Origin of the sequence: Rahnella perminowiae, assembly GCF_019049695.1 — a bacterium.
Taxonomy (GTDB): Bacteria; Pseudomonadota; Gammaproteobacteria; order Enterobacterales; family Enterobacteriaceae; genus Rahnella; species Rahnella perminowiae.
Genome location: NZ_JAFMOT010000186.1, coordinates 1 through 115,343, shown reverse-complemented (window position 1 = coordinate 115,343; position 115,343 = coordinate 1). Strand labels below are relative to the sequence as shown.

Below are 115,343 nucleotides of genomic sequence, written 5' to 3'. Positions count from 1 at the left end.
ATTTCCGACGGATCAGGAAGGTTGTTAAAAAGAACATCAGGAACACGGCAATTTCTCATTGAAAAGCGCGAGGAAATAACACAGTCTGCGACCTGCCCACGCCCATCCGGCATGTCTCTTTCTCTGTCACAAGGTCACCTGATGTTTATGCATAATTGCCACCGTGCTATTTATCTTTATAAATCAATAAAATGAAAAGAATCACGGGACGATTTTCGGGCTTAAGTATCATGCTTCCACTGCTTCTGACAGCGTGCGGCACACTTTCCGATATGCAGGTTGATGAAAATCCGCATGAAGTGAAGCAGCTGGCCTGTAGCCAAAATCTTGACGATATGGTGGATACCGTAGCCCGGCGGTACCTGCACAAAGAAAAATCCAGCGGCATGGCGATCGGGATCATCAGAAATAACGGCGCGGCCAGAACCTGGGGCTATGGTTATACCAACGCGGTGAACGGTTACAGGATTGATGGCGAAACCCTGTTTGCACTCGGTTCGGTCAGTAAAGGTGTGACGGGAGAAGTGGTGGCGGGGCTGGTCGATAAAGGACAGCTTAAGTGGGATGACAAACTGGTGGATCTCCTGCCAAAAAATACCCCGCTGAGCGAGGACGCCAAAAAAATCACCCTGCTGCAACTGGCGACGCACACTTCGGGTTTGCCCCGTCAGAACATGACCAAAGATATGCTGGAAAGTTTCCTTAAGTATTTATATACCGGCGACAATTTCTATCATGAGCTGGACAGCGATGCCGTGGTCGATGACCTGTCGTCTTTTAAAAGGCCGTTATTACGTCAGCCACAATATTCTAATTTAGGCTATGCACTGCTCGGTTATATTTTGAAATTAAAAACCGGTGAAGATATTCAGCAATTATCTTATACCTTTATTTTTGATTCCTTAAAAATGGGTAACACCAGTTTTTATGCCAGCCAGTTAAAAACCTATCCGTACCGCGCGATTGGTCATGCAGGGGATCAGCCTAAACTTATCCGCCGTGGCGACGTGGTGCCTGACTGGCATTTCTCGAACAATATGGTGGCGGCGGCCAGCCTTTACAGTAATGCTGATGATTTGCTGAAATATTTGCGGGCGCATATTGATGATTCACAATCTGCGGCTCTCAGTGCCGCTATTCAGACCACGGAAAAGATTTATTTCCAGAGAGAAATGGAAGCCGCTAACATCGCCTGGGTCACAGATTATAAAGATGGACAGATTATTACTTATCAGGTCGGCTATATCGGTGGGTATTCCAGTTATATTGGCTTCGATAAAAAGCATAAAAATGCGGTAGTGGTTCTACAAAATTCCTTCAACTGGAGCAATTATGTCGGCCATGATTTGTTACTGAAAATGGCAATGGCGGACGATTTCAAAGGCCGTTGCCGGTGACGGAAGAGGCGGTGAAATAACAAAGAATCCCTTCCGTTTTTGCGCGCAAGGGTGAGTTTTCTCACTTCTACATTTTCAGTAAATCAATTATATGCAGCAGTCGTTCGTCATTTTTTGCCTTGCTATGAATATAGGCATAAACATCCAGCGTATCTTTTTCCATCCAGGGTATAGCAACCGTTTGCAAATTAAAATAGTGCGGAATATGTTTCAGCAGGAACTCCGGGAAGAACATAACAAAGTCGCTTTTCTCTATGCAATGCAGCATATTAAGCAATGAGTTTGAGCGGTAACGGATATTTCGCCGATGGAAATTTGCATATAATTTCTCCGGCAGATAGGCGTGTGTTTCAGCAGAACTGAGTACGGCATGCTCTTCTTTCATCCACTGTTCCAGGCTTAAATTTTCTTTAATCCGCGGATGTCCCTGACGGCATAAGCCAATAATTTTTGATTGTGCGATACGGGTAGAAATAAACGAGTGGTTATGCTTTATGGCCGAGCCAATATCAATATCCACCTCCCGTGAGACCAGTGCGGTGAGTCGTTGTTCTTCAAGCATGATCCGGTTATTAAACGTGAAATTAATACCTTCCCGCAATTTATTATTTTTTAGCAGTTTATCCATCAGGAAATATTCAACCATAGTATTAGTTCTGATGATAACATCAGCAACCTCAGGATGATTTTTGCCGCTTATCATCACGGAGCTCGCAATGTCTTCGTCAATTTTCTTGAAATTCGGATATAGCTGATTGGCAACGGGCGTCGCTTTAAGCCCTCTGGAGGATTTGATGAATAACGGATCGTTATAGTAATCACGCAATTTGTTTAATGCATAGGTCAGCGTTGGGGAAGAAAGCCCCAGTGCTTTCGCCGATTTACTCATGCTTTTGGTTTCATAAACCAGGACCAGAGTTTTGATCAAATTATAGTCAAATTTATTGCTCACAAGAGTATTATTATCCTTTTAATCAAATACATGATGTAGGTCACAAAATATTTCAAATCACGATTTTTAAAAATTTCTATTGTGTATGAACTCACAGGGCGGCCTAATAATGGCATTCACTGAACAGAGCAGAAAAGGTTTTATGAAAGTCCTTACTGATAACGCCTCATTTGAAAAATGGTTTATAAAAGATTATTTAAATATTAATAACGATCCCCTGAATTCCTCTATCTTTACTGATGAGGAATTGGCGTGTGTTCTTTCTGAAGCCGCGCCCAGATCATTTCCATGCCTGGTATTGGTTGACTCCCACAACGTTATTGGTGGTGCTGACCCGCTACGTTATATTTATAAACAAGAATTAAGGCTAATGCAAAAATTGCTCGAGGGGAATGGAGTTTCCTGCTAGAAAAACGTCTGCGTCATTGTAAAAAATAATTAAATATCCCCTGTGAATAAAAATTAATTATTTATTGATTCGATGGATGTATTAAACGGCAGGGGGTGTTGCACAAAAATGCCTCCCCGGTGCCGGGGAGGCATACGATACTGGCGGTTTTAAGCCGGCTTCCGAAAGGGGAATTACGCTTTCTGCATCTCCTGATGCACCGCAATATAACGCTCAAACTTCGCCGGTTTCGCAAAGCTCGGAGTCTTGTTTATACAGCGCCGGAATGCCGCCCCCGACTATTTAATGACTTCATTTTTTATTTTCTGAGCACTTTCCTGATCTCTGCGCCTCTGTGATCATAATATCGGCTCGGCCAGATTTGCGCAGGCACCAGGCCAAGTGCTTCTGCAATCAATAATTCGCCTTTCGGCCATGGGCGGGAAAGTGCGTTGGACAGTGTAGAGGAAGATAAACCTGCGGCGCGTGAAACGGCGGCAAGTGTGGTGCCTTTTTTACGTAGTCCGGCGATGATATCGGCGGAATGCCAATCTTCATATTGGTAGGTTTTCATTGCACACCTCCCCAAATGTGCGGGCTCGTTGAGCAATCGGGGAACGGTAGAAAGGTAGGATTATGAGAAACATGTTTCATGTTGCTTGTCCAAGTTAAGCAGTGATTACTACCCCTAAGAAGAGCTGCAATACTCTTTTGGGTGGTAGCCCAGACGGAGATTGCAGTACCGGCTTGGACCCCGGTCTGACCGAAGTCAGCCCCGCCTGAGCCACCATAGAACATCAGATAATTTCCGACGGATGTGACAAGGCTGCAACAGAGGATAGCTATATATTATCGCACTGTTGTTTTCCAAGCCGGGCTGCAATTCCCGGACTGCGGATGTGCCGCAGCCCGGGAATAATACAGTAACGACTGATCGCCTGCCAAACATCAAATCAAGAAGTTGCGTGATGCCTTCCTATAAATTTTCATGCATTGCATGCGTTTCATTTATCTGATGCACCGCAATATAACGCTCAAACTTCGCCGGTTTTAGCTGGCTGAGATCCACCAGCACTAACCCGTCGATACAGTTATTGAATTCAGGATCGCTGCCGAAATCAATGAACTGCACGCCGCCGGTTTCGCAAAGTTCGGAATATTGTTTATACAACGCCGGAATGCTGCAGCCGAGATTTGCCAGCAGGCGTTTCAGGCGTTGCAAATCTTCCTGATAATCATCGCCGCAAAACTGGGCTAACACGTCGGGCAACGACGCCGGATAGGGGCGCCGGGATGTCGCCAGCGGTAAGGCCGGAGAGAAATACAGGCGGTAAAACGCGACCAGTAAATCACGGGCGGGCAGCGGCATCCCGCCGGAAATCGATACCGGTCCGAACAGGTAGCGTGTCTGCGGATATTTCGCCAGATACGCCCCGATACCGAGCCACAGATAATCCAGCCCGCGTTTACCCCAGTAGGCGGGCTGAATAAAGCTGCGCCCGAGTTCGATACCCTGCGCCAGAATCGGGTCCATCTGATGGCCGTACTGAAACAGGCTCTGGCTGTAGATCCCGTTCAGTCCTTTGCTGGCGACTTGTTCTGCGGTCGGGATAAACCGGTATGCGCCGACAATTTCCAGCGCCTGCGGATCCCATAAAACCAGATGATAGTAATCGTCATCGTAGCCGTCGAGATCACGACGGCGTCCGCTGCCTTCGCCAACGGCGCGGAACGCAATTTCGCGTAGGCGCCCCAGCTCGCGCAAAATCGGCACAGTGTCTTCACCGTGGCGGCGATACAGGTAAATCATTTTGCCATCCGGCGTTTTGCCCAGCACTTCGCTGGCTTCCAGGGCGTGTTTCAAGACTGCACGGTCTTCCGCGCGGGCAATCGACGTCTCGGTATGGAACAAACCCGGTTTGCCGGCGCCGAGGCGGTAAAGATGTTTACGAAAACGCGCCGCCAGATCGCCCGCCTGCATTTGTCCGTCGTGCCAGCTGGTATAAGGAATGCGCGCCCCGATTTTAAGCGTCAGGCTATTGCCACGCTGACCAAACATTTCATGCACCAGTAAAAGCGTACTGAACGGGCGGTAAATCATGGAGCTGATATAAAACAACATGCTGTTACTGCCGCTGATATGCACCGGTACGACCGGCGCACGGGCTTTGGCGGCGAGGCGGATAAAACCGGTGTGCCATTTTCCGTCGCGCACACCTTTCGAACTCATGCGCGAGACTTCGCCCGCCGGGAAGACAATCAGCACGCCCTGATTTTCCAGATGTTCCTGCATCTGAGTGACCTGATTGCGTCGTGTGCGATTGCCCATATTATCCACCGGGATCATCAGGCTGCCGAGTGAGGACACCAGTGACAGCAACTGATTTGCCACCACTTTGACATCCGGACGCACCGACGCCACCGCATGCAATATCGCCAGTCCATCCAGCGTGCCAATCGGATGATTCGCCACGATAACCACCGGGCCGTAGCTCGGGATCTGCTCCCGGTCGCGCTCTGTCAGTTCACAGCGGATATTAAAATGCTCAAGCACCTGCTCGGCCATATCAATGCCTTTCAGGTGCGGATACTGATCGGCAAAACGGTGGAATTCTTTTTCGCGGAACAGGATTTTTAACAGACGGCGTTGCCAGGAAGGGGTTTTATGCTGCGGGTCGAGATCCTGAAACAGGGTATCCATGCTGAACATAGGATGTCCTCCGGTTGAAGTCTACCGACCATAATCAGCGCGCATGACAGTGATGTGTCACTTTGATGGCAGTACCGGGAAGCCTGAGTAAAACAGCGGTTCAATTTGTTGCGAAAGGACGCTATTACTAATAAAGTCAAATATTCCTTTACGGCTTCGTAACATGCCTGAACCCTCTTTTCGTGAGATGCAAATTTCCATGCCTGACGCTGCTTCGCCTGATTTAACGGTCACCCATCCGGCAAAGACCACGCTGCGAATTCTCTCCATTCTGGTATTTAATTTTGCCAATTATCTGACCATCGGCCTGCCGCTGGCGATCCTGCCGGGTTATGTGCACGAGCATCTCGGTTACAGCGCCTTCTGGGCGGGACTGGTGATCAGCCTGCAATATTTCGCGACGTTGCTGAGCCGTCCGTATGCCGGGCGTTATGCGGATAAAGTCGGGCCAAAAAGGGTGGTGATGTTCGGGCTGAGCGGCTGTCTGCTCAGCGGCGTGTGCTATCTGCTGGCGCTGGGATTTGACGCCGCGCCGGCGGTCAGTCTGGCGTTATTATGTCTCGGCCGCGTGATGTTGGGTGTCGGACAAAGTTTTGCCGGAACCGGTTCAACACTGTGGGGGATCAGCGTGGTCGGCTCCCTGCATATCGGCAAAGTGATTTCATGGAGCGGAGTGGTGACGTACGGCGCGATGGCGATTGGCGCCCCGCTTGGCGTACTGATTTTCAGTTTCGGCGGCCTGACACTGTTGTCGGTGTGCATCATGCTGGTGGCGCTGACGGCACTGGTCACCGCGTGGCGCAAGCCGCCGGTGGTCGCGAAAGCCTCAACGCAAATCCCGTTCCGGCAGGTGCTGGGGAAAATATTGCCTTATGGCATGATGCTGGCGCTGGCCTCGACCGGGTTTGGCGTGATTGCCACCTTTATCACCCTGTTTTACGCCGCGAAAGGTTGGCCGGGCGCAGCGTTTTCCCTGACATTTTTCAGTGTGGCGTTTGTCGGTATGCGGCTGTTATTACCCAACAGTATCAACCGTTTTGGCGGATTACGCGTAGCGCTGGTGTGTTTTGTGGTGGAAATTATCGGGCTGATGATGGTGTTTCTCGCCCCGACCGCGTGGGCAGCGATGGCCGGTGCTTTCATTACCGGCGTAGGCTTTTCGCTGGTGTATCCGGCGCTGGGCGTGGTGGCAGTCAAAAAGTTGCCGCCGGAAAATCAGGGCAGCGCACTGGCGACTTATTCGGCATTTCTTGATTTATCACTGGGGATTACCGGCCCGCTGGCCGGAATGCTGATGGCACAGGCCGGGATTGATGCGATTTATCCTGGCTCGGCGTTACTGGTGCTGATGGCAATGGCGCTGGTAGTGCGGTTGCTGTTACGTCAGCCCGCACATGAAACCAGCGCCTCTGCCGGTTAAGCCGGCTGCGGGATGCGGCGGATGCGGCCCATGTGCAGCGTATCCACCAGCTCGCCGTCGCGCATTGCGTAGCTCGGGCTAAGGCCTTCAACGCTGAAACCGAACTTTTTATACAGCCCGATTGCGGCATCATTATCGGCATAAACCGTCAGCTCGACGCGGATCACGTGCAACCATTTGTCACACAACTCAAGGGCGGCGGCAATCAGCTTGCTGCCGACGCCTCTTCCCTGAAATTGTGTATCCACACCAATGCCGAAAGTTGCCACATGGCGGCGTCGCCAGGGCTGCTCGACCATCAGGGTGAGGTTGCCCACCAGTTTGCCGTCGATGCACGCCACCAGCGCAAACCGACCCGGTGTGGCATTAGCAAGCCTGTCTGCCCATAGCGTGGCAGATGGATAAGGGAGTTGTAGCGTGTCGCTGTAAACAGGAACCTGAGCGTATAGGTGATGAAGCGCCTCTGCATCTGCGGCTTCAGCGTGACGAATGACTATTTCGCTCATGGCGACACTCCTCTTATGGTGGTTACCGTTTGAATATCCACCAGATTTATCAGGATTAGGAAAAGTGTCAATCGAATGTTGGATAAAAATAAAGCTTTACAAGTGCGAATGATAATGATTATTATTGCCATGCGTTCCGGGGATGGCCTCACACCAAGGTCAAACGGGTCCCCATGAATGCACGACATTGCTCACATTGCTTCCAGTATTACTTAGCCAGCCGGGTGCTGGCTTTTTTTTCTTCATATTTTGAGCTGTGGATGCGTTGGCTGCGTTCGCTCACCCCGGTCACATACTTGTGTATGCTCCCGGGGATTCGCTCGCTGGTCGCCTTTCCACAACTCAAACTATTTCGAAAAACCTTTCATATTTCTGGCGAGCCTGTTTCAGGCAAAAATCATATTCTGCTGCCATATTACCCGTTCTCCGGCGGGAGGCTGTGCAATGACAGCGCTGCCGGACAGGCGGTTGTTAAGAAACATCAATGAACCGGCGGGCTGTGAGGTGAAAGCAGTGAAATCCAATGTAGCCTGCACCATCGTCGAGGAAAGAATATCAATTTGCTTCGCCTCAGTGCCGGAAAGGACGAAACCGGCCTGATTAAACTGTGATGCCTGAACCGACAGCGTGGAGGATTTCAGGGTGAGCGGTGCAAATTCTGTGGTGGCATTAAACGTACAGCGGACAAAATTCAGCGGCGCGGTGCTGTCAAAAGCCTGCCCGTTGATGTCGTTAAATACCGTATCGGTAAAGGTGAGGGCGGTGGTGACGTTGCTTTGTACTACCGGTGCGCCGTCCTCCGGCAGGGAAAACTGGCACTGACGGATGACATTCGGGCGCGCAGCGCGTTGCGATGCCTGACTGATAATCAGCGTGCGGTCAGCGGTACAGCCGGTCATCTGCAAACCGTCGGCATTCACCCACAACATCCCGGACTGCGGGATAGTGTCGTTAGCCATCACCACAACATCTTCCAGCGTGAGTTCACTCACGCCGGTGCGTGCGACAAACCACGGGCAGACGTGTTTACGTACATTGATACGTTTGGCGCTGCCTCCCCAGGTCGCACCGGAATTGGCAAAAGTCATCAGGCCTGAGTTGCCGGTATAGGTGAGATCATGTTCGTACTGACCGTGGGTCACAAACGGCCCTTTTTCCGCGCTTTGTCCGCTTGCATGACAATTTTCGACCAGACAATACGCCGACGCCGTGAAATCATTTAAATGCCGCGCGTTGGCGACGCTGCAATCACTGACCTGGCCGTAAAGACAATAGATTTGCTGGGTCAGGTATCCGGCACCGCCAAAAGCTGTGTTCGGCGGATTGATGAGAGAACATTGCTTCGTAAGATAATGGGTATTCCAGCGGCGCATTACCACCGGCCAGAAGGAGCCCGTCGAATGGATACCTTCGACGTTGGCATACACCGCGTATTCAAACGCCACCGGATGGCTACCGGTGATCTGATCAGCACCCGCCCCAAAGAACTGTATATTTTTGACGGTGACGAATTTGACCGGTTCGACTTTCTGCCAGCTGATTATCCTGCCGGCCAGCAATTCCCAGCCGTTGTAATAATCAATCTGAATATGTGTGCTGTCAGGAATGGCGATAATTTCCACCAGCTTTTGCAGTTCCCGTTCTGCCGCGCCTTTCACCGCCGTCACCTGAACCGCATACCAGTCGCCCACCTGAAAAACTGACGAATCCGCTACCGGGAAAATATCTGTTTGCTCCTGTAACGTTTCCGTCTGCGTGAAGGTGACAGGCATGCCGGTCACCGTGCCCTGGAAAAACAGCACAGCAGCAAAGGGGTCATTGGCCGGTGCGCTGGCAATGCCTGTGGTGAAAATTCGGTTGTTCTGGAAATCCAGAACGAGGTCTGAACGTGAGAAGCGATGACGGCGCTGAAAGAGCAAATCTGAAAAAGCGAAGATCTGGCTGATGGCCGGGTCATTGACTAATGCATCCAGCGCATCGTCGGCGGGTTGATCAGCATTGAGAATACCGAAAGTGCGGAAATCGCCCACGCCCTGATGGATAAGCAGCCAGCGTCCAGTGTCCGAGTGGTCAGAACGGATGACGGTGCCGTTATTGGCGGGCAGAACGCAGTTTTTGTCCCAGTAATAATGGCCGCCACCGCCGTCACCGGCCTGAAAATAACCATTAACGAAGACATTATCATCTTGCCGTAATTTATAATCCTTCAGTGCCGATATACGATTTAACGTTTTCATGGGCGGATCCTTTTAAGGCTCAGGGTGAGCTTTTTACTTTGTTATATCTCCGTATTTTCAACCACAATATGTGGCCCTGTACGGCCTGGCACAACGGATGTGGTATTTATCATGATATTGTTCTGTTCAATAAAATAAGACGGACGGGAAAATGCCTTATCTGTGAATAACCGCTTACCGTGCGTGAATATCACGTGATGCGCCTGATAATGATTAATACCGCCGGTGATCCCTTCGATTAACTTGCAGCGCTTAATCATGATAATTTCCGGGAACAGAAGTCACATTAATTTACCTTAAGGAATTTATTCTTTGAGTATTGTACGGATAGGCAATTAAGCAACCGGCATAAGAACATTTGCCTCATCTCCCACAAATCCTTTGGATTGAACCGCCTGCATTTGTTCATATTTTTTGAACAGAGGAGTGAAGTTTTTACGCTTTCTTATTCTCAGCCGTTGACTAGACTAAAGAAAACATTGAGGAGAGTTGAACATGATCTACTTACGACAGGCACAAGAACGCGGTCACGCCAGTCACGGCTGGCTCGAAAGCTGGCACACTTTCTCTTTCGCCGATTATTACGATGCGCAATTCATGGGGTTCTCCGCATTGCGGGTGATTAATGAAGACTTCATCGATGAAGGGCAGGGATTTGGTAAGCATCCGCATAAAGACATGGAAATTCTGACCTATGTGCTGGAAGGCACCGTGGAACATCAAGACAGCATGGGCAATAAAGAACAAATCCAGGCCGGTGAGTTCCAGATTATGAGCGCCGGTACCGGGGTGACGCACTCTGAGTACAACGGTAACAGCGACCGTAAGCTGCACCTGTATCAGATCTGGATTATTCCAAATCAGAAAGGGCTGGAACCGCGTTACGAACAGCGCATGTTCGATGCGCCGCAGGGCCGCCAGTTAGTGCTTTCACCGGATGCCCGCGAGGGTTCGCTGAAGGTGTTCCAGGATATGGAGTTGTCCCGCTGGGCACTGAAAAAAGATGAGCAGTCGGTTTACCAGATACAAGCTGATCGCCGCGTGTGGATCCAGGTGGTAAAAGGCACCGTTTCCATCAACGGTAAGAAAGCCGGGCAGAGTGATGCGCTGGCTGTCTGGGATGAAACGGCATTGTCCGTTCATGCAGATGAAGACAGCGAAATCTTGCTGTTCGATCTGCCGCCAGTCTGAGGATTCATGGTTATTAAGGCGACTCCGGTCGCCTTTTTCTTTTGTATCAATGCCGCTCTCTCCCTTAGCCTCTTTCCCCGCTTTTGCATTGTTTAATTTTGCGCTTCGTGACGCCATTCACACCTGCAACAAATCCCCCGTCAAAATTTTGAGCCTGTTCGCACATCGAGGGTATAGCGATGGAAACCGGTTTCCATAACACCTCAAATACCCTCAGCAGGTTAAAACGGGCAGAACATAAATCATCGTGGAGTGAAGCAAAATGAAAAGAATCATGCTTTGTTGTTCAGCGGGGATGTCGACCAGTTTGTTAGTGCGGAAGATGAAAGAAGTGGCGGCGGAACGCGGAGAAGAGGTGCAGATTGACGCATTCGGTGCCAGCGAGTTTGATGAAAAATTCCGTGATTATCAGGTGGTGCTGCTCGGTCCGCAGGTGCGTTACATGCAGGCTGATTTATCTGCCAGAGCGGCAGAATTCAACATTCCGGTCGAGACCATCAACATGATGGATTATGGCATGCAGCGCGGTGATAACGTGCTCGACTTTGCCTTTGGTCTGATCGCACAGGAAGGAAGCCGCGTATGAGTGGCCTCTATCAGGCGATGGTTAACGTCATCGAAAAACATATCACGCCACTGGCCGGCAGTGTCGGTCAGCAGCGGCATGTGATTGCCATCCGCGATGGCTTTATCGCAGCACTGCCATTTATGATTATTGGCTCGTTCATGCTGGTCTTTATCTTCCCGCCTTTCTCGCCGGACACGACCATGAGCTTCGCGCGCGGCTGGCTGGACTTGTCGCTGAAATACCGTGAACAACTGATGTTGCCGTGGTATCTGAGCATGGGCGTCATGACGTTTTTCATTTCGGTAGGTATCGGTGCAAGCCTCGGTAAGCACTATAAGCTTGACCCGATCATGACCGGTTTACTGGCATTTATGGCGTTTCTGCTGGTGGCCGCGCCGTATCATGACAAACAAATCTCCACGCAATATTTTTCCGGCGAAGGTATCTTCACCGCCATTCTGACAGCGATTTATGCCGCTGAAGTGTATGCGTTGCTCAAACGCCGCAACATCACCATCCGCCTGCCGAAAGAAGTGCCGACCGGTGTGGCACGTTCATTTGAAATTCTGATCCCGGTGGTGGTGATTGTCGCCACGCTGCATCCGCTGAATCTCTTTATTCAGTCCACCACCGGCATGATTATTCCTGAAGCCATCATGCATTTGCTGGCACCGTTGGTCTCTGCATCGGATTCGCTGCCGGCGATTTTAATTTCAGTATTTATTTGCCAGGTGCTGTGGTTTGCAGGGATTCATGGCGCACTGATTGTCACTGGCATCATGAACCCGTTCTGGATGACCAATCTGGCGCTTAACCAGACGGCGTTACAGGCCGGTGCGCCATTGCCACATATTTACCTGCAAGGATTTTGGGATCACTATCTGTTGATTGGTGGCGTAGGGTCGACCTTACCGCTGGCGATTCTCTTGCTGTGCAGCAAGGCCGTGCATCTGCGTACTATTGGCCGGATGGGGGTGGTACCGAGCTTCTTCAACATTAACGAACCTATCCTGTTCGGCACGCCGATTATCATGAATCCGGTATTCTTCCTGCCGTTTACGCTGGTGCCGATGCTGAATGCTATTTTTGCTTACACCGCCACAAAACTCGGCTGGGTCGCGCAAGTGGTCTCGCTCACACCCTGGACAACACCTGCACCGATTGGTGCGTCATGGGCCGCAAACTGGGCATTCAGTCCGGTAATTATGTGCCTGTTCTGTATGGTGTTATCAGCCGTTATGTACTACCCGTTCCTGAAAGCCTATGAACGTACGTTGCTGAAACAGGAAGCGGAAAAAGCCACGGCACAAACGGCGGGCAATGCCGTGCCGGCAAACAGTTAAATATCAGTTAAAACGTACAGCTAACGGACAGCGAGGATAACGATGAAATACGCATTTCCAAAAGAATTCTGGTGGGGCAGTGCCAGTTCGGCGCCACAAACCGAAGGTGAATCCCTGAGCCACGGGAAAAGTGCCACGGTGTGGGATCACTGGTATTCACAGCAGCCAACACGCTTTCACAATGACGTCGGCCCGCAGGATACTTCAAAGTTTTATAAAAACTGGCGCGAGGATATCGCGCTGCTGAAACAGCTGAATCACAACACCTTCCGCACGTCGATTTCCTGGGCACGTTTAATTCCCAACGGACGTGGCGACGTGAATCAGGAAGCGGTCACGTTTTATAATCAGGTGATCGACGAAATGCTGGCGCAGGGTGTGCAGCCGTTTATCAATCTGTTCCACTTCGATATGCCGATGGCGATGCAGGAAATCGGCGGCTGGGAAAACCGCGACGTGGTGCAGGCGTATGCAAAATACGCCGATACCTGTTTTGAACTGTTTGGTGACCGGGTCAAGCATTGGTTTACGTTCAACGAACCGGTGGTGCCGGTGGAAGGGGGGTATCTGTATGATTTCCATTATCCGAATGTGGTGGATTTCAAACGTGCCGCCACCGTGGCGTATCACACCATGCTGGCGCATTCCCTGGCGGTAAAAGCTTATCGCGCCCGTGATCCCGGTGGCGAAATCGGTATCATTCTTAACCTCACGCCGTCTTATCCACGTTCGCAGAATCCGGCTGATCTGAAAGCCGCGAATATTGCTGATCTGATGTTTAACCGCAGTTTCCTTGATCCGGCGCTGCGAGGTGAATATCCGCAGGAACTGGTGGAATTGCTGAAAAAACACGGTCAGCTTCCGGCCTGTCAGCAGGGCGATAAAGAACTGCTGAAACAGGGCGTGGTAGATTTGCTCGGCATTAACTATTACCAGCCGCGCCGCATTCAGTGCCGCGACAGTATGGTTAATCCTGAAAGTCCGTTTATGCCGGAATGGTTCTTTGATAACTACGTCATGCCGGGGCGTAAAATGAACCCGCATCGTGGCTGGGAAATCTATGAGCAGGGCATTTACGATATTCTGACTAATCTGCGGGAAAACTACGGTAATCCGCGCTGTTTCATTTCCGAAAACGGCATGGGTGTGGAAAATGAACTGCGCTTTGAACAGGCAGGGCGGATTGATGATGATTACCGCATCGAATTTGTCAGCGGGCACCTGAAATGGTTGCACCGTGCCTTACAGGAAGGCAGCGGTTGTCTCGGCTATCACATGTGGACATTTATTGACTGCTGGTCATGGATGAATGCCTATAAAAACCGGTATGGTTTCATCCAGCTTGATCTGGAAACGCAGAAACGTACGGTGAAGAAAAGCGGCGAATGGTTTGCAGCAGTTTCTAAAAATAACGGTTTCGACTAACACAAGGAAAGACATGGCAAACATTAACGACGTTTCGCGGCTGGCGAAGGTGTCGAAAGCGACGGTGTCCCGTGTCCTCAGTGGCAGCCGCGGTGTCAAAGAAGAAAGCCGCCTGGCTGTGATGCAGGCGGTTGAAACACTGCAATACAAACCGAGTGTGATCGCGCAGTCACTGTCTACACAATCCACCGGTTGTATCGGGGTCATTTGCGCGACTGAAAACATCAATCAGTCGACCGGTTACCTCCACGCGCTGGAAAAAGAGTTGCGGCTGAATCAGAAATATTTGCTGCTGCGTTTTGCCACCGACGCGGCAAGTCTCAGGCATTCTGTGGACGAGATTGGGCGCGGCCTGTGCGATGCGATGATTGTGATCGGCGCACGCTTTCCTTTGCCAGCGCTGCCCGACAACGTCATTACCATTGATTGTCTGGATGCGGATTCTGCACGCAGTATTCATTTTGACCGCAGCTTTGCGGCCGAAACCGCCTGTCAGTATGTGCTGAAACAAGGGCGCAGACAGATTGCCCTGATTAACCCGGAAAATGATGATACGGCAGGTCAAATCCTGCAGGGATATCATCTGGCGCTGGAGAAATTCCTGCTGCCTTACGACCGCCGGCTGGTTCACAGCGGCTCACACGCACTGACGCAACTGCTGGCACAGAATGTGCCGTTCAATGCCCTGCTGGTGCCGGATGACTCGTCGGCACAGGACGCACTTCGTCAGCTGATGCATCACGGGCGCACTGTGCCGGGAAACGTGATGGTGTTTAGCCTCGACAGTACGTTGCCGCCGGGTGTTTCTGCCGTTCCGGCCATTGCCTATCCGCTGGAAACGCTGGCACAACGGGCGATGGCGCTGCTGACCGGCCAGTTTTCCGCCAACATCAGCGCGCCGGTTCGCGGCCAGCTCTCTTTACCTTCCTGACAAACCTCTCATGTCGCGCAGCAACGGATATCCGCCTGCGCGAATGTTTGCTAACATCACTCTCTGATCCTTTAACCTTTTCAGCGGCACCATCTCATTGATGAATATGAAGAAAAAAAGACCCGTACTCCAGGATGTTGCCGACAAAGTGGGCGTCACAAAAATGACGGTCAGCCGCTATTTGCGTAATCCTGAACAGGTTTCCGGCGCGTTGCAGGAAAAAATTTCAGCAGCACTCGATGAGCTGGGTTACATCCCCAACCGCGCCCCTGACATTCTTTCTAACGCTAAAAGTCGCGCTATCGGCGTGCTGCTGCCGTCACTGACCAATCAGGTGTTTGCGGAAGTGCTGCGCGGCATTGAAAGCGTGACCGATATTCATGGCTATCAGACCATGCTGGCGCACTACGGATACAGCCAGGAACGTGAAGAACAGCGTCTGACCTCGTTACTCTCCTACAATATCGACGGACTGATTTTGTCCGAGCGGCATCACACCGCGCGTACGCTGAAGATGATCGAAGTAGCCGGTATTCCGGTGGTAGAGATGATGGATTGCGTATCGCCTTGCGTGGATCTGGCGGTCGGTTTCAACAACTTTGAAGCCGCACGGCAGATGACCCAGCAAATTATCGCGCGCGGGCATCGTCATGTGGTGTATTTCGGCGCACGTCAGGACGAACGTACCCTTATTAAACAGCAGGGTTACGAGCAGGCGATGCGTGAATCCGGTCTGGAGCCTTACAGTGTGATGACCAGCCGCTCTTCCAGTTACAGTGGTGGTGCTGAGTTATTGCGACAGGCGCAAAAAGACTGGCCACAAATCGACAGTATTTTCTGTACCAACGATGACCTTGCGGCAGGTGCATTCTTTGAATGTCAGCGTCAGGGACTGAAAATTCCTTCACAAATGGCGATTGCCGGTTTTCATGGACACAACATGGGACAAACGATGGAGCCACCGCTCGCCAGCGTCCTGACGCCGCGTGAAAAAATGGGGCAAATCTCCGCCGAACGCCTGCTGGCGAGACTTCGCGGCGAAGAAGTGGTGCCGAGAATGGTGGATGTAGGGTTTACGATTTCTGCGGGCGGAAGTATCTGATTTCTTTGCGCCTTCCCCTCTCTCGAGGGGATGGCTGGGATGGGGTGTTGGTTTTGCGGATGACAGCGCTGCCATTAAGCCCCCCTCCCGACTTCCCCGGTCTAAACATCCCCCTTCGCAGGGGAAAGTCTTACTTCTGTACCGTCTTCAAAGCCGCAATACAGCGATCCACCACACCTTCAAACTTGTGATCGATATTTACGCGCAACACGTCCGGCTCGTCTTCGCCGGGTTCTTCGAGTGCTTCAAACTGGCTGCGCAGCAAATCGGTCGGCATGAAGTGTCCGGCGCGTGCTTTCAGACGTTCGGCAATCACCTCAAAACTGCCTTTCATGTAAATAAATACCATGCCTTCGTTGTCTTTACGCAGGGCGTCGCGGTAACGGCGCTTCAGTGCGGAACAGACAATGATGCCGGTTTCATTTTTATGGCGCAGGCTGTAAGCCGCGTCGTTGAGGCGTAATAGCCACGGTGCACGATCATCGTCGTTCAGTGGCGTGCCGCTGGCCATCTTTTCAATATTGGCGCGGGGATGAAGATCATCGCCGTCGATAAATTTCGCGTTAATTTCACGGGCCAGTGCCGCGCCGACGGTGGATTTACCGCTGCCTGACACGCCCATCAGAATGATGCTTTGTCCTGCCATAAGTATGATCTCTATCCCAAAATGAACATTTTGACTGCGTAGTGAGTCCTAATATTAGCATGTTACCGGTATCATGATACCGGTAACAAATGGAGATGTGACTAATATCACAAAGGAATGCACTGCTGTTTTAGCGGTCGCGGTCTGTACCCGTTGCACTGTTAATTCCTACAACATCTTGAAAACTAAAAATAATGCGTCACCCGGTTTTTAGCCATACCTGAGTGACAGCATAAGGGGAAGAATATGCCATTAGTTATTGTAGCGGTGGGTGTCGCACTGCTGTTGTTACTTATGATCCGATTTAAGCTTAATGGCTTCATTGCACTGATTCTTGTCGCGCTGGCGGTGGGGATTATGCAGGGAATGCCGGTCGATAAAGTTATCACCTCAATCAAAAACGGGGTGGGTGGCACGCTTGGCAGTCTTGCGCTGATCATGGGCTTCGGTGCCATGCTCGGTAAAATGCTGGCGGATTGCGGTGGTGCACAACGTATCGCGACCACCCTTATAGAAAAGTTTGGCCGTGAGCACATTCAGTGGGCGATTGTGCTGACAGGTTTCATCGTCGGGTTTGCCCTGTTCTATGAGGTTGGCTTCGTGCTGATGTTGCCACTGGTCTTCACTGTGGCGGCGGCAGCGCGTCTGCCTTTGCTGTATGTCGGCGTTCCGATGGCGGCCGCGTTATCCGTCACACACGGATTCCTGCCTCCGCACCCTGGCCCGACGGCAATTGCGACGATTTTCCATGCGGATATGGGCAAAACGCTGTTGTTTGGCTCACTGCTGGCGGTGCCGACCGTTATTCTGGCCGGTCCTGTGTATGCGCGTTTCCTGAAAGGTATCGACAAACCGGTGCCGGAAGGTCTGTTTAACCCGAAAACCTTCACGGAAGAAGAGATGCCGGGCTTTGGCGTCAGTGTCGCCACCTCCCTGGTGCCGGTCATTCTGATGGCGTTTCGCGCGCTCTGCGAAATGATCCTGCCGAAAGGCCATCCGGTGCTGGCGTATGCTGAATTCTTCGGCGACCCGGTGATGGCAACGCTGATTGCGGTGCTGATCGCTATCTTCACCTTTGGTCTGAACCGTGGCCGCAAGATGGAAGATGTGATGGCGACTGTGACCGACTCCATCAAAATCATCGCGATGATGTTGTTAATTATCGGCGGTGGCGGGGCGTTCAAACAGGTGCTGGTGGACAGCGGTATTGAAAAATACATCGCGGCTCTGATGCACGGCAGCAACCTGTCGCCAATCCTGCTGGCCTGGTCTATCGCAGCGGTTCTGCGTATCGCGTTGGGTTCTGCCACCGTGGCCGCGATTACGGCGGGCGGTATTGCCGCACCACTGATCGCCACGACCGGCGTCAGTCCTGAACTGATGGTGATCGCCGTCGGGTCCGGCAGCGTGATTTTCTCGCACGTCAACGATCCGGGCTTCTGGCTGTTCAAGGAGTATTTCAACCTGAGCATTGTCGAAACCTTCAAATCCTGGTCGGTGCTGGAAACCATCATTTCCCTGTGCGGTCTGGCGGGATGCCTGCTGCTGTCGATGGTCGTCTGACGGCAAACGGATAGCGTAAAAAAGGCGAGCCAGATGGCTCGCCTTTTTCATTTCTTCTGTCGCTAAATCTTCAGATACGCCCTGATCCCATCGAGGAACATCTGCGTCGAGAGCATGACCAGAATCAGGCCCATCAGGCGTTCGAGGGCGCTGACGCCTTTATCACCCAGCAGGCGCAGGAACAGGTTTGAGAGCAACAGGATTGCCATCGACATGCCCCACGCGATAAACAGCGCCAGCGTTAAGTGACTCATCTGGTTTGGATACTGGTGCGAAAGCAGCATCAGCGTGGCGAGAATCGACGGACCGGCGACCAGCGGGATCGCCATCGGGACGAGGAAGGGTTCTTCACCGGCAGGCAGTCCGCTGCTGCTTTTCTCTTCCGACGGGAAAATCATTTTGATGGCGATCAGGAACAGGATAATACCGCCGGAAATCGACACAGTTTCAGTGCGCAGATTCAGAAACGACAGGATTTTTTCACCGGCGAACAGGAAGATCAGCATCAGGATGAGTGCGATCAGCATTTCGCGGATCAACACCACACGGCGACGTTTCGGGTCGAGATGTTTTAATACCGACATAAAAATCGGTAAATTACCCAGCGGATCCATAATTAAAAACAGCAAAATAGTTGCTGAAATCATTTCGGTCATAACTACCTCAGAAAAAATGCCAGTTATATACCCGTCATACTTCAAGTCGCAGATGCGTTAACTGCGCTCACTCACGCCGGTCACTTAGTTGTCTAAGCTCCCCAGGCTTCCTGAGCTTGTCGCGTTACTCGCAGGGCCAGCGCAAGCGCTGTTCAAAAGCGGAAACTTTTGTCCTGCAACTCGAATTATTGAGGGTATAAGTTGCGCTGCTATTAAAAGCCGCACTATTGATTAAATTCACTTGCCACTTCTACTACATTTTGTAAGGTGGTAGACCCGCGCGTTAATGGGGCGCAGTGCATCAAAACAGGCACTCACTGAGTGCAAACGCGCGTTCAAGCCGTTTTAAGCAGTTATCACCCTCAGGGCAGGACAGATATTATGAAAAATGTAGGTTTCGTTGGCTGGCGTGGAATGGTCGGTTCTGTACTCATGCAACGCATGATTGAAGAACGCGATTTCGACGCTATCCGTCCGGTATTCTTCTCCACTTCTCAGCACGGTCAGGCCGCGCCTTCTTTCACGGGTCAGTCCGGAACCTTGCAGGATGCTTATGATCTGGACGCCCTGAGCGCACTGGACATTATAATCACCTGTCAGGGCGGCGATTATACCAATGAAATCTATCCGAAGCTGCGTGAAATCGGTTGGTCTGGCTACTGGATTGACGCAGCATCCTCTCTGAGAATGGAAGATGACGCGATAATCATCCTCGACCCGGTCAACAACGCCGTGATCCGTCAGGGCATTGATAAAGGCATCAAAACCTTTGTGGGCGGTAACTGTACCGTCAGTCTGATGCTGATGTCGCTCGGCGGCCTGTTCGCTCATGATCTCATCGAATGGGCGTCTGTCGCCACCTATCAGGCGGCCTCCGGCGGCGGTGCGCGGCACATGCGCGAACTGCTGACCCAGATGGGAATGCTGCATAACAGCGTGGCGAAAGAGCTGGAAAACCCGGCTTCCGCCATTCTGGATATCGAACGTAACGTAACGGCGCTGACCCGCAGCGGCACGTTGCCAACCGATAACTTTGGTGTTCCGCTGGCGGGTGGTCTGATCCCGTGGATCGATAAACAGCTCGACAATGGCCAGACCAAAGAAGAGTGGAAAGGTCAGGCGGAAACCAACAAAATCCTCGGTACTTCCAGCATTATTCCGGTAGATGGGCTGTGTGTCCGTATCGGCGCGCTGCGCTGCCACAGCCAGGCGTTTACGCTGAAACTGAAAAAAGACGTGTCGGTGCCGGAAATCGAACAGATACTGGCTTCGCATAACGACTGGGTTCGTGTGATCCCGAATGACCGCGAATTATCGATGCGTGAACTGACGCCAGCGGCAGTCACCGGCACCATGAACACGCCGGTCGGCCGTCTGCGTAAACTGAACATGGGCCCGCAATATCTTTCAGCGTTCACCGTCGGTGACCAGCTGCTATGGGGCGCGGCAGAACCTTTACGACGTATGTTGCGAATTCTTCTGTAATCCGCCGCCAGGTTGAAAACTGCCCTGTTTTCTTCACGATGACTTCTCACGGGACACCAGCACGGTGTCCCGTTTTTAATTCTGCCATCATTCTCTTCCCCCTTTATCCGCCTTTTTCCAGCGCAACTCTCTGAATTTCATTTTGTGAAAAATTCATTGGTTTCTTCACGCTGATTTTTCGAACCTTTGTCTATGCTTAGTAGAAGAGCTCTGCCTCTTTGAGAAGCTGAAATAAGCACTTATTTGGAAATTGTGACCGTAAGCGTGATCACGCACCTTTTGGCAAAACTGAAACATAGCCGGATCACAAAGCGGCGATAAAAAGGGGAGCACACTAGGATCACGTTTCGCATTGAATACTTGACTGATTTTATTGGATTTATTGATTTAATTAATCATAGGACGTAATACATGTCTGTACTTCCCGATCAGCACGTCATTAATCAAATCATATCTGGCCACTACGCTGATCCTTTTTCTCTGTTGGGAATGCACTCTGTGGCTGCCGGGCTGGAAGTACGTGCCCTGTTGCCGGATGCGGATCAGGTCTGGGTCATTGATGTAGAAAAAGGTAAACAGGTGGCAGAACTGCGTCGCTACGACGACCGCGGTTTCTTTGTCGGCCTGATCCCGCGCCGTAAAAATGCGTTTCGTTACCAGCTGAAGGTCCGCTGGGGCGAGAATCTCCAGGTGATTGATGACCCGTACCGTTTCGGCACGCTGTTGCAGGAACTGGATATCTGGCTGCTGGCAGAAGGCACACACCTGCGGCCTTACGAAAAACTCGGCGCGCATCTGCAAACGCTGGACGGCGTCGAGGGGGTGAGTTTTGCCGTCTGGGCACCGAACGCCATGCGGGTTTCCGTGGTCGGTGAATTCAACTTCTGGGACGGCCGCCGGCACCCGATGCGTCAGCGCCGCGAAAACGGTATCTGGGAACTCTTTATTCCCGCTGTCCGCGAAGGTCAGCTGTATAAATTCGAAATTATCGACTGCCGCGGGCAGGTCAGCTTGCGCGCCGACCCTTATGCTTTCGAGGCGCAGATGCGTCCGGACACCGCTTCGTGCGTACGGAAATTACCCGACGTCGTGCCGCATTCAGAAAGCAGAAAGAAAGCCAATGCGCTGAATCAGCCGGTTTCGGTATATGAAGTGCACCTGGGTTCATGGCGTCGTCATGCTGATGATAATTTCTGGCTGAGCTATGGCGAACTGGCCGAGCAACTGGTTTCTTATGCTAAATGGATGGGCTTTACGCACATTGAACTGATGCCGGTCAATGAACATCCGTTCGACGGAAGCTGGGGTTATCAGCCGCTTGGTATGTACGCGCCGACCCGTCGTTTCGGTACGCCCATGGAATTTAAAGCCTTTGTCGATGCGGCGCATAACGCCGGGCTGAACGTGATTCTTGACTGGGTGCCGGGACATTTCCCAAGCGATGCCTACGGTCTGGCACAGTTTGACGGCACCGCGCTGTACGAATATGCCGATCCGCGTGAAGGCTATCATCAGGACTGGAATACGCTGATTTATAACTACGGTCGCCATGAAGTGCGTAACTACCTGGCAGGCAATGGTTTTTACTGGATTGAGCGGTTTGGTATCGACGGCCTGCGTGTCGATGCAGTGGCTTCCATGATTTACCGCGATTACAGCCGTAAACCCGGAGAGTGGATCCCGAATTATTACGGCGGACGCGAAAACCTGGAAGCCATTTCTTTCCTCAAATACACCAACCAGACCATCGGACGCGAACTCGGTGGTGCGGTGACGCTGGCAGAAGAATCGACCGATTATCCTGGCGTCACCATGCCACCGGATGCCAACGGGCTGGGTTTTCATTACAAGTGGAATATGGGCTGGATGCACGATTCCCTGACCTATATGCAGCTTGATCCTGTTCACCGCAAATATCATCACAATCTCATGACATTCGGCGTCCTTTACGCCTACAGCGAGAACTTTATCTTGCCGCTGTCGCACGACGAAGTGGTGCACGGTAAGAAATCCTTGCTGGATAAAATGCCCGGCGACGTCTGGCAGAAATTCGCTAATCTGCGTGCCTACTACGGTTTTATGTGGGCGCACCCGGGCAAGAAACTGCTGTTTATGGGCAATGAATTTGCACAAGGGCGTGAGTGGAATTTCGACGCCAGCCTCGACTGGCACCTGCTCGACGATCCGACCAGCTGGCACAGCGGCGTACAGCATCTGGTACGCGACCTGAACCTGGTCTATCAGGCTAACGCGCCGTTATATGAGCTGGATTACAATCCCCGTGGCTTCGAATGGCTGGTGGTCGACGATCATGAAAACTCGATTTTCGCCTTTGCCCGCCGTGACGAACAGGGCGGTGAAGTGATCGTCATCAGTAACTTTACGCCGGTCCCGCGCGAGCATTATCGCATCGGTATCAGCCGTCCGGGTCGCTATCACGAAATCCTCAATACAGATTCGCATTACTACCGTGGCAGCAATGTCGGCAACGGCGGCGATATTTACAGTGAGAATATCAGCCATCATCAGCGTGACCATTCGATCAGCGTGACCATTCCACCGCTGGCGACGGTTTATTTGCGAAGGGAGGCGTAATGAAACAGCCCGGTCCCGGTCTGCCCGCGCCTTTTGGTGCGCATCTCAGAGATAACGGCGTCAATTTTTGCCTGTACTCCGCCCATGCGGAAAAAGTGGAGTTATGTCTTTTTGATGAGACCGGCAGTGAGCAGCATCTGCCCCTGACCGGGCGAACCGGCAACCTCTGGCATGGATTTGTGCCAGATCTCAAAGCCGGGCAGCGCTACGGTTACCGCGTTTACGGTCCATTCGATCCCCTAAAGGGCCACCGGTTTAACCCGAAAAAAGTGCTGATTGACCCGAGCGCCCGCGCGATTGACGGCGTACTGCTCGACAACGCACGGTTCACCGGCGGCACCAGTGCTCCGGACGAGAAAGACAGCGCCGTGGTTGCGCCTAAGTCGGTGGTGGTCGCCGGAAATTTCGACTGGGGTGATGATAAACCCCCGGCGAAACCCTGGGGCGAAACGGTGATTTACGAGGCACATGTCCGCGGCCTGACGCGCCAGCATCCGCATATTCCGGCCGCCATACGCGGCACCTATGCCGGGCTGGCACATCCGGTGATGCTTGAATACTTGCAGCATCTGGGCATTACCGCAATAGAACTGTTGCCGGTGCAGCATCATGCCGACGAACCGCGCCTGCAACGCCTCGGACTGAGCAATTACTGGGGCTACAACGTGTTGGCGCCTTGCGCTGTGGATCCGCGTTATGCCAGCGGACTGGGCGGTGTATCGGCGCTGAATGAATTTAAATCGGCAGTCAAAGCGCTGCACCAGGCGGGTATCGAGGTGATCCTGGACGTGGTGTTTAATCACAGCGCCGAGCTGGATATCGACGGTCCGTTTATTTCTTTTCGCGGCATCGACAACGCCAGCCTGTACTGGCTCAACGACGACGGCTCTGACAACAACATGACCGGTTGCGGTAACACAATGCGGCTGGTGGATGAGGAGATGATCGCCTGGACAATCGACAGCCTGCATTATTGGGTACGCGAATGTCACGTTGATGGGTTCCGCTTTGATTTAGCGACAGTTCTCGGCAGAACGCCGGAGTTTTCCGCTCAGTCACCGCTGTTCATGGCCATTAAGCAGGATGATGTTCTCTCAAAAATCAAACTGATTGCTGAGCCGTGGGATATCGGTACCGGCGGTTACCAGCTGGGGAATTTCCCGGCACCGTTTGCCGAATGGAGTGATGTATGGCGCGACAATATGCGTCAGTTCTGGCTGCATGGCGATCTTGCCCTCGGTCGGTTTGCCGGGCGTTTTGCAGGCTCTGCCGACACGTTCATCCCGGCACAGCGTGAACCTTACGCCAGCATCAACATGCTGACGGCACATGACGGCTTCACGTTGCGCGATCTTGTCAGTTTTAACCACAAACATAACCAGGCTAACGGTGAAGAAAACCGCGACGGCCATAACGAAAATTTCAGCCAAAACCACGGTCAGGAGGGGCTGGAGGCGCCTGATGACATATTACAGCAGCGCCGTCTCAGCCAGCGGGCCTTGCTGGCGACGCTGTTTTTATCACAGGGTACACCGATGTTGCTGGCCGGTGATGAACTCGGTAATAGCCAGTCGGGTAATAACAATGCTTATTGCCAGGACAATCCGATGACCTGGCTCGACTGGGAAAGCGCAGATGAAAGCCTGATGGCCTATGCCAGCGCACTGATTGCGCTGCGCCGGAAAATTCCGGCACTGACGCAAAACCGCTGGTGGCAGGAGGGCAGCGGGGAGGTGCAATGGCTGAATCAACAAGGGCAACCAATGAGTCCCGGTGACTGGGAGCAGGGTCCGCAGCAGTGGCTGCAAATCTGCCTGTCACAGCGCTGGTTGGTTATCGTTAATGCCTCACTGCACGAGGTGGATTTGCACCTGCCGTCGGGAAACTGGCAGCCGGTGGCACCGTTCAACAGCGTGCTTTTTGATGAGGAACCCCGGCGTGTCATGGAAGGCTCGCAATGGCGGGCGGCAGCAAAAACCCTCTGTGTCCTACAAGATTTCACTCCACAGAGCCGGTCATTATAAAAATGAAGGAGTCAGATATGGCGACATTAGATAACCGGGACCCGGTCATGCTGGCAAGACAGTTGCCGCTGAAATCCGTGGCATTAATCCTTGCCGGGGGACGGGGTTCAAGGTTGAAAGATTTGACCGCAACCCGGGCAAAACCCGCCGTTCATTTTGGCGGGAAATTCCGCATCATTGATTTTGCCCTGTCAAATTGCCTGAACTCTGGCATCCGCCGCATCGGCGTAATCACACAATATCAGTCACACACGCTGGTTCAGCATATCCAGCGTGGCTGGTCTTTCCTCAATGAAGAAATGAACGAATTTGTGGATTTACTCCCGGCGCAGCAACGCCACAGTACCGAGCACTGGTACAAAGGGACCGCCGATGCGGTTTATCAGAATCTGGATATTATCCGTCGTTACAAGGCCGAATTTGTGGTGATCCTGGCGGGCGATCATATCTACAAAATGGATTACTCACGGATGCTGATCGACCATGTGCAGAAAGGCGGTGAATGTACCGTCGCCTGCCTGGAAGTACCGCGCGCCGAAGCCAGTGAATTCGGTGTTATCGGCGTCACTGAGGATTATCACATCACCAGTTTCGTTGAAAAACCCAAAGACCCGCCGCCGATGCCCGGCAATCCCGATATGGCGCTGGCGAGCATGGGCATCTACATTTTTAATGCAGATTATCTGTTTCGCATGCTTGAAGAAGACATGGCGAGTGAAGAGTCGAGCCATGATTTCGGCAAAGACCTGATCCCCAAACTGACCCGTCAGGGCGTTGCCCGTGCGCATCCGTTTGGTCTTTCCTGTGTCACGCAAAACGATGAGGCGCCGCCGTACTGGCGTGATGTCGGTACGCTGGAAGCTTACTGGCGCGCCAATCTGGATCTGGCTTCCGTCACGCCGGAGCTGGATATGTATGACCGCGACTGGCCGATCCGGACTCATATGGAGCCGCTGCCGCCCGCCAAATTTGTACAGGATCGCTCCGGCAGTCACGGCATGACCATGAATTCACTGGTAGCCGGTGGTGTGATTGTTTCCGGTTCGGTGGTGGTGCATTCCGTACTGTTCCCGCGGGTACGGGTCAATTCTTTCTGCAATATCGATTCGGCCATCATCCTGCCGGATGTGAATGTCGGTCGTTCATGCCGTTTACGCAAATGCGTCATTGACCGCGCTTGTCAGATCCCTGAAGGCATGGTGATTGGTGAGAATGCCGAGGAAGACAGCCGGCGTTTCTACCGTTCGGAAGGTGGCGTAGTGCTGGTGACCCGCGCAATGCTGGCGAAGCTTTAAACAGACGATATTAATACGAATTTTCGTCATCCTGGTGAGCGCCGGGATGACCGGGATAATCAGGAGCGCGAATGCAGGTTTTACATGTTTGTTCTGAGCTGTTTCCGCTATTAAAAACAGGCGGCCTTGCGGATGTCGCCGGTGCATTACCCGCCGCTCAGATTGCGGAGGGCGCGGATGTCCGCGTACTCATTCCGGCTTTCCCTGACGTCAAAAAAGGGCTGGGGGAAACGCAGGTGATTGGTACGCTGGCCACCTTTGCCGGGGATGTCACCCTTTCACTGGGTTATTTTGATGGCGTGGGTATTTATATTATTGATGTACCGGGATTGTATGACCGTCCCGGTAGCCCGTATCACGATCAATCGTCGTTCGCCTATCCGGATAATCATTTGCGCTTTGCGCTGCTGGGCTGGATGGCCTGTGAACTGGCCCTGAATTTCGATCCGCAGTGGCGGCCTGACATTGTCCATTCTCATGACTGGCACGCCGGGCTGTGTTCCGCCTATATCCGCGCCCGCAATGCGCCCGTTCGGACGATTTTCACCGTACATAATCTGGCGTTTCAGGGATTGTTTGGTGCACATCATCTCGATGAGCTGTATATCCCGCGCGAGTTCTTTCAGATGCACGGGCTGGAATTCTATGGCCAGATATCTTTTCTGAAAGCCGGTCTGTTCTATTCTGATCACGTGACGACCGTCAGCCCGACGTATGCAAAAGAAATCACCCGTCCCGAATTTGGTTACGGCATGGAATCTTTGCTGCTGGAACGTGAAATGCAGGGGCGACTGACGGGGATCCTTAACGGGGTCGATGAAGCCATCTGGCAGCCACGTGATGACGTGTTGCTGTCGGCACGCTACGATGCGGAGGATTTACGCGCCAAAGCGGTCAATAAAGCCTATCTGCAAAGGGCGATGGGACTGGATGTTGATGATTCGCGTCTGGTGTTTGCGGTTGTGAGTCGTCTGACCAGCCAGAAAGGGCTGGATCTGGTGCTTGAAGCCTTACCGGACTTGCTCGAACGCGGGGGCCAGTTAGCGCTTTTGGGCGCGGGTGATGCGGTGCTGCAACAGGCATTTCTGGCGGCAGCGGCAGATAATCCGGGGCAGGTTGGCGTGCAACTTGGCTATCACGAAGCGTTTTCCCACCGTATTATCGGTGGGGCGGACGTCATTATGGTGCCAAGCCGATTTGAACCTTGCGGTTTAACCCAGTTGTATGGCCTTAAATACGGCACATTACCGCTGGTGCGCCGCACCGGTGGGCTGGCTGATACGGTGGTCGATTGTGCGCTGGAAAATCTGGCCGACGGAACAGCCAGTGGTTTTGTCTTTGAAGAAGCAACGGGGAAATCGCTGGGAAATGCGATCCGCCGGGCATTTGTTTTGTGGAGCCGACCGAAACACTGGCGACACGTCCAGCAACACGCCATGGGTATTGATTTCGGCTGGAAGGTGGCTGCACAGGAATATATTGCCCTGTACAACCGCCTGCTGTCCTGACCCTGAACGCAGCTAACTTGATCGGGAATGTAACGTTATGACTTCACCGTTTAATTACAACTCACCGACAGTCAGTGTCGAAGCGCTTAAGCATTCTATTGCCTATAAACTGATGTTTATCATCGGCAAAGATCCGTCTATTGCGACACAACACGACTGGCTGAACGCCACATTGTTTGCGGTGCGCGACCGTATGGTGGAACGCTGGTTGCGTTCTAACCGGGCGCAAACCTCACAGGACGTACGACAGGTTTATTACCTGTCGATGGAGTTTCTGATTGGACGGACGCTTTCCAATGCGCTGCTGGCGATGGGCATTTACGATGACCTGAAAAACGCGCTTGATGAAATGGGCTTTGATCTGGAAGAACTGATCGGGGAAGAAAATGATCCCGGTTTAGGTAACGGCGGCCTCGGGCGGCTGGCGGCCTGTTTCCTTGATTCACTGGCAACGCTGGCGCTGCCGGGGCGTGGTTACGGCATCCGTTATGAATATGGTATGTTCGCGCAAAGCATCATCAACGGTGAGCAAAAAGAAGCGCCGGATTACTGGCTGGAATACGGTAATCCGTGGGAGTTCCAGCGTTATAACACCCGTTATAAAGTGCGTTTCGGCGGACGTGTGCAACATGAAGGCATCAAAACCCGCTGGCTGGAAACGGAAGAAGTCATTGCCTGCGCCTATGACCAGGTCATTCCCGGCTACGATACCGACGCCACCAACACGCTGCGCTTGTGGGGCGCGCAGGCCAGTAATGAAATCAATCTGGGTAAATTCAATCAGGGTGATTATTTCGCGGCGGTGGAAGACAAAAACCACTCTGAGAACGTATCCCGCGTGTTGTATCCCGATGACTCGACCTACTCCGGTCGCGAGTTGCGCTTGCGGCAGGAGTATTTCCTGGTGTCGGCAACCGTGCAGGATATCCTCAACCGGCATTACACCACGCACCATACTTACGACAATCTGGCCGATAAAATCGCCATTCACCTCAATGACACGCATCCGGTGCTGTCGATCCCTGAGCTGATGCGTCTGCTCATCGATGAGCATAAATTCGAGTGGAAAGCCGCGTGGGAAACTGTGTGTCACGTTTTCTCTTACACCAATCACACGCTGATGAGTGAAGCTCTGGAAACCTGGCCGGTAGACATGATCGGTAAGATCCTGCCACGTCATCTGGAGATTATTTTCCAGATTAACGATCACTTCCTGAAAGAAGTGGCGGAAAAGATCCCCAATGATAATGGCCTGCTCTCACGGGTCTCGATTATCGATGAAGGCAACGGTCGTAAAGTGCGGATGGCGTGGCTTGCTGTGATCGCCAGTCATAAAGTTAACGGTGTTTCCGAACTGCATTCCGAGCTGATGGTGCAATCGCTGTTCGCCGATTTCGCCCGTGTTTATCCTGACCGTTTTTGTAATAAAACCAATGGTGTCACGCCGCGCCGCTGGCTGGCGCTGGCCAATAAACCGCTGTCAGCGGTGATTGATGATGCTATCGGTAAGACCTGGCGTTCTGATCTGAGCCAGTTGGCGGAACTGGAGCAGAATCTGGATTATCCGAGCTTCCTGCAGGCAATCCGTAAGGCCAAGCTGGACAACAAAAAACGGCTGGCGCTGTATATAGCCCAGAAGCTGAACATCGTGGTTGATCCGAAAAGTCTTTTTGATGTGCAGATTAAGCGCATCCATGAATATAAACGTCAGCTGATGAACGTGTTGCATGTCATCACCCGCTATAACCGTATCCTCGAAGAACCGGACGCCGAATGGGTGCCACGCACGGTGATTTTTGCCGGTAAAGCGGCCTCGGCGTATTACGCAGCGAAGCAGATCATCCGGCTGATCAATGACGTGGCGGCGGTGATCAACAACGATCCGCGTGTGGCTAACAAACTCAAGATCGTTTTCATTCCGAACTACAGTGTCAGTCTGGCCCAGCTGATTATCCCGGCAGCCGATCTTTCCGAGCAAATCTCGCTGGCGGGCACTGAAGCATCCGGCACCAGTAACATGAAGTTTGCCCTTAACGGCGCACTGACGATAGGCACGCTGGACGGTGCCAATGTCGAAATGCTCGAACATGTGGGTGAGGAGAATATCTTTATCTTTGGCAACACCACGCCACAGGTCGAGGAATTACGCCGCAAGGGCTACAACCCGCATACCTATTTCGAGCAGGATGCCGAACTGCATCAGGTGCTGACGCAAATCGCCACTGGCGTCTTTAGTCCGGCCGAGCCGAAGCGTTACACCAATTTGTTCGATACGCTGGTCAACCTCGGTGATCACTATCAGGTACTGGCGGATTATCGCAGTTATGTCGATACGCAGGATAAAGTCGATGAGCTGTATAAACTGCCGGAGGAGTGGACGCGACGCACGTTACATAACATCGCCAATATGGGCTATTTCTCCTCGGACCGTACCATTCAGGAATACGCCGATGAGATCTGGAACATTAAGCCGGTGAAGTTGTAGAACGGGAATAAAGATGGGACTTTCAGCTCCTCCCCCTGCGAAGGGGGGGAGCTGATTAAATCAAGACGCCAGCGACAAATGTTTCTTCTGCTGTTTGTGTGTTTCCAGCCATTCAGCAACGCGTTGTTGCTGGGTTTTATCCAGCCACATGCCAAGTTTGGTGCGACGCCAGATGGCATCATCAAGCTGTGAAACCCACTCTTTTTCCACCAGATAACGCAGTTCCGCTTCGTAGAATCCGTGACCGAAATCTTCGCCCAGCGACGCCAGACTGGTTGCACCATTCAGCAGCAACTCTGTCTGACTGCCATAGGTGCGCGCATAACGGCGAGCCAGAGGTTCCGGTAACCATTTGAAACGGTTACGTAAATTAGCACTGTAAGTATCACGGTCACCATTGAGTTTCCCGCCAGGCAGTATTGCCGTTTTGGTCCACGCCGGGCCGGCTTTCGGATAGTACTTCACCAGTTTTTCCAGTGCGTGTTCCGCCAGTTTACGGTAGGTGGTCAGCTTGCCGCCAAATACAGAAAGCAGCGGCGCTTTGCCATCCTGATCGTGAACGTCGAGGGTATAATCACGGGTGACAGCCTGCGGTGAATCTGATTCGTCATCGCACAGCGGACGCACGCCGGAGTAGGTCCAGACAATGTCTTCTGTGGTCAGCTGTTTCTTAAAGTGATCGTTGTAAACTTTCAGCAGATAACCGATCTCTTTATCATCAATTTTTACTTCTTTCGGATCGCCGTGATATTCCACGTCGGTTGTCCCGATGATCGAGAATTCATCCATCCACGGGATCACAAACACAATGCGGTGATCTTCGTTTTGCAGAATGTAAGCCTGAGGCTGATTGTGCGCGCGCGGCACCACAATATGGCTACCTTTGATCAGACGGATGCCATAGGGTGATTTCAACTTCAGGCCGTCGTCGAAGAAATGTTTTACCCATGGACCGGTGGCGTTCACCAGACCTTTGGCGCGCCAGGTAAAGGTTTTGCCGGTATCGATCTCTTCGGCTTCCACCATCCACAGTCCGTCTTCACGCCAAGCACGGGTCACGCGGGTACGTGTGCGGACTTCGCCGCCACGCGCTTCCACTTCCTGGGCGTTGACGACCACTAAACGCGCGTCGTCAACCCAGCAGTCCGAGTATTCAAAACCTTTGGTCAGTTCTGGCTTCAGCACAGAATCACTGCCGAATTTCAGGCTTTTACTGGCCGGCAGGCTGGTACGTTTGCCCAGATGGTCGTACAGGAACAAACCGGCGCGGATCATCCAGGCCGGGCGCAGATGCGGCTGATGTGGCAAACGGAAACGCATCGGGAAAGCAATATGCGGTGCCATTTTCAACAACACTTCACGTTCGGCCAGCGCTTCGCTGACCAGACGGAATTCGTAATGTTCCAGATAGCGCAGGCCACCGTGGATCAGTTTAGAACTGGCCGAAGAGGTCGCGCAGGCCAAGTCTTGCGCTTCAAGCAGCAGAACAGACAGCCCGCGGCCAGCTGCATCTACTGCGATGCCGGTACCATTAATACCGCCACCAATTACGATCAAGTCTTTGGTTTCCACGTCATCTTCCTCCAGATGTTCGCAATAGCTCTTTTATGTTCGTTTTCGCTCATGATTGTAATCGAGAATCGACATACAAGCCAAGCGTTAACCAAATAAAAACAATTATGCGTGATGGAGGTAACATTTTTGTGGCGGTTTCGAGCAAAATGGTAAAGGGAGGACGAAACCGAACGCTGCTACGCGTGGAATTTTTCGAAATTGTTCGTTTTGGTCTGGCGGATGGGGGGGAAGAAAAGCAGGAGCGCCAGAGCGACGCTCCCTAAATCCAGGAAAATCAGCAGAGTTCGAGATGTACGTCGTACTTATCGATGATTTGCTTCACGCTGTCCGGCGGCTGTTTGTCGGTGAACAGATAATGGATCAGATCCATTTTGCCGAGGTTAACCATCGCATTGCGACCAAATTTGGAATGGTCGGTTACCAACATAACGCAGCGGGAGTTTTCGATAATGGCACGTTTGGTACGGGCTTCGTGATAGTCGAATTCGAGCAGTGAACCGTCCATATCAATGCCGCTGATGCCGAGAATGCCGTAATCAAGGCGGAACTGTGAGATGAAATCCAGCGTTGCTTCGCCCATGATACCGCCATCGCGGGCACGTACTTCGCCGCCTGCGAGGAATAAACGAAAATCCTCCTTGGCCGTCAGCAGTGTCGCAACGTTCAGATTATTGGTCACGATGCGCAGATTTTTATGGTTAAGCAGTGCATGTGCCACGGCTTCCGGCGTGGTACCGATATCAATAAACAGCGTTGAGCCATCAGGGATCTGGCTGGCGACGCGTTCGGCGATACGTGCTTTCGCTTCCGACCACATCACTTTACGGTCGTTGTATGCCGCATTCACTGAGCTGGACGGCAAGGCCGCGCCGCCATGGTGACGGTGAATTTTATTCTGTTCAGCCAAATCATTGAGATCACGGCGGATAGTCTGCGGGCTGACTGCAAAATGTTCCACCAGTTCTTCGGTACTGACATAGCCTTGCTGGCGAACTAAATCGATAATGGCATCATGGCGTTGTGTTTGTTTCACCCGAATCCCCTACTTACTTTTTTTGTTGCGCGGAGTGCGCGTATCAACAAATGCCATGACCAGGCCGAGACCCAGACCAAACGCATGGGCGGCATTCGACACGGCCGCGCCGCCGGTTGCATAACCAATGAACATGAAAATCAACGAAATGACCAGTAATCCGCCGGGGACGTACAGACGACTTTCCGGTTTCAGCTGGCCGGTCAGCCAGGCGTAACCCATCAGCGCGTAAACCACACCGGACAAACCACCGAACCACGAACCATTGACCATTGACTGGCCCCAGCCGCTGATCAGGGCTGAAATGAGAGTCACGGTAAACAGTTTGCCGCTGCCCAGATGCATCTCAATCTGGCTGGCGAGATACCACCACCAGGCCAGATTAATCAGCAGGGCAATAAAGGAGAAGTTCATCAGAGCCGGAGTGAACCAGCGCCATAACTGGAAAACGCGTGAACTGTCCGGCCAGGCCAGCCAGTTCATCACCAGTTCGTCGCCGACCATCTGTTGCAGGATAAACACTGCAAGACTCAGCACAATCATGCCAATCGTCAGGGGGCCGGCGCGGCTGCGCAGGGTTTTCAGAAAAGGTGTATGTGACATCCGCAAATTGGGCTGCGCCTTGCCGGTTTTCCAGCTGGCTTCCTGATAGCGCGGATGCAGTGGATCGCGCACAAACAGCGCCACCTGCTTTTCGGCTTCTTCCAGGCGGGATTCATCTTCCAGCCAGAGCTGCACTTCCTGACTTTCATGTTTCATCGTCAGCGTAAAACCCTGCGTTGCCATGTAATCGACAAAAGCCTGAGCGAGGCGGGGGTTGTTCAGATTAAGAATGCGCACCATAGCGTTAAGCGGTTTCCCTAATTGTTTGATTTGTTGCCGTCATTTTAGGGCAATACCTTATCTGCCAGCGTGGGGGATGTCGATTATAACGTCAGAAGGATAAAGGAGGGGAATTTAGGCATGCTGTGCGGTTATCTGCGAATAGAAAATTATAGTGATGTGATGAGGATCGAAGTCTTTTGCAACACCGCCGGATGACGGTGTTGCAAAATCAAGCCCTTAAAGCCCTTCAAGCGCCTGTTGCAGATCAGCAATCAGGTCTTCGGTGTCTTCGATACCGATGCTGATGCGCACCAGCCCGTCGGTGATACCGCTCTGACGGCGGACTTCCGGCGCGACGGCGCTGTGCGTGGTGGATGCCGGATGGCAGGCCAGCGAATCGGTGTCGCCGAGCGAGACCGCCTGCGTGATAATGCTCAGCTTATCAAGGAAAGTCCGTGCGGCGTTCAGCCCGCCTTTCAGCTCAATCGCCATGATGCCGCCAAACAGTTTCATCTGGCGTGAGGCGGTGGCGTGTCCCGGATGCTGTTTCAGCCCCGGATAGAACACGGTGTCTACCGCGCTGTGGCTGTCGAGGAATTCCGCCACCGCCTGTGCGCTCAGCGAACTGGCTTCGACGCGCAGCGGCAGTGTTTTCAGGCCGCGGATCAGCAAACTGGCTTCGAACGGGCTCAGGTTACCGCCAAATTGTTTCAGACTCAGGGTACGGATGGGCGTGATCAACGCCGCCGAACCGGCCACCACACCGCCGGTCGCATCGCCATGACCGCTGATGTATTTGGTCGCGGAATGCAGAACGATATCAATACCCAGCGCCAGCGGACGTGTCAGGTACGGCGTGGCGAAAGTGTTATCCGCCACACTGACCGCACCGGCCGCTTTGGAAAGACGCGCGATTTCTGCCAGATCGGCGATATCCAGCCCCGGATTAGCGGGAGTTTCCACCAGTACCACTTTGGTATTTTTGGTGAATGCGGCTTCCAGTTCATTCACATTCGCAACGTGAACCGGTTTGATACCATATCGCGGCAGCAAATTACGCACTACGCCTTCGGTACCGCCGTACAGCGTGCCGATATGAATGATTTCATCGCCGGGAACCAGCAGGGCAAACAGCGTGGCGCTGATCGCCGCCATGCCACTGGCACAGGCGACGGCGGTTTCTGCGCCTTCGAGCGCTGCCAGTTTTTGTTCGAAAACGGCCACGGTCGGATTGGCGAAACGGCTGTAAATATAGCCCGGTTCTTCACCGCTGAAACGGCGTGCGCCGCTGTCGAAATCCGGGTATGAAAATGCCGATGCGGCGGTGATTGGCGTGGCAATGGCGCCGGTCAGAGCATCGGGCTGCTGTCCACCATGAACGGCGAGCGTACGCAACCCTAAAGAACGTGAAGTGTTCAGATTTTTCATCTTGAAATCCTGTCGATAGTAGGCGGAAATTATATCAACACTGGAGAAATGTAGCTTTTTCGGCTTAAGAATATTTTCGGCGCAAACCCGATAGCCTGGTTATAAAGACTATAGCTTGCGCCAGGGACAAATAAAGAGAGGATCAGACTTCAATATCTTGCGGGAAAGTTTTTGACCAGGCTTCGAAACCGCCGTCAACGCTGTAGACCGATTCGAAACCCTGAGAGATCAGAAACTGTGCGGCACCGCGGCTGCTGATACCGTGATAGCACATCACCAGCACCGGTGTTTTGGCATCGGTCTGCTGAATAAATTCAGGCAGGCTGTCGTTACTCAGATGCCAGGCACCCGGTGCATGTGCTGCGCCGAAGCTTTGCGGGTCGCGGATATCGACCATCACCGCTTCGCCAGCTGTCAGGCGGTTACGGGCTTGTTCTACGCTGATTGCTTCAAATTGTTCCATTCTGGTCGTGCCTCATAAAAGGTGATGCCCACATTCTACCCAATAATGGCACAACTAAGACCAGACAAAGAGAAGGGATAAAGTTAAACCAGGATCACTTTCACGCCTTTTTGGCGTAACTGTCCGATGATTTCATCATTCGCTTCTTTGCCGGTGATCAGCACATCAATTTGTTCGGTGCGGCTGAACAACATGCCTGCACGTTGACCGATTTTGCTGCTGTCGACCAGCACCGCCAGATTTCCCACATAATTGAGCATCTTCTGTTCGGCCATTGCGGTAAGCATATCAGTTTTGTACAGGCCGTCGGGGGTCAGCCCGGCACCGCTGGTAAACATCCAGTGCCCCGCATACAGACTGGCGTCGCCGTCCTGAGGTGCCAGCGTAATGGACTGACTTTTATTGTACTGCCCCCCCATGATCACCACGCTGTCGTGCTCCTGCTCAATCAGGTAATTAGCCAGCGGCAGATAATTAGTGATGACCTGAATGTCTTTTCCGCACATTTCACGGCCCAGCAGAAATGCCGTCGAACCGCAGTTAATCACCACGCTTTCACCCGGCAGGCACAGTTCGGCTGCTGCTTTAGCGATACGCATTTTCTCGTTGAGATTGTGCGTCTGGTGAATATTCAGCGGTGTCCAGTTCTGACGTGGCTGATTAACGGCTTCCGCGCCGTTGCGCACTTTACGCAACTTCCCCAGTTCATTGAGCTTGGTAATGTCACGACGCGCCGTGGCCGGTGAAATATCAAATTGATCAATCACATCGGCAACGGAAATCTGCCCCTGGCGTTGTAGCAGATCGAGAATGGCATTGTGGCGTTGTGGCTCAGTCATGGTGGCTCCGCAGGTAAATAGGTGATTACCGCGTGATTATAAACGAGCAGTAATGGCAATTACATTGTTAATAAAAAGGCGGAGTCTGTTGCCTCCGCCTTTTAGAAAGATGTCTTACAGGAAGGATTTGAACGGTAAATCCGTGTCTGTGCTAAAGCAGTCGTCAAAACCACGCGGGTAATGATATTCGAAATTATCTTTATCATCCGGATAGGTGAATTTGCCGCCTACCTGCCAGATAAAGGGCTTGAAGCCGTATTTCAGACGGTCTTTTTTCATCTCCCACAGCACACGTATTTCCTGGGGATCGGCCTGGAAATTAGACCAGATATCATGATGGAACGGGATCACCACTTTGGTTCTCAGTGATTCCGCCATACGCAGCATATCGACGCTGGTCATTTTGTCGGTCACGCCGCGCGGGTTCTCGCCGTACGAGCCGAGTGCCACGTCAATCTGGTACTCATTGCCGTGTTTGGCATAGTAGTTGGAATAGTGCGAGTCGCCGCTGTGATACAGGTTTCCGCCCGGCGTTTTGAACAGATAATTCACTGCACGCTGATCCATCATATCGGGTAATACGCCCGCAGCTTTCTGGCCGGCGGGCAGGGTGATCAGCACCGTGCGGTCAAAAGAATCCAGCGCGTGGATTTCCACATCTTTGATTCTCACCACTTTGCCCGGCGTCATCACGATGCACCGGTTTGCCGGTACACCCCAGCTCATCCACAAGTCCACGCAGGTTTGCGGGCCGATAAAGGGCACGTCGGCAGAACAATTTTGCATGACGGCAGCGGCGACGTTCACATCAATATGATCATTGTGATCGTGAGTGGATAACACTGCGTCGATCTCCCTGATCGCAAAGGGATCGAGCACAAACGGCGTGGTGCGCAGATTCGGCTGTAGCTTCTTCACACCGGCCATGCGCTGCATCTGGTGGCCGGTTTTCATCAGCGGGCTGCTGTGATTTTGCTTGCCGACGCCGCACCAGAAATCGACACAAATATTCGCACCGCCCTCTGATTTCAGCCAGACCCCCGTGCAGCCCAGCCACCACATGGCAAACGTGCCCGGCGCGACCTTTTCCTGCTCGATTTCTTCGTTTAACCAGGTGCCCCATTCCGGAAAGGTACTGAGGATCCAGGACTCGCGGCTGATCGTTTCTACTTTGCTCATAATATTTCCTCATTTGAATTTGCTTTGAAAATAGAATCACAATAAATCATTTAATGATTAAATGTGATTTATTTGTGCGGAAGTTATCATTGAAAATTCATTGTGACAATGATTTTAAAGCGGGTTTTTCCACGGCAAGAAATGCCTGCCAGCAGGGGGAGTGACCGGATCTAGGGTATGATGAGATGTTTTTTATAGAGTTATATAACTGAAATATCGAATAAATATAAAGTTTAGGATGCAGAAATAAATTCGTGCTCATGAGGATATCTTGCGAGACTGCTCACAAATAATCATTATGAATCTTTATCTGATTCGATGTGAGCATTAAAGTGCGTCTGTCCCTCACTTTTTAGCGCGAAGTTTGATGTGTGAGCGCGTTGAAGAGATCAAACAAGGTCAGACGGAGAGTCTTATGGAATTCCTCTACACCATCTTCACCGTATTTTTTAATCAGGTAATGACCAACGCGCCGCTGCTGTTGGGTATTGTGACCATGCTCGGTTACATCCTGCTCAGAAAGAGCGCCACGGTGATCATCAAGGGCACGATCAAGACCATCATCGGCTTCATGTTGCTACAGGCAGGTTCCGGCATTCTCACGGGGACGTTCAAACCGGTGGTGGCGAAACTTTCAGAAGTGTATGGCATTAATGGTGCCATTTCAGACACCTACGCTTCAATGATGGCAACAGTCGAACGCATGGGTGAGGCTTACAGCTGGGTCGGATATGCGGTGCTGATCGCCCTTGCACTGAATATCCTGATGGTGATATTCCGCCGTATCACCGGCATCCGCACCATCATGCTCACCGGGCACATCATGTTCCAGCAGGCGGGGCTGATTGCGGTGTTCTTCTTCATCATGGGCTATCCGATGTGGACGACCATCTGGTCAACGGCCGTTCTGGTGTCGCTCTACTGGGGCATCACCTCAAACATGATGTACAAACCGACGCAGGCGGTGACTGAAAACAGCGGTTTCTCGATAGGTCATCAGCAGCAATTTGCGTCGTGGATAGCCTATAAAATCGCGCCATATCTCGGTAAAAAAGAAGACAGCGTGGAAGACCTCAAATTGCCCGGCTGGCTGAATATCTTCCATGACAATATCGTCTCCACCGCCATCGTGATGACGGTGTTCTTTGGCATCATCCTGTGTTCCTTCGGCCTCGACACCCTGCAGCAAATGGCCGGAAAAACTCACTGGACCATCTACATTCTGCAAACCGGTCTGATGTTTGCGGTGGCGATTTTCATCATCATTCAGGGCGTGCGGATGTTCGTCGCTGAACTGACCGAAGCCTTTAACGGCATCTCTCAACGCTTAATTCCCGGTGCCGTTCTGGCCATCGACTGTGCGGCCATCTACAGCTTTGCACCGAACGCCGTGGTCTGGGGCTTTATGTGGGGCACTATCGGCCAGCTGATTGCCGTCGGCATTCTGTTCGGCATGGGCTCTTCGATCATGATTATTCCCGGCTTTATCCCGATGTTCTTCTCCAACGCCACTATCGGCGTATTTGCCAACCACTTCGGCGGCTGGCGCGCAGCGCTGAAAATCTGTCTGGTGATGGGAATGATCGAAATTTTCGGCTGTGTATGGGCCATTAAACTCACCGGCCTGAGTGCCTGGATGGGCATGGCCGACTGGTCGATTCTGGCACCGCCAATGATGCAGGGCTTTTTCAGTATCGGCATTGCTTTTATGGGCATTATCGCGGTGATCGCACTGCTGTATATGTTTTTTGCCGGTCGCGCACTGCGCGCTGAAGAAGACGCGGAAAAACAAACCCTTAATCAATCCACTTCTCACTAATGACTTCTCACAAACCAATGAGGTTCCCATGACAGTACGAATTCTGGCGGTATGCGGTTGCGGGCAAGGCAGTTCGATGATCATGAAGATGAAAATCGGTCAGTTCCTGACACAGGAGGGTGTGGACCACACCATGAACAGTTGCGCAGTGGGTGAATACAAATCAGAGCTGGGCAGTGCGGACATTATCGTCGCGTCTACCCACGTGGCGGATGAAATTACTGTCAGCGGCAATAAATATGTGGTCGGTGTCCGCAATATGCTGTCGGCGGCGGACTTCGGCCCGAAAGTGATGGCCGTCATCAACGCTCATTTTTCTGCTGATCTGAGAAAATAAGGAACATGCCATGAAACTGAGAGATTCACTGGCTGAAAATAACTCGATTTGCCTGAATGCTGAGGCAGAAACCTGGCAGGACGCGGTGAAAATTGGCGTCGATATGCTGGTCGTCGCGGGTGTGGTTGAGCCGCGTTATTACCAGGCGATTCTGGATGGTGTCGGACGTTTCGGACCGTATTTCGTGATCGCGCCCGGGCTTGCCATGCCACATGGTCGCCCGGAAGAAGGTGTGATTAAAACTGGCTTTGCGCTGGTGACACTGAAAAAACCGCTGGTGTTCAACCACGAAGATAACGATCCGGTGGATATTCTTATCACTCTGGCCGCAGTGGATGCCAACGCACATCAGGAGATTGGCATCATGCAGGTGGTAAACCTTTTTGATGATGAAGCCAATTTTGACCGCCTGCGCGCCTGTACCACCGCGCAACAGGTACTGGATTTGATCGACCTGACCTCCGCCACGGCGGTTCACTAATTCATTAGCAGAGAAGGAATTCATTATGTCTCATTCATTACCTATGTTGCAGGTGGCGCTGGATAACCAGTCAATGGACGACGCTTACAAGACCACGCGTCTGATCGCCGGTGAAGTCGACATCATCGAAGTCGGTACTATTTTGTGCGTCGCCGAAGGTGTGCGTGCGGTACGCGACCTTAAGGCTTTGTATCCGGAAAAAATTGTGCTGGCCGATGCCAAAATCGCGGATGCAGGAAAAATTCTCTCGCGGATGTGCTTCGAAGCTAATGCTGACTGGGTGACGGTCATTTGTTGTGCTGACATCAACACCACCAAAGGTGCGCTGGAAGTGGCGAAAGAATTCAACGGCGACGTGCAGATTGAACTGACCGGTTACTGGACGTGGGAGCAGGCGCAGGAATGGCGTGACGCAGGCATTCAGCAGGTGGTTTATCACCGCAGCCGCGACGCGCAGGCCGCCGGTGTGGCCTGGAGCGATGCTGATATCACGGCGATTAAACATCTTTCTGCCATGGGTTTCAAAGTGACCATTACCGGAGGACTGGCACTGGAAGATTTGCCGCTGTTTAAAGACATTCCTGTGCACGTCTTTATCGCCGGTCGCAGCATCCGCGACGCCAAAGATCCGGTTGATGCAGCACGTCAGTTTAAAAAATCCATTCGCCAGCTCTGGGGCTAAGGAACACCGCATGATGCATAAAGCCGTTCCGCTCGGTATCTATGAAAAAGCCTTGCCTGCGGGCGAAGACTGGCTGATGCGCCTGACACTGGCGAAAGAACTGGGCTTCGATTTCGTTGAAATGTCGGTGGATGAAACCGACAACCGGCTGGCACGGCTTGACTGGTCACGCGGGCAACGTTTGCGGGTGGTGGAGGCAATATCGCATACCGGCATCCGCATTCCGTCGATGTGCCTGAGCGCACACCGACGCTTTCCGCTTGGTGCCGAAGACGATGAAACCCGCAATCAGGGCCTGGAAATCATGCGCAAGGCTATCGTGCTGGCGCAGGATTTAGGCATCCGCGTGATCCAGCTTGCCGGTTATGACGTGTATTACCAGCAGGCTAATGAAAATACCCGTGAACGTTTTCGCGATGGCTTACAGACATCGGTTGAAATGGCCAGCCGTGCGCAGGTCACGCTGGCGATGGAAATCATGGATTATCCGCTGATGAATTCGATCAGCAAAGCGCTCGGCTACACACATTATCTGAACAATCCGTGGTTTCAGCTTTACCCTGATATCGGCAACTTGTCGGCATGGGATAACGACGTGCAGATGGAACTGGCAAGTGGCGCGGGGCATATCGTTGCCGTGCATATTAAAGACACGCAGCCCGGCATATTTAAAAACGTACCCTTCGGCAGCGGTGTGGTGGAGTTCGAACGCTGCTTTGCGACGTTGAAAAAAAGCGGTTATCGCGGGCCGTATCTTATCGAAATGTGGAGTGAAACCGCTGCCGATCCGATACAGGAAGTGCGCAACGCCCGCGCCTGGGTGATCGATAAAATGCAAAAAGCCGGGCTGAACATGGAGGACACCTTATGACGGATGCCCTGAAACAACGCGTGTTTGAAGCCAATATGGCGCTACCGGCTTTTGGCCTCGTAACATTTACCTGGGGCAACGTCAGCGGTATCGACCGCGAACGCGGCCTGGTTGCCATTAAACCGAGCGGTGTGGAATATGAGAAAATGCAGGCCCGTGACATGGTGGTGCTGAACCTGCAAGGTGGCATCGTGGAAGGGCATTACAAACCGTCTTCAGATACCGCAACGCATCTTGAGCTGTACGCCCGTTTTCCGCAGCTGGGCGGTATTGTGCATACTCATTCGACCTATGCGACGTCATGGGCGCAGGCCGGGATCGCCATCCCGCCGCTCGGCACCACGCACGCGGATTATTTTGCCGGTGCCGTTCCGTGCACACGACCATTGTCGCGTCAGGAGGTCGGCGGAGAGTATGAACTGGAAACCGGTAAGGTGATCGCCGCGTCGCTGACCGGCACCGATCCGCTGCATATGCCGGGCATCCTGGTTGCCCAGCATGGTCCGTTCTGCTGGGGCACTACGCCGGAGCAGGCGGTACATAACGCTGTGGTGCTGGAAGAAGTGGCTAAAATGGCGTGGATCACCGGTACAATCCGGCGCGACCTATTGCCGATGGATGATTATTTATTGCACAAGCACTTCAGCCGTAAACACGGGCCGGATGCGTATTACGGGCAGAAATAATAGCTATTGAGAGGCCATTAAAACTCCACTTCAACTCCCTCTTCGCAGGGGAGGCAGGGATGGGGTATTAATGGTATCTCCGTCACCCCTTCGACATGATTTCATGCATTTTTTCCCTCTCCCGCAGTGAGCATTTTTCCAGCATAGGGTTTATACATAGATATTGGGATCACGCTTTTTACTGCAATCAGGCTTTTTCTCACGGAAGTATTCCGTCCCCTCAGACAGAAAAGAGACTGCCCTATGTCGAAGATCACGTTCAAGCAAGATGTTTTTTTGTCAGCACTCACCCGCCAGTGGCAAGCGTTCGGACTTACTTCAGCTTCTGATATGACCCGTCACCAGTGGTGGCATGCCGTCAGTGCCGCCGTTGCTGAGCAACTTCCCCCGCAAAGCGAGCCGGTCAGCAGTAAGAATAAAAAAATCACCCGCCACGTTAACTATATTTCGATGGAATTTCTGGTCGGCCGTCTGACCGGCAATAACCTGATTAATCTCGGCTGGTATGAAAAAATTGCCACTGTGCTGGAATCTTTTGATATCAACCTGACCGATCTGCTGGAAGAAGAAATCGACCCGGCACTGGGAAATGGCGGGCTGGGGCGGCTGGCGGCCTGTTATCTCGATGCAATGGCATCGGTCGGGCAACCTGGTATCGGTTACGGCCTGAATTATCAGTACGGTTTATTCCGCCAGCGTTTTGTCGATGGTAAACAGAAAGAATCACCGGACGACTGGCATCGCAGCGAATATCCGTGGTTCCGCCATAATAGCTCGCTGGCGGTAAATGTCGGTATTGGCGGTAAAATTGTAAAGAATGAGCAGGGCGTTTCACGCTGGGAACCGGAATTTACCCTGCGCGGTGAAGCCTGGGATTTGCCGGTAATGGGTTATCGCAACGGCATCACGCAACCGTTGCGCTTGTGGGAAGCCACGCATCCTCATCCGTTTGATCTCGAAAAGTTTAATGACGGCGAGTTTCTGAAAGCCGAACAACAGGGTATCGATGCCGCCAAACTCACCAAAGTCCTGTATCCGAACGACAACCATCAGGCCGGTAAACGTCTGCGACTGATGCAGCAGTATTTCCAGTGTGCCTGCTCGGTGGCCGATATCCTGCGGCGTCACCATTTCCTGGGTCGTAAAATCAGCGAGTTGCCAGATTATGAAGTTATCCAGCTCAACGATACACATCCGACTATCGCCATTCCTGAAATGCTGCGCGTACTGATCGATGAACATCAGCTGAGCTGGAATGACGCGTGGCGTATCACCAGCCGTACCTTCGCATATACCAACCATACGCTGATGCCGGAAGCGCTGGAAACCTGGGACGAGCGTCTGGTGCGCGGTCTGCTGCCGCGTCATTTTCAGATTATCAAACAGATTAATGCTGACTTTAAGAAACGGGTCAGCAAACAATGGCCCGGCGACGAGGCGGTCTGGGCGAAGCTTGCTGTCCATCATGACAAACAGGTGCGTATGGCGAATCTGTGCGTGGTTGCCGGATTTGCCGTAAACGGTGTTGCGGCGCTGCATTCAGATCTGGTGGTTAAAGATCTGTTCCCGGAATATTACCAGTTGTGGCCGGAAAAGTTCCATAACGTGACCAACGGCATCACGCCACGCCGCTGGCTGAAACAGTGTAATCCGGCGCTGTCGGCGCTGATTGATGAACGGCTGAAAACCGACAGTTGGGTCAACAATCTTGACCTGCTGAAAGGTCTGGAAGACGGCGTCAAAGACAAAAAATTCTGCAAACAGTACCGCAAAATTAAGCACGATAACAAAGTGCGGCTGGCGGAATATGTCTGGCAGCGCATGGGCATCAGGCTTAATCCCGAGGCGATTTTCGATGTGCAGATTAAACGTCTGCACGAATACAAACGTCAGCATCTCAATCTGTTGCACATTCTTTCGCTGTATCGCCAGTTACGCGATAACCCTAAGCTGGATATCGTGCCGCGCGTTTTTCTGTTTGGTGCGAAGGCTGCGCCCGGATATTACCTCGCAAAAAACATTATCTATGCGATCAATCAGGTGGCGGAGAAGATCAACAATGATCCGATCGTCGCCGATCGTCTTAAAGTGGTGTTCATTCCCGATTATTGTGTCTCAGTGGCAGAACTGATGATCCCGGCGGCGGATGTGTCGGAACAGATTTCAACTGCCGGTAAGGAAGCCTCCGGCACCGGCAACATGAAACTGGCGCTGAATGGTGCGCTGACTATCGGTACGCTCGACGGCGCAAACGTCGAGATTGCCGAACAGGTCGGTGAGGATAATATTTTTATCTTTGGTCTGACGGTCGATGAAGTGAAAGCGCAGCTGAAAAAAGGCTATAAGCCGAAAGCGTGGGTCAAAAAGGACAAACATCTCAAATCGATTCTCGATGAGCTTGCCAGCGGCTTTTATGCCAATGGTGACAAAAAAGCCTTCGATCTGATGCTGAACAGTCTGCTCGATGGCGGTGATCCGTATCTGGTGCTGGCGGATTTTGCCGCGTATTGCGAGGCACAAAAAGAAGTGGATACGCTTTACCGTAATGCCGATGAATGGACACGCCGTACGTTGCTCAACACGGCCCGCGTAGGTATGTTCAGCGCCGACCGCTCCGTCCGCGATTACCAGCAACGCATCTGGCAGGCTAAAAGATAGGAGCCGATATGGAGAATAAGCAACTTGCTGAGGCCGCGCGCCGGGCAGGCATTGTAGACAGTTTCATTAATATGACGGATGACGTGGAAATAGTGTCCGATGACACGCGTGTCGCCTTGCTGGCCGCTATGGGGCGTGATCCGGCTTATGTGCCGGAGGTTACACCTGTGCCGCCCGTTAAAGTATTTACGCAAGGCAAAAAAGTGCTGGTGACACCGGCAGTCAGTGGTGTATTTAGCTGGCAACTGACGCAGGAAAATGACAGCCAGACACAGGGTGAGATCGCCGCAGGCAAGGCGCTGGATCTCGGTGTGTTGCTGCCTGCCGGCTATCACCTGCTGACGTTATCGCAAAACGGCAACGTCTGGCCCTGCCGGATAATCGTTGTGCCGCCGCGCTGTTATGAGCCTGAAGCATTGCTGGCAGGAAAAAAACTGTGGGGCGCGACCGTTCAGCTTTACACGTTGCGCTCGGAGAATAACTGGGGCGTCGGCGATTTTGGTGACCTGAAAAAAATGGTCGAAGAAGTCGGCCAGCGCGGCGGGGCATTCGTCGGACTGAATCCGATACACGCGCTCTACCCGGCGAATCCACAAAGTGCCAGCCCGTACAGTCCCTCGTCCCGCCGCTGGCTGAATCTGACCTATATCGATGTCAGTGCCGTGGAGGAATTTACCAGCAGCAGCGAGGCACAAACCTGGTGGCATTCTATTGAGACGCGTGATGCGTTATTGCAGGTGCGCAGCGCCGGGTTTGTTGATTATCCGCGGGTGATGGAACTGAAACTGGCGGCGCTGAAACTGGCATGGCGGCTGTTTTGCGGGCTGCCGGAAAACAGTACGCGTAAGCAGGATTTCCGTCAGTTCGTGGCGCAAGGCGGTGACAGTCTGCGGCAACAAGCACTGTTCGATGCATTGCATGTGCATCTGCGCGATCAGGGGCTGGGCGAGTGGGGATGGCCGGTGTGGCCGGATGCCTATCGCGATGCGAAAAGTGCAGACGTACATGAATTCAGTGAGCGTTACGCCGGTGAAATTGCGTTTTATCAGTGGCAGCAATGGCTGGCGCATACGCAGCTGTCTGAATGTTATCAGCGCAGCGTGGAGCTGGGGATGCCCGTTGGTTTATACCGCGATCTGGCGGTGGGCGTGGCGCAAGGCGGTGCGGAAACCTGGTCCGATCCGGCGCTGTATTGTCTGAATGCCACAGTCGGCGCGCCGCCCGATATTCTCGGACCTCAGGGGCAAAACTGGGGGCTTCCACCCATTGATCCACACGAAATGAAAGCCCGTGCCTATCAGCCGTTTATTGATTTGCTACGGGCAAATATGGCGGAATGCGGCGCATTGCGTATCGATCATGTCATGGGGTTGCTGCGTTTGTGGTGGATACCTGCTGACCAGGACGCGGGCAGCGGTGCCTATGTCCGTTACCCGCTGGAGGATTTACTCGGCGTACTGGCTTTGGAAAGCCAGCGGCATCGGTGCATGGTGATTGGTGAAGATCTGGGCACCGTGCCGAAAGAAATCCTCGCCAGTCTGCGTGACAGCGGCGTGTATTCCTACAAAGTGTTGTATTTCGAACACGATAAAAACTTCCGGTACCACCCGCCGGAAGACTATGTTTCGCAAGCGATGGCGACCGTGACCACGCATGACTTACCCACGTTGCGGGGCTACTGGGAAGGCGGTGATTTAACACTGGGCGCATCTCTGGGGATATACCCGGATCCGCACGTGCTGGAAAAACTGCGCGGGGAGCGCGAACGTAGCAAGCAGGGGCTTCTTAATGCGCTGCATCTGAAACAATGTGTACCGAAATCGACCAGCCGCAGTGCTGAAAATATGCCAATGACACCGCTGCTCAACCGGGGTTTACAACGTTATCTGGCGGGCAGTGCCAGCGCATTACTGGGCCTGCAACCGGAAGACTGGCTGGACATGTCCACACCAGTGAACGTGCCGGGCACCAATACCGAATACCCCAACTGGCGGCGCAAGTTGTCGCGGACGCTGGAGGAAATGTTTGGCGATGAGCATATTGATGCGCTGCTGAGTGATTTGAACCAGCGAAGAAAAGTATAAGCCCTGTTTCTGGCACAAAAAGGGTCTGGATTTCCTCAGGCCCGATGTGATTAATTTTATGTTGTCGCTTTGCGGGATTAGGTATAACAAATATCAGAATGGCATCGTCACCAAGTGTGAAGTGTAAATTAAGCAATTATTAACAATAAAACCCCAAAAATAAATAAATAAGGGAATAGAATTATCTCACCTAAATTGGAGCGTAAGGGCTTGGGATGGCACTAAATGGAAAGTTTGTAATAAACAATGCTGATTATTCGCCGTTGAGTTTTCCTGGGTTGGGGACGTTTCTCGCGTTTTCTGGTAATGGTGCCTATCGCAACCGTGGCGGGTGCGGAGCAATTATAAATAATGGGCCATTACCAGCGGGCAAATATTACGTTGTCGATAGGCCAAGAGGCAGTAAAGCCAACCAGCTCAGGGCATGGGGCATAGATAAGTATAAGAGCACGTTTTACTACCACGTTGATCATACTGAATGGTTTGCTTTGTACCGTTCGGATGAAGTGATTGATGATCAAACTTTTTTCAATAAAGTTGCCCGGGGAGGATTTCGACTCCATCCCGGCACCATCTCCGATGGCTGTATCACGCTTGCTCACCAGTCTGACTACGCAATGATAAAAAACGCATTACTTAGAGAAAAAACTTTTAAGGTGAAAGGGACAAATTTATCAGCATATGGCGTTATTGAGGTGATCACCAATGGCACTGCTTGCCCGTAATATTAACCCACTGATTATAAAATTATTTAAGCTGTTTTTTTTCATTTTAATTTCCGCTGTTGTGGGTCGGGCATTAGGCGACCCCTATTGTTGGCTGAGCTATGAATTTGTTCTGGAAATAGGCTGTTTAATTCATGGTGCTGGTGAATTAGGCGCAGAGAATATTGATGACACATATTTTTATATAGATTTGGTAATTGTAATGGGAATTACAGCAATAATTTATTTATTAACCATGAAGTTCATAAGAAAAATAAGGAGAGAATAAAATGCCGATCCCCCGTATCTATGGCTTAAAGATGATGGTGGTGCAGACATCAAAGGATCCGTTGACGTCAACGGCCGTGAGGGCAGTATAGAGGTTATTGGAATGAGCCACGGGCTTAATCTGCCTGTTGATCCAGCTTCTGGCAAAATCACTGGCCCGCGTTCTCATTCTGCTTTCATGTTTGAGAAAGAGACCGACAGTTCAAGTCCGTATCTGTACAAAGCTGTGGCGACTGGGCAGACGCTTAAAAGTGCAGAGGTTCGTTTCTATTCCATCAATGATGCCGGTCAGGAGGTGTGTTACTTCATTGTTCTTATGGAGGGCGTGAAGATAACCGGCGTAAATCCGGGCGTGCCAAATATTCGCATGGCTGGTAACTCGCGGATGAACCACATGGAGTCAGTCTCCATGATGTACGAAAAAATCACCTGGAAGTTTGTAGATGGCAACATTCAATACAGCGATGCGTGGACGGAAAGAGTGACAGCGTGATGACCCCTTGCAGCCACGGCGCAGAATATGAAGAAGAAAAGAATAACCCCACCTGAAAAGTGGGGCAGCAATCTTAAGGGCTCAGCAGTGCTGAACCCTTGATGATGGAGACTGAAATGTGCTCAGGCGATCAGTAGAACGAGTGTTCGCCGCGCTGGTGTTCGGTCAGGTCGCGAACGCCTTTCAGCTCAGGGAAGTTTTGCAGCAGTTCTTTCTCGATGCCGTCTTTCAGTGTGACATCAATCATTGAACAACCATTGCAGCCACCGCCGAATTGCAAAATGGCAATCCCGTCATCGGTGATTTCCATCAGGGAAACACGACCACCATGGCTGGCGAGCTGCGGGTTAATCTGCGATTGCAGCTGATATTCAACACGTTCCATCAGCGGTGCATCATCAGAAACCTTACGCATTTTGGCATTCGGTGCCTTCAGCGTGAGCTGGGAACCGAGCTGATCGGTGACGAAGTCGATCACGGCGTCTTGCAGATAAGGCGCGCTTAATTCATCAATGAAAGCAGACAGTTTTTCGAACTTCAGTTCGGTATCCGTCGCTTCCACGGCGTCAGGTGGGCAATAAGAGACACCGCATTCTGCGGTTGGCGTACCGGGATTGATCACGAATACGCGGATTTGGGTGCCTTCTTCCTGGTTTGCCAGTAATTTGGCAAAGTGCTCTTGGGCAGCATCGGTAATAAGGATCATAACATTCGCTCAATAGTTGACTACTCTGGTTGGTTATAATACGCCCTTTGTTTTTACCCGTCACCCTTCACGTTGCCAGTGTGTTAGCAGCACGTGCTCAAGCCTGTAAAGTCCGGCAAATACAGGCTATTTGCAGCGAAGCAACGCCCTGATTGCGCAGAATTTTGCTGATTTCCCGCACCGTGCTGCCGGTCGTAACCACATCGTCAAGCAACATCACGTGCTTATCGCGCAGGCTGACATGGCAGGTGAATGCTTTACGCAGATTCCACTTTCTTTCTCGCTCGCTCAGGCTTTGTTGCGGCGGCGTACGCCGGTCACGGCTCAGGGCATTGGGCAGATATTTACAATGTAGCCATCGCGCCAGCGGCTTCGCCAGCAATTCACTCTGATTATACCCGCGCGAAAAATAGCGTTTTTGATGCAGCGGTACACTGAGGAGCACATCGGGTCTGGGCAGATTGCTCATCCGGTAGCGTTCCTGCCAGCGTAACAACAGCAAACGGGCGAGCGTGGTGTCCAGTTCCGGTTGTCCTGAGAATTTGAACCGCAAAACCAGCCCGCTCAGCGGCATTTCATAAGGACTGGCGAAGATCATCGCGTCCCAGGGTGGCGGTTTCAACAGGCATCGTCCGCAATCGGTTTTGCCACCGGCGGAAGGCAATCCGCAGCGAAGACAGCAGGGCGGGGCAACCGGCAGATGTTTCATGCACAGGCTGCAAATACCCTGAACCGGGAGATGCAGCGGACACTGGCATAGCCAACAGCGGCTGGCAATTGTTAGCATAGTGGCGGGTTCCTTTTGCCAAACAGACAGACACGGACAATACGCTATGAATACGCTTTATCGGGAGACTATCGGCGAAGGAGATCGCCATCTTGTGCTGCTTCACGGATGGGGACTGAATGCCGAAGTGTGGCGTTACACGGCAGAGCGACTTGCGCCGCATTTTTGTCTGCATCTGATTGATTTGCCGGGCTATGGCCGCAGTGAGGGATTCGGGGCGATGACGCTGGAAGACATGGCAGAAACCGTGCTCACCGCCATGCCGGAAAAAGCCTCATTACTGGGCTGGTCACTGGGCGGTCTGGTGGCCAGCCAGATAGCCCTGAGTGTGCCACAACGTGTGGAAAAACTGATTACCGTGGCGTCATCACCCTGTTTTACGGCTCATCAAGACTGGCCGGGTATCCGCCCCGATGTGCTGAAGGGGTTCCAGCATCAGCTGAGCGAAGATTTTCAGCGCACGGTCGAGCGCTTTCTGGCACTGCAGACGCTCGGCAGCGACAGCGCACGTCAGGATGCGCGCCTGCTGAAATCCATTGTGCTGGGTCAGCCGGTGCCTTCTGTCGATGTGCTTAATGGCGGGCTGGAGATCTTACGCAATGTGGATTTACGCCAGCCGATGACTGCACTGACGTTGCCTGTTCTGCGGATTTACGGCGCGCTGGACGGACTGGTGCCCCGCAAAATGGTACCCCTGCTGGATGCGATTCTGCCCGGTTCCCGTTCGGAAATTATCGAAAAGGCCGCGCATGCGCCGTTTATCTCCCACCCGGAAACGTTTTGTGAAATTGTCGGGCGGTTCCTGATTGCAGATTGAAAACCAATGTAAATATTTTTTTCAATTTTCTGGCTAATTCCCAAGGGTGACTAATACTTAAGCCGATGATGACGGGGTGAAAGGCGGGCGTAAATTGTTGCGCGAGCCTGTTTGCGTCTCTGGGGAGTTTACTGGTGTTTAACCATGAAGGTCATGCCAGCGCAGATGCACCTGCTGTTCATATGTTGACTGCTTTCTTTGAGAACTATTCATCCAATTTAGAGGTAAAGTCATGAAATCAAATAAAATTATCGTTGCGGCAATTCTGACGGGGTTATTCTCACTCAACGCAATGGCGGCTGAGATGATCTCGAAAGAAGAAGCCAAAGATAAAGGTTACACCAGCCTGGGCGTGATCACGACCAGCAATGAATACACCGCGCCGATGGATGCGAAAGAAGAGCTGTCCAAACTGGCTGATGAAAAGGGTGGCAAATACTATGTTGTGATTGCGGCTCAGGAGAAGAAGAAAATCACAGCAACGGCTGAAGTCTTCAAATAATCCCTTTTGAGCTGTTCTGATTTCCGGGATGCCTGCGGGCATCCCTTTTTTATTTCTCATTTTCTGTGCACTCCTTCTCTTTCCTTGTCCGGTATCAATTTGTTTTTAAAGAAATACGGCAGATCGTTACTCTCAGGGTAATGAAGTGTCAGGCCGCTTAATTGATGGAATATTCTTCGCTGCTTACACTTAGCAGGCTATCAAAACAGGTCAAATGTGATGCAACCGCCACTTGACTGAACTTCCCAACATCGTCTCGTTTCATCACGCCGGGAAGTATTCAGCAAGCTCAACCCAGGGAGGTTTGGCATGCCGCAACATCCGCAGACCACGAAAGTGTGGGACACCCGCCGCAATGAAAAACAACGGCGTATCGACAGTGTCCGTTCCGTGGCCGAGGGTAAAGTATTACCCACAGATAAAATCATCCCTATCCTCGAAACGCTGATTGCCTCCGGCGACCGCGTGGTGATGGAAGGTAACAACCAAAAACAAGCTGACTTCCTTTCCCGCTCACTGGCGAAAGTGAACCCTGAAAAGCTGCATGACCTGCATATGATCATGCCGAGCGTCAGCCGCGCTGAACATCTGGATCTCTTCGAACGCGGTATCGCCCGTAAGCTCGATTTCGCCTTCTCTGGCCCGCAAAGCCTGCGTATCGCGCAACTGCTGGAAGACGGTCAGATGGAAATCGGTGCGATCCACACTTACATCGAATTGTATTCCCGCCTGTATGTTGATCTGGTGCCGAACATTGCCCTGATCGCGGGCTTCAAAGCTGACCGCAAAGGCAACCTGTATACCGGTGCAAGTACGGAAGATACCCCGGCGCTGGTCGAAGCCGCAGCCTTCAAAAACGGCATCGTGATTGCGCAGGTTAACGAACTGGTTGATGAAGATAGCGACCTGCCGCGCGTGGATATCCCGGGTGACTGGATCGATTTTGTGGTCGTCGCCGACAAGCCATTCTTCATCGAACCGTTGTTCACCCGTGACCCGCGTCTGATTAAACCGGTTCACGTGCTGATGGCCATGATGGCCATTAAAGGCATCTACGCGAAGCACAACGTGCAGTCGCTGAACCACGGTATCGGCTTTAACACGGCAGCCATCGAACTGCTGCTGCCAACCTACGGCGAACGGCTCGGTCTGCGCGGCAAAATTTGTAAACACTGGACACTGAACCCGCATCCGACGTTGATCCCGGCCATCGAAAGCGGTTGGGTGGAAACCGTTCACTGTTTCGGTGGCGAGCTGGGAATGGAGGAATATATCCGCGCCCGTCCTGACGTGTTTTTCACTGGCTCCGACGGCTCCATGCGTTCTAACCGCGCGTTCTGCCAGCTGGCAGGTCAGTACGCCGTAGATATGTTCATCGGTTCCACCTTGCAGGTTGATGGCCTGGCGAACTCCTCCACCGTGACCCGTGGTCGTCTGGCCGGTTTCGGTGGTGCGCCTAACATGGGACATGACCCGCACGGTCGTCGTCACTCCACGCCAGCCTGGCTCGACATGATTGAAGAGCCGGACCCGATGGCACGCGGTAAAAAACTGGTTGTACAGATGGTGGAAACCTTCCAGGCCGGTGGCAAACCGACATTTGTTGAGAAACTGGAAGCCGTCGATGTGGGTAAAGAATCCGGAATGCCTCTGGCACCTGTGATGATTTACGGCGACGACGTGACCCACGTGCTGACCGAAGAAGGCATCGCCTATCTTTACCGCGCCCGTTCTCTCGAAGAGCGCCGTGCGATGGTGGCGGCAGTCGCCGGTATCACTGATATCGGTCTGGGTGTTGACGCCAAACGCGTTGCCGATCTGCGCCGTCAGGAACTGGTGGTCTTCCCGGAAGACATGGGCATTCGCCGCACTGACGCCACCCGCTCTTTACTGGCGGCTGGCAGCGTGAGCGAACTGGTTGACTGGTCAGGCGGTTTGTATAACCCGCCAGCCAAATTCCGTAGCTGGTGATCACGATGCCGCAAACTTTAGCGATTGGCGCTGTGCTGACAGCGGAAGAACTGGCCGAAAGGCTGGCAGAAACGGCGACGCAGGCGCTGATCGACGAAGCGCGGCTGAGTCCGAAACCGGGTCTGGTAGACAGCCGGAGTGCCGGGGCTCATCAGGATTTAAGTTTAAATCTGATGGTGCGTTCGGCACGCAGCCTGACGTCCACTTTCTCTTTGCTGGCCTTACACAGCTGGCAGCGTCCGGCGGATATCGCCCTGCGTCAGGAAGTGGGACGTTTAGGCCGGGCGGGAGAAGCGCAGATGATGGCGGAAACCGGCGGCGTGAACACTCACCGGGGCGCTATCTGGGCGATGGGGTTGCTGGTCAGCGCCGTCGCCATGCAGCCGGAAAGTTTACTGCCGGGGCATATTGCGCAGCGCGCCGCGAAAATTGCGGCCTTGCCCGATGCTTTCAGTCCGAAAAAATTCAGTAAAGGTTCGCACGCCGTGCAGCGTTATCAGGTGCCGGGTGCACGCGAAGAGGCGCAAAGCGGTTTCCCGCACATTATCGGTTGTGCACTGCCGCAGCTTCATGACAGCCGGGCCCGTGGTGCGAGCGAAAGCGAAGCACAGGTCGATGCCTTACTGGCGGTGATGACCTCGCTGGCGGATACCTGCGTATTGTCCCGCGGTGGTTTGCCTGCCCTGCAAGCGATGCATCAGGGTGCGCGGGCCGTGCTGGAAGCGGGTGGGATGAGCACACTGGCAGGTAAACAGCTGTTGCGTCATCTCGAACACCGGATGCTGGCGGACAACACATCTCCCGGCGGTGCTGCTGATTTACTGGCCGCGACGCTGTTCCTGGACCGCGTGAGCGTGGTCTGAACCGGATACGCATTAACTAACATCAGTACAAAGAGGTGTTATGGAACGTTTTGAATTTAACTACCCGGCGGCAAAACCGCTGGCAGGCCGCGCCGAAGCAGGCGTGGTAGGGTCCGGCGATTTAGAAGCGCTGTATGAACCTGACACAGCCAATACGCTGAAAATTATCGTCACCACGTCCGTCGACGGCAGCCATACCTTATGGCAGAACTTTTTTAACCGTCTGAACGCACTGCGTGAATTACCGGCAGGCCATCTCGACATCAATGATTTTGGCGCTACACCAGGGGTGGCCCGTCTGCGTATCGAACAGGTCTTTGAGGAGGCTGAACATGCCAACTGATACTTCCGTTCAGGATCAGAGCTTTATCGAACTGAGCGCCCGTCAGCGCGCCCGTAAACTGCTGGACGCCGGAACGTTCCGCGAACTGCTCGGGCCGTTTGAACGCATCATGTCACCGTGGCTGGAACCGCAGGGTATCGTGCCGCAGGCCGATGACGGCATGGTCGTTGCTAAAGGCCAGATTAACGGTCAGCCGGCGGTGGTTGTGGCAATTGAAGGCAGCTTCCAGGGGGGGAGCATGGGGGAGGTGTCCGGGGCCAAAATGGCCGCTGCGCTGGAAATGGCGGCAGAAGATAACCGTAATGGTATCCCGACGCAGGCCGTTCTGCTGCTTGAAACCGGCGGTGTGCGTTTGCAGGAAGCCAATCTGGGCCTTGCCGCCATCGCTGATATTCATGCTGCTATTGTTGATTTACGCCGCTATACGCCGGTGATCGGCGTGGTTGCCGGTACCGTCGGCTGCTTCGGTGGCATGTCGATTGCCGCCGCATTGTGCAGCTATCTGATTGTCACCCGTGAAGCCCGCCTGGGTCTGAACGGTCCGCAGGTAATTGAACAGGAAGCCGGTATCGATGAATACGATTCCCGTGACCGCCCGTTCATCTGGAGCATGACCGGTGGCGAAGTGCGTTATCACAGCGGTTTTGTTGATGCACTGGTGAAAGACTCCCTCGCTGAGGTGAAAGACAGCATGCTGGCCTTCATCAAAAAAGGCGTTCCGGTGAGTCATCGTTCTGATAAATATGATTATTACCTGCCAAAACTGACCGGTTTTGACACTACACAGCAGGCCAGCCGTGAAGTGACGGAAGCCTTGTTTAACCGGGAGGATCGCGCATGAGCAATGTAAAGAGTAACGCAGCCAGTCGGGGTGATTACTGGTTCGCTGAACTGACCAAAGACGCCACTCCGGTAAGCGGTCTTTGCCCTTCCGTGAAAGCGGCAGACGGCAAAATAAATGACCAGTCCGTGCGTTTTATCGCCGTGGTACCGGACAAGAATAATCAGTATCCGCGTGCAGCGGGCGGCGAGGTCGGTCTGCTTGAAGGCTGGAATCTGGCAAAAGTGGTCAACAACGTGATTGACGCTGACGCCAATGCCAGTACCAAACGTGCCATTGTGGCGGTGATTGACGTGCCAAGTCAGGCGTATGGTCGTCGCGAAGAAGCATTCGGCATCCATCAGGCGCTGGCCGGTGCTGCAGGCGCTTATGCCAAAGCCCGTCTGGCCGGACATCCGGTGGTCGGGTTGATTGTCGGCAAAGCGATGTCAGGCGCATTTCTGGCGCACGGTTATCAGGCCAACAAACTGATCGCCTTCAAAAACAACGGCGTAATGATCCATGCAATGGGCAAAGAATCTGCCGCACGTATCACCCTGCGTTCTGTGGATGCCCTGGAAAAACTGGCTGCCACCATCCCGCCGATGGCTTACGACATCGAAAACTACGCCACGCTGGGTCTGCTGTCGCAATTACTCGACATCGCTGACCCGGACAACGCCACACCCGATGACATCAGCAGCGTAGAAAACGCTGTCTGGCAAAATATCCAGGACGCACGCAAAGAAGGCGTTAGCCTCAGCAACCGTCTGGGTGCAGAAAACCGCGCAAGTTCGCAGCGCGTTCGCCAGCAGATGCGTCAGGAATGGTAATTCTTTAACACTTTCAGTCTCAACCGGTAACGCACCTGCAAACAGCGTGACGCAGCCGCATTGCGGGTTCCCGCCCTGACATATCCGTCAGGGTGAGGGCCTGCTGTTGTCTGCTACTGGACTGTCATACTAAAAAAACCATCGCACCGGCGCCGACTGAGCAATCATTGTTTGCCTCAGGAAAAACGCTATGACTTACGTAATATTGCACGCGCTTGCCCCTATTTTCGTCATCATGATCCTCGGCTTTTACGCCGGGAAAGCGAAAATGGTGGATAACCAGAATGTTTCTTTACTGAATATATTCGTGATGGATTTTGCTTTACCCGCTGCGCTGTTTGCCGCCACCGTACAGACCCCGTGGTCAGGCATTGTGGAGCAGTCACCGCTGATTCTGGTGCTGGTGCTGGCCATGTGGATCACCTATGCGGCGATTTACTTTATCTGCACCAAAGTCTTTAAAAAATCGCCGCAGGACGCTGCCGTTCTGACGCTGACCGTAGCCCTGCCAAACTATGCGGCGCTGGGGTTGCCTATTCTGAGCAGCGTGCTGGGTGATGCGCCATCAACATCGTTGTCCGTTGCGGTCTCTATCGCCTGCGGTTCCGTGCTGATGACACCGTTCTGTCTGCTGATTCTGGAACGTGAAAAAGCGCGTCTCAGTGGCGAAAATCAGGGGTCTTCCCTGGCACTGCTGCCGGTTCTGATGTGGCGTTCCGTGAAAAAACCGATCGTCTGGGCACCGTTGCTGGGCGTGATCCTGTCAGCGATTGGCATTAAAATGCCGGAAATCTTCCTGGCGTCGATTAAGCCGCTGGGTTTGTCAGCGACCGCGTCTGCGCTGTTCCTGACCGGTGTGATTCTGTCAGCCCGTAAACTGAAAATTAACGGTCCGGTGCTGTTATCTTGTGTGGCGAAAAATCTGATCCAGCCGTTCATCGCCTGGGGTCTGGTTCTGGCGTTTGGCCTGAGTGGTCAGGTTGCGGTGACCGCTATCCTGATGATTGCGTTGTCTGCCGGTTTCTTCGGTATCGTGTTCGGTAACCGTTTCGGCGTGCAGTCTCCGGATGCTGAAGCCTCACTGCTGATCAGTTCCGTTTTGTGTATCGTGACCCTGCCGCTGTTTATCTCGTTAACGGCAGCCCTGCATTAAACAAGGATTGAATATGTCTGACCCGCGTGCCCATGATTTTGTCTGGATCAGTGACCGTTCAGCGCTTGAGAACGACGGCGGTTTACCCGAATGGGTGAACACCTGCTGGCGCACGGCGCTGCCGCTGGTGGTGCGTCGCGATAAGCGTGCTGACGGTGCGGTTCCGGTGGGTATTCGCGGGCTGACCCGCATTCAGCGGGCCGCCGCCTGGATTGATCCGGCGGCGGTGATGCGGGTTGTCACACCGGAATCCCTGATCAGCGACGTCAACGCGCTTTTACACTCGCCGTTTGTGTCTCAGCAACCGGTGCAGGCGCTGATTACGTTGTGCAGTCTGCAATGGCCCTTCGTCTGGGGGGTGACAGGCAGTTGTGCGTATGCGCTGGTGAGTGATCTCCCGGTGATGCACGCCGACAGCGATCTCGATTTACTGGTGCGCTGCGACACGCCGGCAGAACCCTCTCAGTTTTCTGATTTTTACGACCAGCTTCAGCGGCTGCCCTGCCGCGCCGATGTTCAGATCAATACACCACGGGGTGGATTTGCGCTCAGCGAATGGCTGCGTGGCGGTGACATCATGCTGAAAACGGCGTCCGGCCCGTTGCTGGTGCGCGACCCGTGGCAATTGCCGGCAGAGTGATACCGGCCAAAAGAAGCAAGGAGCACGATGAAAATCTTATTTACTTTCCCCGGACAAGGGCCGCAGGTGCCGCAGATGCTGCATCGCCTGCCGGATAATCCGCTCACGCATTCTCTTATCGAACAGGCAAGTCTCGCGCTGGGTGAAGACGTCCTGTTGCTCGACAGCACCGATGCTTTGCGTTCCACCCGTGCGGTACAACTGTGCTTATTGATTGCCGGTGTGGTCTGGGCGAAACAATGTCAGGCCGAAGGGATTGAGGCGGATTTTTGCAGCGGGCTGTCGATTGGCGCGTTTCCAGCCGCAGTGATTGCCGGTGCGCTAGGCTTCGGTGATGCCGTCCGGCTGGTGGCATTGCGTGGTGAACTGATGCAGCAGGCTTATCCCCATGGCTTTGGTCTTTCAGCGATCACCGGCCTGCGTCAGGCGCAGATTGAGGAACTGGTGGCTCAGGTCAACAGCGCCACTTCGCCGGTGTATCTGGCAAATATTAATGCGGAAGATCAACTGGTGATTGCGGGCAGCGATGCCGCCATGGCACAGGTGATGCATCTCGCCAAAACACGGGGCGCGCAGAAAACACATCAGCTGGCGGTCAGTGTGCCGTCACACTGTGCGCTGCTCGATGAGCCTGCGACAAAACTGGCGGAGGCGTTTAAACAGATTCATCTTTCCCGTCCGGCCTGCGGTTATCTCAGCGGAACGACCGGACGTGTGTACTGGCAGCCGGAAAAAATCGCCGGCGATCTGGCAATGAACATGGCGCGTACCGTTAACTGGCGGGATGCCATGGTCGCTGCGTACCAGCGTGATGTGCGGCTGGCGATAGAAATGCCGCCGGGCGCGGTGCTGACCGGCCTGACACGCCGTGCGATGGAGCAGGGCGAAGCGTTGTCTGTCTGTCAGTCGGGCATGCAGGTTGCGGCACGTCTCGCAACACGGTTACGGGAAAACGAACGCTGAGTAAAGGCATGACAGGTGGGTGATGAAAACACACTGCATTGTTTGATTATTGTGCAACGTGCTATTGTCCAACCACTCTGACCAGACGGTTTGAAATCATCGATGAAATACGATTCAACAACATGATACGGAAAAAGGACAGTTTTACCCTTATGACGGCGTGAGCATTCCGGAATCAGCTATCTGGAGCCACCATCCTGATAAAACGCATTGGCCGCTTGTGCTGATTGCGCAAAACAGCGAGCGCTTGTCAGCGCTTTCTGCTCGTTAACGCATACATCCGGCTTTCAGCGGCGAGGGCGAGCAAATTCGGGTCGTGCTCGCGGCTGTGCGGGAAGACCAGCGAGATGGTCTGGCGCATCTGATAGGCTTCTGCCAGTGGCAGTAATCTCACCGTATTTTCATACACGCCTTTCATTCTGCCTGGAATGAGGGTGTAGCCAACCCCTGCCTGCACCAGACTCAGCATCGAGAAAATATCATTCACCCGCGTGACGATGTCCGGCTCGAAACCGGCGACCTGGAAGGCTTCCTGAAAGCCGTGATAGGTGGCGAACCCTTCGGCCAGCGACACGAATTTCTTCTGTCTGAAATCGCGTAAGTCTGCTGTGCCTTCTGAAGCCAGCTCAGCGCTGGCCGGGGCAGCGAGGAAAATATCGTCCTGAAACAGGGGCAACTGATCGTAACGCTGGGCATCAACGTTGGAATCACTGGTCGAAATCAGAATGGCATCCAGCTGACCGTCTTCCAGCTTGTGCAGTAAATCATTGTTGGACCCCATCACCAGCTCCAGTTCAAGCTCCGGACGGCGCAGTTTCAGCCCCATGATCAGACGCGGAATGGTTTCCAGTGTCAGTGAATATAACGTGCCGACTTTCAGCCGCTTATCGCCATAACCGGCGGCACGCCGGGTCGCCAGAATCCCGTGCTCCATTTGCTCAATGACCTGCGTCGCGTGCTCCAGCAGCGCTTCAGCGGCAGGCAGCGGCAGCAAATTGCGGCCACGATGGATAAACAACGGGCAGCGCAAGCCTTCTTCCAGTGAATGCAGGGCGCGATGCACACTGACGCTGCTCAGACCGAGTTGTTCGGCAGCGCGGGTGATGTTTTGCTTTTCCATATAGGCGAGAAAAATTTCGAGTTTACGGAAGGTGATTTCACTGTCGATCATGCAGGCTCCTGCGGCGCGTTGTAGGCCGTTGCGGTCTGAAATGATAGCTGAATAGCCGCCGGGCGACTATTCAGGAAGGGCGGAAAGGCCGGTGTCAGGGAATGAGGGTGTAAGAAATTGTCAGGCACTTCTTGCCGTCGGCGCAGCTTTTACAACTGCCGCTCAGGCAGTTGTCATCGGCTTCGATGACTTTTGCTTTGTGCATGGCGACCAGCCGTTCAAGCATCGCCTGCACCAGCGGCTGCGGGGCATTAAGCTGATGGCTGAGCTGGCGGGCATCTGCCCGTCCGGCCAGTGCGAGAGTGTCGCGAACCTGAATCAGACTGGTCATTTTATCTCCTAGTGACAGTCGCTGCCGGTAGCGGGTTTACAGCAGGCCGCCACATTGCGCGGATGCAGATGGATGCTGACCCGGCTGCGGGCTTTGCGCAGGGCGGTTAAAACGATGGCATTGAAAATCAGCACGCTCAGGATCATACCGGCGCTGTGTGCCGGATGACGGCTGAACGTCGCCGCCTGATAGAAAAGCGTGGCCAGCGAATACGCCACATTCAGTCCCCAGAAGATGGAGAACGTCATCCAGCTGCGGCTGGTTTCACGGGCAATCGCCCCCATCACCGAGACGCAAGGCACGTAAAGCAATACGAAGATCAGGTAGCTGTAAGCCGAAATCGCCGAGCCAAATTTGGTGCTCATGACGCCCATCGAGCTGACGCCCATTTCGCCGTCACCTTTGCTGGCTTCGATCGGGTTTGACAGCACGCTGATGCTGAAGGTGTCTTTCAGGCCCTGCCAGGTTGCTTTCACCGCACCGCCCAGTTCATCGAACAGATTGAAACTGGCCGCATCGAAACCTTCATGGGTGATGTGTTCGGCGGTGTAGAGCGTATTCAGCGTACCGACCACCACTTCTTTTGCCATGGCACCGGTCACCAGCCCCACGGTTGCCTGCCAGTTGTCAGGATGGACACCCATCGGTGAGAGCACCGGTGTCAGGACTTTACTGACTGACGCCAGCGCCGAGTCATTGATGTTATCCACCGCCTTGCCGCTGAACGAGAAGCTGTTCAGTGCACCGATGAAAACACTGGCGATGACAATCACTTTACCGGCCCGCAACACGAAACCTTTCAGACGCTGCCACGTTTGCAGCAGCAGGCTTTTCAGATGCGGAACGTGATACACCGGCAGTTCCATCACAAACGGTGAGGCTTCGCCGCGCATGATGGTGTATTTCAGCAGCAGGCCGGTCAGGATGGCGACCACGATGCCTAACAGATAGAGCGAGAACACTACGGATGCGCCGTCCTGTCCGAAAAAGGCCGCGGAGAACACCGCAAAAATCGCCAGACGTGCACCGCATGACATAAACGGCGCCATCATCACGGTGATCAGACGTTCACGCGGTGCATCCAGCGTGCGGGCGCCCATAATAGACGGCACGTTACAGCCGAAGCCAACAATGAGCGGTACGAAGGATTTGCCCGGCAGACCCAGTGACTGCATCAGTCTGTCCATGACGAACGCGGCACGCGCCATATAACCGGAGTCTTCAAGGAATGACAGAAACAGATACATCATGCCAATTTGAGGCACCAGCGGCAGCACGGTGTTGATACCGCCGCCTATCCCCTGCGCCAGAAAAATGGTCAGCCACTGCGGGAAATGTAGGGTAAAGCCTATCCACTGCATACCCTGAATGAAAATCGCAGCTGAGCCGATATCGAAAATAGGTTGCAGCGCGCCGCCGATGTTGATGGCCAGTACGAACATCAGATACATCACCAGCAGAAAAACCGGCACGCCCAGAAAGCGGTTGAGGATCACCCGATCGAGCACCTGCGTCAGTTTATTCGGTGCCGTGAGATGAGAATTGCTGACCTCCGCGCAGAGTGTCGCGATACTCTGATAACGCGCATCGGCAATCAGCAGCGCCGGGTCTTCCAGTTTTTGCTCAGCCAGCCGGGCTTTCACCTGCGGCAATAAAGCGTGCGCGTTGCCTGCGTGCGTCTGGCTATAAATATCCCCTTCAAGCATTTGCAGCGCCAGCCAGCGGCGTTGTTGTAGCGACATGTCTTGCGGCATGCCGGCGGCCAGCACATCGACTTCCTGTTGCAGCAGCGGATGATATTGCACACGCTCCAGCGCAGCCACCTGAGGCAATGCGTCGATGGCAACTTTCAGTTCCTGAATGCCACTGGCCCGGGTAGAGATCAGCGCCACCACCGGGCAACCCAGACGGGCAGAAAGCGCAGGGATATCAATATTGATGTTCTGGATTTTGGCGATATCAAGCATGTTCAGCGCCACGATGCACGGTACGCCCAGCTCCAGCAGTTGCAGCGTCAGGTACAAGTTACGCTCGAGGTTTGAGGCATCCACGACGTTGATCATCAGATCCGCGTCGCCGCTAAGAATGTAATGGCAGGCAATTTGTTCATCGAGCGAGGTTTGCTCGGAAATGGTGGTCAGGGAGTAGGTACCGGGTAAATCCACCAGCGTAATCTGATGTTCTGCGGTGGCGAACTGACCTTCTTTGCGCTCGACAGTGACGCCTGCCCAGTTACCGACACGCTGACGGGAACCGGTTAACTGATTGAAAAGGGTGGTTTTACCTGAGTTCGGATTACCAATCAGGCCGATAGTTAATGGTTTCATACGTTAAAGTCTGCGTGTGAGAAAAGGTGAATATGCAAGCGCAAGGCCCGCCGCGAAAAATGTACTGTCACCGGCCTGACGGGGGATCAGGCCATCATCTCGAGCTGCAGCAGATCGAGATCTTTTCTGCGGACCACCAGGCTGGTACGGCGGGTTTCAATTTGTACCGGATCGCCCATCGGCGCCACGCGGATTATGTTGAAAAATGAACCCGGCAACATCCCGAGTGACAGCAGTTTCTGCCGGTAAGCCGGGCTGATTTCGTGTGAAAAGCCGGTAATTTTATAAGCACGTTTTGACTGAAGTTGCATAATTCCTCGCGAGGCGATCAGGCATTAATGGATGACGGCGTTTTAGTGATTTTGCGCCGTGCGTCCTTGCCCGGTGGTTCCACTGACTGGCGATTTATGTTGCTAAAAATATTGCTCTGAAATTGTCCCTGGTGCGAAATGGCCAGCCTGAAACTGGCGGTGCACTGAATACACAAAGAAGTACAAATGAGAATAATTATCATAATTAGTACGCGTATGGAGACAAAAGAAAAGAGGTGGGCCTCTTCGCGGGTATCTCCACCGCGTCGCTATCCTATGCCTGCGGGATGTGCGTTTTATTGATTTACCTCAGTGATTGATTCATTAGGAGAGAGTTTAAAAAGTGTCGAAAAAAGAGGCGTAAAAAAAGCCGCTGATTATCAGCGGCTTTCACAGGGAGAGGAGCAAAAGGAAAATTACCGTTTTTTACTCAGTGCAGCTGCCAGCGCATCGGCCATCGCGTTGTTACCGGCAGGAGCCGCATTGCGCCCCGCCGGTTTGCCCGGTGAATGACGCTTCTGATTATCGCGGGAATCTGTCGCCGGTGCGGAAGGACGCCGTGCCGGTGCTTCGCCGGGCTGTTCGTCCAGTCGCATAGTCAGCGCGATACGTTTACGTTGCAGATCGACTTCCATCACTTTGACTTTCACGATGTCACCCGCCTTCACCACTGTGTGAGGATCTTCGACGAATTTGTTCGCAAGCGATGAGATGTGAACCAGACCGTCCTGATGGACGCCAATATCGACGAACGCACCAAAGTTGGTAACGTTAGTGACAGAACCTTCGAGGATCATACCCGGCATAAGATCGTTCATGGTTTCGACGCCATCGGCAAAGGTGGCGGTTTTGAACTCAGGACGCGGATCGTGCCCCGGTTTTTCCAGCTCTTTGATAATGTCGGTGACCGTTGGCACACCGAACTGCTCATCGGTGAATTCGCTGGCTTTCAGGCCGCGTAACACATTGGAATCACCCATCAGATCTTTCAGCGCCAGCTGTGTCGCTGCCAGAATGCGTTCCACGACCGGATAGGTTTCCGGGTGAACTGTCGAGGCGTCGAGCGGATTATCGCCGTGGTTGATGCGCAGGAAGCCCGCGCATTGTTCAAAGGCCTTTGGCCCCAGACGGCTGACTTTCAGCAACTGCCCGCGGTTACGGAACTGACCGTTTTCATCGCGCCAGCTGACAATATTCTGCGCCATCATGCGGGTCAGGCCCGCCACGCGGGTCAGCAGAGGAACGGAAGCGGTGTTGAGATCGACACCCACGGCGTTCACACAGTCCTCCACGACGGTATCGAGTTTTTTCGCCAGCTGGCTCTGGCTGACGTCGTGCTGATACTGACCGACACCGATGGATTTCGGGTCGATTTTTACCAGCTCCGCCAGCGGATCCTGCAAGCGACGTGCGATAGAGACGGCTCCGCGAATAGAAACGTCCAGATCCGGGAATTCCAGTGCCGCCAGTTCGGAAGCGGAATACACCGATGCACCGGCTTCGCTGACAATCACTTTCTGCGCTTTTACCGCCGGGAACTGTTTTTGCAGCTCGAGGAAGAAACGTTCCGTTTCCCGCGACGCGGTGCCGTTGCCGATCGCCACCAGTTCGACGTTGTGTTTGATGCACAACGCGGCAACCTGTTGCGCGGCTTTTGCCGCCTGACCGGTATGGGGATAAACGGTATCGATATCCACCAGTTTACCGGTGTTATCCACAACGGCGACTTTCACACCGGTACGTAAACCCGGATCAAGCCCCATGGTGGCGCGCATACCGGCCGGCGCGGCCATCAGCAAATCGTGCATATTACGGGCAAAAACGTTAATTGCTTCATCTTCTGCGCGTTCACGTACGGTGCCCATCAGTTCAGTTTCGAGATGCAGCAGGACTTTGATACGCCATGTCCAGTTGACCACGGCGCGACGCCAGACGTCAGCAGGCGCATTGTTCAGGCGCAAACCCAGATGGTCGATGATCAGTTGTTCGGCATAGCTTTCTTTTGGCGGTTCGTCATGCTGTGGATCGGCATTCAGCGCCAGCTGTAAAATACCTTCGTTGCGGCCACGGAACATCGCCAGCGCACGGTGCGAAGGTACCTGGGAAATCGGTTCGTGATGATCGAAGTAGTCGCGAAATTTCGCGCCTTCCTGCTCTTTGCCTTCCACCATCCGGGAGGTCAGATGGGCATTTTTCCACAAATAATCACGGACTTTTGCCAGCAGCGAGGCATCTTCTGCAAAGCGTTCCATTAAAATATAACGTGCGCCGTCAAGTGCGGCTTTGGCGTCCGCCACGCCTTTGTCTGCATCGACAAATTTTGCGGCAGCAGCGTCCGGCTCATTTTGCGGCGCGTTCCACAACAGTTCGGCCAGCGGTTCCAGTCCGGCTTCAATGGCGATTTGTCCGCGCGTGCGACGCTTTGGTTTAAACGGCAGGTAAAGGTCTTCCAGCTCGGTTTTGCTCAGCGTGGTATTGATGGCTTTCGCCAGATCGTCGCTGAGTTTTCCCTGCTCCTCAATGGATTTGAGAATGGTCTGGCGACGGTCTTCCAGCTCCCGCAGATAACCCAGACGGGTGTCCAACTGACGCAGTTGGGTATCATCCAACCCACCGGTGACTTCCTTACGATACCGTGCAATAAACGGCACGGTATTACCTTCATCCAGCAGACGCACCACGGAAGCAACCTGCTCCGGGCGAACCTGCAATTCACTTGCGATAATGCGGCTCAGTTGATCATTCATAGGTCTGGTATCAGTTTTTTCGTTTAAAAAAGCAGGGCACAGTTATACGGTTTGAAGACATAAAATGCCAGTCATCAGGCCATCCACCTGCGTGTTTTGGGAGTTAGCTGATCATTTCACGTATTCAATTTCATTGACGTACCAGGTTGCGTCGCCGACCGGCGTGGTCACCACCAGACTGTCGCCCACTTCTTTTTTCAGCAGGGCGCGCGCCATCGGCGAATCGATAGAAATGTAGTCTTTGCGGCCAAAAATTTCGTCATAGCCGACAATACGGAAGCGCTTGATGTCGCCGTCGTCGTTTTCCACCTCCACCCACGCGCCAAAGAACACTTTTCCGTCCTGCTGTGGTGAGTAATCGACGATGCGCAGTTGCTCCAGACATTTCGTCAGATAACGCACGCGGCGGTCGATTTCGCGCAGCCGCTTTTTATTGTACTGATAGTCAGCATTTTCGCTGCGATCGCCCAGACTCGCGGCCCAGGTGACTTTTTTGGTCACCTCCGGTCGCTCTTCGCGCCACAGGAAGTCCAGTTCAGTTTTGAGCTTGTCGTAGCCTTCACGGGTAATCAGTTTGGTTTTCATGTCACCTGTCGCTTTCCTCAACATTCTCCGGCTATTGTTTCATACAATTGCGCCGCTGGCAGCGCAGAAATCAGCCGGAAATTCTGCGTTACTGCTACGCTATATCTGATGGCTTTGCGGGCAAATAATCTTTATCCTGCGGCGCAATGCGTTGAATTTAATAACAGTCCTGATTCACATAAAAATATCACTTCTGGCGATAGTTCACAGGGATTAGAGGTACAGCAGCAAATGGATTTATTAAAATTCTTACTTCGTCTGCCTTTTATATTGATAAAAGGTTTTATCCGCGTGCTGGCTTTTATACTGAGCCTGCTGGGTCGCGTCTTCAAACCGGTGGTCGGCAATATCGACTGGCGTGCGCCTGCCTGGTGGGCAGCCACTTCCGGCTGGCTTAAGCGCAGTGTTACGCGCATGGAAAATGGCGTAGATCACTACCCGAAAACCATCAGCCTGGCGATTCTTGTTTTGCTGTGCGCCGCAGGGGCGGGCGTTTACGGCTGGCACTGGTGGCTCAGCCGCCCGCAGCCGATCGACCCGGCCCCGAGGGTGTATCAGGACACCAGCGTGCGTGTCAGCGGACCTGAAGTTGTGAATTACGCCGCGCAAAAACCTGCATCACAGCAGGTGATTTTCAATTTCCGCCATTCTGCCGCGCCCGTAACTGATGTTGGCAAAGTGGTTGAAAAAGGGATTTCCCTGAAACCTGCCGCCGAAGGTGAATGGAAATGGGTGAGCGGCTATACGCTGGTTTTCATCCCTAAAAATCCGCTGCCGATGGGCAGAAAATATGACGTGAATTTTACGCCTGATGTCCTGCTTGCGCCGCAAATCAAGCTGGCGAAAACCCGTTATGAATTCACCGCCCCTGCGTTCGATTATCAGCTGGGGCAGGCTGAGTACTATCAGGATCCCCAGGACCCGCAAAAACGCAGCGCGATTTTTAACGTTAAATTCAATGCACCGGTGGATGTTGCCAGCTTCGAAAAACAGATTTCGCTTGGCCTGACCGAAGGTAAAGCGAAAACTGAGTCGAAACTCAATTACTCTGTGGTCTATGACCAGAAAAAACTCAACGCCTGGGTACATTCCGAGCCGCTGAAACCGCTCGATCACGGCGGTTCGGTGCGTGTCACCCTTGGCGAAGGCATTACATCGACCGTGCCGTCGAATGCGACTGCGCAGACTAAAAATGCCGTGGTGTCTGTGCCGACGCTTTACAGCCTGGCGGTGAATGAAGCCAGTGCGCAGGTGGTGGATGCCGATGGGGCGAAAGGTCAGCGGGCACTGATCGTCGGTTTCAGCGACGCGGTGAAAGATAAAGATATCCGCCAGGCAGTCAAAGTCTGGCTATTGCCACAGCACAATCCAAATGATCAGGACGAGGCCAAAGGCCCGGATGATTATGCCAGCTGGGCCGTTGACAGCGTCGAAAACAATGTACTCGCGCAGTCCACGCCGCTGAATATCCAGCTTAATGATGCGGAAAGCGATTATCAGCCGCAGTTCAGCTTCCGCTTCGATGCGCCTGCCCGCCGCGCCATGCTGGTGGAAATTGACAATATTCTGACCTCTTCCGGTGGCTACAAAATGCCGGAAAAAGTGTACCGCATCGTCGCGGTTCCGGATTATCCGAAATCCCTGCAATTTATGTCGCAGGGCTCGCTGTTATCGGTCAGCGGTGACAAACAAATCAGCGTGGCGGCACGCAACGTGCCGGGCCTGCGTCTGGACATTAAACGGGTGATCCCAAGCCAGCTGCAACACATTGTGTCATTCAAAAGCCGTGAGTATTCATCGGCGGAATTTAACCGCCTGAATGACGAATATTTTACCGAGCACTTTACCTATCAGACGGCGGTCAATAACGACAAACCGGGCGACGTGAATTTTCAGGGCGTCGATCTTTCGCGTTACCTCTCCACTGATCCGGCGTCACATCGTGGCGTATTCCTGCTGACGCTGTCGGAATGGGATCCGAAGAAGAAAGAAAATAAACCGGAAACCGATGACGACGGCAATGTCTATCAGGACGATGGGCAGGGCGAAGAAGAAGCACCGGTCGGCGACTCACGTTTTGTTGTCGTCACCGATTTGGGGATTATTGCCAAGCGTTCACAGGATAAAACACGTGATGTGTTTGTGCAGTCGATCCACAGCGGTGCGCCGGTGGCGAACGCGAAAGTTTCCGTGATTGCCAAAAACGGCATTACCCTGCTGACGCAAACCACCGGTGCTGACGGTCATGTGCGCTTCCCTGCGCTGGATGTTTATACCCTTGAACGCCAGCCGGTGATGTTCCTGGTGGAAAAGGAGGGCGATGTCTCCTTCCTGCCGGCGGACCGGAATAACGATCGCGGTCTCGACTTCTCCCGTTTTGATGTCGATGGCGAAATCACGCCGAACGACCCGCGCACGCTGAGCAGCTATCTGTTCTCTGATCGCGGCGTTTATCGTCCGGGGGACACCTTCAATATCGGACTGATTACCCGCGCCGCCGACTGGAGCAACGGTCTGGCGGGTGTGCCGGTGCGGGCTGAAATTCACGATCCGCGCGACAAGCTGATGAGCACTATTCCGCTGACGCTCGGTGCCAGCGGTTTCAATGAGCTGAGTTATACCACTGACGATAATTCACCAACCGGTGAATGGAACATCTATTTGTATCTGATTGGCAAAGACAATGCCTCTTCCACTTTGCTGGGCCATACCTCGGTCAACGTCAAAGAGTTCGAGCCGGATCAACTGAAGGTGAAACTGCAACTGACGCCGGACCGCAGGCAGGGCTGGGTGAAACCGTCAGAATTGCAGGCCAGTATCGACGTACAGAACCTGTTCGGTACGCCCGCGCAGGACAGGCGTGTGACCTCCAGACTGACGCTGCGCCCGATGTATCCAAGCTTCGATCAATTCCCGGATTACGCTTTTTACGAGAACCGTCAGAACAGCGACGGTTTTGAAACCGAGCTGGAAGACCGCAAGACCGACGAAAATGGCGCGGCGAATATCCCGCTGGATCTGAAATCTTATGCTGACGCGACGTACCAGCTGCAACTGCTGTCCGAGGCGTTTGTGGCCGGTGGTGGCCGTTCCGTGGCTGCGACGGCGCGGGTGCTGGTATCGCCATATGACTCTCTGATCGGCGTAAAAGCCGACGGTGATTTAGGCTATATAAACCGCGATGCCGCACGACATCTGAACGTTATTGCGATCGACCCGTCGCTAAAACAGATTGCGCTGCCGGACCTGAAAGTTGCGCTGATTGAACAGAAATACATTTCAGTGCTGACCAAACAGGATTCCGGCGTTTACAAATATCAGTCGAAAATGAAGGAAGTGCCGTTGTCGGAACAACCGCTTTCGCTGACGGCGCAGGGCAACAACCTGACGCTGGCGACGGATAAACCGGGCGATTTCGTGCTGGTCATTGAAGATGCGAAAGGCAATGTGCTGAACCGCATTGGCTATACCGTGGCCGGTAACGCCAATCTCAGCCGTTCGCTGGACAGAAATGCTGAACTGAAGCTGAAACTCAATCAGGCGGAATATCAGCCAGGTGAGGAAATCGAGGTATCCGTTAACGCGCCGTACACCGGCAGCGGGCTGATCACTATTGAGAAAGATAAAGTGTACAGCTGGCAGTGGTTCCATACCGACACCACCAGTTCGGTGCAGAAAATTCGCGTACCGGCGGGAATGGAAGGCAACGGTTACATTAACGTGCAGTTCGTGCGTGATGTGAATTCCAATGAAATCTTCATGAGTCCGCTGAGCTACGGGGTGATGCCGTTCAAAATCAGCACCAAAGCACGGCAGAACAGTCTTGAAGTCAACGCGCCTGAAGTGATTAAACCCGGCGAAAATCTGGTCATGACGGTGAAAACCGAGGGGCCGCAACAGGTGGCGCTGTTTGCTGTGGATGAAGGTATCTTGCAGGTGGCGCGTTATCGCCTGAAAGATCCCCTGGAGTATTTCTTCCGTAAACGCGAACTGGGTGTGGAAAGCGCACAGATTCTGGATCTTATCCTGCCGGAATTCAGCAAGCTGATGCAGCTGGCCGCCGCGCCGGGCGGCGATGCCGGTGAAGGGCTGGATCTGAACGTCAATCCGTTCAAACGTAAGCGCGATAAGCCCGTTGCGTACTGGTCGGGTATTACCGACGTGAACGGTGAGAAGCAGTTTAATTATCCGGTGCCGGATTACTTTAACGGTAAAATCCGCGTGATGGCGATTTCCGTCACGCCGGACAAAATAGGGAAAGCGCAGACCTCGGCGACCGTGCGCGACAACTTCATCATGACGCCAAACGTGCCGTCGATGGTGGCACCGGGCGATGAGTTTGATGTCAGCGTGGGGGTCAGCAATAACCTCGAAGGGCTGAACGGCAAAAGCATCCCGGTTGCGATTCACCTGACTGTACCGCCGCAGCTTGAAGTGGTGGGTAACGCCGATCAAAACGTGTCACTGGCAGAAAAACGCGAAGGCGTGGTTAACTTCCGCCTGCGCGCCAAAGCGTTGCCGGGCGATGCACCGCTGGTGTTTGTCGCGAAGTATGCAGATAAAACCAGCCGCCGGACGATCAGTACGTCGGTGCGCCCGGCGATGCCGTTCCGCACGCAGTCAGTGATGGGGCGTATGAGCGGCAGCAGTCAGAACGTCGATAACCTGCGCCAGATGTTTGATGCTTATGCGGTGCGCACGGCAGCGGTATCCAACTCGCCGTTAGTGCTGACCCGCGGCTTATCCCAATATCTGGCGGATTATCCGTATTACTGTTCTGAGCAGATTGTCAGCCGCTCCGTGCCGTTGATCCTCGAAACAATACATCCGGAAATGCACGGCAATCTCAGTCCGGCGGACAGCAGCAAGCAACTGAAAGACATGATGGCGGTGCTGCGTTCACGTCAGAACGACAGCGGCGCGATTGGCCTGTGGCGTTCATCGCCGCAAACCGATCCGTTTGTCACACCGTACGTGGTGCAATATTTGCTGGAAGCCAAAGCGGCGGGCATCGCGTTGCCTGCCGGTATGCTGGAAGAGGCCAATTCGGCGCTGCGTGAACTGGCAGCCAATCAGAACGATGATTTGTATACCCTGCGTCTGCGGGCATGGGCGGTATATCTGCTAACCCGTCAGGGTGAAATCACCACCAGTTTACTGGCCTCGGTGCAGGACACATTACAGCAGCGTTATCCACAGAGCTGGGAAACCGATCTGAGCGCGATGTATCTGGCGTCGTCATACCGTTTGCTGAAAATGGATGATGAGGCGAATACGTTGTTACAGCCAACCTGGAAGCAACTGAGCAAGGCGTATGACACAGCCTGGTGGACGCAAAGTTATTTTGATCCGCTGGTGCAGGACGCGACGCGGCTGTATCTGATCACCCGTCACTTCCCGGAAAAAGTGTCGGCCATTCCGCCGCAGGTACTGGAAAATATGGTTAAAGCGCTGAAAGAAGAGCGCTATACGACGTATTCCTCGGCGATGAGCATTCTGGCGCTGGAGAGTTATTCCACACAGGTGGCAGCGCAGGCGACAGTGCCGGATGCGCTGAAAATCACGCAGATCAGCAAAACGAAAAACGTCGAACCGCGACTGATTTCTCAGGTTCAGGGGCTGTTTGCGAAAGCGAATTTCACTGCTGACGCGCAGGCTATCCGGGTAGAAAACAGCAACAATGCGCCAGCCTGGTATGTGGTGACGCAGGCGGGCTACGATCTGGCCGCGCCGGAGAAAGCCATTTCCCGTGGTCTGGAAATCACCCGCGATTACACCGATGAGCAGGGTAAGCCGGTGACGCAGATTACGCTGGGGCAGAAGATCAATGTACATCTGAAAGTTCGCGCTAATTCGCAGGAAGGACAAAGTAATCTGGCGATTGTTGATTTGCTGCCGGGTGGTTTTGAAGTGGTGCAGCAAACATCACCGGAGCCGGAATCTGACAGTGATGAGGAAAACAATGGCGCAGAGGCTTCTACGTCCTGGCAGTCACCACTGGCGGCATCGGGTTCGACATGGACACCGGATTACAGCGATATTCGTGAAGATCGCGTGGTGATTTATGGCAGCGCCAGTACCGATGTGCAGGAGTTTGTGTATCAGATTAAAGCCACCAATACCGGCAGCTTCCTCATTCCGCCAGCCTACGGTGAGGCGATGTACAATCGTGATGTTCAGGCTTTGTCCGTCAGTGATAAAAAACTGGTGGTCGTGCCGGCGGATGACACAGCAGTGGCTGAAAAATAACAAAACGCAGAGCCCCGTCGTTTACGGCGGGGCGTAACCTGTTCTGAGTAGCAAGATGATCACCTTTCCCGCATTTTCCAAAACAGCCAAACGTCAGCTGCAAAACATAGCAATGGCGGTTTTTTTACTGGTGCTGATTATGGTGGCGTGTCGCCTCTGGCCGCATCCGCCTCTTTCGCAAGGGCAACCTTTTTCCACCGTTTACTATGACCGGCAGGGCACGCTGATGCGTATCACGCTGGCGAACGATGATCGCTACCGGCTGTGGACGCCGCTGGAACAGGTGTCTCCGCTGGCGGTGAAAAGCTTGTTGCTGCACGAAGATCGCGGGTTCTATTATAACCCCGGTTTCAATCCGTTCAGCCTGATGCGGGGTTTCTGGCGCAGCTATATCGCTGGCGGAAAGATGCAGGGCGGCTCGACCATCACAATGCAACTCGCGCGAATGCACTGGCATCTGAATACCCGCACGCCATCCGGTAAATTCATGCAGGTGTTGCGTGCTGTGCAACTGGAGCTGAGTTATTCCAAACATGACATTCTTGAAGCCTATCTGAACAACGCGCCGTACGGACGAAATATTGAAAGTATTGGCGCGGCCAGCCTGATCTATTTTAACAAAGCCCCGAAATACCTGACGTTACCGGAAGCCATGACGCTGGCAGTTTTGCCGCAATCGCCGAGCAACCGTATCGACCCTAAAACCGGTGTTGTCGGTGCGGCGCTGACGCAGGCACGTAATCGGCTTTTCCTGCGCTGGCAGGCGCATTATGCGACAGACAGCAGCCAGCTTTCATTATTCCGATTGCCGTTGGCCATACGCCAGCCCGAGCGGATGCCATACATTGCCCCGCATTTCATTGAACAGTTACGTCAGCAAAACCCGCAGGTTATCCGCACGGATACCCGAATTGATACTACCCTGGATGCGGGTTTGCAGCGGCTGACCGAGCGTCAGGTCAATGCATTTATCACCCGCAATACAAACCGTGGTATTCACAATGCCGCCGTTTTACTGGTCGACACCCGTGATATGGGTGTGCGTGCGCTGGTTGGGTCTGCGGATTATTACAATCGTGCGATTCAGGGGCAGGTAAATGGCACCAATGCCAAACGCTCGCCGGGATCGGCGCTCAAGCCCTTCATTTATGCGCTGGGCATGGAACAGGGTGTCCTGCACCCGATGACTATCCTGAAGGATGTGCCTTCCGCGTTTGGTGCCTACGCGCCGGAGAACTTTGATCGCCGCTTTCTCGGTCCGGTGACCGCAACTGATGCACTGAATTTCAGTCGCAATATTCCTGCCGTCTATGTCGCGTCACAGCTTCACCAGCCAACGTTCTATCAGTTCCTGCGTCTGTCCGGCATCGCCAATATGTCCGGCGAAAATCACTACGGTTTGTCGCTGGTGCTGGGCGGCGGGGAGGTGACGATGCAGGAACTGGCAAAACTGTATGCCCTGCTGGCGAACCGGGGTGTGTTGCAACCACTGCGGATGCAAAAGTCCGATCCACGCCAGACGGTGCCAGTGCGTTTGCTGAGTGAGGAAGCCAGTTTTATGACACTCGACATGCTGCGCCAGCACCGCCGACCTGGCGATACGCTGGCACAGGCACCGTCTTCGCTGCCGGTTTATTGGAAGACCGGCACCTCCTGGGGCTTTCGTGATGCCTGGAGCGTGGGGGTTTTCGGGCCTTATGTGTTAGTCGTATGGGAAGGGAATTTTGACAGTAAAGGCAACAACGTGTTTGTCGGCGCAGAGGCGGCGGCGCCGTTATTTTTCAATATTATCGACAACATTAACGCCAGTTATCCTGATTTGCAGGAGCCTGAACGCCCGTTTCCGAAGCGGCTGAAGCGGGTTGATATTTGCCTCGCCAGTGGTGATTTACCAACCCCGTGGTGCCAGCAAAAAGGGAAAACCTGGTTTATTCCGGGCAAGTCGCCGATCAAAGTTGATACGGTTTACCGGCCGGTACGTCTCGATAAACTCACCGGTGAGGTGGCCTGCCCACCTTATGAGGAAGACGAAACCCGTACGGAAGTGTTTGAGTTCTGGCCATCGGATCTGGCGAATGTGTTTGCACAGGCAGGCCTGCCAAAACGCAAACCCCCGGCCAATCACTGCAAAGATGAGGGGGTGGATGTCAGCGGTAATCCTCCGCGCATCACATCACCACTGAAAAATACCACTTACACGCTGCGGCAGTCACTGCAAGGTCGTGACCGGATTGCCTTTAATGCGGTCACGGATGCGGACAGTAAAACGGTGTATTGGTTTGTCGATGACATCTACCTCGGCAGCTCTGCCAGCAAATCTGCTATCAACTGGCGGCCCATCAATAACGGCCAGTACCGTATCCGTGCGGTCGACGATCATGGAAGGGCGGACAGCCGGTTAGTGAATATAGAGATTGTGAACTGAAGAAGGATGCTCTGAAGAGAACAGGCAGCATCAAGGCTGCCTTTTTAGCACTTATTTAATATCAATTTTCAGGGTCGCGACCCCGCTGAATTCACCGGTTTCCAACTTACCGCCGACCAGATTGATGGGGTAGGCACTCAGGGTTATCTGCCCCTCACCGTTCTGATTCATAGGCAGTATGCCGTTTCTGAACGGGATAGATATTCCGCCACTATCTAAAACAGTGATGCCAATATCGGCCACATTATCCTTAGCACGGCGTCTGCCCACCAGATAGTACTGATCAACCACATCTTCTGCTTCGAGCGTCATGGTTAATTTGTTGCCGGAAGGAATGACCGGAAGACCATTTTGCGTACAGTCGTAAACGATATCGAATGTATTAGGTCGGAAATTCTCCGGTGGTTGTTTGAGCCGGGTAAATGTGGCCGCGCTAATGGTGCCAAAATCTACTGATATAATTTCACCTTTATTGATCTCGCAACTTTGAGGAACCGTAATGGTACCGCCGATATAAACAATGGCGACCGGAACAGTCGATTTTGTGCTGTATGAGGATGATGTTGCAGACGTTGCATAGATTTCAGCTACCGCAGTACGCGGGATTTCCAGCTGACCCACAAAGGGTTTTGTGACGTAGAACGACAGGCTGCCTTCCGAGCCAGTGGTCAAGGTGTCCTGTGTACTTTGCTGTGGGCAAATTCCCGTTCCGTCCTTATCCCAGTGTCGTGTGGCATCACTGATTTTACTCGCCGGAACAATCACTGGCTCTGACGTTTTAGGAATAGCGATACGTGTCATCACATCCAGATGATCATTAATTTTATAATAATTGTTTGTATGTCCGGCCGGTAAAGAGGATTTCAGGGCATAAAGGATCAGTATGGCATCGGTACTCACATCGGCATCTGAGCAATTACACATTATCTGGTAACCCTGATGACCTGCATTAAATGCACGTTCATAGGACTTACCCACGGTATTCTCTTCTGCTTTCATGTCTTCATTGAGCGAATTGTCATAAGACAGCGCGCTGCCCGTGCCGGGCTCGCAGGCTTCCGACCCTGCCAGGGCTGAAGAGGAATACGTACCTGACAATGCTAATACCAGCGCGAGGAGGGTGATCCTCTGCTTCCCTTTGTTTATCTTCATCTTCATCCTTAAATGCACTGAGCCGTGAGAGTCTGCACAGACTTCCCGGATGTTTTCACTTTGATATTCGCACGACATTGTTGGCTTGCTGCAAATCCCCATTTCACATGCAGCACGGTCATTTTTTCCGGGGTGAGCCCTGTCAGATACAAGATACCGCCATCATCAACAATATTTTCCAGCGTCTGATCTTCACTTACCGCAACGGCTCCAAAGGGGACGGGTGTATTACCGGGTTGAACCAGTTTGATTAATGCTCTTACGCCGATATGCGCATCGAAGTGAGCCGTGACCATGGCGCCTTTATTAGGAATCACTATTTCTGAATTATTTTTGACATCAACATCTTCCGGTAAAGTCGTGGTATCGATAGAAATACGATTTTCGCTATAAGGCGTCAGATAAGGGACGATCGCATAACCACGCCAGTCTGTTTTCAACCCCGGGATGTTTTGTATCCGCGCACCACTGGCCCCGTTTGCATCTATCAGGGCGAAAGAATTACTGAGAGGCTGAGATAAGGTAATACCGTGCGAATGGGCTACAAGGCCACCCGACATGCCATAGCTGGTTTGCCGGGTAACATCGTCATAGTTATAACCTGCATTGAGTGTACCGAAAGCCGCACGGTATGAAGAATAAAGACTGCTGCTGTTGCCGCCTCCGTGATCCGTGTGGCTTTGCTGCAAGTTGTAGCTTAGCCGATTGTCATCTAATGCTGTTCCGCTTAATCCGACCTGCTGACGGGTATCACCGCCTTTTTGCTGCGTCGCGTTATAGGATGCCCAGCTGTTTGGCAGCCAGCGACTTAACGGAATACGGACATTCAGCGCGAACTGCTGATCACTGTCTTCATCTTCCAGACGGCTGTAGATGTACGTCAGGTTATAATTGATTCCGTAGAGGCTGAAGTTAAGCCCCAGTGCGAGATTTTTCTCTGTGTCACTTCTCTGCCAGTAATCCTGCTGGTAAGCCGAAAGATACATGCTCGTGCCTTCCCATAATCCCTGGTTAACACTCACCTGAAATTTGCTGCGCTTATGACCGTCCAGAGAAGAGGATTCGTTGTCGTCCTGGTGTTCATTCGCTTCATCGAAGTCATAGAAACCTGCCGTTGAATAACGATACCCAGCCAATGTCACGTTGGTTTCCGTGGCTTCGATATTTTTGGAATACTGTATTCGATAAGATTGCCCGGTATGACGTTGATCGTTATCCAAAGTCGTTTGGGCATAAGTCATGTCTAAAGAGACTGAACCTAATGAATGAAGGCTAAAACCTGTGCCAGCAATTCCGGCCAAATAATCGGTTGAAAGCAGGGTGCCGGTGTATAAAGTGATATCGTTAGTCACCCCATAAATTGCGGTGGCCTGTGCGAACTCAGGTTCGCGGTCATTTTTATCTGCCGCACGGTACCTGGCCAGAGTCGCGCTGTATTTTAACCGCCCCGGACGCTGCATAACCGGTACGGCAGCAAAAGGTTGATTGAAACGTCGCTCAGTCCCGTCGGCTTCTTTAACTGTAACTTCTAAATCTCCGCTATAGGCCGTGGGATACAAATCTGTTATTTCAAAAGCACCTGGCGCGACATAACTTTGATAAATGATGTAGCCATTTTGTCTAATGGTAACTTCAGCATTGGAGTTAGCGATCCCCCTGATCGTGGGCGCAAATCCTTTCAGGCTGTTGGGCAGCATGTTGTCGTCTGAGGACAATTGAATACCGGTAAATTGCTGGCTGGGGAAAATATCTCCAGGTGTGGAGCTTTCTCCGATAATCATTTTAGATTTAAGAAATTTGATATCCCGCTCAACATTTGTGGAGATGACATCCCATGAGTTCTCTCCCTCGTTACTGCTGTAAGTGGTGTAGTTACGAAAACGCCAGGGGCCTGCATTAAATCCATTCTGAAGATTCAAATATTGGCTGGAATCACCACCGCCATTCCTGTTCTCGCGCTTTGCGCCCGAAAAAGTGTAGTTGGAAAACAAGACCGGAACGCCGTCATCCCATCTGGCAGGATCAACAAAATCCTTCGCCCGGTTGTTCATCGCGGCCTGAGGAATACTGATATCGAGTTTCATCAGGTTGAAATCAAGTTTTGCATCCGCAGCAGGAATATAGACGGAGAGATGCTGCAAAGGGGCATTATGTTCATGCGCGACTAATACAGGAAAAGCATCAACATTCACGTTTAACGCACGCAGTAAATCCGGGGTGATTTGCGGAACAAGCGAACCATCGGCTGCCTGATCGTAACGTATCTGCTGCTGCAGGATTTTTTTCTGATTAACGTAAATCGTGGTGTCATAAGTCCCGGCTATTTGGGCTTTATCACTGAGGGTGAAGATCGACAAATCCACGGGTCCGGTTTCAGGACCGGAGTGCTCCATTAATCTCGGGTCAAAATAGACTTCACCAGATGTTTCTGCATGTGCCTGACAAGTCAGCGCAATGTGCACCAGCATACTCACAATGCACAGTTTAAAAAGAATACGCCGGCAAGAAGAGACGGCGTGTGCCTGCTGGCGTATTGCACGATGATTGTCATCAAACGATATCGTCATAGAATCTCTTATGGAAAACGTAATGTTGGTTGCCAAAAAATGGGGAATTACAGAGTGCGTTCTTCAAAAGCAGAACTGCCGCCAAAGTCATTGATGGCTCCCCAGCGGATGATATTTCCAGAAATATCGGGGGGCAGTTTCACCGTTATCTGAGCTCCGGGCGCAATCATGTCAGTATCTTTCAACGGCGTATTTCCCAGCTTAAGTGAACTAAAAACGACGTAATAAGGAGACGGGTTGGTAATTCGGAGCTCGTTATGGTCCCGGAAAAACGTCAGTGATTTGTAAGCTTCAGCGCTACGACCCGACAGATTTTGTGGTCGGTAAAAAAGTTTGATGCGGCTTTTAAACACCAACTTAAGTTCATTTGTATTATTTTTGGGAGAAGAGGGAATTGCCCGAACATTTATATAGAATATGGATTCTTTATCGGATGGTAATTCACTGCCCGTATACGAAATACGAAGAGTATTTTCTTGTTTTGCATTTAGTCTGAACAATGGCGGCGTGACAACAAAAGGCCCTCGACTTTTCCCATCCCCTGTGTCAATCCATGACTGAATCAGGAAAGGTATATTTTCTGAATTATTTGTCAGAGGGAGTGATGCCTCTTTTTTATCCGCATCATAAATGATTCGTGTTCTGCCAACAATGATACCGCCAGCGTAACACAGCTGACAGCCAAGCAAATAAATAAGGAGAATGTTTATTGATAATCTAATTATTTTAGGCATGTCATCGCATCCTGCAATTAACAACAATTATTTGTCATAACATAAAACAGGCAGGCTGATATGCCTGCCTGAACGGGGGGTGGAAATTAACGGTAATCTAACGTGACATTAACAACAGCATCGGCCAGACCAGCAGTGATCGCCGTAGCAGCAGCAAAAGACTCATAATAGGCCATCAGATTCACATTCATGACGTCGCCTTCAATGTTATAAGTCAATGTCGGTAGTGTGTTGATTTCCAAAGGTGTGCTTGGTGTTTTTGCATCTACGATACGGATGCCGACCCCTGTCGCAGAGGTGCCATCTTTGAATTCATCCGCAATCTGAATCAGATTCGGGTGATCGGGTACAGTAGGTGCTTCCAGCCAGATACGGAAATGATCTGTTTCCTCACTGCCATCTTCTGCATAGGGGCAATTCGTTAATGGAATAGTGAAAGGTATTTTTGGTGAAGGATCGCCGACACTCACAAATTGGGCAGCTGAATAAGTCCCTAGTGGAACATCAATATCCTGATAGCCATTTATGATACACGCCTGAGTGATTATTTCGCCGTGAAAGTTAATAGCGCCATCAGTCGCATAGCTATTGACTGCCATAGCCATAAATATCCCACCCGCTAAGAGTTTGAGCTTAGTTTTCATTTTGCATCCATTCTGAAATAAAAAGTGAAGGTTAACAAAAGATAAGTTGAATAGATTTTAATAAAACCTATCACTCACCTTTTCTCGTCGGATTCTATCAACAGTTTTATCCATTGAATAGAGGATGGCGGCTTATCAATTTAAAACACTTTTATTTTCCCTGCGGATATATAGTTATTAATGATCATTAATGTTTGATTGATTTATTTTCTTGATCAATTGATCATTAATTGATCGGCTTTTAAAAGGGAGTGTTATTTATAAGTTCTTTATTATTAATTAAACGAATGATTAGATTCTATGAAATTTCCGCAAATTTCTTTACTGAAGTCATCCGGAAGGGGGCTTTTTGCCATAAATGGTCAGGTAGTGAACAACCCAGCGCAGGAGCGGTAACGGGGATGAGGGGGACAAACGGTAACAAACCATCCTTCGCGTGCGGAAGATTCCTCTGATATTGTTGATAAATTAGGAAATCCATAATCATTGTTACAATTTCGACTAGAATATATACCATTAAACGCTGTCTGTTTTAGCTGACTTTTCTAACAATACAAGCTTCAGGCATTCACGCCTTTGGGAGATTTAAATGCAAGAAAATCACAAGATTCTGGTGGTCGATGACGATATGCGTCTGCGCGCACTTCTTGAGCGTTATCTGACTGAACAGGGCTTCCAGGTGCGTAGCGTTGCCAATGCTGAACAAATGGACCGTTTACTGACCCGTGAATCATTCCACCTGATGGTTCTGGATCTGATGCTGCCCGGTGAAGATGGTTTGTCGATCTGCCGTCGCCTGCGTAGCCAGAGCAACCCGATGCCGATCATTATGGTTACGGCAAAAGGTGAAGAAGTAGACCGTATCGTGGGGCTGGAAATTGGTGCCGACGACTATATTCCTAAGCCATTTAACCCGCGTGAATTGCTGGCCCGTATCCGTGCTGTCCTGCGCCGTCAGGCCAATGAACTGCCAGGCGCACCTTCTCAGGAAGAAGCGGTCATCTCATTTGGTAAATTCAAACTGAACCTCGGTACCCGCGAAATGTTCCGCGAAGATGAACCTATGCCGCTGACCAGTGGCGAGTTTGCCGTGTTGAAAGCGCTGGTAAGCCATCCGCGTGAGCCGCTGTCCCGTGACAAGCTGATGAATCTGGCGCGTGGCCGTGAATACAGTGCGATGGAACGTTCTATCGATGTGCAGATTTCCCGTCTGCGCCGCATGGTAGAAGAAGATCCGGCGCATCCGCGCTATATCCAGACAGTCTGGGGCCTGGGCTATGTATTTGTACCGGACGGCAGTAAGGCATGAAGCGAATACGCTTTTCACCGCGTAGCTCGTTTGCCCGAACCCTGTTATTAATCGTCACCTTGCTGTTCGTCAGCCTGGTGACGACCTATCTGGTGGTGCTGAATTTCGCCATTCTGCCCAGCCTTCAACAGTTCAATAAGGTACTGGCATACGAAGTGCGTATGCTGATGACCGACCGGTTGCAGCTGGAGGATGGGACGTTGCTGGCTGTGCCACCGGCATTTCGTCGCGAAATCTACCGCGAACTGGGCATTTCTCTTTATACCAACTCTGCGGCAGAGGAGAGTGGTTTGCGCTGGGCGCAGCATTACGAATTCCTCAGTCAGCAGATGGCACAGCAGCTCGGTGGCCCTACCGACGTGCGCGTCGAGGTCAATAAAAATACCCCGGTGGTGTGGTTGAAAACCTGGTTGTCGCCTGACATCTGGGTGCGTGTCCCGCTAACCGAAATCCATCAGGGCGATTTCTCTCCGTTATTCCGCTATACGCTGGCGATTATGTTGTTGGCGATTGGTGGTGCCTGGCTGTTTATCCGTATTCAGAACCGACCCCTGGTCGAGCTGGAACATGCGGCGTTGCAGGTCGGTAAAGGTATTATTCCGCCACCACTGCGTGAATACGGTGCGTCTGAGGTGCGTTCTGTTACGCGAGCCTTCAATCAGATGGCAGCCGGTGTCAAATTGCTGGCTGATGACCGTACTTTACTGATGGCGGGTGTCAGCCACGATTTGCGTACCCCGCTGACGCGTATTCGTCTGGCGACAGAAATGATGGGTGATGATGATAGCTATCTCGCTGAGTCGATCAATAAAGACATAGAAGAGTGCAATGCCATCATCGAGCAGTTCATCGATTATTTGCGCACCGGCCAGGAGATGCCGACAGAAATCACCGATCTCAACAGTATTTTGGGTGAAGTGATCGCGACGGAAAGCGGATATGAGCGTGAAATAGATTCTGATCTGGCCGACGGTGAATTGCTGGTTAATGTGCATCCGCTGTCGATCAAACGTGCGGTGGTCAATATGGTGGTCAACGCCGCCCGATATGGCGACGGCTGGATTAAAGTCAGCAGTGGCCGCGAACTGCAGCGGGCCTGGTTCCAGGTGGAGGACGATGGTCCGGGTATTGAACCTGACCAGCTTAAGCATTTGTTCCAGCCCTTCGTGCGTGGTGAAAGTGCGCGAACCACCAGCGGAACCGGACTCGGTCTGGCGATTGTTCAGCGCATTATTGATGCCCATTCGGGCACGCTGGATATCGGGAAAAGTGACCGGGGAGGATTGCGGATTCGCGCATATTTGCCGTTGCCGGTGGAGATGCTGAAAGCGGTGGCGGTTCAGCAGAAACCGGTTTGATTAAGGGGGGCCTTAATAGTCCCTTTTATTCAGGCAGGTGAAAGTTTCGGTTTCTTAATTCGGGATTGCAGCCTCAAGTCTGCAACCTGTCATTCAGCACGTTTCTGAACCGCCCGCACGATCTTAAATTCAAAGGCAGTTGTGCTCCTCCCCCTGCGATGGGGGAGGCAGGAAGGGCGTTTTACGGTTGTCGCTGCAGCACCGGAAGCAAAGTCAGCGGGCGAAGCGCGCAGTGAAAGGCCAGTGCCGGCAATCCACCCCTCAACTCTTCCTGCTCATCACATAATATTCTGCCGCTTCTTCCCGCCATCTCGGCGTCTCCGCTGTATCCCACGGATTAACTAACACCACGCCCGTATGGGCAAACACTTCCGTGTGATCCGTGGCCAGCCTCGCCTGATGGTGCAGGCAAATCGCCGCAAGCTGCATATCACGCTCCGACATCACGATATTGGCCGCCTTTGATAATGACAGCACCTCCGGGTAATACAGTGCGCTGGCAGCATCAAATGACAGCAGACGCCCGGCGAAATCCTGGTTTAACATCTCCAGTAAGGCATCGGAAAGTGCGGCTTTCGGCTGGTTCTCCGGCAGATTATCCGCCCAGGTGAAAAGCGCCGCGACGTTCAGGCTGGTCAGGTACAGTTGTGTTGCGTCCTGCGCATCCAGCCATTGCAGCACGTTCTTTTGCGGTCCGGGGCTAATCATCTCAAGGATGACGGCGGTATTGAGAATAATCATTTCGGTGGTCGTTCCAGGTGTTCCACGCTCAGGGAAGAGAAACGTTGTCGAAGCTGACTGCCAAGACCAAAACCAGGCACCGCAGTGGTCAGCGCCTGTTTCAGTATTAAACGTGCTTCTTCTTCCATCGAATGGCCTTTTCTGGCTGCAGCGATGCGCAGTAATTCCTTCACTTCATCATCCAGGTTACGAACGGTAATTGTCGCCATAACAGGCTCCTCTGTCAGCAATACTGTTATTCTGAAATGCGGCGGTGCCGGTTGCAATAAAAAAGGCGCGGGAGCCCGCGCCTGTTAAAAGTGTCTGAAACTTAACGTTTCGGCCCTGCACTGACCAGCGCAGCTCCGGCCGGAGTATCGGTGTATTTATCGAAATTATTAATAAACAACTGTGCCAGGTGCTCGGCTTTCTCCTGCCATTGCTCACGACTGGCGTAAGTATTGCGCGGATCCAGAATGTGCGTGTCAACGCCTGGCAGAACCACCGGCACTGCCAGATTAAACAGCGGCAACGTGAAGGTTTCCGCTTCATCAAGGGTATCGTTGAGGATCGCATCGATAATAGCGCGGGTATTTTTCAGCGAAATACGTTTGCCGGTGCCGTTCCAGCCGGTATTAACCAGATAAGCCTGAGCCCCTGCGGCTTCCATACGCTTCACCAGTACTTCAGAGTATTGCGTCGGGTGCAACATCAGAAATGCTGCACCGAAGCAGGCAGAAAAGGTGGGGGTAGGCTCATTCACACCACGCTCGGTACCGGCCAGTTTGGCGGTGAAACCTGACAGAAAGTGGTATTGCGTTTGCGCAGGTGTCAGACGCGAAACCGGCGGTAGTACGCCAAAAGCATCGGCCGTCAGAAAAATCACTTTGCGGGCATGGCCGGCTTTCGATACCGGTTTTACGATATTCTGAATATGATAAATCGGATAAGAGACGCGGGTATTTTCGGTTTTGCTGCTGTCGTTGAAATCGATTTTTCCGTCTTCGCTGACCATCACGTTTTCCAGCAAGGCATCGCGTTTTATCGCACCGAAAATTTCCGGCTCGGCTTCCTGGCTGAGTCTGATGGTTTTGGCATAACAGCCACCTTCAAAGTTAAACACGCCGTCATCGTCCCAGCCGTGTTCATCATCGCCGATAAGCTTACGCTTGGGATCGGTGGATAAGGTGGTTTTACCTGTCCCGGAGAGGCCAAAGAATACCGCTACATCACCTTTTTCGCCCACGTTTGCCGAGCAATGCATTGACGCGATACCCTGCAACGGCAGCAGATAGTTCATGACCGCGAACATGCCTTTCTTCATTTCGCCGCCGTACCACGAGCCGCCGATCAGCTGGATGCGCTCGGTCAGGTTGAAGGCGATGAAGTTTTCAGAATTCAGGCCCTGTGTCTGCCAGTCCGGATTGGTGCATTTGGCGCCGTTCATCACGATGAAATCAGGTTCGAAATTTTCCAGTTCACCTGCTTCCGGGCGGATAAACATGTTCTTGACGAAATGCGCCTGCCAGGCGACTTCCGTGATAAAGCGTACTTTCAGGCGGGAGTCAGCATTAGCACCGCAGAATGCATCGACAATAAACAAACGTTTCCCGGATAACTGTTTGCCGACCAGCGTCTTCAATGAGGTCCAGATTTCCTGCGACAGCGGTTTGTTGTCATTTTTTCCTTTGCCCTGATCAGCCCACCAGAGCGTATCGCGGGTGGTGTCATCACGGACGATGTATTTATCTTTCGGCGAGCGGCCGGTGAAAATGCCGGTATCGACATTCACGGCGCCAAGCTCTGTCACCTGCCCGCGTTCATAACCTTCCAGGTCCGGGGCTGTCTCTTCTGCAAAAAGAGTTTCGTAATCAGGGTTATAGACAATTTCGCTATTCTGGTGGATCCCATACTGGGAGAGTGTTTCGGCGGTGATACCGATAGTGGTTGGCATTTCCCTGCTCCTTGCTGAACTTGGATCCCGTCAATAGGGATAAATCAGTTGTTATTGTAGGTATATATCGCTTTTGTGCCGCGACAGGTCTCAAAGAATAACGGCAGATGTGAATGTTTTTCCAGAATTGTGATGAAAAACCCGAAAGGTGTGCAAGCGAGGTTATGAAAAAGCAATAAAAAAGGGACCTTTCAGTGAAAAGTCCCTCAGGCTGAGCGTATCAACGATCAATGAATGTGATCATCTCCGGAATGGACATCACCGCTGGCTTTCAGCGTCGCCATATCCATCCCATCAAATTCATAGTCTGCGCCACAATAATCGCAGTGCATCTCGATTTTGCCATCAGTTTCCAGCATTTCGTGAATATCTTCATCCGGCAGCGTCAGCAGCGCGGCGGCACAACGCTCGCGGGAGCAGGTGCAACGGAAACACACATCCTGTGGCTCATACAGCGTGACCTCTTCCTGATGATACAGACGATAAAGCACTTCATTTGCCGGCAGAGTCAGCAGTTCTTCCGCTTTGATGGTGGTGGTCAGTTGTGCCAGATGGCTGAACTCTTCCGGGTCTGTATCTTGCGCTGGCAGAACCTGTAACAACATGGCACCTGCAGCAGGCTGGCCTTCCACTTCACCGGTACGGATGAAGATGCGGGTGGGTAGCTGTTCAGACTGCATGAAATAGTTTTCCAGACATTCTGCCAGGTTTTCGCCTTCCAGCCCCACGACGCCCTGATAGCGTTCGCCAACGGTCGGAGAAATAGTGATCACCATGTAGCCGTTGCCAATCATCTCTTTCAGTGTGCTGCCTTCGATGATGTCACCCTGCAGACGTGCCACACCGCGCAATTCCTGCTTGTTGTTACCGTTGATCACGGCCAGTTTCAGCGGGCCATCGCCCTGCAACTGCACGGTAATATCGCCGTCAAATTTCAGGGTGGCAGTCAGCAGGCTGGTCGCCACCAACATTTCACCCAGCAGAGTACGCACTTCGGCCGGATACTCGTGACCGGCAATAACCTGCTGGAAGGTTTCTTTGAGTGAGACCAGTTCACCGCGAACGGCGTGATGACTGAACAGGTAGCGATGCAGTTGGTCGTGATTAGACATAGTTTTCTCTCTGTTTAGCGAACGTAAATCCTTCCTCTTTCATCGAAAGATTGAAGATTTATTCAGTATCGCCATATTTAAATTTGATCAGGTTGCGGCGTTCCTTTTTGTCCGGACGTCTGTCCGGGTGCGGCATCGCATTCATTTTGCGCGCCTCGGAAATTTTTTCCCGGCTGGCAATGCTCGCACCGGTTTCCTGATACAGTTTCTGTGCTTCTTCCGCACTGCGGCGCTGAGTGGTGAGCCCCAAAACGATGATCGTTTTTGTATCATTTCCCTGGCGCAAGGTAATTTCGGCATTCAGTTCCATCAGCTTGCTGGGTTTCCCCCGCTGACCGTTGTAATGCACTTTGCCGCCATCAATCATCTCGCGTGCCAGCGCACGGGTCTTATAAAAACGAGCCGCCCACAACCATTTATCGAGGCGCACTGCATTATCGTCGTCTTGCGTTTTACCTTTCATAACCCTCCCCTGAGCATACCGGTATTACTTCGCCGGGCCTGTTACAGGGTGAATTGCAGGCAACAGGCTGCGGTAGTCATTGATGGAAGGATGTCCTTCAAATGACTTATTTGCCATGGTCGAATCTGGGTTTTCTATACCCAGACAATAGCGGATGCCGAAGGTTTTTGCCGCATTGAGGATAGGTTCACCGTCATCGACAAATAGGGTTCTGTCGGGATTAAAGCCCGTTTGCTGCTGAACGGCAGACCACAACCGCTGATCTTCCTTCGGATAACCAAATGTGTGGGTGGAAAGGAGTAAATCAAGGTGCTGATCTAATCCGGTATGTTCAATTTTAACGGAAAGGCTGTGCGGATGCGCATTAGTGAGCAGAATTGTTTGCCGTCCGCTTTCACGCAGGTGAGCTAAAAAAGGCAGGGTATCGTCGCGAAGCCGCGCATTTTTGCCGATGTTTGTCGTCATCTGGTAGATATCCAGGCTTAGCTTTTCGCTCCAGTAATCGAAGCAATACCAGTTCATGGTGTGCTGAACGGCAAGGTATTCGGTATGAATTAACTGGCGTGCGTTTTCAAGCGGGATCGCACGCTGCTGGCTGAGGGCCAGCGGGACATCCTGCAACCAGAACTGGCTGTCAAAAGCCAGATCCAACAATGTACCGTCCATATCCAGTAAAACGGTATCGATGCATTGCCAGTCAAAATCAGGGGACATGAAAACTCCATGTTCTTGCGGCTGTGAGAAGCCGCAGGGACAAATATATGAAAGCAGGGAAGGGCGTCAGGGTAGCATAATCTGACCGGGGGACGCAGGGACGCCCGGTGCTTTTCAACCCAGTTTTTGCGCGGGTATGGGCATCAGCGTGGGATGAAAGCAGGCATTATAGTATTGCTGAATATCGTCTATCCGGCGCTTATCTTTGATGAAGCGGCGGATAAACAGTACGCTATTAACCACCAGAACACCGATCAACAATAACAGTAATAAGCTGGTGCCCAGATAACGCCAGAGCGTTGAGATATCCGGCTCGCTGTGCAGCGAAATGTGACGGGTTCCGTTAGCATCGATACTGATACTGGTGATCACGCCCTGCGCACTGAAAGGGGTATGCAGCAAGAGTGTTGATAACTGTTGCAACTGCTTCCACTGTTCCTGCGGCGGGTTAGCGAATACACCCACCGGAGGAGCTGGCATCTCAATCAGCTGACGTCCTTCATCATTGCTTATCAGGAACCCACCCGGTGGCGGACTGTTAAGCCTGTCAGCAGCACGACGGGTCTCCTGAACAAAGAAAGAAGATGTTGCGTTATTCACCAGTTCGCTCAGCGATTGCGCACTGACCGGACGCAGCAGAACGTTAATCCCCTGCAATGTGCCCGCCTGTGCCCGCTTCACCAGTGAGTTCCAGTTGCTCGAATTGCCCAGATTCACCAGCGCGTTTTTCAGCCGAACACAATCATTGCTGTTTCCGCACAGCGTTTCGGTTTTCAGCACGATATCTGCGAAATCATCAAGCAGGATCATCCCGGATTTTTCGATGGCGGTGGCCAGCTGCGGATTAATGTTTTGCTCAGGCGTCTGGTTCTGACCGGGATGCAGCTGGTTGTTCACCGTTGTTTGCAGCGCCGTAGCGGCATCAATAATTTCTGACTGCGGAACCGGAAGAGGCGTCGCGGTATTCCAGTAAATCGCTGAACAATCAAAAGGCATAAAACCCGTGGCGGAACGGCTGCCCGACGGTGGCACATAACACATCCCGGAACCCTGAACTTTCAAGGTATCGCCGACGCGCAGAGCCGCCTTTTCGAGTTCCTGTACGCTGTTAACCTGCGAACTTTGTGCTCCCTGCAACCAGGCAACGCTGAGTTTGAGCGGCAGGCCAAGCGGCACATAAACCAGTAACGCCAGCAGCAGGAGGAAGGCGCTGGTGGCGAGCACCAGATTTCTTCCCCACTGCTGGAGGGGAAATTTTTTCACTTCCTCGTGGAGTGTCAGATAACTCCCCTGACGCACGACGTGGCTGTTCATATAGACTTCTACATCCGTAGGCTGTCCGAGATCACGGCCAATATAGGGCTGCCAGTGAGGCGGATAAATCAGGTCTACCACACCGAGTGAAATATTACTGATATCCCCTTGTTTGGATTCACCAAACAAACCCCAGCGTTTAGGTAAGCCACGCAGGCAATGGATTTCCTTGCGATTTTTACCTAAACGTTCGGACACTAAGCGCCAGATAACCCAGACAGCTAACCCTGCCGAAAGCGTCAGCAACCAGGGTAGAAAGATCACCGGACTTTGCAGCGTGATAAAAAGCAGCAGCAGAATGGCGGAAACGGCCACCGCTTCTTTTACGCCGTTCGACCGGGTCAGCGCATGCTCTTCACGCGTTTCGCGGCGCACTTTGACCAGTTCTATATGCTCGCTTTCTTCGTGCCGGATAGACGCATTTTGCGGCTGCGAAGGTATCACCGCTGAAACCGGCGCGGGGCCTTCGTAAACGTGGTCGGTCAGGGTATGGCCGTTGAGTGAAATGACCAGCGGCAGGCTCTGCGTTTTGATCAGCTCGACCTGATTTTCCTGAGCAATGTATTGCTCCCAGAATGGCGGCAGGTGAATTTCAGTAGAATCGAGGAAGTAACGCCATTTGTTAGGATCTTCACTCGCTACACCATAGCGGGTGATTGCGCGGGTCAGGCTATAAACATTTTCGCTTTTAGTGGTCAGCGTCAGTTTATCGCGCAGGATAATCAGATTATTGCGGTGGGTAATTGGCGTCTGGCCGAGGCCTTCATTTTGCCGCAGATAGCGTTCAACTGCATCGCGTTCTTTCTGAGAGAGTTTGCGCTGACTCGGTGTGGAGAAACGCACGACGGACTCGTCGCGTTGGCGGCGACGCAATACAAGCCAAAAATAAGACGCTGTAGCAATAATTGCGATACACAACAACACCAGTGTCACGACTACTGTGCTCATCCGATCCCCGTTCAGACGTGGGTGACTTACGTCAACTCTGTGAAAGTATTATACATAAACGAAATGCACATTTTGCGCATGAACGCCTTTTTGATAGGAATTTTATTATTGTTTGCCTGAATCGTGTGCATAAAAATACCATGCTAGAGAATACCTGCATTTGGGAATCGGCGGGTATCGGTATAATCCTATTTTGAAGTGAGAGTGTTTTTGTTAAAGCAAAAATGTGACAGCCATGAGGTAACGTGTTTTTTTTGCGCGAATAACGGTGATTTTTTAATGATATTTTGTCCGAAAAATACACGGGACAAAGACAGTTTTTCAGTAAAGATTGCGATGCTGGCGTTCATTAACGCACAATGACTACCGTTAGTGGCCTTTGAACAGACAAACGAACCCATTAGAACACCTCTGGTCAGGTGAATAATAAGTTGGGGATAAGATGACACAACACCTGCAAAAACCGAAAATTACGAAGGTGGAAACCGTAGCCCGTTCGCGATTATTCACCATCGAATCTGTTGATCTGACATTCAGCAACGGCGTCGAACGCGTGTATGAACGCATGCGTCCTTCCGATCGTGAAGCAGTGATGATTGTGCCGATCATTGATGATGAACTGCTGTTAATTCAGGAATATGCTGTAGGCATTGAAAGCTACGAGCTGGGTTTCCCCAAAGGACTGATCGACCCGGGTGAAAGCGTACTTGAGGCGGCGAACCGTGAACTGATGGAAGAAGTGGGGCATGGCGCGCGGCACTTTGATGTGCTGGCAAAACTGACCATGGCGCCTTCTTACTTCTCAAGCCGCATGAATATCGTCATTGCCAAAGATTTGTATATGAAAAGTCTGGAAGGTGATGAACCGGAACCTTTGCCACAAACTCGCTGGCCAGTGTCACGTATGATGGAATTGCTGCAGCATCCGGATTTTTGCGAAGCCCGCAACGTGAGTGCATTATTCCTGGCGCATGATTTTTTGATGCGTAACGCCCGCTGATCCCGCGGTAAACACTATTAAAAAAGCCGGTCATGCATTTCGCAGACCGGCTTTTTGCTTTACAGCTCAGGCATCAGAACAGTTCGTGTTCCTGACCGTTATCCATGATGGTTGTCCCGACTTCATGCACAGCATGTTCTGTCGGCTGCGTCCCGTCGATAAAGTATTCAGGGCGACTGTTGCCACCGCCGTCAGAAAGCTTACCGGTACTCTTATCGATAGTCACCGTCACAATACCAGGAGGCGGGGTCTGCGGCTGTTCCGGCACGCCCTCCAGCACGGCTTTCATGTAATCATCCCAGGCCGGCTGAGCACTTTTCGCGCCGCCCTCGGCACCGGAGATTTGATCCGTAATAACACCGGAAGCCGTTGAGCGACCCAAATCACGACGGTGATCGTCAAAGCCAATCCAGACTGAGGTCACCACGTCAGGGCCATATCCGGAGAACCAGGCATCTTTCGAGCTGTTGGTTGTACCGGTTTTGCCACCAATATCGTGACGTTTCAGGTCACGTCCTGCGCGCCAGCCTGTTCCCATCCAGCCGGGCTCGCCGAAGATGTTGGAGTTCAACGCATCACTGATCAGGAATGACAGCGGTGTGCTGATCACATGTGGCGCGTATTGCTGTGCGGCATCAACCTGCGGCGAGTTCGGTGGAACCTGCTCAAGCTGTGGCGTTGGCACACTGGTATTATTATTGGTGGTGGATGTGGCAACGTTTTCTACATTGTCATCCGACAGTACGGCAGATTTCTGCGTATCACCATAAATAACGGGAATATTACAGGTACGACAGGCGATTTTAGGCTTGGCTTCAAACTGCACCTGACCGGATTCATCCACAATTTTGGTGATGAAATACGGGTCAACCAGATAACCGCCGTTGGTCAAGGTGGCGTAACCGCGTACAACCTGCAACGGGGTGAATGAAGCAGAACCTAACGCCAGTGATTCGGAATGAACAATGTTCGCAGCCGGGAAGCCAAAACGCTGCAAATATTCAGCTGCGTAATCCACTCCCATCGCACGCATAGCACGTACCATGACCACGTTCTTGGATTCACCCAGCCCCTGACGCAGACGAATCGGACCGTAATACGTTGGCGGTGAGTTCTTCGGACGCCAGTCAGTACCGGCACCGGCATCCCAGCGGGTAATTGGCATGTCATTCAGGATGGTCGCCAGGGTCAGACCTTTGTCCATTGCTGCTGTGTACAGGAAAGGCTTGATGTTAGAACCGAGCTGGCGAACCGCCTGGTTGGCGCGGTTAAACTTGCTCTGGTTGAAGTCAAACCCGCCAACCAGCGCTTCAATGGCACCGTCGTTTGGATTGAGCGAAACAATGGCTGAGTTGACATCAGGCACCTGCGCCAGCCACCAGTCATCACCCACTTTACGTACCCAAACTTGCTGACCCGGACGTACCACGTCAGTGACTTTTTTCGGGGTCGGGCCCTGAGCATTGTCATTACGATAAGGTCGCGCCCAGCGCATGCCGCTGAACGGCAGGCTGATAACCGCGCGGTTCGACATCGTCGCCGTGGCCTGAGCATCATCCGTTGCGGTGATAACGGCCGGGAACAGCGGACCATATACCGGCAGCGTTTTCAGCGACTGGACAATCTTGTTCTGATCCCACGCCGGTTCACCTACTTTCCATAGCTGATTTGACGGACCGCGATAACCGTGGCGCATATCGTAATTAAGCACGTTGGTACGCAGGGCTTCCTGGGCAGCAAGCTGGGTTTTTTTGGTAATGGTGGTGTAAACCATATAGCCATCGTTATAAGCGTTGTCGCCATAACGTTTCACCATTTCCTGACGCACCATTTCGGTCAGATACGGCGCCGAAAACTCGATATGCGGAGCATGATAATTGGCGACCAACGGCTCAGCACGCGCCTGATCATACTGGGCCTGCGTGATGTATTTCTCATCCAGCATACGTGCCAGTACGGTATTGCGACGGGCCAGAGAACGGTCATGCGAATACAGCGGGTTGAAGGTTGACGGTGCTTTGGGCAGCCCGGCAATCACTGCCATTTCACTGAGCGTTAGCTGGCTGACATCTTTACCAAAGTAAACCTGTGCAGCGGCACCGACGCCATAAGCACGATAACCGAGATAAATTTTATTCAGATACAGCTCGAGGATTTCATCTTTGGACATCATCTGCTCAATGCGGATGGCCAGAAATGCTTCCTTAATTTTACGGGTCAGCGTGCGTTCAGGGCTCAGGAAAAAGTTACGAGCCAACTGCTGGGTAATGGTGCTCGCGCCCTGTGAGGCGTGGCCTGACATCATCGCAACGGAAGCCGCACGGAAAATACCGATCGGATCCACACCATGATGTTCATAGAAGCGACTGTCTTCAGTCGCGATAAACGCATGCACCAGTTCCGGTGGGATCTGGTCGAGTTTCAGTGGGATACGGCGCTTTTCACCATACTGGGCAATTAAATCACCCTCGGCACTGAAAACCTGCATCGGTGTTTGCAAGCGCACGTCTTTAAGCGTGGCGACGTCGGGTAACTGAGGCTCGATATATTTATACAAACCGAAGATCGAGGCGGCTCCCAGCAAAATGCAACACACTGCAAGAATCAATAAATACTTTACGAACTTCACCTGAGATTTCCCATTAAGTGTCAATTGGGCAGTTTATAAACAACCGCGCGGTAGTATAAAGGCAAGCCAGCAACATGGATACGTTCTTTTATTTACCTGACGATATGGAGATTGGGCGAAAATGCGACTACAAGCATGGCAGGTAGGTCTGGATATTCAAGCCGGTTTTGCCCGTGCGATCGCCGTTCAGCGGCGGCGTCATGGCTGGCAATTACGTCACTGGTGGCAACATCCTTTGCCTCCTTTCACATTGCGGGAGGGGATATTACATGAGAGCGCGCCGCTGATCGCCATTTTATCGTGCTGGCGAAAAACGCTGCCGACGTCTTTTTCATTACGAATCAGCCTTCCTGCGCAACGTATTATGCAACAACGCATGGCCGCGCCCGATGCCCGTTTGGGTGAGCCGCAGCGCAGTGCGTTTATCTTCGCTAACGCGGCAAAACAGTTTCCTCTGGCTATGGAGCATCTGGTGATGGACTACCGGGCTGACCCGCAGGGCGATAATCAGTTGGTGGTTACGGCGGCAAGGCAGCAGGAAATCGAACAGTGGATGCACTGCATGGCGCAGGCCCGGTTGTTCCCGGACACTATTGAGCTGACTCCCTGCGCCCTTCAGATGGCGGCCTGTGCTGCAGGCGTTCCGGGTGATGCATTGCTGATCCATCCCCTTGATGATCTCTTTCTCTGGGCTTCGCCGCACAGTTTGCCGTTCCAGTTTGGCATGCTGGATTATGCAGAGGCCGGCGCTGAAAACACGGTCTCTCAGAAGATTCGCACACAGTATCGCGCGGCTGCGTTATGCCATGCGGAGGACTATTACAGCGGTGAATCGTCCTCTGCGGTAATGCAATGCTGGTCGCCATTAAGCGCGATCGTGCAATTGTCCGCGCCTTTGCCGGCAAATCCCGGTGCATTCGCGCCTGCCGTCGGGCTGGCTATCCGGCAGGCAGATAACTGATGCTACAGATCAATTTATTACCGTGGCGAAAGTTGCGCCGTCAAAAGCTGATGCGTTTCTGCCTGAAAATTTTTATTTCTGTTCCTGTCTCTGTGGTGGCCGGTGCTTTGCTTCTGGCCACTTTCCTGGTGCAGGAACGGGCGCTGTTACAGGTGAAACTGTCAGCGTTACATTCAGATATTCAAAAGATTACGCTCCGTCAGCGTCGTGTGGAGGCAGCATCGGAACAGGTAAAGGTTCTGGCTGAATCGCGTCTTTTAAGCCACCAGCGTGTGCAACGGAGCCGGGATTATCTGCAATTGCTGGTGTTACTCGCGTCAGAGATGCCCGAAGAACTCTGGCTGACGGAGCTGACGGAGCATCAGGGAATGATGACGTTAAAAGGCGAAGGGCGGATATATCACGACATTGTGGCATTGAGCGAAATGCTGTCAGCAGGAGAGTTGCTCAGTAAAGTCAGTCTTTCTGATGTACAGCAGCAACCCAACAATAACTTGAGTTTCGTGATGAAAACGCAGTTTCGCACTGAAAAAGCCCTGCCTGCGCCGGGAGTAGTGCAATGACCGGTTTACTGGCAGAGCATATTGATCCGCTGATGGAAAAACCCGGCTGGCAGCGGGTGTGCATGCTGACTGCATGTCTGCTCATTCTGGCTTTGACGCTGTATCAGCTTGTATTGCGCGGGTTATGGCAGCAACACGACACACTGAAACGGGAGATTTACACCGCACGGCAGACCCTTTCCCAGGCTCAGAGGGCGTTGATGCTCAGGGTTCCGTTGGAAAGCCTGGAGCAGGAACTGGCCGGCAATGTGACATCGCAACACGAAATCCTGCCGCTTGAGCAAGCGTTTTCCCGGCCGCTGAAAGACGCTCAGGCCGTACTGATTCGCTGGAAGCCAGTTTTGCAACCGAAACAAGAACCACAGGGTGAATTGCAATTGCAGGTGACTTTTGCCGGACTGATGGATTTTCTTTATGCGCTGATGCAACGTCCCGGGCAGCCTGCATTCAGCGAGCTGAATTTACACACCACCGGTGATGCCGGGATGAAAGCCTCAGTGTTACTGACTCAAACCACGTCAGCGGCAGGATTTTTTACCGCTGCCGTCGCGCCGAATGTCGTACGTGATCCGTTTAGTGTGCCACAGACGCCGTCCTGTGCTGATTTTTCTACGGTATCTGAATGGCGCCTTAGCGGGATTTCAGATGCCGGCGGGGAGCGTTATGGCTGGCTGCTTTCACCGCAAGGGCGCTGGAGTAAAGTCGAAACGGGTACGCAATTTGGAGTGCCGCAATGGACGGTTGAAGCACTCAGCAGTTCGCAGGTTGAACTCAGCCTCAGTGATGCGCGTTGCGGTGCACTGCGTCAGATTATCAGGCTGGGTAAAGGCAAGGATTCTCCAGGGAAAGGGAAATAATGAAATACGTGACTAAGCGGATTGTACTGTGTTTGCTGTGTTTATACCTCAGCCCGGTGAAAGCTGATGTACCACCGTTGATTTCGCTGGAGTTTCAGTCCTCTCCGGTCGGTTTGGTATTACAGGCGCTGGCAGATTTCCGGCAACTGAATCTGATCACTGCACCGGGTCTTGAAGGGCAGATGAGTGTGAAACTCAAAGAAGTGCCGTGGCAGCAGGCGCTCGACATTATTCTGCAAATGAACCATCTCACCAGCCAGTTGCAGGGCAACGTTTTAATTGTGTCGCCTGAACAAGATCCGCAGGTTGTACAACAGCGGTTGAAAGAGGCAGCCGACCAGCAGGCGCTCCACAGCCCGCTGATCAGCCTTACCGTTCCTCTGCAATACGCAGATGCGAAAGAGACGGCGCTTAGCCTGAACGCGCAGAAAGGCTCGCTGTTATCTCCAAAAGGTAATGCCTCTGCAGATCCCCGCACCAATACACTCTTATTACGTGACACGCAGGCTGCGCTGGATGTTGTGGCACCCTGGATAAAGGAAATGGATTTACCTCTTCAGCAGGTTCAACTGGCAGCACATATAGTCACAATGAACAGTGAAAGCCTGCGCGAACTGGGTGTGCGCTGGGGGTTTACCGGTGAGGAACCCATTACAAAAGCCGTGCGTATGAATAATTTTAGTATGGGCATGCCGGTCGAAAATCCGATATTTACTGCGGGTTTTAATCTTGCACATATCAGCGGGCGGATCCTTGAGCTTGAACTGACGGCGCTTGAGCAGGAAGACAAGGTCGATATTATCGCCAGCCCGCGGTTGCTGACGGCGCACATGCAGACTGCCAGCATTAAACAGGGTACGGAAATCCCGTATCAGGTTTCCAGCGGGGCGAGTGGCAGCACGTCGATTGAATTCAAAGAAGCGGTGCTGGGAATGGAGGTTACGCCGAAAATTCAGCGTGACGGTCGTATCCAGCTGGCATTGCAGATTAGCCAGAACATGCCGGGCCGGAGCATTAAGCAGTCCGAAGGTGAGGCGCTGGCGATTGATAAGCAGGAAATCAAAACTCAGGTTACGGTAAAAGACGGAGAAACTATCGTGCTTGGCGGGATATTTCAGCGTAAAAACCAAAAAACGGACACAAAAGTACCTGTCCTCGGCGACCTTCCCGGGGTCGGTTCCTTGTTTAAACACCAGTACACCCATGAACAGCGGCGTGAGTTGGTGATTTTCATCACCCCGACCTTAATCCTTACCCGTTAAAAGGGCATTCTGACGCTCTGTAAATTGCACAATAACGTTGAGCGTATGCAACTTTTTGTGTCGCAAGAGGCTTCTGAGTTTGACGCTGCCGTCGATTTAGCTTACAAGGGTTACCGAATTGAGCACCGTGATCTTTTTATTACGACAGACACGCCGATAAAAACGTACGGTTTCCCTCCTGCGGCGTGCAAAGTGATTTATTCGGTTGCCAAACTACCAAGAGTGTTGAGATAATTTTTTTCTGATCTCGCACTATATCGCTCATGAGGTTTCAGTTTAGGTCCCGCCGCTAATTTGATTGGCGGGGCGGGTTATCATCAACGAATTGTCTTAGTAATACCGAAAAACATGGCAGAGAAACGCAATATCTTTCTGGTTGGGCCTATGGGTGCCGGCAAAAGCACTATTGGTCGACAGTTAGCTCAGCAACTCAATATGGAGTTTTTTGACTCCGATCACGAAATTGAGCGACGTACCGGAGCTGATGTGGGCTGGGTATTTGATTTGGAAGGCGAAGACGGATTCCGCGACCGCGAAGAAAAAGTGATCAACGAACTGACCGAAAAACAAGGCATTGTTCTGGCGACTGGTGGCGGTTCCGTGAAATCACGTGAAACCCGTAACCGTTTGTCAGCGCGTGGCGTTGTCGTCTATCTTGAAACTACTATCGAAAAACAACTGGCGCGTACACAACGCGACAAAAAACGTCCATTATTACAAGTGAGTGCTCCGCCACGTGAAGTGCTTGAAGCACTGGCGAGAGAACGCAATCCTTTGTATGAAGAGATTGCCGACGTCACTATTCGTACCGATGATCAAAGTGCCAAAGTCGTTGCCAACCAGATTATCAATATGCTGGAAAGTAACTGATTATTGGTGTTCATCATTGCCTGAGGGTGTCAGTTAAAGAAGGTCACAGAGCACGACATGGAGAGGATTACCGTAACGTTAGGGGAGCGTAGCTACCCCATTACGATTGCTGCCGGATTGTTCCACGATCCGGCTTCTTTTATGCCGGTAAAGGCAGGCGATCAGGTCATGATAGTGACCAACGAAACCCTGGCCCCTCTCTATCTGGACGCTATTCGTTCAGTGCTGGAGCAGGCAGGCGTTCGTGTTGATCAGGTTATTTTGCCTGATGGTGAACAATACAAATCCCTGACTGTTCTCAATGATGTGTTCTCCGCGTTGCTCAAAAAGCCGCACGGACGTGATACGACTCTGATCGCCCTTGGTGGTGGCGTCGTCGGTGATTTAACCGGCTTCGCTGCAGCCAGTTATCAGCGCGGTGTGCGCTTTGTTCAGGTGCCAACCACGCTGCTTTCTCAGGTTGACTCCTCCGTTGGCGGTAAAACGGCGGTAAACCATCCACTCGGAAAAAACATGATCGGCGCGTTTTATCAGCCTGCGTCGGTAGTGGTTGATCTCGACTGTCTGCGAACGCTGCCTGCCCGTGAAATGTCTTCGGGTCTCGCAGAAGTTATCAAATACGGCATTATTCTGGATGCTGATTTCTTTGTCTGGCTTGAAGACAACATGGAAGCTTTACTGGCGCTGGATATGAATGCGCTGGCGTATTGCATCCGCCGTTGCTGCGAGCTGAAAGCCGAGGTTGTGGCCGCCGATGAACGTGAAAACGGCATGCGCGCCTTGCTGAATCTGGGCCATACTTACGGCCATGCTATTGAAGCCGAAATGGGTTACGGTAACTGGTTGCATGGCGAAGCTGTGGCAGCCGGTATGGTGATGGCCTGTTATACGGCCCATCGCCTTGGGCAGTTCAGTCTGGGTGACATAGCCCGGGTAAAAACTTTGCTGACCCGTGCGGGTTTACCTGTGACCGGCCCTGAAGTTATGGAGGCGCAGTCCTATCTGCCGCACATGATGCGTGATAAGAAAGTACTGGCTGGCGAGCTGCGTCTGGTTTTGCCGAAAGCAATAGGTCAGTCGGAAGTACGCTCCGGCGTATCGCATGAAATGGTGCTGGCTTCGATTGAAGATTGCCGTTAAGACAGTGGTCATCATGGTGGCCACATAACGATCGATTTTACGTTTGCCAGCAAAGCTTTATATTTTTAGTCAGGATAGTTGCTCCGCGTAAAGCCTCTTGAGGCTTTTGCCGGGTTGGAGGTTTTAGATGGATGATTTAACACCGGAAGACGATCTCAAACCAGACACCAGCGATCGCCGCCCACCGCGCGCGCGCAAACCGTCTCCTTCCATTCCAAAAGTTGCGGTATCCCGTCAGTACGTGATGATCGGCATCGGTATTGTGGTGCTGGTATTGCTGATTGTCGGTATCGGCTCTGCCATGAAGTCATCTTCCTCCAGCCAGCCTGCTCAGCAGAACAATGGTCCGAAGGACATTAGTCTCGCGGGTAATGATGCGGCGGCACCTGCTCAGCCTTCTGCTCAGGCTCAGGCCAATACAGCGCAAGCTATAGACGGTCAGCAGCCAGCCGATGGCCAGCAACCGAAGAGTATCGGTTTACCGCCAGTTTCCCCGACACCAACCGAAGCTCAGCCTGTTCCGGATAATGGTCAGGCGAAAGAACGTGTCGATTTGCCGGGTGATATGAGTGATGCGCTCTCTTCCCAGCAAAATCAGGTCGATGGTGTGGCACAAGGCAGCATGGCACCCGCAGCTCAGTCACTGACTTCTTTGCCGACCGCACCCGCAACCGTTAATGGTTCAGCACGTACTCAGGCCCCGGCAGGTTCTCAGCCGTCAGCCACCCATACACGCCCTGCGCAAGCTTCGCGAAATGCGCAACCTGCTCATACTTCGAAGCCTGCTGAGCATAAAACAGCCGCTACGGCATCGCATACAGCGAAAACGCCGGTAACGAAGTCCACTGCGTCATCTGCTCCGGTTGCATCTGCACCGGCTGCAGCTTCTGGTAGCATGTCGGGCATTAAGTCTGCACCAGGTACGCACTTTACCCTGCAACTGAGCGGTGCTTCTCAGTCCAATACACTGAATGCGTTTGCAAAACAGCAGGGCCTGAAAAATTATTTGGTTTATCAGACCGCCCGCGAAGGGAAGCCGTGGTTTGTACTGGTAAGTGGTAACTATGCTTCTTCTGCAGAGGCCAAACGTGCTATTTCCAGTCTGCCTGCGGAAGTTCAGGCTAAAAAACCGTGGGTCAAACCTGTACATCAGGTACAGCAAGACCTGAAAAAATGAAACTGATCTCAACGCGATTTGCTGTCTAAAAACAGGATACAATCCGCGGCTGTGAATTGTATAAGTAGCTAACTGACGGCATGAAGAAGAACCGCGCGTTTTTGAAGTGGGCTGGCGGCAAATACCCGCTGATTGATGACATCAAACGTCATCTTCCGGTGGGAGATTGTCTGATTGAGCCTTTTGTTGGCGCGGGCTCGGTATTTTTGAATACCGAGTATGACGCTTATATTCTGGCGGATATCAACAACGACCTGATCAATCTCTACAACATTGTGAAGACACGCACTGAAGAATTCGTGCGTGATGCACGTGTGCTGTTCACGCCAGAGTTTAACGAATCAGATCGTTTTTACGTCCTGAGGGCTGAGTTTAATGCCAGCAGCGATATTTATCGTCGTTCGGTACTTTTCCTCTATCTTAACCGCCATTGTTACAACGGCCTGTGTCGTTATAATCTCAGTGGCGCGTTTAATGTGCCTTTCGGGCGTTATAAAAAGCCGTATTTCCCTGAAGAAGAACTCTACTGGTTTGCTGAAAAAGCGAAGCATGCGGTATTTGTTTGTGAGCATTACCAGGACACCTTGCTGAAAGCACAGTCTGGCTCGGTGGTTTATTGTGATCCGCCTTATGCCCCGCTTTCTGCGACAGCAAATTTTACGGCGTACCACACCAACAGTTTTAGCATGGATGATCAGCGCAATCTGGCTCGTCTGGCGTATCAGCTTTCTAATGAGAACGATGTGCCGGTGCTGATTTCCAACCACGAAACACCCCTGACGCTGGAATGGTACGCTCAGGCGAAACAGCTGCACCGTGTGTCAGCGCGCCGTACTATCAGCAGTAAAGTTGCCCAGCGCAGCATGGTGAATGAACTTTTAGCGCTATATCGCTGATGGCCGGTCAGCCGGTGATCATCGGGTAAACCTATCGTTTGGAGAAGCGGATGAAACAGTTTTTGATTGCACCGTCCATTCTGTCTGCTGATTTTGCCCGTCTGGGTGAAGATACAGCCAAAGCCCTGGAAGCGGGCGGAGATGTTGTCCATTTTGATGTGATGGATAACCACTACGTTCCCAATCTGACGATGGGGCCAGCCATTCTTAAATCGTTGCGTAACTACGGCATTACCGCACCTATTGATGTTCATCTGATGGTTAAACCGGTTGATCGCCTGATCCCGGATTTTGCCGAAGCCGGTGCCTCTTACATTACCTTCCATCCCGAAGCGTCTGAACATGTTGACCGCTCACTGCAGCTGATTAAAAGCCATGGCTGTAAAGCCGGTCTGGTGTTTAACCCGGCGACCTCCCTGAGCTATCTCGAATACGTGATGGATAAACTCGACGTGATCCTGCTGATGTCGGTGAATCCAGGCTTCGGAGGTCAGTCGTTTATTCCGGGCACACTGGATAAACTGCGTCAGGTTCGCAAGATCATTGACGCCAGCGGTTATGACATTCGTCTGGAAGTTGATGGCGGAGTGAAGGCCGAAAATATCGGTGAAATCGCCGCAGCGGGTGCAGATATGTTTGTCGCCGGTTCCGCTATCTTTAATCAGCCGGATTACCGTACGGTGATCGACCATATGCGCAGTGAACTGGCTAAGGTCTCGCATGTCTGAGCTCCTTGAGGCGCGCGGTTTAGGTTTTGATCTCGACGGTACGCTGGTCGATAGCGCGCCGGGTCTCTCCGAAGCGATGGATATGGCGCTGCGTGATTTCAGTTTACCTGCCGCAGGCGTTGAGCGTCTTAGTACCTGGATTGGCAATGGCGCTGATGTCATGGTAGAACGTGCCGTCCGCTGGGCCGGAGGCGATTTATCGCCAGCTTTCCTGCAGACGGTGCGCGATAAATTCGATCATTATTATGCCGATACCGCCGCAGGTGGCAGCCGCTTATACCCGCAAGTCAAAGAGACGCTGGCAGCATTGGCAGCCACAGGCATGCCCATGGGGCTGGTGACCAACAAACCGACGCCTTTCATTGCGCCTTTACTGCAATCGTTAGGCATCAACAGCTATTTCACGGTCGTGATTGGCGGTGATGATGTCGTGGCGAAAAAACCGCATCCGGCGCCGGTCTATATGACGCTGGCACTGCTTGGATTGCGTGCCAGTGAAATGGTCTTTGTGGGGGATTCCCGCAATGATATTCACGCTGCACAAGCCGCTGGCTGTCCGTGTGTGGGCATGACTTATGGCTATAACTACGGTGAAACTATCGCGCTGACCAAACCCGATCGCGTACTGGATAATTTCGCCGACCTTTTGCCCACGTTAGGGCTGTCATCTTTAAAAGATCAGGAAGCATAAAATGAGTAAACCCATCGTATTTAGTGGCGCACAGCCCTCCGGCGAATTGACCATTGGCAACTACATGGGTGCGCTGCGTCAATGGGTCAAAATGCAGGACGATTACGAATGCATTTACTGTATCGTCGATTTGCACGCGATCACCGTACGTCAGGATGAGGAGAAGTTGCGTAAAGCAACCCTCGATACGCTGGCGCTGTATCTGGCGGTCGGTATTGATCCGAAGAAAAGTACTGTCTTCGTGCAGTCTCATGTTCCTGAACATACCCAGCTAAGCTGGGCGCTGAACTGCTATACCTATTTCGGTGAGCTGGGTCGTATGACGCAGTTCAAAGATAAATCTGCGCGCTATGAGACATCCAACAGCGAAAGCATTACCGCTGGTCTGTTCGATTATCCGGTGTTGATGGCGGCGGATATTTTGCTGTACCAGACCCATCAGGTACCGGTCGGTGAAGATCAGAAACAGCACCTGGAACTCAGCCGAGATATTGCCAGCCGTTTCAACGCGTTGTATGGCGATGTATTTACTGTGCCGGAGCCGTTTATTCCGAAATCCGGTGCGCGGGTTATGTCATTGCAGGAACCGACCAAGAAGATGTCTAAGTCGGATGACAACCGTAAAAACGTGATCGGCCTGCTGGAAGATCCAAAAGCGGTGACCAAGAAGATTAAAAGCGCGATGACGGATTCTGAAGAGCCGCCTGTCATCCGTTACGATATTAAAAACAAGCCGGGTGTTTCTAACCTGCTGGATATTCTTTCCGGTGTGACCGGCAAAGGCATTCCGGAGCTGGAAGCGGAATTCGAAGGCCAGATGTATGGTCATCTGAAAGGTGCGGTTGCCGAAGCGGTTTCAGGCATGCTGACCGACGTGCAGGAACGTTTTAACCGTTTCCGCAGCGACGAGGCTTATCTGCAACAGGTAATGAAAGAGGGCGCTGAGAAAGCCCGTGCCCGTGCCAGCGTGACACTGAAGAAAGCTTATGAAGCGATTGGCTTCGTCACGCTTCCATAATTTCTACTTCGATTGTTAAATCAAAACCACGTCTGCGGACGTGGTTTTTTGCTTTAAGACCTCAGGAACGCGGTGTACTCAATCCTGTTGTGCCGCCACGGTTTCGCTGGCAAACCAGTTAAGTTTCTGACGTAAGCTCACCACACTGCCGACAATAATCAGACTGGGACTGTGCACCTCTTTCGCCAGCTTATCGAGCTCTGTGAGCGTCCCTGTCACCACCCGCTGTTGCTGGCTGGTGCCGTTTTCTACCAGTGCGACAGGTGTTTCTGCAGCCAGACCGTTTTCCAGCAGACGGCGCTGAATCTCTCCGGCCTGCGTGAGCCCCATATAAAAAACCAGCGTTTGCTGGCTTTGCGCCATGCAGGCCCAGTCCACAATGCCGTCCTGCTTCGCATGACCGGTGATCAGCCGCACGCTTTGTGCATGGTCGCGGTGGGTCAGCGGAATGCCACTGTAAGCGGAGCAACCGGAGGCCGCCGTGATGCCCGGCACCACGGAAAATGCGATGCCTGCGGCTTTCAGCGCTTCCAGTTCTTCGCCACCACGACCAAAGATAAAGGGATCGCCCCCTTTCAGCCGGACAACGCGTTTGCCCATCTGGGCCTGTTCCAGCAGGATTTTATTGATGCTTTCCTGCGGTACACAATGATGTCCCGCGCGCTTGCCCACGAAAATCCGCTCTGCGTCACGACGAACCAGATTCAGCACACTGTCGGAAACCAGACGGTCGAAAACCACCACATCGGCCAGTTGCATTTGCTGCAAGCCTTTGAGTGTCAGTAATCCGGCATCGCCCGGTCCGGCACCGACCAGAATGACCTCGCCATGTTTATCCACGGGTTCATGGAATAATGCTTCAAGATATTCATGGGATTGCGCAGTGTCATTATTCGCCAGCGACTGCGCCAGGCGATGATGGTTAAACAGTTTTTCCCACCAGCGACGGCGCTCGGAGGCATCAGGGAAGCATGTCTTGACCCGCGCCCGCAATCCGCCCGCAATCTGCGCCAGTTTGCCCAGATGCTGCGGCAGAATGGACTCCAGACGTTCGCGCAGTAAACGCGCCAGCACCGGCGCATTGCCGCCGGAAGACACGGCGATCATCAGCGGAGACCGGTCAATGATTGACGGCATAATCACGCTGGCACTTTCCGGTGCATCGACCACGTTACAGAACACGCGCCGGTGATCTGCGGCTTCGCTGACTTCCTGATTTACCAGGTCGGAATTGGTCGCGGCGACCACCAGCCATTTTTCATCCACCAGCAGTGGTGAGAATTCACCGCGTAACAGGCGGACTTTACCTTCGTCTGCCCACATCTGAAATTGCGGCGTAAAGGTGAGGGCATTCACCGTCAGTTCTGCGCCAGCTTCCAGCAGCAGACGCGCTTTACGTTCAGCAACATCACCGGCACCAACCAGTAAACAGGCTCTGTTTTTTAACTGACAAAAGAGGGGCAAATAATCCATGGACGCTTCTCTATCAAACTGATGTGGCGGAACAGATAATAACGCCGCCCGGAGGCGGCGTGGAAGGCGTGCAGTTTAGCCGGCTACAGACTGAAGGCTGGCGGTATTGATTTCCACATTGCCGTTCTGTACACGGACCTCGTAAGCCGGAACTGAATACTGTTCGTCTTCCATGCAGACTCCGTCGGTCAGACGAAAATGCTGTTTTTTCAGCGGACTGGCGACCCACAACTCGCCCTGATGTTCCGCGATAATCCCCCGTGACAGCACGCTGGCCTGTGCAAACGGGTCAATGTTCGACAGGGCAAAAATCTGCTCATCAGCGTAAGGACGGAATAGCGCAACCTGCTGATCGCCTGCCAGCGCGCATACACCGCAGGCGGGTAAGATCTGGTCGACGGAACAAAGTGTTAACCACTGGTTCATAATACTTCCTCCCCGCCGGCGATTTGTCTCACCGGAATACGCTCGTCGGGACGCGCCGGACGATGCTGCTGACGCTCACCGACAAACTGCACGTTCGGGTCACGCTGGCTGCTGTTGATAAAATGGCTGAAGCGGGTTTGCGCAGCCGGGTCGTTCAGGGTTTCCTGCCACTCGCAAACGGCCGATTCACGCAGGCGTGCCAGTTCGGCTTCCAGTTGATCGTTAAGCCCCAGTTTGTTATCGATGATGACTTTGCGCAGGTAGCCGATACCGCCTTCGAGGTTATCCATCCAGACCGAGGTGCGTTGCAGCTTATCGGCGGTGCGGATGTAGAACATCATGAAACGGTCGAGATAACGCAGCAGGGTGTCATTATCCAGATCGGCGGCCAGTAAATCACCGTGCCGTGGTTTCATGCCACCGTTGCCGCAGACATAAAGATTCCAGCCGTTTTCTGTCGCGATAATCCCGACATCTTTGCCCTGTGCTTCAGAGCATTCACGGGTACAGCCGGATACGCCGAATTTCATTTTATGCGGGGTACGGATGCCTTTGTAGCGGTTTTCCAGGCTGATGCCGAAACCGAGGCTGTCGCCCACACCATAACGGCACCAGGTGCTGCCAACGCAGGTTTTCGCCATGCGCAGGGCTTTGGCGTACGCCTGACCGGTTTCGAATCCGGCACTGATCAGTTTCTGCCAGATGGCCGGTAAATCGTCTTTTTGCGCGCCGAACATGCCGATACGCTGTGAACCGGTAATCTTAGTGTAGAGATTGTACTCAGCCGCGATTTCACCTATTGCCTGCAAGCCTTGCGGCGTGATTTCACCACCCGGCGAACGCGGTATAACGGAATAGGTGCCGTCTTTTTGCATGTTGGCGAGAAACACATCGTTGGTGTCCTGCAACGGTGTGTGCTGCGATTTCAGCACGTAATCATTCCAGCAGGAGGCCAGCAGCGAGCCGACGGTTGGTTTACAGACTTCACAGCCGTAGCCTTTGCCGTATTTATTCAGCAAATCGTTGAATGAGCGGATGCCTTCAACGCGGATCAGGTGATAAAGCTCCTGCCGCGAATACGCGAAGTGTTCGCAAAGATGATGGTTAACTTCGATGCCTTGTTTGCTGAGTTCGGCATTCAGTATCTGCGTCACCAGCGGAATACAGCCGCCACAGCCAGTGCCAGCTTTCGTTGCTGATTTCAGCGCTGCCACGGTAAGACAGCCACCCTGAACTGCTTTGATGATATCGCCTTTGGTGACGTCAAAACACGAACAGATTTGTGCGCTTTCCGGCAGGGCATCAGTGCCCATCACTGCGCCGCCACTGCCTGCATGAGCGGGCAGGATCAGCGCATCCGGATTTTCCGGCAAAGGAATACTGTTCAGTACCCGTTGCAGCAGATTGCCGTAATCACTGGTGTCGCCGACCAGCACTGCGCCAAGCAGCGTTTTATTATCTTCGCTGACGACCAGGCGTTTATACAATGCCTTGGTTTCATCCAGATAGACATAGCTGCGCGCGCCTGGCGTACGGGCATGGGCATCGCCGATACCGGCCACATCGACGCCTAACAGTTTCAGTTTGGCGCTCATGTCGGCACCCGTGAAAGCGTTATCGCGACCAAGCAAATGGTCGGCGGTGACCTGCGCCATTTTGTAACCCGGCGCGACCAGTCCAAAAGTCCGCTGATTCCACGAGGCACATTCGCCGATGGCATAGGCGTCCGGGTCACTGGTCTGGCACTGATCATTAATCACGATGCCGCCGCGCGGGGCGATCTGCAGATCGCACTGACGTGCCAGTTTGTCCTGCGGTCGGATACCGGTGGAGAACACGATGAAATCGACTTCGAGGAAAGTACCGTCGGCAAATTCCATTGTTTTGCGGGCAGTACTGCCGCCCTGAATGATCTGTTTGGTATTTTTGGCGGTATGAACGCGTACGCCCATGCTTTCGATTTTCTGACGAAGCTGGCTGCCACCCTGTGTATCAAGCTGTTCCGCCATCAGGCCAGGCGCAAATTCGACAACGTGCGTTTCTACGCCAAGGTTTTTCAGTGCCCCGGCTGCTTCGAGGCCGAGCAAACCGCCCCCGACCACCGCACCGCGTTTACTGCGACGGGCACAGGCCTCGATGGCATGTAAGTCTTCAATGGTGCGGTAAACGAAGCAATCCTGACCATCAGAACCGGTAATCGGCGGCACCCACGGGTAGGAGCCGGTAGCAATAATCAGTTTGTCGTAATACACCGTGCGACCGCTGCTGGAGTGAATGACTTTTTCACTGCGGTTGAGCGTAATTGCCCTTTCGCCAATCAGCACATTGACATGATGCTTTTCGTAAAATCCTTCGCGAACCAGTGACAGCTCTTCCGCAGTATGATGGGAAAAATAAGAGGAAAGATGGACGCGGTCATAGGCCACGCGCGGCTCTTCACAAAACACCGTGATATCGAACTGATCCGGTTCTGCTTTATCCAGTAAATCTTCGATAAAGCGATGGCCGACCATGCCGTTGCCAATCATCGCGATTCTGACTTTGCTCATAATTGCCTCAATATTGATTTTCTGAGGCTAAACATAACCCGCGCGTAACAGGGGGTATTGATGCAAATCAAGCCGATCCCAATATACTCCTTAGGGGGTATTTGACTGATTTCATTGGGTTTTTGTGTAACCTTTCGATTTATAAACACTTTCAGGCTATTGTTCTAGGATTGGCTTTTAAAAAACCACAACACAGTCTTTCTAAAAATGGTGAGGTAATGCGTGAAGAAAACTCTTTTGCGTACCGTTAAAAATGTCAGGTTGCCTGGCCGTGAAGGGCTATGGCAGATAGACATCGACGACACCGTGATCCGCCAGATTGTCCCCCAGTTGGACAATGCCGATTACGGCAAACATATCCTTGATGCTGAAGGCGGGCTGGCAATCCCCCCTTTTATCGAACCGCATATCCATCTCGATACCACCCAGACTGCCGGTCAGCCAGCATGGAATCAGTCCGGCACGTTATTCGAAGGCATTGAGCGCTGGGCTGAACGCAAAGCGCTGCTCTCGCATGAAGATGTTAAACAGCGCGCATGGCAAACCCTGAAGTGGCAGATTGCCAATGGCATTCAGCATGTGCGCACCCATGTGGATGTGTCGGATCCGACGCTGACGGCGCTCAACGCCATGCTGGAAGTGAAAGCCGAAGTCGCGCCGTGGATCACGCTGCAAATTGTGGCGTTTCCGCAGGAAGGCATTATGTCGTACCCGAACGGTGAGGCCTTGCTGGAAGAAGCGCTGAAGCGTGGCGCGGATGTGGTAGGCGCTATTCCGCATTTCGAATTCACCCGCGAATACGGCGTTGAATCACTGCATAAAACCTTCGAACTGGCGAAAAAATACGACAAGCTGATCGACGTCCATTGCGATGAAATTGACGATGAACAGTCGCGTTTTGTCGAAACCGTGGCCGCGCTGGCCTTGCGGGAAAATATCGGCCCACGCGTCACCGCCAGTCATACCACGGCAATGCATTCCTACAACGGGGCGTATACCTCGCGTTTATTCCGCTTGCTGAAAATGTCCGGTATCAACTTTGTCGCCAACCCGCTGGTCAATATCCACCTGCAGGGGCGGTTTGATACTTATCCGAAACGCCGTGGTATAACGCGTGTGAAGGAAATGCTGGAGGCGGGGATCAATGTCTGTTTCGGGCATGATGATGTGTTTGACCCGTGGTATCCGCTTGGTACCGCGAATATGTTGCAGGTACTGCATATGGGGCTGCATGTCTGCCAGTTAATGGGATATCAGCAAATTGATGACGGGCTGAAGCTCATCACCACCTGCAGCGCCCGGACTATGAATCTGGAAGGTTATGGTCTTGAAAGCGGCAATGCTGCCAGCCTGGTGATCCTGCCGGCGCAAAGTGGTTTTGATGCCGTACGCCGCCAGACGCCGGTGCAATATTCCGTGCGCGAAGGGGTACTGATCGCGCAAACACAGCTCGCAAAAACGGTCATCCATCTTCATGAAGATTACCCTGTAGATTTCAACAGTTAAGACCGTTAAAAACAGGGTGTAATATTTTGAAATAATTAGAATATTTATTCTCAAGCGTAAATAAAAGTAAAGGTCTGGCGCTGAGCGTAAAGGCTCTTTAGAATCAGTAAGATCTGTTGTTTGTATTCTGGAGAAAGGAACTGTCATGTTTAAACGTACTTTAGTGGCCCTCACTGCGCTGCTATCCCTGACTGCAATGTCGCCCGTTCTTGCGGCCGTTCAAACCCACGTCATGCTGACCACTTCAGCAGGGAATATCGAACTGGAACTCGACAGTGCGAAGGCACCGGTTTCTGTAAAGAATTTCGTTGATTACGCCCAGAGCGGCTATTACAACAACACCATTTTTCATCGCGTGATCCCAGGTTTCATGGTTCAGGGGGGCGGTTTTACGGCTGACATGCAGCAGAAAGCGACCAAAGAGCCCATCAAGAACGAAGCGGATAACGGCCTGCGCAACCTGCGCGGCACCATCGCCATGGCGCGTACTGCCGATAAAGACAGCGCGACCAGCCAGTTCTTCATCAATGTGGCAGATAACGCCTTCCTCGATCACGGTCAGCGTGATTTCGGCTATGCCGTATTCGGTAAAGTCATCAAAGGGATGGATGTGGTAGACAAAATGTCTCAGGTCAAAACCAATAATGTCGGGCCTTATCAGAACGTGCCGACGACGCCGATTGTGATCCTGTCTGCGAAAGTGCTGCCTTAATTTCTCAGCCTTTCTTCCATAATACTGTTTTTCTAAGCCTCCGGTTCCGGGGGCTTTTTATTGCCTGTCTGCTAACACGCTTAAGCTGAAACGCATCAGCTTATGAACCTTCATTCTTGTTTCAGATCTCAATTTCATGTGCAAATTTTCCCTCAACTAAACAATTTTTGCGAGGCCGGGCACGTTACCATCTGCCATTTAGCCTCAAAAACGCTCAACTTGAAGGCTGTCACATTTTTCGCCTGACGGAGTTTGTAGGCTGAATTGCTTTTGGGCTAAATCAATTCAGCAAAAAGGGGTTATTGTGAAAAAATTACTCGCAACCGGGATCGTTCTGGGGCTTTTTTCGTGGCAAGCTGCTGCACAAACTATCGTGCTGACGGATGCTGAAGCCGGTACAGAACTGGGAAACTGGAAGACTGATAGCAAAAAGCTGAACATTGCGGGAACCGATTTCAGCATCGAACAAAAAGTGTTACACGGTGGCAAACAGGAAGGGTCAAAAGTTATTACCATTACCAGCAAGGGACTGACCATCGCTCTCAGCCCGACGCGCGGGATGGATTTATTGCACGTGACCGGCGATAACATTCGCTTAGGCTGGGATTCTCCGGTTCAGGAAGTGGTCAATCCTGCGTACATCAATCTTGAAAGCCGTAACGGTGTGGGCTGGCTGGAAGGTTTCAACGAAATGATGGTGCGTTGCGGCTTTGAATGGACCGGACATCCTGTTACTGCCGACGGCATGATTTATACGTTGCACGGCCGGGCAGGCAATACACCCGCCTCGAAAGTGGTGGTTGAGATCGCCGATAAAGCCCCTCATGAAATCACAGTGCGTGGCTTGCTGAAAGAAGATACCTTTAAGAAAGCCAAGCTGGAAACCTGGACTGAACTGCGTTACGTGCCGGGTAGCCATTCGTGGACTATTCACGACACCCTGACTAACCAGTCGGATTATCCGCACGACTATCAGATTATTTATCACAGTAATTTCGGTCAGCCGATCCTTGAGCAGGGTGCCCGTTTCATTGCGCCGCTGAAATCAATCTCTCCGTTCAATGATTACGCTAAAAAAGGTTTAGCAGACTGGCAGACTTACGCCGGGCCGACCAAAGGCTTTGATGAGATGGTCTTTAACATGGTGCCGCTGGCGGATGCGCAGGGTAAAACGATTGCCGGCGTAGTGAACAAAGCGGGGAACAAGGGCGCATCGATTGAATTCGATACCCATCAGTTGCCGCTGCTGACGCTGTGGAAAAATACCGACACCCTGAAGCAGGGTTACGTTACGGGTATCGAACCGGGCACTAACTATGCCTATCCGGTGACTATCGAACGTAAACAAGGCCGCGTGAAACAACTGCAACCCGGCCAGAGCACGGTCTTTGAGTTGAAATATTCACTTCTGCCGGATGCGCAGGCGGTGAAACAGCTTGAGGATCGGGTGAAAACACTTCAGGCAGATCATAAAACAGACGTGAACGAGACCCCTATCGCTGTTGAATAATCCGAGTTTAGGGCGCTGAGGCTGGCGCCCTTTTTTCTCTGTCTATACTTAACTCCACCAGGTATATACCCGAATAGCTGTACCCAGGGAGGAAAAGATGGCGAAGAAACTGACACTCAGGCAGCAGGAAAAACTTTTTCGCGAACGTCAGCGGCAGAACTTTCAGGCCAGCAGTGCGCTTGATGGTTTGCAGGTTGAGGTTATCACGTTAGACAACGAACAAATTTCACAACGTCTCACCGAACTGAGGAAGCACTATGAACGATAAACTCGTGGCCGGTGCCGACCCTTATTATTATCCCGGCATCAATGTGCTCAAAAACCGGCTGGAAATACGTGAAGAGCATCGGCTGTTGCAGGCTGAACTGGCGTTTACTGCCCTGCGCGCGTCAGCGATGCCGCTTGGGCCTTCAGTGATGGGACTGCCGCATCTGTGTGCGGTGCATCAGTCCTTGTTCCAGGATATTTATACCTGGGCAGGCGAGTTCCGTGAGATTGATATTTATAAGGATGACACGCCGTTTTGCCATTTCGAATACATCGAAAAAGAGGGCAATGCGCTGATGCAGGAACTGGAAGAGGAGAAATTTCTGGTCGGCTTACCGCTGGATAATCTTGCTGAGCGACTGGCTCATTATTATACCGGCCTGAATTTGCTGCATCCGTTCCGCACAGGGAATGGTCGTGCGCTGCGCATTTTTATCGAGCAACTGGTCATTCATGCTGGCTACGACATTGACTGGTCTAAAGTGGATCGGGAAAGCTGGCTGGCAGCCAATAAAACAGCGGTATTTGGTGATGAATCAGGGTTGGTGGCAATTTTTAATGCCGTTGTCAGTGAAATCCCGGAAGAACATTAAGCGACAAAATACTGAGCCCGCGCTGAAAAATGCGTAGAATTGCCCGGTAAATTCTGCGACTTTTACCGGGTATACTATGCTGCTGCTGATCGACAATTACGATTCCTTCACCTACAACCTCTATCAATATTTTTGCGAGCTGGGCGCAGAAGTGAAAGTAATGCGTAACGATCAGCTTACCCTCTCCGACATTGAACAACTTTCTCCTTCACATCTGGTGATTTCTCCGGGCCCGTGTACGCCTGATCAGGCGGGCATATCCCTGCCCGCCATTGTCCATTTCTCCCACCGTTTACCGATTCTCGGCGTTTGCCTCGGGCACCAGGCGATGGCGCAGGCGTTCGGCGCGAAAATCGTCCGTGCGCGGCAGGCCATTCACGGCAAAACCTCACCTGTCCGCCATACCGGCAGAAGCGTCTTTACCGGGCTGAATAATCCGCTGACCGTGACGCGCTACCATTCTCTGGTGGTTGCGCCACAGACGCTGCCCGACTGTTTTGAGGTCACGGCATGGACAGAACGTAGTGGTGATCGCGACGACATTATGGGCATCATGCACAAAACCTTGCCCGTGCATGGCGTTCAGTTTCATCCTGAAAGCATTCTGAGCGAGCAGGGGCACCAGCTTCTGGATAATTTCCTTAAAATCTAATCAGTTAATATTGCTGAAAAAATTACTTCCGCCTCGGGTGCGATTTTCGTTTGCCTGTCTGTGATTTTTTATGCATATTTTGTGATTATATTTTCATATTAATGGCAGCGGGGAGACGAGTAATGTCAGAAAAATCAGCGGTAGATCGGGGTACATTCGATAAAGTCATTTTACCGGTTTATTCACCGGCGAAATTCATTCCGGTGAAAGGTAAAGGCAGTCGCGTCTGGGATCAGCAAGGGAATGAATATGTTGATTTCGCAGGGGGCATTGCTGTGACAGCGCTCGGGCATTGCCATCCGGCACTGGTGAAAGCGTTGCATGAGCAGGGCGAAACCCTCTGGCATGTCAGTAATGTATTTACCAATGAACCCGCCCTGCGACTGGCGCAGAAGCTGATCGATGCCACTTTTGCCGACCGTGTATTTTTCGCTAACTCCGGCGCTGAAGCCAACGAAGCGGCTTTTAAACTGGCGCGTTACTATGCTTCACACCGTCACAGCCCGTACAAAAGTAAGATCATCGCTTTCCATAACGCCTTCCATGGTCGCACGTTGTTCACGGTTTCCGTGGGTGGCCAGCCGAAATACTCCGACGGCTTCGGCCCGAAACCCGCTGACATTGTGCATGTGCCATTCAACGATCTGGATGCCGTAAAGGCGGTGATCGACGACCACACCTGCGCCATTGTGGTTGAGCCGGTGCAGGGGGAGGGCGGCGTTACCCCCGCTACCCAGGCGTTTCTGCAAGGCCTGCGCGAGCTTTGTGACAAACATCAGGCGCTGCTGGTTCTGGATGAAGTACAAAGCGGTATGGGACGCAGCGGCAAGCTGTTCAGCTATATGCACTACGGCGTGACGCCCGATATTCTGACCACAGCCAAAGCGCTCGGCGGCGGTTTCCCGGTCAGTGCCATGCTGGCAACTGAAGAAGTGGCTTCCGTTATGGAGCCGGGCAAACACGGCACCACCTACGGCGGCAACCCGCTGGCCTGTGCGGTGGCTGAAGCTGCGCTGGATATCATCAATACACCTGACGTACTGGCTGGCATCAACGAACGCCGCGAGAAATTCATCAGCGCGCTGGATGCCATCAATCAGAAATATCACATCTTCAACGAGTTCCGTGGTCAGGGGCTGCTGATCGGCGCCGAGCTTGCCGATGCGTATAAAAACCGTGCCGGAGAATTCCATGCCGCCGCCGCAGAAGCCGGGCTGATGATGCTGGTCGCCGGACCAAACGTGATGCGGTTTGCGCCTTCACTGGTGATTGATTTCGCTGACATCAGCGAAGGGATGGAAAGGTTTGAGAAGGCGGTGGGGAAAGTTTGTGGGGGGTGATCCCCACGGCCCCGTCTTTAAACGCTTGATCGAGAAAATTTCGGTTTCTCACTAACATTTATCACATGGCCTCTCGCGCCGAAACCGACCAAGAGGGCTATGACGAGCCCTCTTGGTC

General features: G+C 52.5%; 97 protein-coding genes and 1 pseudogene. 60 read left to right on the top strand and 38 right to left on the bottom strand.

The annotated features are described in order from the left end of the window. The first annotated feature begins 230 nt into the window (after positions 1-230). Positions 231-1,397, top strand: coding sequence for a serine hydrolase domain-containing protein (locus J1781_RS20975; protein ID WP_238483125.1), 1,167 nt, complete (start codon positions 231-233; stop codon positions 1,395-1,397). Positions 1,398-1,464: 67 nt separating this feature from the next. Here the strand turns inward: J1781_RS20975 and J1781_RS20970 are convergent, their stop codons facing one another. Next, complete coding sequence (locus J1781_RS20970) at positions 1,465-2,349, bottom strand: LysR family transcriptional regulator (RefSeq protein WP_217234141.1); 885 nt, start codon at positions 2,347-2,349, stop codon at positions 1,465-1,467. Between the two features lie 109 nt (positions 2,350-2,458). Between J1781_RS20970 and J1781_RS20965 the strand changes: the two genes are divergently transcribed. After that, a complete protein-coding gene (locus J1781_RS20965) occupies positions 2,459-2,758 on the top strand; it encodes a hypothetical protein (protein WP_129953856.1) in 300 nt (99 codons plus the stop codon). Between the two features lie 298 nt (positions 2,759-3,056). Here the strand turns inward: J1781_RS20965 and J1781_RS20960 are convergent, their stop codons facing one another. Further along, entirely contained in the window at positions 3,057-3,311 is a 255-nt protein-coding gene (locus J1781_RS20960) for a helix-turn-helix domain-containing protein (protein ID WP_129953855.1), read from the bottom strand. A 402-nt stretch (positions 3,312-3,713) separates the two neighbouring features. After that, positions 3,714-5,447 carry a bifunctional ornithine lipid synthase OlsF gene (locus J1781_RS20955; RefSeq protein ID WP_129953854.1) on the bottom strand — a complete coding sequence of 578 codons (1,734 nt, stop codon included), beginning with the start codon at positions 5,445-5,447 and terminating at the stop codon, positions 3,714-3,716. A gap of 199 nt (positions 5,448-5,646) precedes the next feature. Between J1781_RS20955 and J1781_RS20950 the strand changes: the two genes are divergently transcribed. Next, positions 5,647-6,867: an MFS transporter gene (locus J1781_RS20950; RefSeq protein ID WP_217234176.1), complete on the top strand. Its 1,221-nt coding sequence runs from the start codon at positions 5,647-5,649 to the stop codon at positions 6,865-6,867. On the opposite strand, the gene J1781_RS20945 is transcribed toward J1781_RS20950, so the two are convergent. The 3 genes from J1781_RS20945 to J1781_RS20935 all read right to left on the bottom strand — a co-directional run bounded on the left by J1781_RS20945 (position 6,864) and on the right by J1781_RS20935 (position 9,870). Continuing rightward, positions 6,864-7,373 carry a GNAT family N-acetyltransferase gene (locus J1781_RS20945; RefSeq protein ID WP_129953853.1) on the bottom strand — a complete coding sequence of 170 codons (510 nt, stop codon included), beginning with the start codon at positions 7,371-7,373 and terminating at the stop codon, positions 6,864-6,866. The two genes, J1781_RS20950 and J1781_RS20945, sit on opposite strands and share 4 nt — an antisense overlap. Positions 7,374-7,759: 386 nt before the next feature. After that, positions 7,760-9,610 carry a putative phage tail protein gene (locus J1781_RS20940; protein WP_217234140.1) on the bottom strand — a complete coding sequence of 617 codons (1,851 nt, stop codon included), beginning with the start codon at positions 9,608-9,610 and terminating at the stop codon, positions 7,760-7,762. A 41-nt stretch (positions 9,611-9,651) separates the two neighbouring features. Next, a complete protein-coding gene (locus tag J1781_RS20935) occupies positions 9,652-9,870 on the bottom strand; it encodes a hypothetical protein (RefSeq protein WP_217234139.1) in 219 nt (72 codons plus the stop codon). A 235-nt stretch (positions 9,871-10,105) separates the two neighbouring features. Between J1781_RS20935 and J1781_RS20930 the strand changes: the two genes are divergently transcribed. The 6 genes from J1781_RS20930 (at position 10,106) to gntR (ending at position 16,170) form a co-directional block, all read left to right on the top strand. Further along, positions 10,106-10,801, top strand: coding sequence for a pirin family protein (locus J1781_RS20930; protein ID WP_129991481.1), 696 nt, complete (start codon positions 10,106-10,108; stop codon positions 10,799-10,801). Positions 10,802-11,063: 262 nt separating this feature from the next. Next, a complete protein-coding gene (locus tag J1781_RS20925; protein ID WP_014333474.1) occupies positions 11,064-11,387 on the top strand; it encodes a PTS sugar transporter subunit IIB in 324 nt (107 codons plus the stop codon). After that, positions 11,384-12,712: a PTS sugar transporter subunit IIC gene (locus J1781_RS20920; RefSeq protein ID WP_129953849.1), complete on the top strand. Its 1,329-nt coding sequence runs from the start codon at positions 11,384-11,386 to the stop codon at positions 12,710-12,712. Before J1781_RS20925 ends, J1781_RS20920 begins: the two co-directional genes overlap by 4 nt. Positions 12,713-12,754: 42 nt before the next feature. Continuing rightward, positions 12,755-14,137, top strand: a complete 1,383-nt coding sequence (locus tag J1781_RS20915; RefSeq protein ID WP_217234138.1) for a 6-phospho-beta-glucosidase GmuD — start codon at positions 12,755-12,757, stop codon at positions 14,135-14,137. A 13-nt stretch (positions 14,138-14,150) separates the two neighbouring features. Next, a complete protein-coding gene (locus J1781_RS20910) occupies positions 14,151-15,068 on the top strand; it encodes a LacI family DNA-binding transcriptional regulator (RefSeq protein ID WP_129991479.1) in 918 nt (305 codons plus the stop codon). A 106-nt stretch (positions 15,069-15,174) separates the two neighbouring features. Further along, on the top strand, positions 15,175-16,170 hold the full coding sequence (gntR, locus tag J1781_RS20905; protein ID WP_129954170.1) for a gluconate operon transcriptional repressor GntR: 996 nt from the start codon (positions 15,175-15,177) through the stop codon (positions 16,168-16,170). A gap of 130 nt (positions 16,171-16,300) precedes the next feature. On the opposite strand, the gene J1781_RS20900 is transcribed toward gntR, so the two are convergent. Continuing rightward, entirely contained in the window at positions 16,301-16,816 is a 516-nt protein-coding gene (locus tag J1781_RS20900) for a gluconokinase (protein ID WP_129953846.1), read from the bottom strand. A gap of 246 nt (positions 16,817-17,062) precedes the next feature. Here J1781_RS20900 and gntT point away from each other — a divergent pair, with 246 nt between their 5' ends. After that, on the top strand, positions 17,063-18,379 hold the full coding sequence (gntT, locus tag J1781_RS20895) for a gluconate transporter (protein ID WP_129953845.1): 1,317 nt from the start codon (positions 17,063-17,065) through the stop codon (positions 18,377-18,379). A gap of 62 nt (positions 18,380-18,441) precedes the next feature. Here the strand turns inward: gntT and J1781_RS20890 are convergent, their stop codons facing one another. Further along, a complete protein-coding gene (locus tag J1781_RS20890; RefSeq protein WP_013573548.1) occupies positions 18,442-19,035 on the bottom strand; it encodes a YhgN family NAAT transporter in 594 nt (197 codons plus the stop codon). A gap of 381 nt (positions 19,036-19,416) precedes the next feature. Between J1781_RS20890 and asd the strand changes: the two genes are divergently transcribed. The 6 genes from asd to glgP all read left to right on the top strand — a co-directional run bounded on the left by asd (position 19,417) and on the right by glgP (position 30,427). Then, positions 19,417-20,520 (top strand): aspartate-semialdehyde dehydrogenase, encoded by a 1,104-nt coding sequence (gene asd / locus J1781_RS20885; protein ID WP_129991478.1) that lies wholly within the window; start codon positions 19,417-19,419, stop codon positions 20,518-20,520. A 411-nt stretch (positions 20,521-20,931) separates the two neighbouring features. After that, a complete protein-coding gene (glgB, locus tag J1781_RS20880) occupies positions 20,932-23,115 on the top strand; it encodes a 1,4-alpha-glucan branching protein GlgB (protein ID WP_217221031.1) in 2,184 nt (727 codons plus the stop codon). Further along, the gene (gene glgX / locus J1781_RS20875) at positions 23,115-25,139 is read left to right on the top strand and encodes a glycogen debranching protein GlgX (RefSeq protein WP_217221030.1); all 2,025 of its coding nucleotides are present in this window, start codon (positions 23,115-23,117) and stop codon (positions 25,137-25,139) included. Before glgB ends, glgX begins: the two co-directional genes overlap by 1 nt. A 17-nt stretch (positions 25,140-25,156) precedes the next feature. Next, positions 25,157-26,434, top strand: coding sequence for a glucose-1-phosphate adenylyltransferase (glgC, locus tag J1781_RS20870; protein ID WP_129953841.1), 1,278 nt, complete (start codon positions 25,157-25,159; stop codon positions 26,432-26,434). A 71-nt stretch (positions 26,435-26,505) separates the two neighbouring features. Next, positions 26,506-27,942 carry a glycogen synthase GlgA gene (gene glgA, locus J1781_RS20865; RefSeq protein ID WP_129953840.1) on the top strand — a complete coding sequence of 479 codons (1,437 nt, stop codon included), beginning with the start codon at positions 26,506-26,508 and terminating at the stop codon, positions 27,940-27,942. A 37-nt stretch (positions 27,943-27,979) separates the two neighbouring features. Then, positions 27,980-30,427: a glycogen phosphorylase gene (gene glgP, locus J1781_RS20860; protein WP_129953839.1), complete on the top strand. Its 2,448-nt coding sequence runs from the start codon at positions 27,980-27,982 to the stop codon at positions 30,425-30,427. A gap of 60 nt (positions 30,428-30,487) precedes the next feature. Here glgP and glpD read toward each other — a convergent pair whose 3' ends face one another. The 7 genes from glpD to ulaG all read right to left on the bottom strand — a co-directional run bounded on the left by glpD (position 30,488) and on the right by ulaG (position 37,769). After that, positions 30,488-31,999: a glycerol-3-phosphate dehydrogenase gene (glpD, locus tag J1781_RS20855; RefSeq protein WP_129953838.1), complete on the bottom strand. Its 1,512-nt coding sequence runs from the start codon at positions 31,997-31,999 to the stop codon at positions 30,488-30,490. A gap of 277 nt (positions 32,000-32,276) precedes the next feature. Next, positions 32,277-33,035 (bottom strand): DeoR/GlpR family transcriptional regulator, encoded by a 759-nt coding sequence (locus tag J1781_RS20850; protein WP_013573556.1) that lies wholly within the window; start codon positions 33,033-33,035, stop codon positions 32,277-32,279. 9 nt (positions 33,036-33,044) lie between these two features. Then, positions 33,045-33,878: a rhomboid family intramembrane serine protease GlpG gene (glpG, locus tag J1781_RS20845; protein ID WP_129953837.1), complete on the bottom strand. Its 834-nt coding sequence runs from the start codon at positions 33,876-33,878 to the stop codon at positions 33,045-33,047. A gap of 219 nt (positions 33,879-34,097) precedes the next feature. Then, the gene (locus tag J1781_RS20840; RefSeq protein WP_129953836.1) at positions 34,098-35,288 is read right to left on the bottom strand and encodes a trans-sulfuration enzyme family protein; all 1,191 of its coding nucleotides are present in this window, start codon (positions 35,286-35,288) and stop codon (positions 34,098-34,100) included. A gap of 142 nt (positions 35,289-35,430) precedes the next feature. Next, positions 35,431-35,751: a thiosulfate sulfurtransferase GlpE gene (glpE, locus tag J1781_RS20835; protein WP_129953835.1), complete on the bottom strand. Its 321-nt coding sequence runs from the start codon at positions 35,749-35,751 to the stop codon at positions 35,431-35,433. A gap of 83 nt (positions 35,752-35,834) precedes the next feature. Next, positions 35,835-36,590, bottom strand: coding sequence for an HTH-type transcriptional regulator UlaR (gene ulaR, locus J1781_RS20830; RefSeq protein ID WP_129953834.1), 756 nt, complete (start codon positions 36,588-36,590; stop codon positions 35,835-35,837). Between the two features lie 114 nt (positions 36,591-36,704). Next, positions 36,705-37,769: an L-ascorbate 6-phosphate lactonase gene (gene ulaG / locus J1781_RS20825; protein WP_129991475.1), complete on the bottom strand. Its 1,065-nt coding sequence runs from the start codon at positions 37,767-37,769 to the stop codon at positions 36,705-36,707. Positions 37,770-38,184: 415 nt separating this feature from the next. On the opposite strand from ulaG, the gene ulaA reads away from it, so the two are divergent. The 11 genes and pseudogenes from ulaA to tssD all read left to right on the top strand — a co-directional run. After that, positions 38,185-39,588 carry a PTS ascorbate-specific subunit IIBC gene (ulaA, locus tag J1781_RS20820; protein ID WP_217138475.1) on the top strand — a complete coding sequence of 468 codons (1,404 nt, stop codon included), beginning with the start codon at positions 38,185-38,187 and terminating at the stop codon, positions 39,586-39,588. Between the two features lie 28 nt (positions 39,589-39,616). Further along, complete coding sequence (ulaB, locus tag J1781_RS20815) at positions 39,617-39,925, top strand: PTS ascorbate transporter subunit IIB (RefSeq protein ID WP_129953831.1); 309 nt, start codon at positions 39,617-39,619, stop codon at positions 39,923-39,925. A gap of 10 nt (positions 39,926-39,935) precedes the next feature. Then, complete coding sequence (ulaC, locus tag J1781_RS20810; RefSeq protein WP_129953830.1) at positions 39,936-40,406, top strand: PTS ascorbate transporter subunit IIA; 471 nt, start codon at positions 39,936-39,938, stop codon at positions 40,404-40,406. A 25-nt stretch (positions 40,407-40,431) separates the two neighbouring features. Continuing rightward, a complete protein-coding gene (locus J1781_RS20805; RefSeq protein ID WP_129953829.1) occupies positions 40,432-41,088 on the top strand; it encodes a 3-keto-L-gulonate-6-phosphate decarboxylase UlaD in 657 nt (218 codons plus the stop codon). Positions 41,089-41,098: 10 nt separating this feature from the next. Continuing rightward, positions 41,099-41,959 (top strand): L-ribulose-5-phosphate 3-epimerase, encoded by an 861-nt coding sequence (locus J1781_RS20800; protein WP_217234137.1) that lies wholly within the window; start codon positions 41,099-41,101, stop codon positions 41,957-41,959. Beyond that, positions 41,956-42,645: an L-ribulose-5-phosphate 4-epimerase gene (locus tag J1781_RS20795; protein WP_129991473.1), complete on the top strand. Its 690-nt coding sequence runs from the start codon at positions 41,956-41,958 to the stop codon at positions 42,643-42,645. The genes J1781_RS20800 and J1781_RS20795 overlap by 4 nt, the downstream gene beginning before the upstream one ends. A 243-nt stretch (positions 42,646-42,888) precedes the next feature. Beyond that, on the top strand, positions 42,889-45,303 hold the full coding sequence (gene malP, locus J1781_RS20790) for a maltodextrin phosphorylase (protein WP_217221027.1): 2,415 nt from the start codon (positions 42,889-42,891) through the stop codon (positions 45,301-45,303). Between the two features lie 8 nt (positions 45,304-45,311). Beyond that, positions 45,312-47,387, top strand: coding sequence for a 4-alpha-glucanotransferase (gene malQ / locus J1781_RS20785; protein ID WP_217234136.1), 2,076 nt, complete (start codon positions 45,312-45,314; stop codon positions 47,385-47,387). Positions 47,388-47,602: 215 nt separating this feature from the next. Further along, a complete protein-coding gene (locus J1781_RS20780; RefSeq protein ID WP_217221025.1) occupies positions 47,603-48,112 on the top strand; it encodes a DUF2778 domain-containing protein in 510 nt (169 codons plus the stop codon). Continuing rightward, the gene (locus tag J1781_RS20775) at positions 48,093-48,380 is read left to right on the top strand and encodes a hypothetical protein (protein WP_217221024.1); all 288 of its coding nucleotides are present in this window, start codon (positions 48,093-48,095) and stop codon (positions 48,378-48,380) included. The genes J1781_RS20780 and J1781_RS20775 overlap by 20 nt, the downstream gene beginning before the upstream one ends. 9 nt (positions 48,381-48,389) lie before the next feature. After that, positions 48,390-48,872, top strand: a pseudogene (gene tssD, locus J1781_RS20770) (type VI secretion system tube protein TssD); the annotation flags it as partial. A 130-nt stretch (positions 48,873-49,002) separates the two neighbouring features. Here tssD and nfuA read toward each other — a convergent pair. Next, complete coding sequence (gene nfuA / locus J1781_RS20765; protein ID WP_129953823.1) at positions 49,003-49,578, bottom strand: Fe-S biogenesis protein NfuA; 576 nt, start codon at positions 49,576-49,578, stop codon at positions 49,003-49,005. 97 nt (positions 49,579-49,675) lie between these two features. Continuing rightward, complete coding sequence (gene gntX / locus J1781_RS20760; RefSeq protein WP_217158399.1) at positions 49,676-50,365, bottom strand: DNA utilization protein GntX; 690 nt, start codon at positions 50,363-50,365, stop codon at positions 49,676-49,678. Between the two features lie 46 nt (positions 50,366-50,411). Here gntX and bioH point away from each other — a divergent pair, with 46 nt between their 5' ends. The 10 genes from bioH to mdcH all read left to right on the top strand — a co-directional run bounded on the left by bioH (position 50,412) and on the right by mdcH (position 59,270). Continuing rightward, positions 50,412-51,182: a pimeloyl-ACP methyl ester esterase BioH gene (gene bioH / locus J1781_RS20755; RefSeq protein WP_217221022.1), complete on the top strand. Its 771-nt coding sequence runs from the start codon at positions 50,412-50,414 to the stop codon at positions 51,180-51,182. A gap of 232 nt (positions 51,183-51,414) precedes the next feature. After that, positions 51,415-51,684, top strand: a complete 270-nt coding sequence (locus tag J1781_RS20750) for a YdgH/BhsA/McbA-like domain containing protein (RefSeq protein WP_129953820.1) — start codon at positions 51,415-51,417, stop codon at positions 51,682-51,684. A 309-nt stretch (positions 51,685-51,993) separates the two neighbouring features. After that, the gene (gene mdcA, locus J1781_RS20745) at positions 51,994-53,655 is read left to right on the top strand and encodes a malonate decarboxylase subunit alpha (protein ID WP_217221021.1); all 1,662 of its coding nucleotides are present in this window, start codon (positions 51,994-51,996) and stop codon (positions 53,653-53,655) included. Between the two features lie 5 nt (positions 53,656-53,660). After that, positions 53,661-54,518 carry a triphosphoribosyl-dephospho-CoA synthase gene (locus tag J1781_RS20740; RefSeq protein WP_129991468.1) on the top strand — a complete coding sequence of 286 codons (858 nt, stop codon included), beginning with the start codon at positions 53,661-53,663 and terminating at the stop codon, positions 54,516-54,518. Positions 54,519-54,558: 40 nt separating this feature from the next. Next, the gene (locus tag J1781_RS20735) at positions 54,559-54,861 is read left to right on the top strand and encodes a malonate decarboxylase subunit delta (RefSeq protein ID WP_129953817.1); all 303 of its coding nucleotides are present in this window, start codon (positions 54,559-54,561) and stop codon (positions 54,859-54,861) included. After that, on the top strand, positions 54,851-55,702 hold the full coding sequence (locus J1781_RS20730; protein WP_129953816.1) for a biotin-independent malonate decarboxylase subunit beta: 852 nt from the start codon (positions 54,851-54,853) through the stop codon (positions 55,700-55,702). The genes J1781_RS20735 and J1781_RS20730 overlap by 11 nt, the downstream gene beginning before the upstream one ends. Beyond that, the gene (gene mdcE / locus J1781_RS20725) at positions 55,699-56,514 is read left to right on the top strand and encodes a biotin-independent malonate decarboxylase subunit gamma (RefSeq protein WP_129953815.1); all 816 of its coding nucleotides are present in this window, start codon (positions 55,699-55,701) and stop codon (positions 56,512-56,514) included. Before J1781_RS20730 ends, mdcE begins: the two co-directional genes overlap by 4 nt. Positions 56,515-56,704: 190 nt before the next feature. Continuing rightward, positions 56,705-57,667, top strand: a complete 963-nt coding sequence (locus tag J1781_RS20720) for an AEC family transporter (protein WP_217221019.1) — start codon at positions 56,705-56,707, stop codon at positions 57,665-57,667. A gap of 13 nt (positions 57,668-57,680) precedes the next feature. After that, a complete protein-coding gene (locus J1781_RS20715; RefSeq protein ID WP_217138465.1) occupies positions 57,681-58,307 on the top strand; it encodes a malonate decarboxylase holo-ACP synthase in 627 nt (208 codons plus the stop codon). Between the two features lie 27 nt (positions 58,308-58,334). After that, complete coding sequence (mdcH, locus tag J1781_RS20710) at positions 58,335-59,270, top strand: malonate decarboxylase subunit epsilon (RefSeq protein ID WP_217234135.1); 936 nt, start codon at positions 58,335-58,337, stop codon at positions 59,268-59,270. A gap of 250 nt (positions 59,271-59,520) precedes the next feature. Here mdcH and J1781_RS20705 read toward each other — a convergent pair whose 3' ends face one another. The 6 genes from J1781_RS20705 to greB all read right to left on the bottom strand — a co-directional run bounded on the left by J1781_RS20705 (position 59,521) and on the right by greB (position 66,742). Further along, positions 59,521-60,441: a LysR family transcriptional regulator gene (locus J1781_RS20705; RefSeq protein ID WP_129953811.1), complete on the bottom strand. Its 921-nt coding sequence runs from the start codon at positions 60,439-60,441 to the stop codon at positions 59,521-59,523. A 94-nt stretch (positions 60,442-60,535) separates the two neighbouring features. Further along, positions 60,536-60,772 carry a FeoC-like transcriptional regulator gene (locus tag J1781_RS20700; RefSeq protein WP_129953810.1) on the bottom strand — a complete coding sequence of 79 codons (237 nt, stop codon included), beginning with the start codon at positions 60,770-60,772 and terminating at the stop codon, positions 60,536-60,538. 8 nt (positions 60,773-60,780) lie between these two features. Beyond that, positions 60,781-63,099 carry a Fe(2+) transporter permease subunit FeoB gene (feoB, locus tag J1781_RS20695; protein ID WP_217221016.1) on the bottom strand — a complete coding sequence of 773 codons (2,319 nt, stop codon included), beginning with the start codon at positions 63,097-63,099 and terminating at the stop codon, positions 60,781-60,783. Between the two features lie 86 nt (positions 63,100-63,185). Further along, complete coding sequence (feoA, locus tag J1781_RS20690) at positions 63,186-63,410, bottom strand: ferrous iron transporter A (protein WP_013573590.1); 225 nt, start codon at positions 63,408-63,410, stop codon at positions 63,186-63,188. A 416-nt stretch (positions 63,411-63,826) separates the two neighbouring features. Then, a complete protein-coding gene (locus J1781_RS20685; RefSeq protein ID WP_129953808.1) occupies positions 63,827-66,157 on the bottom strand; it encodes a Tex family protein in 2,331 nt (776 codons plus the stop codon). A 111-nt stretch (positions 66,158-66,268) separates the two neighbouring features. Beyond that, positions 66,269-66,742 carry a transcription elongation factor GreB gene (gene greB, locus J1781_RS20680; RefSeq protein WP_129953807.1) on the bottom strand — a complete coding sequence of 158 codons (474 nt, stop codon included), beginning with the start codon at positions 66,740-66,742 and terminating at the stop codon, positions 66,269-66,271. Positions 66,743-66,973: 231 nt separating this feature from the next. Here greB and J1781_RS20675 point away from each other — a divergent pair, with 231 nt between their 5' ends. Then, a complete protein-coding gene (locus tag J1781_RS20675; protein WP_217234134.1) occupies positions 66,974-72,991 on the top strand; it encodes an alpha-2-macroglobulin family protein in 6,018 nt (2,005 codons plus the stop codon). A 55-nt stretch (positions 72,992-73,046) separates the two neighbouring features. Then, positions 73,047-75,416 carry a penicillin-binding protein 1C gene (pbpC, locus tag J1781_RS20670; RefSeq protein WP_238483595.1) on the top strand — a complete coding sequence of 790 codons (2,370 nt, stop codon included), beginning with the start codon at positions 73,047-73,049 and terminating at the stop codon, positions 75,414-75,416. Between the two features lie 51 nt (positions 75,417-75,467). Here pbpC and J1781_RS20665 read toward each other — a convergent pair whose 3' ends face one another. The 4 genes from J1781_RS20665 to J1781_RS20650 form a co-directional block, all read right to left on the bottom strand. Further along, entirely contained in the window at positions 75,468-76,568 is a 1,101-nt protein-coding gene (locus tag J1781_RS20665) for a fimbrial protein (protein WP_217234133.1), read from the bottom strand. Positions 76,569-76,576: 8 nt separating this feature from the next. Further along, a complete protein-coding gene (locus J1781_RS20660; protein WP_238483594.1) occupies positions 76,577-79,135 on the bottom strand; it encodes a fimbria/pilus outer membrane usher protein in 2,559 nt (852 codons plus the stop codon). 47 nt (positions 79,136-79,182) lie between these two features. After that, positions 79,183-79,869, bottom strand: coding sequence for a fimbrial biogenesis chaperone (locus J1781_RS20655; RefSeq protein ID WP_217234132.1), 687 nt, complete (start codon positions 79,867-79,869; stop codon positions 79,183-79,185). 86 nt (positions 79,870-79,955) lie between these two features. Further along, complete coding sequence (locus J1781_RS20650) at positions 79,956-80,513, bottom strand: fimbrial protein (RefSeq protein WP_129991456.1); 558 nt, start codon at positions 80,511-80,513, stop codon at positions 79,956-79,958. Between the two features lie 589 nt (positions 80,514-81,102). Between J1781_RS20650 and ompR the strand changes: the two genes are divergently transcribed. Beyond that, on the top strand, positions 81,103-81,822 hold the full coding sequence (gene ompR / locus J1781_RS20645; RefSeq protein WP_009635740.1) for an osmolarity response regulator transcription factor OmpR: 720 nt from the start codon (positions 81,103-81,105) through the stop codon (positions 81,820-81,822). Then, on the top strand, positions 81,819-83,180 hold the full coding sequence (envZ, locus tag J1781_RS20640) for a two-component system sensor histidine kinase EnvZ (protein ID WP_129991455.1): 1,362 nt from the start codon (positions 81,819-81,821) through the stop codon (positions 83,178-83,180). Before ompR ends, envZ begins: the two co-directional genes overlap by 4 nt. 261 nt (positions 83,181-83,441) lie before the next feature. On the opposite strand, the gene J1781_RS20635 is transcribed toward envZ, so the two are convergent. From J1781_RS20635 to J1781_RS20605, 7 genes are all read right to left on the bottom strand, one after another. Then, the gene (locus J1781_RS20635) at positions 83,442-83,921 is read right to left on the bottom strand and encodes a PIN domain-containing protein (RefSeq protein WP_217138459.1); all 480 of its coding nucleotides are present in this window, start codon (positions 83,919-83,921) and stop codon (positions 83,442-83,444) included. Next, positions 83,918-84,130 (bottom strand): FitA-like ribbon-helix-helix domain-containing protein, encoded by a 213-nt coding sequence (locus J1781_RS20630; protein WP_129953798.1) that lies wholly within the window; start codon positions 84,128-84,130, stop codon positions 83,918-83,920. The genes J1781_RS20635 and J1781_RS20630 overlap by 4 nt, the downstream gene beginning before the upstream one ends. A 101-nt stretch (positions 84,131-84,231) precedes the next feature. Then, on the bottom strand, positions 84,232-85,854 hold the full coding sequence (gene pckA / locus J1781_RS20625; RefSeq protein ID WP_217138458.1) for a phosphoenolpyruvate carboxykinase (ATP): 1,623 nt from the start codon (positions 85,852-85,854) through the stop codon (positions 84,232-84,234). Between the two features lie 227 nt (positions 85,855-86,081). Further along, positions 86,082-86,966 carry an Hsp33 family molecular chaperone HslO gene (gene hslO, locus J1781_RS20620; RefSeq protein WP_217234131.1) on the bottom strand — a complete coding sequence of 295 codons (885 nt, stop codon included), beginning with the start codon at positions 86,964-86,966 and terminating at the stop codon, positions 86,082-86,084. Between the two features lie 58 nt (positions 86,967-87,024). Then, complete coding sequence (hslR, locus tag J1781_RS20615) at positions 87,025-87,429, bottom strand: ribosome-associated heat shock protein Hsp15 (protein ID WP_129953795.1); 405 nt, start codon at positions 87,427-87,429, stop codon at positions 87,025-87,027. Positions 87,430-87,453: 24 nt separating this feature from the next. Beyond that, positions 87,454-88,143: a GMP/IMP nucleotidase gene (gene yrfG / locus J1781_RS20610; RefSeq protein ID WP_217138456.1), complete on the bottom strand. Its 690-nt coding sequence runs from the start codon at positions 88,141-88,143 to the stop codon at positions 87,454-87,456. 114 nt (positions 88,144-88,257) lie between these two features. Further along, entirely contained in the window at positions 88,258-90,405 is a 2,148-nt protein-coding gene (locus tag J1781_RS20605; protein ID WP_217138455.1) for an intracellular growth attenuator family protein, read from the bottom strand. Between the two features lie 442 nt (positions 90,406-90,847). Here J1781_RS20605 and nudE point away from each other — a divergent pair, with 442 nt between their 5' ends. After that, complete coding sequence (nudE, locus tag J1781_RS20600; RefSeq protein ID WP_129953793.1) at positions 90,848-91,405, top strand: ADP compounds hydrolase NudE; 558 nt, start codon at positions 90,848-90,850, stop codon at positions 91,403-91,405. A 73-nt stretch (positions 91,406-91,478) separates the two neighbouring features. Here nudE and mrcA read toward each other — a convergent pair whose 3' ends face one another. Next, complete coding sequence (mrcA, locus tag J1781_RS20595; protein WP_217138454.1) at positions 91,479-94,034, bottom strand: peptidoglycan glycosyltransferase/peptidoglycan DD-transpeptidase MrcA; 2,556 nt, start codon at positions 94,032-94,034, stop codon at positions 91,479-91,481. 121 nt (positions 94,035-94,155) lie between these two features. On the opposite strand from mrcA, the gene pilM reads away from it, so the two are divergent. The 11 genes from pilM to trpS all read left to right on the top strand — a co-directional run bounded on the left by pilM (position 94,156) and on the right by trpS (position 104,197). Then, positions 94,156-94,995, top strand: a complete 840-nt coding sequence (pilM, locus tag J1781_RS20590; RefSeq protein WP_129953791.1) for a pilus assembly protein PilM — start codon at positions 94,156-94,158, stop codon at positions 94,993-94,995. Next, entirely contained in the window at positions 94,995-95,558 is a 564-nt protein-coding gene (locus J1781_RS20585; protein WP_217234130.1) for a PilN domain-containing protein, read from the top strand. The genes pilM and J1781_RS20585 overlap by 1 nt, the downstream gene beginning before the upstream one ends. Beyond that, complete coding sequence (locus J1781_RS20580) at positions 95,555-96,415, top strand: DNA utilization family protein (protein WP_217234129.1); 861 nt, start codon at positions 95,555-95,557, stop codon at positions 96,413-96,415. The genes J1781_RS20585 and J1781_RS20580 overlap by 4 nt, the downstream gene beginning before the upstream one ends. Continuing rightward, positions 96,415-97,677, top strand: a complete 1,263-nt coding sequence (gene hofQ, locus J1781_RS20575) for a DNA uptake porin HofQ (protein ID WP_217220635.1) — start codon at positions 96,415-96,417, stop codon at positions 97,675-97,677. The genes J1781_RS20580 and hofQ overlap by 1 nt, the downstream gene beginning before the upstream one ends. A gap of 348 nt (positions 97,678-98,025) precedes the next feature. Next, positions 98,026-98,547: a shikimate kinase AroK gene (gene aroK / locus J1781_RS20570; protein ID WP_014333540.1), complete on the top strand. Its 522-nt coding sequence runs from the start codon at positions 98,026-98,028 to the stop codon at positions 98,545-98,547. A gap of 57 nt (positions 98,548-98,604) precedes the next feature. Further along, positions 98,605-99,687: a 3-dehydroquinate synthase gene (gene aroB / locus J1781_RS20565; protein ID WP_129953787.1), complete on the top strand. Its 1,083-nt coding sequence runs from the start codon at positions 98,605-98,607 to the stop codon at positions 99,685-99,687. Between the two features lie 127 nt (positions 99,688-99,814). Then, positions 99,815-100,864: an SPOR domain-containing protein gene (locus J1781_RS20560; RefSeq protein WP_129991450.1), complete on the top strand. Its 1,050-nt coding sequence runs from the start codon at positions 99,815-99,817 to the stop codon at positions 100,862-100,864. An 80-nt stretch (positions 100,865-100,944) separates the two neighbouring features. Then, positions 100,945-101,760 carry an adenine-specific DNA-methyltransferase gene (gene dam, locus J1781_RS20555; protein ID WP_129953785.1) on the top strand — a complete coding sequence of 272 codons (816 nt, stop codon included), beginning with the start codon at positions 100,945-100,947 and terminating at the stop codon, positions 101,758-101,760. Between the two features lie 50 nt (positions 101,761-101,810). Further along, complete coding sequence (gene rpe, locus J1781_RS20550; protein WP_129953784.1) at positions 101,811-102,488, top strand: ribulose-phosphate 3-epimerase; 678 nt, start codon at positions 101,811-101,813, stop codon at positions 102,486-102,488. Beyond that, positions 102,481-103,179 carry a phosphoglycolate phosphatase gene (locus tag J1781_RS20545; protein ID WP_217234128.1) on the top strand — a complete coding sequence of 233 codons (699 nt, stop codon included), beginning with the start codon at positions 102,481-102,483 and terminating at the stop codon, positions 103,177-103,179. Before rpe ends, J1781_RS20545 begins: the two co-directional genes overlap by 8 nt. A gap of 1 nt (position 103,180) precedes the next feature. Continuing rightward, complete coding sequence (gene trpS / locus J1781_RS20540; RefSeq protein ID WP_217234127.1) at positions 103,181-104,197, top strand: tryptophan--tRNA ligase; 1,017 nt, start codon at positions 103,181-103,183, stop codon at positions 104,195-104,197. A 78-nt stretch (positions 104,198-104,275) separates the two neighbouring features. Here the strand turns inward: trpS and cysG are convergent, their stop codons facing one another. From cysG to nirB, 3 genes are all read right to left on the bottom strand, one after another. Further along, on the bottom strand, positions 104,276-105,670 hold the full coding sequence (cysG, locus tag J1781_RS20535; protein WP_217234126.1) for a siroheme synthase CysG: 1,395 nt from the start codon (positions 105,668-105,670) through the stop codon (positions 104,276-104,278). Between the two features lie 75 nt (positions 105,671-105,745). Further along, positions 105,746-106,096 carry a nitrite reductase small subunit NirD gene (gene nirD, locus J1781_RS20530; protein ID WP_129953780.1) on the bottom strand — a complete coding sequence of 117 codons (351 nt, stop codon included), beginning with the start codon at positions 106,094-106,096 and terminating at the stop codon, positions 105,746-105,748. After that, the gene (nirB, locus tag J1781_RS20525; RefSeq protein WP_217234125.1) at positions 106,093-108,645 is read right to left on the bottom strand and encodes a nitrite reductase large subunit NirB; all 2,553 of its coding nucleotides are present in this window, start codon (positions 108,643-108,645) and stop codon (positions 106,093-106,095) included. Before nirB ends, nirD begins: the two co-directional genes overlap by 4 nt. Before the next feature lie 222 nt (positions 108,646-108,867). Between nirB and J1781_RS20520 the strand changes: the two genes are divergently transcribed. The 7 genes from J1781_RS20520 (at position 108,868) to argD (ending at position 115,225) form a co-directional block, all read left to right on the top strand. After that, positions 108,868-110,151, top strand: a complete 1,284-nt coding sequence (locus J1781_RS20520) for a cytosine deaminase (protein WP_129991448.1) — start codon at positions 108,868-108,870, stop codon at positions 110,149-110,151. A 145-nt stretch (positions 110,152-110,296) separates the two neighbouring features. Next, positions 110,297-110,863, top strand: a complete 567-nt coding sequence (gene ppiA / locus J1781_RS20515) for a peptidylprolyl isomerase A (RefSeq protein WP_217234124.1) — start codon at positions 110,297-110,299, stop codon at positions 110,861-110,863. A 304-nt stretch (positions 110,864-111,167) separates the two neighbouring features. After that, on the top strand, positions 111,168-112,373 hold the full coding sequence (locus J1781_RS20510; RefSeq protein ID WP_129953776.1) for an aldose 1-epimerase family protein: 1,206 nt from the start codon (positions 111,168-111,170) through the stop codon (positions 112,371-112,373). A gap of 97 nt (positions 112,374-112,470) precedes the next feature. After that, positions 112,471-112,641 carry a YhfG family protein gene (locus tag J1781_RS20505; RefSeq protein WP_013573629.1) on the top strand — a complete coding sequence of 57 codons (171 nt, stop codon included), beginning with the start codon at positions 112,471-112,473 and terminating at the stop codon, positions 112,639-112,641. Then, the gene (locus J1781_RS20500) at positions 112,631-113,233 is read left to right on the top strand and encodes a putative adenosine monophosphate-protein transferase Fic (protein ID WP_217234123.1); all 603 of its coding nucleotides are present in this window, start codon (positions 112,631-112,633) and stop codon (positions 113,231-113,233) included. Before J1781_RS20505 ends, J1781_RS20500 begins: the two co-directional genes overlap by 11 nt. A 76-nt stretch (positions 113,234-113,309) precedes the next feature. After that, the gene (locus tag J1781_RS20495; RefSeq protein ID WP_217234122.1) at positions 113,310-113,885 is read left to right on the top strand and encodes an aminodeoxychorismate synthase component II; all 576 of its coding nucleotides are present in this window, start codon (positions 113,310-113,312) and stop codon (positions 113,883-113,885) included. A gap of 122 nt (positions 113,886-114,007) precedes the next feature. Further along, positions 114,008-115,225 (top strand): bifunctional acetylornithine/succinyldiaminopimelate transaminase, encoded by a 1,218-nt coding sequence (argD, locus tag J1781_RS20490; RefSeq protein WP_129953773.1) that lies wholly within the window; start codon positions 114,008-114,010, stop codon positions 115,223-115,225. Positions 115,226-115,343: the final 118 nt, after the last annotated feature.

Coding starts and splice junctions, on each gene's coding strand:
- J1781_RS20800 (WP_217234137.1), top strand. CDS start 41,099: ATGATGCATAAAGCCGTTCCGCTCGGTATCTATGAAAAAGCCTTGCCT.
- nirB (WP_217234125.1), bottom strand. CDS start 108,645: ATGAGCAAAGTCAGAATCGCGATGATTGGCAACGGCATGGTCGGCCAT.
- glgX (WP_217221030.1), top strand. CDS start 23,115: ATGAAACAGCCCGGTCCCGGTCTGCCCGCGCCTTTTGGTGCGCATCTC.
- trpS (WP_217234127.1), top strand. CDS start 103,181: ATGAGTAAACCCATCGTATTTAGTGGCGCACAGCCCTCCGGCGAATTG.
- J1781_RS20915 (WP_217234138.1), top strand. CDS start 12,755: ATGAAATACGCATTTCCAAAAGAATTCTGGTGGGGCAGTGCCAGTTCG.
- pilM (WP_129953791.1), top strand. CDS start 94,156: ATGCGACTACAAGCATGGCAGGTAGGTCTGGATATTCAAGCCGGTTTT.
- J1781_RS20700 (WP_129953810.1), bottom strand. CDS start 60,772: ATGACCAGTCTGATTCAGGTTCGCGACACTCTCGCACTGGCCGGACGG.
- glgC (WP_129953841.1), top strand. CDS start 25,157: ATGGCGACATTAGATAACCGGGACCCGGTCATGCTGGCAAGACAGTTG.
- feoB (WP_217221016.1), bottom strand. CDS start 63,099: ATGAAACCATTAACTATCGGCCTGATTGGTAATCCGAACTCAGGTAAA.
- pckA (WP_217138458.1), bottom strand. CDS start 85,854: ATGCCAACCACTATCGGTATCACCGCCGAAACACTCTCCCAGTATGGG.
- glgB (WP_217221031.1), top strand. CDS start 20,932: ATGTCTGTACTTCCCGATCAGCACGTCATTAATCAAATCATATCTGGC.
- ulaR (WP_129953834.1), bottom strand. CDS start 36,590: ATGACTGAGCCACAACGCCACAATGCCATTCTCGATCTGCTACAACGC.
- J1781_RS20650 (WP_129991456.1), bottom strand. CDS start 80,513: ATGAAAACTAAGCTCAAACTCTTAGCGGGTGGGATATTTATGGCTATG.
- J1781_RS20890 (WP_013573548.1), bottom strand. CDS start 19,035: ATGACCGAAATGATTTCAGCAACTATTTTGCTGTTTTTAATTATGGAT.
- feoA (WP_013573590.1), bottom strand. CDS start 63,410: ATGCAACTTCAGTCAAAACGTGCTTATAAAATTACCGGCTTTTCACAC.
- J1781_RS20505 (WP_013573629.1), top strand. CDS start 112,471: ATGGCGAAGAAACTGACACTCAGGCAGCAGGAAAAACTTTTTCGCGAA.
- J1781_RS20735 (WP_129953817.1), top strand. CDS start 54,559: ATGGAACGTTTTGAATTTAACTACCCGGCGGCAAAACCGCTGGCAGGC.
- J1781_RS20940 (WP_217234140.1), bottom strand. CDS start 9,610: ATGAAAACGTTAAATCGTATATCGGCACTGAAGGATTATAAATTACGG.
- J1781_RS20585 (WP_217234130.1), top strand. CDS start 94,995: ATGCTACAGATCAATTTATTACCGTGGCGAAAGTTGCGCCGTCAAAAG.
- mdcA (WP_217221021.1), top strand. CDS start 51,994: ATGCCGCAACATCCGCAGACCACGAAAGTGTGGGACACCCGCCGCAAT.
- hofQ (WP_217220635.1), top strand. CDS start 96,415: ATGAAATACGTGACTAAGCGGATTGTACTGTGTTTGCTGTGTTTATAC.
- J1781_RS20950 (WP_217234176.1), top strand. CDS start 5,647: ATGCCTGACGCTGCTTCGCCTGATTTAACGGTCACCCATCCGGCAAAG.
- J1781_RS20920 (WP_129953849.1), top strand. CDS start 11,384: ATGAGTGGCCTCTATCAGGCGATGGTTAACGTCATCGAAAAACATATC.
- J1781_RS20775 (WP_217221024.1), top strand. CDS start 48,093: ATGGCACTGCTTGCCCGTAATATTAACCCACTGATTATAAAATTATTT.
- J1781_RS20975 (WP_238483125.1), top strand. CDS start 231: ATGCTTCCACTGCTTCTGACAGCGTGCGGCACACTTTCCGATATGCAG.
- hslR (WP_129953795.1), bottom strand. CDS start 87,429: ATGAAAGGTAAAACGCAAGACGACGATAATGCAGTGCGCCTCGATAAA.
- J1781_RS20560 (WP_129991450.1), top strand. CDS start 99,815: ATGGATGATTTAACACCGGAAGACGATCTCAAACCAGACACCAGCGAT.
- J1781_RS20780 (WP_217221025.1), top strand. CDS start 47,603: ATGGCACTAAATGGAAAGTTTGTAATAAACAATGCTGATTATTCGCCG.
- J1781_RS20955 (WP_129953854.1), bottom strand. CDS start 5,447: ATGTTCAGCATGGATACCCTGTTTCAGGATCTCGACCCGCAGCATAAA.
- ompR (WP_009635740.1), top strand. CDS start 81,103: ATGCAAGAAAATCACAAGATTCTGGTGGTCGATGACGATATGCGTCTG.
- glgA (WP_129953840.1), top strand. CDS start 26,506: ATGCAGGTTTTACATGTTTGTTCTGAGCTGTTTCCGCTATTAAAAACA.
- J1781_RS20795 (WP_129991473.1), top strand. CDS start 41,956: ATGACGGATGCCCTGAAACAACGCGTGTTTGAAGCCAATATGGCGCTA.
- nirD (WP_129953780.1), bottom strand. CDS start 106,096: ATGAACCAGTGGTTAACACTTTGTTCCGTCGACCAGATCTTACCCGCC.
- ppiA (WP_217234124.1), top strand. CDS start 110,297: ATGTTTAAACGTACTTTAGTGGCCCTCACTGCGCTGCTATCCCTGACT.
- J1781_RS20930 (WP_129991481.1), top strand. CDS start 10,106: ATGATCTACTTACGACAGGCACAAGAACGCGGTCACGCCAGTCACGGC.
- ulaA (WP_217138475.1), top strand. CDS start 38,185: ATGGAATTCCTCTACACCATCTTCACCGTATTTTTTAATCAGGTAATG.
- J1781_RS20715 (WP_217138465.1), top strand. CDS start 57,681: ATGTCTGACCCGCGTGCCCATGATTTTGTCTGGATCAGTGACCGTTCA.
- J1781_RS20580 (WP_217234129.1), top strand. CDS start 95,555: ATGACCGGTTTACTGGCAGAGCATATTGATCCGCTGATGGAAAAACCC.
- J1781_RS20740 (WP_129991468.1), top strand. CDS start 53,661: ATGCCGCAAACTTTAGCGATTGGCGCTGTGCTGACAGCGGAAGAACTG.
- cysG (WP_217234126.1), bottom strand. CDS start 105,670: ATGGATTATTTGCCCCTCTTTTGTCAGTTAAAAAACAGAGCCTGTTTA.
- malQ (WP_217234136.1), top strand. CDS start 45,312: ATGGAGAATAAGCAACTTGCTGAGGCCGCGCGCCGGGCAGGCATTGTA.
- aroK (WP_014333540.1), top strand. CDS start 98,026: ATGGCAGAGAAACGCAATATCTTTCTGGTTGGGCCTATGGGTGCCGGC.
- J1781_RS20935 (WP_217234139.1), bottom strand. CDS start 9,870: ATGATTAAGCGCTGCAAGTTAATCGAAGGGATCACCGGCGGTATTAAT.
- J1781_RS20720 (WP_217221019.1), top strand. CDS start 56,705: ATGACTTACGTAATATTGCACGCGCTTGCCCCTATTTTCGTCATCATG.
- dam (WP_129953785.1), top strand. CDS start 100,945: ATGAAGAAGAACCGCGCGTTTTTGAAGTGGGCTGGCGGCAAATACCCG.
- J1781_RS20840 (WP_129953836.1), bottom strand. CDS start 35,288: ATGAAAAATCTGAACACTTCACGTTCTTTAGGGTTGCGTACGCTCGCC.
- yrfG (WP_217138456.1), bottom strand. CDS start 88,143: ATGTCCCCTGATTTTGACTGGCAATGCATCGATACCGTTTTACTGGAT.
- J1781_RS20545 (WP_217234128.1), top strand. CDS start 102,481: ATGTCTGAGCTCCTTGAGGCGCGCGGTTTAGGTTTTGATCTCGACGGT.
- ulaC (WP_129953830.1), top strand. CDS start 39,936: ATGAAACTGAGAGATTCACTGGCTGAAAATAACTCGATTTGCCTGAAT.
- J1781_RS20675 (WP_217234134.1), top strand. CDS start 66,974: ATGGATTTATTAAAATTCTTACTTCGTCTGCCTTTTATATTGATAAAA.
- asd (WP_129991478.1), top strand. CDS start 19,417: ATGAAAAATGTAGGTTTCGTTGGCTGGCGTGGAATGGTCGGTTCTGTA.
- aroB (WP_129953787.1), top strand. CDS start 98,605: ATGGAGAGGATTACCGTAACGTTAGGGGAGCGTAGCTACCCCATTACG.
- pbpC (WP_238483595.1), top strand. CDS start 73,047: ATGATCACCTTTCCCGCATTTTCCAAAACAGCCAAACGTCAGCTGCAA.
- J1781_RS20500 (WP_217234123.1), top strand. CDS start 112,631: ATGAACGATAAACTCGTGGCCGGTGCCGACCCTTATTATTATCCCGGC.
- J1781_RS20945 (WP_129953853.1), bottom strand. CDS start 7,373: ATGAGCGAAATAGTCATTCGTCACGCTGAAGCCGCAGATGCAGAGGCG.
- greB (WP_129953807.1), bottom strand. CDS start 66,742: ATGAAAACCAAACTGATTACCCGTGAAGGCTACGACAAGCTCAAAACT.
- gntX (WP_217158399.1), bottom strand. CDS start 50,365: ATGCTAACAATTGCCAGCCGCTGTTGGCTATGCCAGTGTCCGCTGCAT.
- J1781_RS20910 (WP_129991479.1), top strand. CDS start 14,151: ATGGCAAACATTAACGACGTTTCGCGGCTGGCGAAGGTGTCGAAAGCG.
- J1781_RS20960 (WP_129953855.1), bottom strand. CDS start 3,311: ATGAAAACCTACCAATATGAAGATTGGCATTCCGCCGATATCATCGCC.
- ulaG (WP_129991475.1), bottom strand. CDS start 37,769: ATGAGCAAAGTAGAAACGATCAGCCGCGAGTCCTGGATCCTCAGTACC.
- nfuA (WP_129953823.1), bottom strand. CDS start 49,578: ATGATCCTTATTACCGATGCTGCCCAAGAGCACTTTGCCAAATTACTG.
- gntT (WP_129953845.1), top strand. CDS start 17,063: ATGCCATTAGTTATTGTAGCGGTGGGTGTCGCACTGCTGTTGTTACTT.
- J1781_RS20495 (WP_217234122.1), top strand. CDS start 113,310: ATGCTGCTGCTGATCGACAATTACGATTCCTTCACCTACAACCTCTAT.
- rpe (WP_129953784.1), top strand. CDS start 101,811: ATGAAACAGTTTTTGATTGCACCGTCCATTCTGTCTGCTGATTTTGCC.
- J1781_RS20730 (WP_129953816.1), top strand. CDS start 54,851: ATGCCAACTGATACTTCCGTTCAGGATCAGAGCTTTATCGAACTGAGC.
- glgP (WP_129953839.1), top strand. CDS start 27,980: ATGACTTCACCGTTTAATTACAACTCACCGACAGTCAGTGTCGAAGCG.
- nudE (WP_129953793.1), top strand. CDS start 90,848: ATGACACAACACCTGCAAAAACCGAAAATTACGAAGGTGGAAACCGTA.
- J1781_RS20900 (WP_129953846.1), bottom strand. CDS start 16,816: ATGGCAGGACAAAGCATCATTCTGATGGGCGTGTCAGGCAGCGGTAAA.
- J1781_RS20635 (WP_217138459.1), bottom strand. CDS start 83,921: ATGATTATTCTCAATACCGCCGTCATCCTTGAGATGATTAGCCCCGGA.
- J1781_RS20705 (WP_129953811.1), bottom strand. CDS start 60,441: ATGATCGACAGTGAAATCACCTTCCGTAAACTCGAAATTTTTCTCGCC.
- envZ (WP_129991455.1), top strand. CDS start 81,819: ATGAAGCGAATACGCTTTTCACCGCGTAGCTCGTTTGCCCGAACCCTG.
- gntR (WP_129954170.1), top strand. CDS start 15,175: ATGAAGAAAAAAAGACCCGTACTCCAGGATGTTGCCGACAAAGTGGGC.
- glpE (WP_129953835.1), bottom strand. CDS start 35,751: ATGGAACAATTTGAAGCAATCAGCGTAGAACAAGCCCGTAACCGCCTG.
- J1781_RS20660 (WP_238483594.1), bottom strand. CDS start 79,135: ATGACGATATCGTTTGATGACAATCATCGTGCAATACGCCAGCAGGCA.
- mdcE (WP_129953815.1), top strand. CDS start 55,699: ATGAGCAATGTAAAGAGTAACGCAGCCAGTCGGGGTGATTACTGGTTC.
- mdcH (WP_217234135.1), top strand. CDS start 58,335: ATGAAAATCTTATTTACTTTCCCCGGACAAGGGCCGCAGGTGCCGCAG.
- glpG (WP_129953837.1), bottom strand. CDS start 33,878: ATGGTGCGCATTCTTAATCTGAACAACCCCCGCCTCGCTCAGGCTTTT.
- J1781_RS20685 (WP_129953808.1), bottom strand. CDS start 66,157: ATGAATGATCAACTGAGCCGCATTATCGCAAGTGAATTGCAGGTTCGC.
- J1781_RS20655 (WP_217234132.1), bottom strand. CDS start 79,869: ATGCCTAAAATAATTAGATTATCAATAAACATTCTCCTTATTTATTTG.
- J1781_RS20605 (WP_217138455.1), bottom strand. CDS start 90,405: ATGAGCACAGTAGTCGTGACACTGGTGTTGTTGTGTATCGCAATTATT.
- hslO (WP_217234131.1), bottom strand. CDS start 86,966: ATGTCTAATCACGACCAACTGCATCGCTACCTGTTCAGTCATCACGCC.
- ulaB (WP_129953831.1), top strand. CDS start 39,617: ATGACAGTACGAATTCTGGCGGTATGCGGTTGCGGGCAAGGCAGTTCG.
- bioH (WP_217221022.1), top strand. CDS start 50,412: ATGAATACGCTTTATCGGGAGACTATCGGCGAAGGAGATCGCCATCTT.
- J1781_RS20750 (WP_129953820.1), top strand. CDS start 51,415: ATGAAATCAAATAAAATTATCGTTGCGGCAATTCTGACGGGGTTATTC.
- argD (WP_129953773.1), top strand. CDS start 114,008: ATGTCAGAAAAATCAGCGGTAGATCGGGGTACATTCGATAAAGTCATT.
- J1781_RS20805 (WP_129953829.1), top strand. CDS start 40,432: ATGTCTCATTCATTACCTATGTTGCAGGTGGCGCTGGATAACCAGTCA.
- J1781_RS20665 (WP_217234133.1), bottom strand. CDS start 76,568: ATGAAGATAAACAAAGGGAAGCAGAGGATCACCCTCCTCGCGCTGGTA.
- J1781_RS20925 (WP_014333474.1), top strand. CDS start 11,064: ATGAAAAGAATCATGCTTTGTTGTTCAGCGGGGATGTCGACCAGTTTG.
- J1781_RS20630 (WP_129953798.1), bottom strand. CDS start 84,130: ATGGCGACAATTACCGTTCGTAACCTGGATGATGAAGTGAAGGAATTA.
- J1781_RS20965 (WP_129953856.1), top strand. CDS start 2,459: ATGGCATTCACTGAACAGAGCAGAAAAGGTTTTATGAAAGTCCTTACT.
- malP (WP_217221027.1), top strand. CDS start 42,889: ATGTCGAAGATCACGTTCAAGCAAGATGTTTTTTTGTCAGCACTCACC.